Origin of the sequence: Pantoea osteomyelitidis, assembly GCF_044342975.1 — a bacterium.
GTDB lineage: Bacteria > Pseudomonadota > Gammaproteobacteria > Enterobacterales > Enterobacteriaceae > Pantoea > Pantoea osteomyelitidis.
Map to the genome: position 1 here is coordinate 281,155 of NZ_JBGFSN010000004.1, position 113,737 is coordinate 394,891.

Genomic DNA, 113,737 nt, shown 5'->3' on the forward strand with positions numbered 1-113,737 from the left:
AACGGATAATCTTCCTGCGCCAGCGATTTTCCGCTCAGGTCAAACAGGGTAAGCGTCGCGTCATTACGGCCAAGGCGTACGCCAATGGTATGGAAGCCTCGGGTTTCAGTAATAATAGAGATGGCACGGCGACCGCCGGTGGACGCCTGTTGGTCCACCTCTTTAATCAAGCCGCGCTCAATCAGTTGACGGGTAATTTTGGTTACGCTGGCGGGTGCAAGCTGGCTCAGTTCGGCAATCTGAATGCGCGAAATGGGGCCTTGCTGGTCAATCAGCCGGTAAACGGCTGCGCTGTTGAGTTGCTTGACAAGATCGACATTTCCAATTTGTGTCTGGCCGCCAGTGGTCATTCAATACTTACTCGCTGAGGACGTCGTCTCCATTGACGATCGTCTTGATGATTCGATAATCGCGGGTAAAGACAGTCAGGTTTGCGACTTTTCCTGCTTCGACAGAGCCTAACTGCTTCTCCACGCCCATTGCACGGGCCGGATAGAGCGTTGCCATACGCAGCGCTTCGTCCAGCGCAATGCCTGCCTGCTCGACGCTGTTTTGCACCGCTTCGATCATGGTCAGTGCTGAACCGCTAAGCGTTCCGTTCTCGTCAACACACAGCCCGTCTCGATAGTATATTGTTTTGCCAGCAAAAATGAATTGATCGATGGATGCGCCTGCAGGCGCGGTGGCATCGGTCACCAGCACCAGCTTGTCGCCTTTGATGCGTTTTGCATTGCGCACGTTAGCGTAATGAACATGTAACCCATCTACAATAATGCCGCAGTATACATCAGGCGAATCGAACAGCGCACCGATAAGACCTGGCTCACGTCCGGCAAAAGTGGGCATCGCATTATAGAGATGAGTTGCGAAGCTGACGCCGGCGCGAAAACCCGCTTTGGCTTCTTCCCAGCTGGCGTTGGAGTGGCCGGCTGAAACGATAATGCCAGCCGCGGTCAACCGGCGGATTATCGCACTGTCGACATTTTCCGGGGCCAGGGTGACTTTAGTAATCACGTCGGCATTGTCGCAAAGGAAATCGACCAGGGCCGGATTGGGTTCACGGATCAGATCGGGATTATGCGTGCCTTTTTTCGCTTTATTCAGCCACGGTCCTTCCAGATGCAAGCCCAGCGCCTGATTATGATGCTGATTAAGATAAGTGCGCATGGTTTCTACCGCGCGCTTCATCAGGGCGTCGCTGCTGGTGATTAGCGTAGGCAGGAAGCTGGTGCAGCCCGATTTTTCATTGGCGCGCTGCATGATCTCTAATGTCTCCACGCTCAGCGCGTCGATATCATCGTTAAACTGCACGCCGCCGCAGCCGTTAAGCTGTAAATCGATAAAGCCGGGAGCAATGATGGCACCGGAAGCATCGCGCAATTCCACTTCCGGAGCCAGCTCACCCGGCGGGCAAACGCGCTCAATCAGCCCGTCGGCGACGACCACCGCATGGTTGTCCAGAATTTCATGGCCGGTATAAATCCGGCCGTTAACTAATGCGTACATCATTTTTCTCCCGGCTATGCCTGGATGAAACAGGGGATGCGTTAATATCCACTGCTCTCATTGCAGGCGACAATCAACGTCGTATTACACACCTTTCATATTTTCCGCTTCCATTTCGCGGAAATATTTCACAGTTTTGACTTTCAGTTCCATGGTAGAAGGCTCATCGCAGACGATGACCGCTTTCGGATGCAGCTGTAAGCAGCTAATGGTCCACATGTGATTCACGTTGCCTTCCACCGCCGCCTGCAGGGCAAGCGCTTTGACATGCCCGGTAACCAGAATCATCACTTCTTCAGCATCCAGCAGGGTGCCGACGCCCACGGTAAGCGCATATTTGGGAACCTGATCGATATCGCCGTCAAAAAAACGCGAGTTCGCGATACGGGTTTCCTGCGTCAGGGTCTTGATGCGGGTACGGGAAGCCAGTGAAGAGGCTGGCTCGTTGAACGCGATATGTCCATCGTTGCCTACGCCGCCCATAAACAGATGGATTTTCCCCAGCGCCCGGATCTTTTCTTCGTAGCGGCGACATTCTGCGTCAATATCTTCCGCATTGCCATTCAGCAGGTTAATATTTTCTTGTTGAATATCAACGTGATCAAAAAAGTTGCGGTACATAAAGCTGTAATAGCTTTCCGGATGCGCTTTCGGCAAGCCGACATATTCATCCATATTGAACGTAATCACATGCTTAAAGCTTACCTGGCCCGCTTTATGCATCTCAATTAAATGCTTGTAGGCTTCCAGCGGCGTGCCGCCGGTTGGCAAACCCAAAACAAAAGGACGCTGAGCTGTGGGGTTGAAAGCATTGATGCGATTAACGATATGGCGCGCAGCCCATTTACCGACCTGACCGGGCGTTGCCAGCGGAATTAATCTCATTTCTCACCTCATACAGATAAACAAAAAGGAACAGGTTCTCTGCTTATGTTAACCGCTTACGTAAGGCGTTCACGGAATGACAACGGCAAAATTTCATATCTCGATATTTCGCATCATAAAATAAGTGGCAAAAGATAGCTACCGCCAGAAAGATAAGTTGTAGCTTTTGTTGATCAAGTTCATATTTGAGGAGCGTTTAATTTGCAAAGCGAAATAATTTGTTTTTACACTGCGCGCTCTGGTAATAGCGGTATCCGTGACGCTGATACCGGAATAATAAAATGATAGCGACGAGGCAACAGGCCAGTCTTATAGGGGGAAAAGTGAATATTCTTAGTTATTTACAAAAGATAGGTCGCGCGCTTATGGTGCCCGTCGCGACCCTGCCTGCCGCAGCTATCCTGATGGGGGTAGGTTACTGGCTGGATCCGGATACCTGGGGCGCAAGCAATGCGCTGGCAGCGCTGCTGATCAAATCAGGTTCCGCCATTATTGAAAATATGTCCGTGCTGTTTGCTGTCGGCGTGGCCTATGGCATGTCGAAAGATAAAGACGGCGCGGCAGCGCTGACCGGCTTTGTGGGCTTCCTGGTGGTGACGACGCTCTGTTCGCCCGCCGCGGTGGCGATGATACAGAAAATTCCTGCCGATCAGGTCCCTGCCGCTTTTGGTAAGATCAATAACCAGTTTGTTGGTATCCTGGTCGGTATTCTCTCCGCAGAAGTCTATAATCGTTTCAGCCACGTAGAGCTGCCGAAAGCGCTCTCGTTCTTTAGCGGACGCCGTCTGGTGCCGATTCTGGTCTCCTTCCTGATGATTCTGGTCGCCTTTATCCTGATGTATATCTGGCCACTGATTTTCGGCGGCCTGGTCAGCTTCGGCGAACATATTCAGAAACTGGGTTCGGTCGGCGCGGGTATTTACGCCTTCTTCAACCGCCTGCTGATTCCGGTGGGATTACACCACGCGCTTAACTCGGTGTTCTGGTTCGACGTGGCGGGCATTAACGACATCCCGAAATTCCTTGGCGGCGCACAGTCGATTGCCAACGGAACCGGCATCGTAGGGATTACCGGTCGCTATCAGGCGGGCTTCTTCCCGATTATGATGTTTGGTCTGCCAGGCGCCGCGCTGGCTATCTACCACTGCGCGCGTCCGGAAAATCGCGCGAAAGTCGCCGGGATTATGCTGGCAGCTGCCTTTGCCGCTTTCTTCACCGGCATCACTGAGCCGCTGGAATTCTCCTTTATGTTTGTTGCGCCGGTGCTCTATGTGATCCATGCGGTGCTCACCGGCATTTCGGTGTTTATTGCGGCCAGTATGCACTGGATCGCCGGCTTCGGCTTCAGCGCTGGTCTGGTGGATATGGTGCTGTCAACCCGCAACCCGCTGGCGACGCACTGGTATATGCTGATCCCGCAGGGCCTGGTGTTCTTCGCGCTCTACTATGTGGTGTTCCGCTTTACGATCAAAAAATTCAACCTGATGACGCCGGGCCGTGAGCTGGCGGTAGCGGGCGATGAAAGCGACGGTTACGACGTTAACGTAGACAAACAGGGCAGCGGCGAGAGCGCGACAGAATCTCTGGCGCGTCGTTATATCGGCGCACTGGGCGGCTCGCAAAACCTGACCCACATTGATGCCTGTATCACGCGTCTGCGTGTGAACGTCAACGATTCGGCGGCGGTAAACGAAGGCGTGGCGAAACGTCTGGGCGCCTCCGGGGTGATTCGTCTGAACAAGCAGAGCGTACAGATCATTGTCGGCACCCAGGCGGAAGGCATCGCCACCGCGATGAAGAAAGTGTTGAGCAAAGGCCCGGTTGCAGCCGCGACCCGCGCCTCGTCCGCCTCCGCAGCAGCAGAGGTCAAGGCGCAGCCGGTCGCCGCCAGCGAAAGCAAAGTAGTTGCAACCTTGCTGGCGCCGGTCAGCGGTGAAATTGTGGCGATTGAAAATGTCCCGGATGAAGCCTTCGCCAGCAAGGCGGTCGGCGATGGTTTGGCGATCAAACCAACCGGTAAGACCGTTGTGGCGCCAATAGCGGGTACCGTGGTGAAAATTTTCACTACCAATCATGCGTTCTGTCTGGAAACCGATAACGGCGTGGAGATCGTGGTGCATATGGGACTGGATACCGTGTCGCTGGGCGGCAAAGGCTTCACGCGCCTGGTGGAAGAGGGCGCAACCGTGACGGCAGGCCAGCCGGTGCTGGAAATGGATCTGGCTTATCTCAACGCCAACGCGCGTTCGATGATCAGTCCGGTTGTGATCAGCAACAGCGACGATTTCGCTGGTCTGACGCTGCTGGCAAGCGGACAGGTGGTGGCGGGTGAAACGCGCCTGTACGATATCAAAGCCTGATTAACAAAAATTCACTATCAGGGCAGGAAGCGATTCCTGCCTTTTTTATTTTAATCGCTTAACAAACGGTTGTTTCCCTCTATCGCTTTGTGGATCATACTCCGTTACTTCGTGGTACAAATCACCAGATATTCGTATTGAGGACTTTGAGATGAGTGAGGCTGAAGCCCGCCCAACTAACTTTATTCGTCAGATCATCGACGAAGATTTGGCGAGCGGCAAGCACAACAGCGTGCATACCCGTTTCCCGCCGGAGCCCAATGGCTACCTGCATATAGGCCATGCCAAATCGATCTGCCTGAACTTTGGCATTGCGCAAGATTATCAGGGAGAGTGCAACCTGCGCTTCGACGATACCAATCCGGTCAAAGAGGATATGGAGTTCGTTGAATCGATCAAGCGTGATGTGCAATGGCTGGGCTTTGAGTGGAATGGTGAGGTACGTTATTCCTCAAACTATTTCGATCAACTTTATCAGTATGCCATTGAGCTGATTCAGAAAGGCCTGGCCTACGTTGATGAGCTGACGCCGGAAGAGATCCGCGAATATCGCGGCTCGCTGACCGCGCCGGGCAAAAACAGCCCCTACCGCGATCGCAGCGTGGAAGAGAACCTGGCGCTGTTTGAAAAAATGCGCAACGGCGAATTCGCTGAGGGTAAAGCCTGCCTGCGCGCCAAAATCGATATGGCTTCCAGCTTTATCGTGATGCGCGATCCGGTGCTCTATCGCATCAAGTTCGCCGAGCATCACCAGACCGGTAATAAGTGGTGCATCTACCCGATGTATGACTTTACCCACTGCATTTCCGATGCGCTGGAAGGCATTACCCATTCTCTCTGTACGCTGGAGTTCCAGGATAACCGCCGTCTGTATGACTGGGTGCTGGATAACATCACCATTCCGGTTCATCCGCGTCAGTATGAATTTTCCCGTCTCAACCTTGAATATGCGGTGATGTCGAAACGCAAACTCACCCAGCTGGTGAGCGAGAAGATCGTTGAGAGCTGGGATGACCCGCGTATGCTGACCGTTTCCGGTCTGCGTCGTCGCGGCTATACTGCCGCCGCTATTCGTGAGTTTTGCCGTCGCATCGGCGTGACAAAACAGGACAACATCGTAGAGATGGCGTCGCTGGAGTCATGCATCCGTGACGATCTGAACGAAAACGCGCCGCGCGCCATGGCAGTTCTGGATCCGCTGAAGGTGGTGATTGAGAACCTGCCAGCCGGGCATGATGAAATGATCGCCATGCCTCAGCATCCCAACAAGCCGGAGATGGGCACGCGTGAAGTGCCTTTCAGCCGCGAAGTCTGGATCGATCGCGCTGATTTTCGTGAAGAAGCGAACAAGCAGTACAAGCGTCTGGTGCTGGGCAAAGAGGTGCGCCTGCGTAATGCTTACGTGATCCGCGCGGAACGTGTGGCGAAGGATGAAGAGGGGAATATCACCTGCGTTTACTGTACCTGTGACGTGGATACCTTGAGCAAAGATCCGGCCGACGGACGCAAGGTAAAAGGCGTTATTCACTGGGTTTCAGCGATTCATGCGCTGCCGGCGGAATTCCGTCTTTACGACCGCCTGTTCAGCGTGCCGAATCCGGGCGCGGCTGAGGATTTCCTCGCCACTATCAACCCCAATTCGCTGGAAATCAAACAGGGCTTTGTTGAGCCGGGCCTGCGTGTTGCCGAAGCGGGCAGCCCGTACCAGTTTGAGCGTGAAGGTTATTTCTGCGCCGACAGCGTTTACTCTAAGTCTTCCGGGCTGGTGTTTAACCGCACCGTTGGCCTGCGCGATACCTGGGCGAAAACCGGCGAATAAGCTACGTAACGCACCAGATAAAATCATTGAAGGGCGAGCAATCGCCCTTTTTTATTGCCTGAAATTCCCTCAATGCCTGCTTTTCTGCCGAACTGCGCTAAAACAGGTAAGGTACTATTCTGAGTTTAACAAAATTAATCAATTACAGGATGTTAAATGCTTTTTTTCAGGTAGGCTATGCGCTTTTAAGATGATGAACAGCGGGTATAAAAGGGAATAAAATGACAAGCCTCGCCCAGGAAGCCAAACACAGTGTGGTTGTTTTACATCAGCTCATCGAACGGATTTTCAATAACGCCGACCACAAAGATGACAGTATCGAGCTGTTTCTCTCTTATTTTCACCCTGAATTCAGCATGGTTACGCCGCAGGGAAAACAGCTCGATCTGAATGAAATGGAGACGTTGTTTCGTCAGCTACGTGGACAGCGCAAGGGGATGCATATCGCCACCAGCGACTGCCGGGTTATTTCTGAGCAACAGCAGGAGGTGACTATTCAGTATCGCGAAGTGCAGATGATGAATGGCGTTAATCAAAGCCGTATTTCTCTGGCGATCCTCGATTGCAGCACCTCTATTCCCCGCTGGCGTTACCTGCAGGAGACGTTGGTCATCTGACGCCAGGCATAAAAAAACCGGTGAAAATCACCGGTTGATTTCATATTACTGCATAGCAAATTTTATTTATCGTGAAGCGTGTCGTCTTCGCGGCAGTCGCCCAGTGCACAGTGTCCGTAAAGATACAGGCTGTGGTTGGTGAGTTTAATACCATGACGCGTGGCGATTTCACGCTGACGTGTTTCGATAGATTCATCACTGAATTCAATCACCTTACCACAGTCGAGGCAGATCAGGTGATCGTGATGCTGCTGCTGAGTCAGTTCGAACACGGATTTACCGCCTTCGAAATTATGGCGCGTGACAATGCCAGCATCATCGAACTGGTTCAGAACACGATAAACCGTTGCCAGACCAATCTCTTCGCCCATATCAATCAGGCGTTTGTACAAATCTTCCGCACTGACGTGATGGCACTCGGGTTCCTGAAGCACTTCCAGAATCTTCAGTCTGGGCAGCGTGACTTTCAGGCCAGCCTTCTTTAATGCGGAGTTGTTGTCAGTCATGCGGATATTGTCCTGTTACTTTGCTAGTCACTTTGTGGCGCAGAGCCCTGAATATCGGTCGACGCTGATCTCATTTGCGTCTCATTATAGAACTGAAGCATCGAAATGAAAACCGGCGGGAAAGCCTGAAAATCGCCGCAGGCTGTAAGGAAAAATGTCGCTACGCCGGAGAAGATTATGCAGGTGTCTGTTTACATTTCGCTCAGCTTCATCTCTTCAACCAGAGGAATAAGCGGATGACCGATGCGGGTATTCTACAGATTTGGCGGTAAAAGTTAAAAACTCGTATCTATTATTTTTATAGAAAATTCCATTGTCTCAATGTGAGCCAGCGCCCACATTGAGACAAGATGGATCAGGCTTCCAGGATCTCTTTCAGGTGCAGCTCATCAAAAATCTGCTTCACCCAGTTGTCAACGCGCTCGTTGGTCAGCTCAGGCTGACGATCTTCATCAATTGCCAGACCCAGGAAGTGATTATCGTCAGCCAGACCTTTTGAGGCCTCGAAGTGATAACCGGCGGTCGGCCAGTGACCAACAATCACCGCGCCGTTTGGTTCGATTATGTCGCGAATGGTGCCCATCGCGTCACAGAAGTACTCGGCGTAATCTTCCTGATCGCCGCAGCCGAACAGCGCTACCAGCTTGCCATTAAAGTCGATCTCTTCCAGCGTCGGGAAAAAGTCATCCCAGTCACACTGCGCTTCGCCATAGTACCAGGTGGGAATGCCCAGCAGCAGAATGTCGAACGCTTCAAGATCCTCTTTGGTGCTTTTGGCAATGTCATGCACTTCAGCAACGTCTTTACCCAGTTGTTTCTGGATCATTTTTGCAATGTTTTCGGTGTTGCCGGTATCGCTGCCAAAGAAGATGCCTACGATTGCCATGGGTAAAATAACCTCTTGAATCTTAATAAACAGATGGGTGTTTTGTCTGCACAGATACGCGAATGATAGCAGACGATAGAAAAGGGCGGAACTTGTAAAGCCGCCACTTTTGTTTCTGCGTGCGCTTTGCGCCGTCTCAGCGAAGTTTGAGTTGTGAAAGGATCATTTGTTCAATCAATTCACTGCGGCTCATGTTGCTCTGCTCGGCCAGCTCGTTAAGCGCATCAACGGCCTCGCTGTTCATCTTAAGTTCGACACGGCGTAGCCCGCGCACTTTGTCACGTTTCAGTTGATTGCGTTTATTGATACGCAGCTGTTCATCACGCGATAGCGGACTGGTTTTGGGACGACCGGGACGACGTTCATCAGCAAAGAGATCAAGCGTCGTGCGGTCCGTATGTTCTTTTGCCATGGCTTTGTGAAACTGAGTGGGCGCGAACGGCGAAAACGCGCTGCGCGGCTTATGAATTATCGGCCTTTACCGCTGCTTAAATCCACAGCGGTAAAATTTTAGCGCGCCATCATACTCCAGCGAAGCAGATGACGCCAATCCTAAACGGCGGCCGGCAAGCTTTTGCTTTTAAAGCGCAAAAAATCGCCGCACCGTACGTAACACCGCGTCCGGTTTTTCCGCATGCACCCAGTGACCGGCTCCGCTAATCACGTGCGCATGCGCCTGAGGAAACTGGCTCAGCAGCGCGTCGCGATACTGATTGTCGAGATAGGCGGAATCGCCGCCGCGAATAAACAGCGCCGGATGCGGCCAGGCGCGCACGGTTTCCCAGCCGGAAATGGCGCGATAGTTATTCCACAGCGCCGGCACGTTAAAACGCCATTCGCCGTCGTGGAATGATTTCAGAATGAACTGAATCACCCCTTCTTCCTGAATAAAATTGCGCATCACCTGCGCCGCCTCGCTGCGCAGGCGCACCCCCGCTTCGCTGACGCCATTCACCGCCGCAAAAATATCGTCATGGCGGCGCGTGTTGTAATCCACCGGCGCAATATCGATCATCACCAACCGCTCAAGACGCTCCGGCGCCAGCGCGCTCAGGGTCATGGCGATTTTTCCGCCCATCGAATGGCCTATCACCGCTACCTTATCGATACCGTGGGCGTCCAGCGTCTCCAGCATATCCTGTGCCATAACATGATAGTTCATCTCATCGGAACGCGGCGAGAGACCATGGTTGCGCACATCCACCTGGATAAGCGGACGATCGTTTTTCAGTCCGCGCGCCAGCACGCCGAGGTTGTCGAGGCTGCCAAACAGGCCGTGGATCAACAGAATCGGCAGAGAATGAGAATCGGATTGTTCAGTTTGCAGACGGGCATTCAAAATCATGGCAAAGTTCTTACGGTTGTGACCTTTGCTTAGGTTATCATGAATTCACGTTTCCGGGACGCCAGCGCGGCCGCCATTAGGACATAATCTGACTTTTGGTACTAATGGCCTCTGAAGCTATCGGCTTCCCCGGATTTAACTTTATAATCCTTATGTTAGAACCCGCTCACACTTTGTACGGCCAGGGTCTGCTATGGCTTTATCAGAAAATGCGTGGTTCTGTCACCAGCAAGAACCGTACGGAAAAAGATGAAAACGATCGAAGTTGATGAAGAGCTCTACCGCTATATTGCCAGCCATACTCAGCACATTGGCGAAAGCGCATCTGATATTTTGCGGCGAATGCTGAAGTTTACCGCAGGTCAGAGCACCGCAAGAGCCGCATCGGCTGTCGCGGTGAACGTCACGGCGAAAGAGGAACAGCCCGCACAGCAGCAGGAACCGCGTCCGCAGGATCGGGTCCGGGCGGTGCGTGAACTGTTGCTCTCCGACGAGTATGCGGAACAAAAGAAAGCGGTTAATCGTTTTATGCTGATTTTGTCAACCTTGTATCGTCTTGATCCCCAGGCATTTGCCGAGGCCACTGCGTCGCTGCAGGGCAGAACCCGTGTTTATTTTGCCGGCGATGAGCATACGCTATTGCAAAATGGCACCCATACTAAGCCGAAGCATGTTCCTGGCACGCCGTACTGGGTCATCACTAATACCAATACCGGTCGCAAATGCAGCATGGTGGAACACATTATGCTGGCGATGCAGTTCCCACCGGAACTGACTGACAAAGTTTGCGGCACCATATAAACCGAAGCGTCAGGGAGAAGCGCCAATGGCCAATCACCCCCGTGCCGGGCAACCCGCCCGGCAGAGCGATTTGATTAACGTTGCACAATTAACCTCACAATATTATGTCCTGCAGCCCGATATGGCTAACCCGGAACATGCGGTGAAATTCGGCACATCAGGCCATCGTGGTAGCTCAGGACGCCAAAGCTTCAACGAAATGCACATTCTGGCTATCGCGCAGGCGATCGCCGAAGAGCGGAAAAAGAACGGCATCACCGGGCCTTGCTATGTCGGCAAAGATACCCATGCGCTGTCTGAACCTGCAATCCTGTCGGTACTGGAAGTGCTGACCGCTAACGGCGTTGATGTCATCGTGCAGCAGGATAACGGCTATACGCCAACGCCAGCTATCTCCAATGCGATTCTGGAACATAACAAGCAGGGCGGCGCGCTGGCTGACGGCATCGTAATTACGCCGTCGCACAACCCGCCGGAAGATGGCGGCATCAAATACAACCCGCCTAACGGCGGCCCGGCCGATACCAACGTCACCAAAGTGGTGGAAGATCGCGCCAACCAGCTAATGCAGGATGGCCTGAAACAGGTGAAACGTCTGCCGCTGGATCAGGCCTGGGCAAGCGGCCACATTCAGGAAAAAGATCTGATTCAGCCTTATGTGGAAGGGCTGGCGCAGGTCATCGACTTCCCGGCCATCCAGAAGGCAGGCCTGAAGATTGGTGTGGATCCGCTCGGCGGCTCCGGCATGGCGTACTGGCAGCGTATCGCTGAGCATTACAAGCTCGACATTACCATCGTGAACGACGCTATCGATCAAACCTTCCGCTTCATGCATCTGGATAAAGATGGCGTGGTGCGAATGGACTGTTCGTCGGAATGCGCGATGGCGGGCCTGCTGGCGCTGCGCGATAAGTTTGATCTGGCTTTCGGCAACGATCCTGATTATGACCGTCACGGCATCGTTACGCCAGCGGGGCTGATGAACCCGAACCACTACCTGGCGGTGGCGATCAACTACCTGTTCCAGCATCGTCCGCAGTGGGGCAAAGAGGTGGCGGTAGGCAAAACGCTGGTCTCCAGCGCCATGATCGATCGCGTGGTTAACGATATCGGCCGCAAGCTGGTGGAAGTCCCGGTCGGCTTCAAATGGTTCGTTGATGGTCTGTACGACGGTAGCTTCGGCTTTGGCGGCGAAGAGAGCGCTGGCGCCTCTTTCCTGCGCTTCGACGGCACGCCGTGGTCAACGGATAAAGATGGCATCATTCTCTGCCTGCTGGCAGCGGAAATTACTGCCGTTACCGGCAAAAACCCGCAGCAGCACTATGACGAGCTGGCCGAGCGCTTTGGCGCGCCGAGCTATAACCGTCTGCAAGCTGCGGCAACCTCCGCGCAAAAAGCCGCGCTTTCTAAACTGTCGCCGGAGATGGTCAGCGCCGATACCCTGGCGGGCGATCCCATCACCGCACGTCTGACCGCGGCACCCGGCAACGGCGCGGCGATTGGCGGGCTGAAGGTCATGACGGAAAACGGCTGGTTTGCCGCACGTCCGTCAGGCACCGAAGATGCCTACAAAATCTACTGCGAAAGCTTCCTCGGCGCAGAACATCGTGCGCAGATTGAGAAAGAAGCGGTAGAAATCGTTAGCGAAGTGTTGAAAAACGCATAACGCGATATGCAAAAGACCAAAGGCGCCTCAGGGCGCCTTTTTACTGGCGCGGTGTGATGAAAAAAAGCGCAATAGTGTGGTCTGATGAGTAGTAAAAGTGTACAGGTCGGCTTAATATCAGACACAGGTCACATTTACTACTTTACCTGGAAGGAGGCACGACAATGTATCAGGCTTATCCTCTCTATAAAATTATTTTGCGGCGTACGCTGGTGGTGTTGGTTGGTGTGCTGGCTCTGCCGTGGATGCTGTTCCGTCGCGATCGCGCACGTTTTTACAGCTATCTGCACCGTATGTGGTGTAAAACCAGCGCCAAGCCAGTCTGGCTGGCACAGTCTGAAGCTGCCGCCGGGGTTTTCTGGTAACGCTCAGCGCCGCATTTCACGACAACCTGTTCAGCCCGGTGATTAACTTTACATCTCCGGGCTTTTCTTTTCTTAGCGCGAAATTTACCTCAGAACAGCCTTTTCCCACTGCCATTGGTTGCATTTTCAGCTACACTAAAACCTTTACAAGTTTTCAAAGGTTGTACAAGTATGAGCGAGAAAATTCCGGTAGGGATCAGCGCCTGTCTGCTCGGGGATAGTGTCCGGTTTGATGGTGGCCATAAGCGCTTTGCCTTCGCCGCCGACGAACTCGCGCCCTTTGTTCGTTATGAACCCGCCTGTCCTGAAATGGCAATCGGTTTACCCACGCCCCGTCCGGCGCTGCGCCTGGTAAAAGATAAAGAAGAAGATGAGCAGGTGCAGCTCTGCTTCAGCAAAGCGGGCGGCGAAGCGATCACCGATCGGATGCGTGACTGGTCATCGTCACGAGTTAAATCCCTGCATCACCTGTGCGGCTACATTCTCTGTGCGAAATCGCCAAGCTGCGGCATGGAGCGGGTGCGCGTTTATGAATCAGAAACCAATAACAACCGCAAAGTGGGTACCGGCATTTTTACCCGGATATTGCGCGATGAGATGCCCTGGCTGCCGCTGGAAGAAGATGGCCGCTTACACGATCCGGTACTGCGGGAAAATTTTGTTGGCCGCATTTGCGCACTGCATGAGTTCAATCAGATGTGGAAGCAGGGGCTGACTGCGGGCCAGCTGATGGCGTTTCATACCCGCTATAAGCTGCTGCTGCTTTCTCATTCGCAGGCGGAGTATCGCGAGCTGGGCCGTTTTGTCGCGGCGATGCAGCAGTGGGAATCACTGGATGATTATGCGTTTGAGTATCGTAATCGTCTGATGCAGCTGCTGGCGCACAAGGCGACCCGCCGTAACCACACCAACGTGCTGATGCATGTACAAGGCTATTTCCGCCGTCAGCTCACCTCCGCGCAGCGTCAGGAGCTGGCACAGCTGATCGATCGTTATCGTGAGGGGCTGCAACCACTGCTGGCGCCAATCACCATGTTAAAGCACTATATGACGGAGTTTCCCGACCCCTGGCTGGCCCAGCAGCGCTATTTCGATCCCTATCCTGAAGCGCTACGCCTGCGTTATGGGCAATAGGCGATCATGGCGACACATTTAGTCTGGCTACGCCACGATCTGCGTATCAACGATAATCTGGCGCTGCACGCCGCCTGCCGTGACGCCAACGCCCGCGTACTGGCGCTCTACATCGCCACGCCGGGTCAGTGGCGACAGCATGATATGGCACCGAAGCAGGCGGCTTTTATTCATCAAAGCCTGAAATTGCTTCAGGTTTCTCTCGCCGAACGGGGTATCCCGCTGCACTACCATCAGTGCGATAACTTTAGCGATTCCGTTAAAGCGCTCAGCGACTTTTGCCAGCAGCACGATGTCGATTATCTGTTTTACAACTATCAGTATGAAATCAACGAACGGCAGCGTGATGCGCTGGCAGAGAAAACCCTGGATGCCCGGAGCGTAATTTGTCAGGGCTTTGACGACAGCCTGCTGTTGCCGCCCGGCAGCGTGCGCACCGGCAGCAATGGCATGTACAAAGTGTTCACGCCTTTCAGCAAAGCTTTTGTGCGCCGTTTGCAACAGGGATTACCGGAGTGCGTGCCTGCGCCAAAGCCGCGTCAGGGCGCGCCGCTGCAGGTGGGCGCACCGATCCCTGAATTCAACTATCCCGCAGAAACATTCGATGCCGATCTCTTTCACCCAGGTGAACAGGCGGCTTTGCAACGTTTGCGTCACTTCAGCCAGCAGCCGATAACCCGCTATCACAGCGAGCGTGATAAGCCTGCGGTGGACAGCACCAGCCGTCTGTCGGTTTATCTCGCAACTGGCGTGCTCTCGCCGCGCCAGTGCCTGCATCGCGTGTTACGAGAGCATCCCGACGCGCTGGAGCAGGGCAGCGCCCTGAACTGGCTGAACGAACTGATCTGGCGCGAGTTTTATCGCAATCTGATGGTGGCGTATCCGGCGCTCTGTAAGCATCAGCCTTTTATCCACTGGACGAAAAATGTGCGCTGGCAGAAAAATGAAACGCACTTCAACGCCTGGAAAACGGGAAAAACCGGTTATCCGATTGTGGATGCCGCCATGCGTCAGATGAATCAGCTTGGCTGGATGCATAACCGCTTGCGCATGATTACCGCCAGTTTTCTGGTGAAGGATCTGTTGATTGACTGGCGCGACGGCGAGCGCTACTTCATGCAGCGGCTCATTGATGGCGATTTTGCCGCAAACAACGGCGGTTGGCAGTGGGCGGCTTCTACCGGAACCGATGCCGCGCCTTATTTTCGTATCTTCAATCCCACCACGCAGGGCGAAAGGTTCGACAAGCAGGGAGATTTTATCCGTTGCTGGCTGCCGGAGCTGAGCGCGGTGCCGGACAGCGCCATTCATCAGCCGCAGGCGTGGGCGAAGAAAAATCACAAGAGGCTCGATTATCCTGAGCCAATCGTGGAACATAAGCTAGCACGTATCAAGACGCTAGAAGCCTTTGAGCATGCGCGAAGCGCGCCTGAGGCTGCCAGGGAGGAGTTATGAATAATTTTGAGCTTGAAAATATTGTTAACCAGCAGCTGAACAGCAGCAGTTTCAGCGATTATGCCCCCAACGGCCTGCAGGTAGAGGGGCGCGCCGAAGTGACGAAAATTATCGCCGGCGTCACTGCCAGCCAGGCGCTGCTGGATGAGGCGGTAAAACGCAACGCCGATGCAGTGATGGTCCATCACGGCTACTTCTGGAAAAACGAGGCGGCGGTAATCAAAGGGATGAAGCGCAACCGGCTGCGCACCTTGCTGGCGAACGACATTAACCTGTTCGGCTGGCATCTGCCGCTGGATGCTCATCCACAGCTGGGCAACAATGCGCAGCTGGCGCAACTGCTGGATATTGAGGTACGCGGCGAAATCATGCCGCTGGTGCTGTGGGGCGAGCTGACGCAGCCGGTCAGCGGCAAGGCTTTCGCTCAGCGTATCGCAGAGAAGCTGGGACGTCAGCCGCTGCACTGCGGCGATAATGCGCCAGAAGTGATTCGCCGTGTCGCCTGGTGCAGCGGCGGCGGCCAGGGCTTCATCGACAACGCGGCGGCGTTTGGTGTCGACGCCTTTTTTAGCGGCGAAGTCTCTGAGCAGACGATTCACAGCGCGCGCGAGCAGGGAATCCATTTCTTCGCGGCGGGTCATCACGCTACCGAGCGCGGCGGAATCAAAGCCCTCGGCGAATGGCTGGCGCAAAGCTATGGCCTTGACGTCACCTTTATTGATATTCCTAATCCTGCCTGATTTTTCCGCAACTGCTTCCTTCCGGACCCGCGGAGGAAGCAAATCTGTTGACACATCTCTGTCACTTTCGCATAACTGAGTCCCTTACAGAAATTTCTTACTACGTCCGGCGCGGCAATGACGCTTGCCTGACGGGTGCCGGATTGGCGCATAACGGGAGGTTGGTTTTGCAACGAGCACGTTGTTATCTGCTGGGCGAACGCGCGGTAGTACTGGAACTGGAGCCACCGGTTTCCCTGCTCAGCCAGCAGCGTATTTGGGGATTGTGCGAACGACTGCAAACCAATCCACAGGTGATGGAAGCGATTCCTGGCATGAATAACCTGACGCTGCTGCTGCGCGATCCGCAGCAGCGGGCGCTGGACGCGATTGAGCGTCTGCAACGCTGGTGGGAAGAGAGCGAAGCGCAGCTGCCGGTTTCGCGCCAGGTAGAAATTCCGGTGATCTATGGCGGCGACGCCGGTCCTGATTTGTCCTGGGTGGCGGAGCGCGCGGAGATGACGCCGCAGCAGGTGGTAGAACTGCACAGCAGCACTGAATATGACGTTTACTTCATCGGCTTTCAGCCCGGTTTTCCCTATCTCGGCGGACTGGATGCGCGACTGCACATGCCGCGCCGCGCTGAGCCGCGCCTCAGCGTGCCTGCTGGTTCGGTAGGAATTGGCGGCAGTCAGACCGGGATTTACCCGCTGGCGACGCCCGGCGGCTGGCAGCTGATTGGTCAGACGCCGCTGGCCCTGTTTGATCCCGTTCAGCAGCCGCCGACCCTGTTACGCCCCGGCGATAAAGTCCGCTTTGTGCCGCAAAAGGAGGGCGTATGTTGAAAATCTTACGCGCGGGGCTGGCAACCAGCTTACAGGATCTGGGCCGCAGCGGCTGGCGTCAGTATGGCATTAGCGTCAGCGGCGTGCTGGATGCCCCCTCGATGCAAACCGCCAACCTGCTGGTAGGCAATGCGCCGGAGAGCGCGGTACTGGAGATTGTGCTGGGCCAGTTTAAAGCGCAGTTTGCCCGCGACGGCTGGATTGCGCTGACCGGCGCGGCCTGCAATGCCGAACTGGATGGCAAAGCGGTCTGGACCGGCTGGCGTCTGCCGGTCAGGAAAGGCCAGACGCTCACCCTTTCCATGCCGGTACGCGGTATGCGCAGTTATCTGGCGATCCACGGCGGTTTTGACGTGCCGCCGATGCTCGGCTCGCTCAGCACCGATCTGAAAGCCGGTTTTGGCGGCTGGCAGGGGCGTAAGCTGGAGGATGGCGATGAACTGCCGCTGGGCAAACCCACGCGCACCTTCGCCAAAGCGGCCGGGGTGCGTCAGCTGCTGTGGGGCAACCGTATTCGCGCCTTGCCTGGCCCGGAATACAGCGAGTTTAGCCGCGAATCGCAGGAGGCGTTCTGGCGTACCGGCTGGAAGCTGAGTCCACAGAGCAACCGCATGGGCTATCGTTTGCAGGGCAGGGTACTGACGCGCAGCACCGATCGGGAACTGCTTTCTCACGGCCTGGTGCCCGGCGTGGTGCAGGTGCCGCCCAACGGACAGCCGATTGTGCTGATGGCGGATGCGCAGACTACCGGCGGCTACCCGCGTATCGCCTGCGTGATCGAAGCCGATCTCTACCATCTTGCGCAGATCCGCCTGGGCGATCCGATTCACTTTATCCACTGTACGCTGGAAGAGGCGATGCAGGCGAAGCTGCAACAGCAGCGCGCGCTGGACCATATGGTATGGGGGCTTACCCATGAAAATTGATTTAAACGCCGATTTGGGCGAGGGGAGCGGCAGCGATCGCCAGCTGTTGCAGCTGGTCAGCTCCGCCAATATCGCCTGCGGCTTTCACGCTGGCGATGCGCAAACCATGTTGCAGTCGGTGCGCTGGGCGAAAGAGTTTGGCGTGGCGATCGGCGCGCATCCCAGCTTTCCCGATCGGGAAAATTTTGGCCGCACCGCGATGCAGCTGCCGCCGGAAACGGTTTACGCTCAGGTGGTTTATCAGGTGGGCGCGCTGAAAAGCCTGGCGGAGAGCGAGGGCGAAAGGCTGGCACACGTCAAGCCGCACGGCATGCTTTACAACCAGGCGGCAGCGGATGCGACGCTGGCCGACGCCATTGCCAGGGCGGTGAAGGCGGTGGACAGCCAGCTGATTCTGGTGGGCCTGGCCAATAGCGAGCTGATTAAGGCGGGCGCGCATTATGGGCTGACAACGCGCGAAGAGGTGTTTGCCGATCGCGGCTACCAGCGCAACGGATCGCTGGTGCCGCGCGGCCAGCCAGGCGCGCTGATCGAGAGCGAAGAGGGGGCGATCGCCCAGACGCTGAACATGGTGCAGCAGGGCCAGGTGCAGAGCGTCAGCGGCGAGTGGGTGAAAGTGAATGCGCAAACCGTCTGCCTGCACGGGGATGGCGAACATGCGCTGCTGTTTGCCCAACGCCTGCGCGACGTTTTCGCGGCCGGTCAGATTAGCGTGACCAGCGCCTGAACCTGATGTTTGCCCGGCTCTGCGCCGGGCTTTTTATTTTCTGACGAGGCAAATGATGGATACCGTCGTGAATCTCTGGCCGCTGCTCGGCATCGCTGCCATCGTGGTGGGCTTCTTATTACGTTTTAATCCGGTGCTGGTGGTGATTGTCGCCGGTTTTGTTACCGGGCTGGCGGCACAGATGCCGCTGGGCGATATTCTGGATAAGCTGGGGTCCGGCTTTCTCAATACGCGCAACCTGCCGTTGATTCTGCTGCTGCCGCTGGCGGTTATCGGCCTGCTGGAGCGCCACGGCCTGAAAGAGCGTGCGCAGGCGTGGATCGCGCAGATCAAAACCGCAACGGCGGGTCGTCTGCTGATCGTCTATCTGTTCGTGCGGGAAATCACCGCAGCGCTGGGGTTAACCAGCCTCGGCGGCCATCCGCAGATGGTGCGTCCGCTGCTGGCGCCGATGGCGGAAGGGGCGACGGAAAACCGCTACGGTGAAATTCCGCCGGAGACGCGCGACCGTCTGCGCGCCATGTCCGCCGCTACCGATAACGTCGGGCTCTTTTTTGGCGAGGATATTTTTGTCGCCTTCGGCGCGATTATTTTCATGCATAACTTTATGCTGGAATCGGCCGGTATCCAGACCGAGCCGCTGCATATTGCTGTCTGGGGCATTCCTACTGCGCTCAGCGCTTTCCTGATTCATTCCGCCCGTCTGGTGCGACTGGATCGTAAGCTGGCGCGTGAGCTGAGCGCGCTGAATCATCAGGCGCTGAAAGCGAAAGGAGGCGAGTGATGTTTCAGCAACAGTATCTGATGTGGCTGGCGGGCATTATCCTGCTGACGGTGGCGGTGCTCTCCTGGCGGGACAACGCCAACCCACGCCGTTTGACGACCGGGCTTTTCTGGGGACTCTATGGCCTGATTTTCCTCATCGGCGACGGCGCGTATCAGCTGATGGGACACTTCGCCGGTTCCCCGGCGCTGGGACAGCGCTGGCTGCATATTGGGGTCGGGGTGCTGGTGGTGATCATGGCGTTGATTGCCGGGCTGGGCGGCGTCAGGCTCGGACGCTACCATCAGCGCAGCGACAAGGAGCGTCAGGCGAGCGCGCAGCGTCTGCGCAACAAGCTGTTTCTGCCGGCGCTGATCATTCCTGTCGTGACGGTGGTCGGCGTGCTGGTGTTCAACAATGTTCCCGGACTGCAAACCAGGGTGTTTGGCGCAGGAAATCACGCCACGCTGGTCACGCTGTTTTCGATGATGGCGGGCTGTGTGCTGGGCTGGCTGATTACGCTGAAAATGACGCACGAACGTCCGGTGCAGTCGATGCAGGAGACGCGCCGTCTGCTGGACGCCATCGGCTGGGCTTTTATTCTGCCGCAGATCCTCGCCACCCTGGGCCTGCTGTTTACTACCGCGGGCGTAGGCAGCGCGATTTCGCACCTGACGGAAACCTGGCTGGCAGTGGATAACCGCTTTATCGCCGTGGCGGTGTTCGCCATCGGCATGGCGCTGCTGACCATGGTGATGGGCAACGCCTTTGCCGCGTTCCCGATTGTCACGGCGGGGATTGGTATTCCGATTCTGGTGGTGCAGCACCATGGCGATCCGGCGGTCATGGCGGCTATCGGCATGTTCTCCGGCTACTGCGGTACGCTGATGACGCCGATGGCGGCCAACTTTAACATTGTGCCCGCCGCGCTGCTGGAGCTGCCGGACCGTAACGCGGTGATCAAAGCGCAGGTGCCGACCGGTGTGCTACTGTTACTGGTCAATATTTTCCTGCTCTATTTCCTGATGTTCCTGTGAGGCTAAAATGAAAACCGTATTGATTACTGCATTCGAACCCTTTGAAGGCGAGACGATCAATCCCTCCTGGGAAGCAGTACGTCAGCTGGATGGCAAGGTAATTGGCGGCGCGAAGGTGGTGGCGCGGCAGCTGCCGGTGGTGTTTGGTCATGCGCTGGAAAAGCTCTGGCAGGCGATGGATGAGATCCAGCCGCAGCGCATTCTTGCCGTGGGACAGGCGGGCGGGCGCAGTGATTTCAGCGTGGAGCGCGTGGCGATCAACGTGGATGACGCGCGTATTCCCGATAATCAGAACAACCAGCCGGTGGATGAGCCGGTTATCAATGACGGCCCGGCGGCTTACTTCTCCACGCTGCCGATCAAAGCGATCGTGGCGGCGGTACGTGAAGCCGGTATTCCCGCCTCGGTATCGCAAACAGCGGGCACCTTTGTCTGCAATCATGTGATGTACGGTCTGCTGCATCGCCTGCACACTCGCGAGAATCCGGCGCGCGGCGGCTTTATCCACCTGCCTTATCTGCCGGAACAGGCGGTAAAACATCCGGGCGCGCCGAGCATGGCGGCGGCCAGCGTGATTCAGGCGTTAGAGATTGCGATACGCGTCTCGCTGGAGACGCAACAGGATATGCGCCTGGCGGGAGGCACCCTTCATTAACAGGAGTTAATATGCCAGAAGGACCGGAGATCCGCCGCGCGGCGGATCAGCTGGAAAAAGCGATAGTCGGCAAACCCCTTATCGATGTCTGGTTTGCCTTTCCCGAGCTAAAACCCTGGGAGTCCGGCTTACTGGGCGAGCAGGTGACCGCCATCGAAACCCGCGGCAAAGCGCTGCTGACCCACTTCTCTACTGGCCAGACGCTCTACAGCCATAACCAGCTGTATGGCGTCTGGCGCGTGGTACCCAGCGGCACGGTGCCTGAAACGCAGCGCATATTGCGCGTCAGGCTGGGCGCGGCGGATAAGACTATTTTGCTCTACAGCGCGTCGGATATTGAGATGCTGGATGCGGATACGCTGGCGGCGCACCCGTTTTTGCAGCGCGTCGGTCCGGATGTGCTGGATGCCTCACTGACCGTGGAGAGGGTAAAGGCTCGCCTGCTGTCGCCACGCTTTTGCCGTCGCCAGTTCAGCGGCCTGCTGCTCGATCAGGCGTTTCTTGCCGGCTTAGGCAATTATTTGCGGGTTGAAATTCTCTGGCAGGCGCAGCTGTTGCCGCAGCACAAGGCGCAAACGCTCACTGAGGCGCAGCTGGATATATTGAGCGAAGCGCTGCTGGCGGTGCCGCGTCACTCTTATCAGATGCGCGGCACCATGAAACACTACCATCACGGCGCGGCGTTTCGCTTTGAAGTATTTCATCGGCAGGGCAAAGCCTGTCGGCGCTGTGGTGAGATTATTCAGAAGGGATCGCTGTCGTCGCGGCCATTTTACTGGTGTCCGGGCTGCCAGTTCTGATCGACAGCGATAAAAAAGGCGGGAATCTCCCGCCTTTTCTCACTGATACCTGAGATTTATTTCTGTAAATCGGAAGTGAACGGACGTTCCGTATAACCGGTATAAAGCTGACGCGGACGGGCAATCTTCATACCTTCGTCGTGCATCTCTTTCCAGTGAGCGATCCAGCCAACGGTACGCGCCATGGCGAAAATCACGGTAAACATCGAGGACGGAATACCCATCGCTTTCAGAATAATGCCGGAATAGAAATCGACGTTCGGATAAAGTTTGCGCTCAATGAAGTAGGGATCGTTCAACGCAATGTGCTCCAGCTCCATCGCCACTTCCAGCAGGTCATCTTTCATGCCCAGCTCGTTCAACACTTCATGACAGGTTTCGCGCATTACGGTGGCGCGCGGATCGTAGTTTTTGTAGACGCGATGACCAAAGCCCATCAGACGGAAAGAGTCGTTCTTGTCTTTGGCGCGGCGGACAAATTCCGGAATATGCTCAACGGTGCTGATCTCTTCCAGCATACGCAGCGTGGCTTCGTTGGCGCCGCCGTGCGCCGGTCCCCACAGCGAGGCGATGCCTGCAGCGATACAGGCGAAGGGGTTAGCGCCTGACGAACCGGCGGTACGCACGGTAGAGGTTGAGGCGTTTTGTTCATGATCCGCATGCAGAATCAGAATACGGTCCATGGCGCGTTCCAGCACCGGATTCACTTTGTACTCTTCGCACGGCGTGGCGAACATCATATGCAGGAAATTTCCGGCATAGGAGAGATCGTTACGCGGATAGACGAACGGCTGACCGATAGAGTATTTGTAACACATCGCAGCCATGGTCGGCATTTTGGAAAGCAGACGGAACGCAGCGATCTCACGGTGACGTTCGTTATTAACATCCAGCGAGTCGTGATAGAACGCGGCCAGCGCGCCGGTAACGCCGCACATCACCGCCATCGGGTGCGAGTCGCGACGGAAACCATTAAACAGACGGGTAATCTGCTCGTGAATCATGGTATGGCGCGTCACCGTGGTTCTGAACTCATCGAACTCGGCCTGGGTGGGCTTTTCACCATTCAGCAGGATGTAGCACACTTCCAGATAGTTAGAGTGCGTGGCGAGCTGATCGATGGGGAACCCGCGGTGCAGCAGGATACCTTCGTCACCATCGATAAAGGTGATTTTGGATTCGCAGGAAGCCGTAGAGGTAAAACCAGGGTCGTAGGTAAACAGGCCTTGCGAGCCAAGGGCGCGGACATCAACAACATCCTGGCCTAATGTGCCTTTCAGCACGTCCAGCTCAACAGGAGCTTCGCCTTCCCGGTTCAGCGTTACTTTTTTATCTGTCATTTTCGTCTCCATAGCGCCTTTGTAGGTAAGGATCTTAGACACCTGAAAAGCGTTCATGTTGCGTATCGCCAAAACATAACAGCTTCACTCTATGGTAACGTTTGGCGTGCAGGGTACAGAGTGCCAGGCGCATCCAGGCGAGCAATCGTTAAGGCATGACATGCGGCAAATCGCGGTTGTTAAAGATCCGTTCCGGACATAACTTCTTGGTAACCAATAACCTGATGTTCAGGTTAGATCATCACTGCAATGTTACATAACTTGAGCTTAGGGGAAAGTGTATCCCCATAACTTTTATGCATCATAGGGGTTTGTTGCGATAGTTTGTAACCGAAATGTTTAAGTTTTGTCAAATCAGATAATTAAATTTGTATAAATTGTGAAAAATGTGAGGGTGATCACTGATCAGCGCAAATGTCACCAAACAGTTTGTAGGGGAATTGTAATAAGAATGTGATCCTCCTATACTGCCGCCAGGTCTCCGGAATTCCCTGACACCAGGAGCCACCCAGCGTTTCTACCGCGTCAATTAACACTGGATGTTGCTGTTTTGGTGACGGTTACAGTTTGACCACAACCGTGTTCTTACTGCGCCCTCAGGACCGGAGGAAGCACAATAAAGAAAAGAGCTGTGTGGGCAAAACCGTGAAAAAACAACGACCTGTCAACTTGGATCTCACGACGATCCGGTTTCCCGTTACTGCAATATCGTCCATTCTCCACCGTGTTACCGGCGTCATCTCTATTGTTGCTGTCGGCATTCTGCTCTGGTTGCTGGATGTATCGCTCTCCTCTCCCGAAGGCTTTCTGCAAGCCACTTCCATAATGAACAGCTTTTTCGTCAAGTTTATCATGTGGGGCATTCTTACCGCGCTGGCGTTCCATACCGTGGGCGGGATTCGTCATATGATGATGGACTTTGGCTATCTGGCGGAAACCATGGAAGTGGGGAGACGTTCTGCTTATGTCTCTTTTGCTATCACTGTCGTGCTTTCAATTTTGGCTGGAGTTCTCGTATGGTAAGCAATAATGCAACCGCACTGGGACGCAACGGCATTCAGGACTGGCTGCTGCTGCGTGCTACGGCAATTCTTATCACGCTTTACGCCCTTTATATTCTCGGCTTTTTCGTTATCACCGACACGCTGACCTATGAGATCTGGCGCGGTTTCTTCGCCTCTTCTTTCACCAAAGTATTCACGCTGCTGACGCTCTTCTGCACGTTAATTCATGGCTGGATTGGCATGTGGCAGGTGCTGACGGACTACGTTAATCACCTTGCGTCGCGCCTGATTGGGCAGCTGGTGATCGTGGTCGTGCTGTTGGGCTTTGCAATTTATGGAACTGTTGTGGTGTGGGGTGTGTAAATGAATTTGCCAGTCAGAGAGTTTGATGCCGTGGTGATCGGCGCTGGCGGCGCAGGCATGCGCGCCGCACTGCAAATCTCCCAAGCGGGCCAGAGCTGCGCCCTGTTATCAAAAGTTTTTCCTACCCGTTCCCATACCGTCTCGGCTCAGGGCGGCATTACCGTCGCGCTGGGCAATACCCATGAAGACAACTGGGAATGGCACATGTACGACACCGTGAAAGGTTCCGACTATATCGGCGATCAGGACGCGATTGAATACATGTGTAAAACCGGCCCGGAAGCGATTCTTGAGCTGGAACATATGGGTCTGCCGTTTTCCCGTCTTGACGATGGCCGCGTTTATCAGCGCCCCTTTGGCGGACAGTCGAAAAATTTCGGCGGCGAGCAGGCTGCGCGTACCGCGGCGGCGGCAGACCGTACCGGCCATGCGCTGCTGCATACGCTTTATCAGCAAAACCTGAAGAACAAAACCACGATTTTCTCCGAATGGTATGCCCTGGACCTGGTCAAGAATCAGGATGGCGCCATTGTGGGCTGTACCGCCATCTGCATTGAAACCGGCGAAACGGTTTACTTTAAAGCCAAAGCCACGGTGCTGGCCACCGGCGGCGCAGGCCGCATCTACCAGTCCACCACCAATGCCCATATCAATACCGGCGACGGCGTCGGCATGGCGCTGCGTGCCGGCGTGCCGGTGCAGGACATGGAAATGTGGCAGTTCCATCCCACCGGCATTGCCGGCGCGGGGGTGCTGGTGACCGAAGGCTGCCGCGGTGAAGGCGGTTACCTGCTGAACAAACATGGCGAGCGCTTTATGGAGCGTTACGCGCCAAATGCGAAAGATCTGGCGGGCCGCGACGTGGTTGCCCGCTCAATGATGATTGAAATTCGCGAAGGACGCGGCTGTGACGGCCCATGGGGTCCGCACATCAAGCTGAAACTGGATCACCTCGGCAAAGAGGTGCTGGAGTCGCGTCTGCCGGGCATTCTGGAACTCTCCCGTACCTTTGCTCATGCCGATCCGGTGAAAGAGCCGATTCCGGTTATCCCGACCTGTCACTACATGATGGGCGGCATTCCGACCAAGGTCACCGGTCAGGCGCTGCGCGTCAACGAGCAGGGCGAAGATGTGGTGATTCCGGGCCTGTTTGCCGTGGGCGAGATCGCCTGCGTATCGGTTCACGGCGCCAACCGTCTCGGCGGCAACTCGCTGCTTGACCTGGTGGTGTTTGGCCGCGCGGCGGGCCTGCATCTGCTGGAGTCGATTCAGGAGCAGGGCGAGCTGCGTGACGCCACGGATGAAGAAATTGACGCCGCCATGGCGCGCTTCAACCGCTGGGAAAACAACACTACCGGCGAAGACCCGGTTGAAATTCGTAAAGCGCTGCAACGCTGCATGCAGAACAACTTCTCTGTGTTCCGCGAAGGCGACGCCATGGCCCAGGGCCTGGAGGAGCTGAAGCAGATCCGTGAGCGTCTGAAGTTTGCCCGTCTGGATGACCGCTCGCCGGACTTCAATACCCAGCGTATTGAGTGTCTGGAGCTGGATAACCTGATGGAGACCGCTTACGCCACGGCGGTAGCGGCCAACTACCGCACCGAAAGCCGTGGGGCGCACAGTCGTTTCGATTATCCGGATCGTGATGATGAAAAATGGCTGTGTCACAGTCTCTATCTGCCGCAAACGGAGAGCATGACGCGCCGCGAGGTGAACATGCAGCCGAAACTGCGCGCGGCCTTCCCGCCGAAAGTGCGTACCTATTAATTAGCGGAGAGCGATCATGAGACTCGAATTTTCCATTTATCGTTATAACCCGGACGTCGATGCCGCGCCGCGCATGCAGGATTACTCCCTGGAAGCGGAAGATGGACGCGACATGATGCTGCTGGACGCGCTGATTCGCCTGAAAGAGAAAGATCCGACGCTGGCCTTTCGTCGCTCCTGCCGTGAGGGCGTCTGCGGGTCAGACGGCCTGAACATGAACGGTAAAAACGGCCTCGCCTGCATCACGCCGGTGTCAGCGCTGGGCAACGGCAAGCAGAAAATTGTTATCCGTCCGCTGCCGGGCCTGCCGGTGGTTCGCGATCTGGTCGTGGACATGGGGCAATTTTATGCGCAGTATGAGAAGATTAAGCCTTACCTGTTGAATAATGGGGAAAATCCGCCGGCACGCGAGCATCTGCAAACGCCGGAACAGCGTGAGCATCTGGATGGACTGTATGAGTGTATTCTCTGCGCCTGCTGCTCCACCTCGTGCCCGTCGTTCTGGTGGAACCCGGACAAGTTTATCGGTCCGGCTGGCCTGCTGGCGGCATACCGTTTCCTGATCGACAGCCGCGATACGGAAACAGAAGCGCGTCTCGATAATATGAGCGATGCTTTCAGTGTATTCCGCTGTCACAGCATTATGAACTGTGTGAGCGTATGTCCGAAAGGGCTGAACCCCACGCGCGCCATCGGCCATATCAAGTCGATGCTGCTGCAACGCGGGGCGTAACACGCTTATCTCCGGGAACTCAGGTTCCCGGATTTTTACGGAAGCCTCTGTAAGGTTTGTGACTGCCGGGCAGAACAGATCTTACAAAGGTTCCCTTACGGGCCAGTGCTCGTATCGCTGAACTCACTACGGCAAGCCGTGAAAGCGGCAACAATGAAACCTCAAAAAAAGCATACGAATGCTTAAGGGATCACAATGCAGAACAGCGCGATGAAGCCCTGGCTGGACTCCTCCTGGCTGGCCGGCGCGAACCAGTCTTACATAGAACAGCTCTATGAGGATTTCCTGACCGATCCTGACTCTGTTGATGCGGCGTGGCGTTCCATGTTCCAGCAACTTCCAGGTACTGGCGTGAAGCCCGAGCAGTTTCACTCCACGACGCGTGAATATTTCCGCCGCCTGGCTAAAGACGCGACACGTTACACCGCCTCCGTTTCCGACCCTGCAACCAACTCCAAACAGGTTAAAGTTCTGCAGCTGATCAATGCCTTCCGCTTTCGCGGGCATCAGCACGCAAACCTTGATCCGCTTGGTCTGTGGAAGCAGGAAACGGTATCCGATCTCGATCCGGCCTTCCACGATCTGAGCGAAGCCGATTTTCAGGAGACTTTTAACGTGGGTTCCTTCGCCATCGGCAAGGAAACCATGAAGCTGGGCGAACTCTATGAGGCGCTGCAGCAGACCTACTGCGGCTCTATCGGCGCTGAATATATGCACATCAACAACACTGATGAGAAACGCTGGATTCAGCAGCGTCTGGAGTCGGTGGTGGGCCATGCGGCGTTCAGCAACGATGAGAAAAAAGGTTTCCTGAAAGAGCTGACGGCGGCAGAAGGGCTGGAAAAATATCTCGGCGCGAAATTCCCCGGCGCGAAACGCTTCTCGCTGGAAGGCGGCGATGCGCTGGTGCCGATGCTGCGCGAGATGATCCGTCACGCCGGTAAAAACGGCACGCGCGAAGTGGTGCTGGGTATGGCGCACCGCGGACGTCTGAACGTGCTGATCAACGTGCTGGGCAAAAAGCCGCAGGATCTGTTCGACGAATTCTCCGGCAAGCATAAAGAGCATCTGGGCACCGGCGATGTGAAATATCACATGGGCTTCTCCTCAGATGTGGAAACCGAAGGCGGCATGGTGCATCTGGCGCTGGCGTTTAACCCGTCGCATCTGGAGATCGTCAGCCCGGTGGTGATGGGCTCGGTGCGCGCGCGTCTCGACCGTCTGGCGGAACCGGCCAGCAACAAAGTGCTGCCGATTACCATTCACGGCGACGCCGCAGTGACCGGCCAGGGGGTAGTGCAGGAAACCCTGAACATGTCGCAGGCGCGCGGTTATGAAGTGGGCGGCACCGTTCGCATCGTGATCAACAACCAGGTGGGCTTCACCACCTCAAACCCGAAAGATGCGCGCTCCACCCCTTACTGTACCGATATCGGCAAAATGGTGCTGGCGCCGATCTTCCACGTTAACGCGGACGATCCGGAAGCGGTGGCGTTTGTCACCCGCCTGGCGCTCGATTATCGCAACACCTTCAAGCGCGATGTCTTTATCGATCTGGTCTGCTATCGCCGCCATGGTCACAACGAAGCGGATGAGCCGAGCGCCACGCAGCCGTTGATGTACCAGAAAATCAAAAAGCATCCGACGCCGCGTAAAATCTACGCCGATCGTCTGGAAGCGGAAAACGTCGCCTCCCTGGAAGATGCCACCGAGATGGTAAACCTTTATCGCGACGCGCTGGATGCCGGCGAGTGCGTGGTGCCGGAATGGCGTCCGATGAGCCTGCACTCCTTTACCTGGTCGCCCTATCTCAACCATGATTGGGAAGAGAGCTACCCGGAAAAAGTGGAGATGAAACGTCTGCAGGAGCTGGCGCGTCGTATCAGCCAGGTGCCGGAAGCGGTAGAAGTGCAGTCGCGTGTGGCGAAGATTTACAAAGACCGCCAGGAGATGGCCGAAGGCAACAAGCCCTTTGACTGGGGCGGCGCGGAAAACCTCGCCTATGCCACGCTGGTGGACGAGGGCATTCCGGTGCGCCTCTCCGGCGAAGATACCGGTCGCGGCACTTTCTTCCATCGTCACGCGGTAATCCATAATCAGACCAACGGCTCTACCTATACGCCGCTGCACCACATCCATAATGGCCAGGGCACGTTCCGCGTCTGGGATTCGGTGCTGTCGGAAGAGGCTGTGCTGGCTTTTGAGTATGGCTATGCGACCGCGGAACCGCGCACCCTGACCATCTGGGAAGCGCAGTTCGGCGATTTCGCCAACGGCGCGCAGGTGGTGATCGACCAGTTCATCAGCTCCGGCGAGCAGAAATGGGGCCGTATGTGCGGTCTGGTGATGCTGCTGCCGCACGGCTACGAAGGCCAGGGGCCGGAACACTCCTCCGCGCGTCTGGAACGCTATCTGCAACTCTGCGCCGAGCAGAATATGCAGGTTTGCGTACCTTCCACGCCCGCGCAGGTTTATCACATGTTGCGTCGCCAGGCGCTGCGCGGTATGCGTCGCCCGCTGATCGTGATGTCGCCGAAATCGCTGCTGCGTCATCCGCTGGCGATTTCGTCTCTGGACGATCTGGCGAACGGCAGCTTCCAGCCCGCTATCGGCGAAGTTGACGACCTCGATCCTCAGGGCGTCAAACGCGTGGTGCTTTGCGCCGGTAAAGTCTATTACGACCTGCTGGAGCAGCGCCGTAAAAATGAACAAACCGACGTTGCGATTGTGCGTGTTGAGCAGCTCTATCCGTTCCCGCACAGAGCGTTGCAGGAAGTATTGAATAAATATCCTCATGTACAAGATTTTGTCTGGTGTCAGGAAGAACCCCTGAACCAGGGCGCATGGTATTGCAGTCAGCATCACTTCCGGGAAGTGATTCCGTCTGGCGCTTCACTGCGCTATGCGGGTCGCCCGGCTTCTGCTTCACCGGCCGTAGGCTATATGTCCGTTCACCAAAAACAGCAGCAAGACCTGGTTAATGACGCGCTGAACGTTGATTAATTAAAAGGAAAGATAATGAGTAGCGTAGAAATTCTCGTTCCCGACCTGCCTGAATCCGTTGCCGACGCCACAGTGGCAACCTGGCACAAAAAACCGGGCGATGCGGTAAGCCGCGATGAAGTGCTGGTAGAGATCGAAACTGACAAAGTGGTACTGGAAGTACCGGCCTCCGCAGACGGCGTGCTGGATGCGGTGCTGGAAGATGAAGGTTCCACCGTGACCTCGCGTCAGATCCTGGGGCGCCTGAAAGAGGGCAACAGCAGCGGCAAAGAGACCACGGCGAAGGTGGAAAGCCAGGAGTCGACGCCTGCTCAGCGCCAGACCGCTTCGCTGGAAGGCGACAGCAACGACACGCTGAGTCCGGCCATTCGCCGCATGATTGCTGAGCACGATCTCGATGCGTCGCAGATCGCCGGCAGCGGTGTGGGCGGTCGTATCACGCGTGAAGATGTGGAAAAACATCTGGCGAAAAAACCGGCAACGCAAAAAGCGGCGCCGCAGCCGGAAGCGCCTGCGGCCGCGCCTGCCGCCGTTGCGAATCGCAGTGAGAAGCGCGTGCCGATGACGCGTCTGCGTAAGCGCGTGGCTGAGCGTCTGCTGGAAGCGAAAAACAGCACCGCGATGCTGACCACCTTCAACGAAGTGAACATGAAGCCGATCATGGATCTGCGCAAGCAGTACGGCGATGCCTTCGAGAAGCGTCACGGCGTGCGTCTGGGCTTTATGTCCTTCTATCTCAAGGCGGTAGTGGAAGCGCTGAAACGCTTCCCGGAAGTGAACGCCTCTATCGATGGCGAAGATGTGGTTTATCATAACTACTTCGACGTCAGCATCGCGGTTTCCACGCCGCGCGGCCTGGTCACGCCGGTGCTGAAAGATGTCGATGCGCTGAGCATGGCGGAAATTGAGAAGAAAATTAAGGAGCTGGCGGTTAAAGGTCGTGACGGCAAACTCACCGTAGACGAGCTGACCGGCGGTAACTTCACCATCACCAACGGCGGCGTCTTCGGCTCGCTGATGTCGACGCCGATCATCAACCCGCCGCAGAGCGCCATCCTCGGGATGCACGCCATTAAAGATCGTCCGATGGCGGTGAATGGTCAGGTCGTCGTGCTGCCGATGATGTATCTGGCGCTCTCCTATGACCATCGTCTGATCGATGGTCGTGAATCCGTAAGCTATCTGGTCGCGGTAAAAGACATGCTGGAAGATCCGGCGCGTCTGCTGCTGGATATCTGATTTTCGCCGGGCGCGTCACGGGCGCGCCCAACCTCATTAATCTTTTCAGATTTGAATGGATAGAACATCATGAACTTACACGAATACCAGGCGAAACAGCTGTTTGCACGGTATGGTTTACCGGCGCCAACCGGCTATGCCTGTACTACGCCACGCGAAGCGGAAGAAGCGGCATCAAAAATCGGTGCAGGTCCGTGGGTAGTAAAATGTCAGGTTCATGCCGGTGGCCGTGGTAAAGCGGGCGGTGTGAAAGTGGTCAAGAGCAAAGAAGAGATTCGTGCTTTTGCCGAGAACTGGCTGGGCAAACGTCTGGTCACTTATCAAACCGACGCAGAGGGTCAGCCGGTTAACCAGATCCTGGTTGAAGCGGCAACCGATATCGATCAGGAACTCTATCTTGGCGCGGTAGTCGACCGTGCCAGCCGCCGCGTGGTCTTTATGGCCTCTACCGAAGGCGGTGTTGAAATCGAAAAAGTGGCGGAAGAGACGCCGCACCTGATTCACAAAATGGCGCTGGATCCACTGACCGGTCCTCAGCCTTATCAGGGCCGTGAGCTGGCGTTCAAGTTGGGTCTGACCGGTAAGCAGGTTAATCAGTTCACCAAGATCTATATGGGCCTGGCGACCATGTTCCTGGAGCGCGATCTGGCGCTGGTTGAGATCAACCCGCTGGTGATCACCAAACAGGGCGATCTGATCTGCCTCGACGGCAAGCTGGGCGCAGATGGCAACGCCATGTTCCGCCAGCCGGAGCTGCGCGAAATGCGCGATCCGAGCCAGGAAGATCCGCGTGAAGCTCATGCCACTCAGTGGGAACTGAATTACGTTGCGCTGGAAGGCAATATCGGCTGTATGGTTAACGGCGCCGGTCTGGCGATGGGCACCATGGACATCGTGAAACATCACGGTGGTCAACCGGCTAACTTCCTCGACGTAGGCGGCGGCGCGACCAAAGAGCGCGTGACCGAGGCCTTTAAAATCATCCTCTCCGACGACGCGGTAAAAGCGGTATTCGTCAATATCTTCGGCGGCATTGTGCGCTGTGACCTGATTGCTGATGGCATTATCGGCGCGGTCGCTGAAGTTGGGGTGAACGTACCGGTGGTGGTACGTCTGGAAGGCAACAACGCCGAGCTGGGCGCCGAGAAGCTGGCGGACAGCGGTCTGAACATCATTGCAGCAACCAGCCTGACAGACGCGGCACAGCGTGTTGTTGCTGCTGCGGAGGGTAAATAATGTCCATTCTGATCGACAAAAACACCAAAGTGATCTGCCAGGGTTTTACCGGTGGACAGGGCACGTTCCACTCTGAGCAGGCGCTGGCCTATGGCACGCAGCTGGTTGGCGGCGTAACGCCGGGCAAAGGCGGCACGACTCATCTGGGCCTGCCGGTGTTTAATACCGTGCGTGAAGCGGTGGAAGCGACCGGCGCAACGGCATCGGTGATCTATGTTCCGGCGCCGTTCTGTAAAGACGGTATTTTGGAAGCGATCGACGCGGGCATCAAACTGATCATCACCATCACTGAAGGTATCCCGACGCTGGATATGCTGACCGTGAAAGTGAAGCTGGATGAAGCGGGCGTGCGGATGATTGGACCGAACTGTCCGGGCGTGATCACGCCGGGCGAATGCAAGATCGGCATCATGCCGGGCCATATCCATCAGCCTGGCCGTATCGGCATCGTTTCCCGTTCCGGCACCCTGACCTACGAAGCGGTGAAGCAAACCACCGATATCGGCTACGGCCAGTCCACCTGCGTGGGCATCGGCGGCGACCCGATTCCGGGTTCTAACTTCATCGACATCCTGAAAATGTTCCAGGACGATCCGCAGACGGAAGCGATTGTGATGATCGGCGAGATCGGCGGCAGTGCGGAAGAAGAAGCCGCCGCCTTTATCAAAGAGCATGTGACCAAACCGGTTGTCGGCTACATTGCCGGCGTGACCGCGCCGAAAGGCAAGCGTATGGGCCATGCGGGTGCCATCATTGCTGGTGGTAAAGGCACCGCAGATGAGAAATTCGCTGCGCTGGAAGCAGCCGGAGTGAAAACCGTGCGCAGCCTGGCTGACATCGGCGACGCGGTAAAAGCGGTTCTTCCGGCAAAATAAGCGCTGACGGATTTTGCTGCACAAAGGCTACCCCTGCGGGTGGCCTTTTTTACGGCCCGGTTTCAGCCCCGGTATCACCTCAGGCTGCTAACTATTCAGGGGGTACTTAACTGCGCCGCAAAGGGGAGCAGAACAGCTCAGGTTAATGAAAAAGAATAAAGGTTATTAATTCCTGACTTCATTTACTCGATAAATACAATAAATTAACAACCAGCCTGCATGAACATATCCTGTGTTTTATTTCGTTAATTCAGATCAATAAATTCCAATTTATAGCAAACAATAGCGCTGGAAAAGCGCAGCGTGGAGGAGTTAAATTGCGCTGCATCAATTCAATCGTTTTTCGAATATTTCCAATATTTATCGAAAAATGGTTAAACAGCATAATCGGCAAACACACATTACTGCGCAGCTGATGCTGTCCGGATTGGTGGACCTCAGGGAATATACGCGATCGTCACCGGTGTTCGGCGGGCAGCGTTATGACCTGTTCTGTCGGCAACAAAACTGGAATCAATAATTGGTCGCGCCTGAACATTATGTCGCTAATGCATTCAATAAAAAGAGGCATTAAAACGGCCTGTCGGGGCGTCTTTGCGCAATACCAGGAGTCACTATGTTAGATATTGTCGAACTGTCACGTTTACAGTTTGCTCTGACGGCTATGTATCATTTCCTTTTTGTCCCGCTCACGCTCGGCATGGCGTTTCTGCTGGCAATAATGGAAACCGTCTATGTGCTTTCGGGAAAACAAGTTTATAAGGACATGACGAAATTCTGGGGAAAATTATTTGGTATTAACTTCGCCCTGGGCGTGGCGACCGGTCTGACGATGGAATTTCAGTTCGGTACCAACTGGTCTTATTACTCCCATTATGTCGGCGATATTTTTGGCGCGCCGCTGGCGATCGAAGGCCTGATGGCTTTTTTCCTCGAATCGACTTTTGTCGGCCTGTTCTTTTTCGGTTGGGATCGACTGGGTAAAACGCAGCATCTGGCGGTCACCTGGCTGGTGGCGCTGGGCTCCAATATGTCCGCGCTGTGGATTCTGGTGGCGAACGGCTGGATGCAGAATCCGGTGGCGTCAGATTTCAATTTCGAAACCATGCGCATGGAGATGGTGAGCTTTACTGAACTGGTGCTGAACCCGGTTGCGCAGGTGAAGTTTGTTCATACCGTGGCGGCAGGCTATACCACCGGCGCGATGTTTATCATGGGGATCAGCGCCTGGTATCTGCTGAAAGGGCGCGATATCGCCTTTGCCAAACGCTCCTTCGCCATTGCCGCCAGTTTCGGCATGGCTGCGGTGCTCTCGGTGATCGTGCTGGGCGATGAGTCTGGTTATGAGATTGGCGACGTGCAGAAAACCAAACTGGCCGCTATCGAAGCGGAATGGGAAACCCAGCCGGCGCCAGCTGCCTTTACCCTGTTTGGTCTGCCCGACCAGCAGGCGCAGAAAAACGAATACGCCATCCGGATCCCCGCCCTGTTGGGGCTGATCGCCACGCGTTCTGTGGATAAGCCGGTCACCGGGCTGAAAGAGCTGCTGGCGCAGCATGAAATTCGTATTCGTAACGGCATAAAAGCCTATGGGCTATTGAATGAGCTGCGCGCGGGCAATAAGGATCCAGCGGTTCGTCAGGCCTTCGAAGCGAGCAAGCGCGACCTGGGTTACGGCTTACTGCTGAAACGCTATACCCCGAACGTGACCGATGCCAGCGAAGCGCAGATCCAGCAGGCGACGCAGGATTCGATTCCGCACGTGGCGCCGCTCTACTTCGCGTTCCGCATCATGGTGGTCTGCGGCGTGCTGCTGCTGGCCGTGATTACGCTGGCTTTCTGGAGCGTGATTCGCAATCGCGTCGGTAAACATCGCTGGCTGATGAAGGCCGCGCTGTGGGGCATTCCGTTACCCTGGATCGCCATTGAGTCCGGCTGGTTTGTCGCTGAATATGGTCGTCAGCCGTGGGCGATTGGCGAGGTGTTACCTACCGCCGTGGCTAACTCCTCGCTGACGGTCGGCGATCTGCTCTTCTCCATGACGCTGGTGTGCGGTCTTTACACCCTGTTCCTGGTGGCGGAAATGTACCTGATGTTCAAATTTGCCCGTCTCGGACCGAGCAGCATAAAAACCGGGCGTTACCATCACGAACAACTCACTGCAACGTCGCAGCCTGCGCGCTGATTGAGGAGCACATCTATGTTTGATTACGAAGTTTTGCGCTTTGTCTGGTGGCTGCTGATTGGCGTTCTGCTTATCGGCTTTGCGGTGGCCGACGGTTTTGATATGGGTGTGGGCATGCTGACGCGCCTGCTGGGCCGTACCGATACCGAGCGCCGCGTAATGATCAACACCATTGCGCCGCACTGGGACGGCAATCAGGTCTGGCTGATTACCGCTGGCGGCGCGCTGTTCGCCGCCTGGCCGATGGTCTACGCCGCGGCATTTTCTGGCTTCTACATGGCGATGATTCTGGTGCTCGCTTCACTGTTCTTCCGCCCGGTGGGATTCGATTACCGTTCAAAAATTGAAGATATGCGCTGGCGCGGCATGTGGGACTGGGGGATTTTCATCGGCAGCTTTGTGCCGCCGCTGGTGATCGGCGTGGCGTTCGGCAATCTGTTGCAGGGCGTGCCCTTTCATACCGATGAATATATGCGCCTCTACTATACCGGCAACTTTTTTCAGCTGCTGAATCCCTTCGCCTTGCTGGCGGGTATTGTCAGCCTGACGATGATCCTCACCCAGGGCGCAACGTATCTGCAGATGCGTACCACGGGCGAACTGCACCGGCGTTCGCGCAGCGCGGCGCAGATCAGCGCGCTGGTGATGCTGGTGTGCTTTGTGCTGACTGGCGTCTGGGTGATCTACGGCATCGATGGCTACGTGGTGAAAAGCGTGCTCGATCACCATGCCGCATCCAACCCGCTGGGGAAACAGGTGGTGCGTGAGGCGGGCGCCTGGCTGGTTAATTTCCATAACATGCCGCTGCTCTGGCTCTTTCCGCTGTTGGGCATGCTGCTGCCGCTGCTGACCTTCGTCTGCTCAAAAGCAGAGAAGGGCGCCTGGGCGTTCGTTTTTTCTTCGCTCACGCTGGCGTGTGTGATTATGACCGCAGGCATTGCTATGTTTCCGTTCATTATGCCTTCCAGCACGGCGCCTGATGTAAGTCTGACCATGTGGGACGCCACCTCAAGCCTGATGACGCTGAAGCTGATGACGATTGCCGCCATGATTTTCGTGCCACTCATTCTCGCTTATACCGCCTGGTGCTACTACAAAATGTTTGGCCGCATTACCGAGCAACATATTGAGAGCAACACGCACTCCCTCTACTGATAAAGGAGATCAACGATGTGGTATTTCGCCTGGATTCTCGGCACGCTGCTGGCCTGCGCCTTTGGTGTTATCACCGCGCTGGCGCTGGAGCATGTGGAAGAGAGCGCCAGTAATAAACAAGCGTCATAACAATCAGCACGCTTTGCTGGTTAATGAACAAAGGCCCTTAACGGGCCTTTGTTGTTTATCCTGCATGAATAACTGCAGCCTAAACCCATCTGTTCCAGTCTGAGATTTTTCTTGTTCTGAACCCCGCCCGTCCATACAACCACTTCGTCTGTTATCCCGCCTTATTCCCTGCAGACGCAGCGGGAAAACAGCGCGTTTCGTGAGCTTTTGTCATTGAATGGTCAATAAATCCGCCAAAAATCGTTCCGGTTGTTACCGTCTGATAATTATTTTCTCCTGGCTCTGGCGAGCCATTCCCAACCTGAAATCTCTTGCGTATAGTAGCAACGTTTAAAACGGGACCGGGATGTAGAGTGAATACAACGCTGTTTCGCTGGCCGGTTCGGGTCTATTACGAAGATACCGACGCCGGTGGTGTGGTTTACCACGCCAGCTATATCGCTTTTTATGAACGAGCACGTACCGAAATGTTGCGACAGCACCATTTCAATCAGCAAACCCTGCTGGAAGAGCAGATTGCTTTTGTGGTACGACGTATTACGGTGGACTATCACGCGGCGGCACGCCTCGACGATCTTCTGGAGATCCAGAGTGAAATCAAAAGCATGACGCGTGCGACCATAACGTTCGCTCAACGTATCGTGAACGCGGAAGGCAAAGTGCTCAATGAAGCAGAAGTCCTGATTGCCTGCATCAACCCATATCTTATGAAGCCGATAGCGCTTCCCAAGTCTATTGTCGCGGAGTTCAAGCAGTGACTGACATGAACATTCTTGATTTGTTCCTGAAGGCGAGCCTTCTGGTCAAACTTATCATGTTGATTTTGATCGGCTTTTCCATTGCCTCATGGGCGATCATTATTCAGCGTACGCGCATTCTCAATGCCGCGGGACGCGAGGCGGAAGCGTTTGAAGATAAATTCTGGTCAGGCATCGAACTTTCGCGCCTTTATCAGGAAAGCCAGGCGCGCCGGGATGAACTGGCGGGCGCCGAGCAGATTTTCTATGCGGGCTTCAAAGAGTTTGCCCGCCTGCATCGCGCCAATAATCATGCGCCAGAAGCGGTAGTGGAAGGGGCCAGCCGTGCGATGCGTATCTCGATGAACCGTGAGCTGGAGTCGCTGGAAAACCATATTCCTTTCCTCGGCACCGTTGGCTCGATCAGTCCTTACATCGGCCTGTTCGGCACCGTCTGGGGGATCATGCACGCCTTTATCGCCCTGGGCGCGGTCAAGCAGGCGACCCTGCAAATGGTGGCACCCGGCATCGCTGAAGCGCTGATCGCCACGGCTATCGGTCTGTTCGCCGCGATCCCCGCCGTGATGGCCTATAACCGACTGAACCAGCGCGTCAACAAGCTGGAGCAGGGTTACGATAACTTTATGGAAGAGTTCACGGCTATCCTGCATCGTCAGGCATTCTCCAGCGACAGCAACAAGTAAGAGCGGAGGTTATTTATGGCCAGAACGCGTGGTCGCGGTCGCCGCGAACTGAAGTCGGAAATCAATATTGTTCCGCTGCTGGACGTCCTGTTGGTGCTGCTGCTGATCTTTATGGCGACGGCGCCGATTATTACCCAGAGCGTGGAAGTCGATTTGCCTGATGCAACCGATTCGAAAACCGTCGCCAGCGATGACAATCCGCCGGTGATTGTCGAGGTGTCGGGCGTCGGCCAGTATAGTCTGGTGGTGGATCATGACCGTATGGAACAGCTGCCGCCGGAACAGGTGGTCAGCGAGGCGCAGCGTCGTCTGTCGTCGAATCCGAAAACCGTCTTTTTGATCGGCGGCGCCAAAGACGTGCCTTACGACGAAATCATCAAGGCGCTGAATCTGCTGCACCAGGCAGGTGTAAAATCCGTCGGTTTGATGACGCAGCCGATTTAAAGTCGAACCGTTTTTTGGGAACCGAGAGTGTCGAAGGCAACCGAGCAAAACGAGAAGTTGAAGCGCGCGATAATCATTTCGGTGATATTGCATATCATCCTGATCGCCTTACTGCTATGGAGCTCGTTTAACGAAAACATCGAGGCCAGCGGCGGCGGCGGCGGCGGAAGCGATATTGATGCGGTAATGGTCGATCCCGGCGCGGTGGTGGAACAGTATAACCGTCAGCAGAATCAGCAAAGCGACAGCCAGCGCGCCGAGCAGCAGCGTAAAAAGCAGGCTCAGCAGCAGGCGGAAGAGCTTCAGCAAAAACAGGCGGCTGAACAACAACGCCTGAAAGAGCTGGAGAAAGAACGTCTGCAGGCGCAGGAAGAGGCGAAGGCGCAGGCAAAACAGCAGGCTGAACAGCAGAAGCAGGCTGAAGACGCGGCGAAGCAGGCGCAGGAACAGCAAAAAGCGGCGGAAGCCGCAGCGGCCAAAGCGAAGGCGGATGCCAAAGCACAGGCAGATGCACAAGCGAAAGCCGCGGCCGAAGCCAAACAGCAAGCCGAAGATCAGGCGAAACAGGCCGCAGCCGAAGCCGCGAAACAGAAAGCGGCGGAAGAAGCCAAAGCCGCTGCGGCAGCAGCGAAGCAGAAAGCGGCGCAGGAAGCTAAAGCGGCCGCCGCGGCGGAAGCGAAGCAGAAAGCGGCGCAGGAAGCCAAAGCGGCCGCTGCGGCGGAAGCGAAGCAGAAAGCGGCGCAGGAAGCCAAAGCGGCCGCCGCGGCGGAAGCGAAGCAGAAAGCGGCGCAGGAAGCCAAAGCGGCCGCTGCGGCGGAAGCGAAAGAGAAAGCCGCTGAAGCGGCAAAAGAGAAAGCGGCGGCAGAGGCCAAAGCGAAAGCGGATGCCGCGGCGAAAGCCAAAGCGGCAGCGGACGCAAAGAAAAAGGCGGCGGCGGAAGCGGCGAAGAACGACAGCGACGTTGACGATCTGCTGGGCGGTCTGGCCTCAGGTAAGAATGCGCCAAAAAGCGGCAACACCGGCAAGTCTGGCGGCGCGACGGCGGCAGGGCAGGGCAACCAGAAGAAATCTGGCGCATCCGGCGCGGCTATCGCCAGCTATCTGGGCCAGGTGAAGGGCGCGATCCAAAGTAAATTTTATGATTCGGATACATTCCAGGGTCGTACCTGTGATGTTCGGATTAAACTGGCGCCGGATGGTTTGCTGATTTCAGCGACGCCGGCGGGCGGCGATCCGGCGCTCTGTCAGGCAGCGATCAATGCTGCGCGGCTGGCGCGTATACCCAAGCCGCCCAGCCAGGATGTCTGGCAGGCGGTGAAGGATGCTACGGTAGAGTTCAAACCGTAAGCATGCAGTAATCCACGGTAAGTTGAACTAAGGTTAGCTTGCCGTACTCTATCGGCTTTAACTCGTCGTTTTCAGGAACAGTGCGAATTATCGTGGACTCTGGTTCAGATAAGGGAGAAAAAATGAAGCAGGCACTTCGTGTAACGTTAAGCTTTTTTTTACTGCTGTGGGCAGCCATGCTGCATGCGGAAGTACGCATTGAAATTACCCAGGGGGTAAATACCGCACGCCCAATCGGCGTCGTTCCCTTTAAATGGGTTGGCTCTGGCGCCGCGCCGGAAGATATCGGCGGGATCGTTGCCGCTGACCTGCGCAACAGCGGTAAGTTTAATCCGCTGGATCGCTCGCGTCTGCCGCAGCAGCCAACCAGTCCGCAGGAAGTACAGCCTGCTGCCTGGACCGCGCTCGGCATTGACGCCGTTGTGGTCGGTCAGATTCAATCGAATCCGGACGGCAGCTATCAAGTCTCTTACCAACTGGTCGATACTTCTGGTTCGCCGGGCACCGTACTGGCGCAGAACCAGTATAAAGTGACCAAACAGTGGCTGCGTTACGCTGCGCATACCGCCAGCGATGAGACCTTTGAAAAGCTGACCGGCATTAAAGGCGCGTTCCGTACCCGTATCGCCTATGTGGTGCAGACCAACGGCGGCCAGTTCCCGTACGAGCTGCGTGTCGCGGACTATGACGGCTACAACCAGTTTGTGGTGCATCGCTCGCCGCAGCCGCTGATGTCGCCAGCCTGGTCGCCGGACGGCAGCAAAGTGGCTTACGTGACCTTTGAAAGCGGCAAGTCAGCGCTGGTAGTGCAGACGCTCTCTAACGGCGCTATCCGTCAGGTTGCCTCTTATCCGCGCCACAACGGCGCGCCGGCGTTCTCGCCGGACGGTTCTAAGCTCGCGTTTGCGCTCTCTAAAACCGGCAGCCTTAACCTCTACGTGATGGATCTGGGCTCAGGTCAGGTGCGTCAGGTTACCAATGGCCGTTTTAACAGCACGGAACCGACCTGGTACCCGGACAGCCAGTCGCTGGCTTACACCTCGGATCAGGCAGGCGCGCCGCAGATTTATAAAGTCAATATTAACGGCGGGACGCCGCAGCGTATCACCTGGGAAGGTGGTCAGAACCAGGACGCTGATGTCGCAACGGATGGCAAATCAATGGTGATGATTAGCACCAATGGCGGTGCTCAGCATGTCGCCAAACAGGATCTGGAAACGGGAGCCGTTCAAACGTTAACGGACACGTTCCTGGATGAGACGCCAAGTCTTGCACCTAACGGCACAATGGTGATCTATAGCTCTACTCAGGGGATGGGTTCCGTGTTGCAGTTGGTTTCAACCGATGGGCGTTTCAAAGCGCGTCTTCCGGCCACCGATGGACAGGTTAAATTCCCTGCCTGGTCGCCGTATCTGTGATGCATGTGTAAATATGTATGGCAAACAATAATAGGATTTGGAAATGCAACTGAACAAAGTGCTGAAGGGTTTGATGCTGGCTCTGCCGGTTATCGCAGTGGCTGCATGTAGCTCTCATAAAAACAACAACAATGACCAGACTGGCATGGGCGCTGATGGCGCTTACGGTGCAGGTGCTGGCATGAACGGCAACGGCAATATGTCTTCAGACGAGCAGGCTCGTCTGCAGATGCAAGAGCTGCAGAAAAACAACATCGTTTACTTCGGTCTGGACAAGTATGACATCCAGTCTGATTACGCGCAGATGCTGGACCAGCACGCTGCATTCCTGCGTAGCAACCCGTCTTACAAAGTGACCATCGAAGGTCATGCTGATGAGCGCGGGACGCCGGAATACAACATCGCCCTGGGCGAGCGTCGCGCAAGCGCGGTGAAGATGTACCTGCAGGGCAAAGGCGTATCGGCTGACCAGATGTCCATCGTTTCTTACGGTAAAGAGAAACCGGCTGTTCTGGGTCATGACGAAGCGGCTTACTCCAAAAACCGTCGTGCCGTTCTGGTTTACTAAGAGAATCACATGATTAGTAACTTCAGGCTTCAACTATTGAGTCTGTCGTTACTGGTTGGCGTAGCGGCCCCCTGGGCCGCTCATGCCCAGGCGTCAATCAGTAGCGTCGGCTCCGGCTCGGTCGAAGACCGCGTCACCTCCCTTGAACGTATCTCAAATGCCCAGGCGCAACTTTTGCAGCAGCTGCAAGAGCAGATGAATGCCAACCAGAGCGATATCGACTCGCTGCGCGGTCAGATTCAACAAAACAGCTACCAGCTGAACCAGGTTGTTGAGCGTCAGAAGCAGCTCTATCAACAGATCGACACGCTGAGCAGCAGCAATAACAGTGCCCAGCAGGGCGCTGGCGACGCAGCAGCCTCTGCCGATACGGGCGCGGCGGCAGCGACAGCCGGTAGCGAGAACAGCGGTGGGGCAGCGCCTGCTACGGCGCCGGTACAGAGCGGCGATGCCAACAGCGACTATAACGCTGCGGTGGCGCTGATTCTGGAGAAGAAGCAGTATGATCAGGCCATCAGTGCGTTGCAGGCATGGGTGAAACGCTATCCCGATTCCACCTATCAGCCCAACGCCAATTACTGGCTGGGACAGCTTTTCTACAACAAAGGCAAAAAGGACGATGCGGCCTACTATTTTGCCACCGTGGTAAAAAACTATCCCAAATCGCCGAAGAGCGCTGAAGCGTTGTTAAAGGTCGGCGTCATCATGCAGGATAAAAACGACACGGCGAAAGCCAAAGCGGTTTACCAGCAGGTGATAAAACAGTTCCCCAACAGCGAATCCGCCAAACAGGCGCAAAAACGTCTGGCCGGACTGTAATTTGTGCAACATTGACCGGATTTCGTTTGAATTCTGGTCTTGCCGCATGAAAGGTAAGCAATTGAACCCTTTGCCGGAAAATAAGGGTTGCGCTACCCCGCTAAATCAGTAATATATGCCGCCGTTGCCGGGACATATCTCGATACGTATCGGCAAGCCTGAAGATGGGTCGTTAGCTCAGTTGGTAGAGCAGTTGACTTTTAATCAATTGGTCGCAGGTTCGAATCCTGCACGACCCACCATCTTAAGCCACGCAGCGCGTGATGTTTAAGACACCTTCAGCGACGTTGTGCAACCTAAGATGGGTCGTTAGCTCAGTTGGTAGAGCAGTTGACTTTTAATCAATTGGTCGCAGGTTCGAATCCTGCACGACCCACCATCTTAAATGTGCGAGTAGTATCAGGCACGGTTGTTCAACCTAAAACGGGTCGTTAGCTCAGTTGGTAGAGCAGTTGACTTTTAATCAATTGGTCGCAGGTTCGAATCCTGCACGACCCACCAATTCAGAAAAAAGCGCCTTCAGGGCGCTTTTTTCGTTTGTAGCGCGCGGACGATCACGTGCGGGGTTCGAACCTGCAGCAGGTTCGACTGAATCGCGAAAAGCGATTCAGGCTGATGCGTCAGCATCACCCACAGGGCGAGGCCCGGTTTCGGGCCGAGGCCATCCTGCACGACCCACCAATTCAGAAAAAAGCGCCTTCAGGGCGCTTTTTTTGTTTTCACCGCCGTTAAATTTTTCCAGATATGCATCACTGCATAGCTGCGCCATGGCCGCCATGCCTGTGAACGCGCCTCCGCTTGTGCGGCAGTGACGCCGCCCAGATTATTACGAATGGCAATATCCTCTTTTGGAAACGCATCCGGCCAGCGCAGCGCGCGCAGGGCGATATAGTTTGCCGTCCAGGGACCGATGCCCGGCAGTGCCAGCAGCCGCTGCATAATCACCTCAGGGCTGATGGCGCCGTTAAAACGTAGCTGACCCGTGGCACAGGCTTCGGCCAGCGCAATGATGGTTCTGGCTCGTGCGCTGACGATGCCATGTTGTGCGATCTCCTCCAGGCTCGCCACGCGTACGCGCTCCGGGACCGGCGCCAGACGGGTGAGCGCCGGGAAAGGTGTTTCGATCGCCTCGCCAAAAGCGTTTGTAAAGCGGTTACTCAGGGTGGTGGCGGCCTTGACCGTGATCTGCTGCCCGAGCACCGCGCGTACCGCCATCTCAAAGCCGTCAAAGGCGCCGGGAACGCGCAGGCCCGGATTAAGCGCGATGCTCGGCGCCAGCAGGCTATCTTGCTGCAAACGTTCCGCAATCAGCAGCGGCTGGGCGCTGAGGTCAAACAGATTGCGCAAGCGCTGCAGCAGGGCGGGCAGCACCGGCGTCAGCGAGCAGCTAAACTCCACCTGCAGTGCCTGTTTCGCCTCCAGATGGGTGACGCGCAGCCAGCCGCTATAGTTGCCCAGCCTCAGGGTGCGCATATAGCTGTTCTCATCCACCGCCTCTACCCCTTTCATCAGGCGCAGGCTGAGAAATTCCAGCATCGCCAGCCAGTCATAAGGCGGGCGATAGCTGAGGCGGAGCCGTGCGGTATCATCGACGCGGGCGGGAACCTCATGTCGGGTGGCCTCTTTGCGCAGGCTGCCCGGCGTCATGCGATAGCGCGCCTGAAACACATCGTTAAAGCGCCGCAAACTGTTGAAGCCACTGGCAAAGGCGATATCGGTAACCGGCAGGCGGGTTTCGGTAAGCAGCTGTTTCGCCAGCAGCATGCGTCGCGTCTGCCTCAGCGCCAGCGGCGAGACGCCCAGCTCCTGCTGAACAATCCGCCGTAGCTGACGCAGGCTGAGGCCAAACTCTGCGGCAATTTCATCCAGGTTCTCATTATCCTCCAGCAGCCCTTCATCAATACGCTGCATCAGCAGATCGGCCACGCGATGTTTGTTATCCATCGGCGCATTGCCCGGCGCCAGCTCCGGTCGGCAGCGCAGGCAGGGACGAAAATGCGCTTTTTCTGCCGCCTCGGCGCTGTCAAAGAACAGACAGTTTTTTTGCTGCGGCGGCTTTACCGGGCAGACCGGTCGGCAGTAGATGCCGGTTGAGGTCACGCCAACAAAAAACACCCCGTCGAAACGGGTGTCGCGCGCGGTCAACGCCTGGTAAGCGATATCGGGGTCGAGCATGACGGTTCTCCGGCAAATAAATCCTATCCTGCATCAGCGGGAAGAAGAAAACTCGCTGCTTTCGGACAAGGGAGCAGTTTACCCTGACGTCCGAAAACAGCCAGCCAGAGGGCGAAAAAGTGAGATAATGGCGGCAACGTATTAGCCGGAGACAGCAACATGTATCACTTCAAAACGGTAAACACGCCGGTAGGCGTACTGACGCTGGTCGCCAGCGACGCCGGGCTGGCGGCAATCCTGTGGGAAAATGAAGTACCAAAACACGTACGGCTCCGTCCGCTCAATCAGGACGATCAGCATCCAATCCTGTGCGAAGCCGCGCGCCAGCTTGAGGAGTATTTTAGCGGAACGCGTCAGCAGTTCGATCTGCCGCTCGATTTCGCCGGGACCGCATTCCAGAAAAAAGTCTGGCAGGCGCTGCTCAGCATTCCCTTTGGCGAAACGCGCAGCTACCGTCAAATCGCCGAGCAGATTGGTCATCCGGCGGCGGTACGCGCGGTGGGCGCGGCAAACGGCAGAAATCCGCTCTCCATCGTCGCTCCCTGTCATCGGGTAATCGGCGCCAACGGCAAACTAACCGGCTTCGCCGGCGGGCTGGCGGTAAAAGCGTTCTTGCTGGATCTGGAAACGCAGCGGGAGCGTGCGCAGGTTGTATTGTAACCGCAACGCGGAAAAAAGAGACGACACCGCCGCTAAATTCCGCTATCGTGTTTAGCATATAAAACACGATAGCGGTAATGATGCCGCTTGATGGCAAATTCCCGCCATATTCGTTAAATTGAAAAAACGAGAGCCGTGTCATGAGCCTGATGTTTGATCCTGAAAGCGCCGTTTATCCCTTTCCGCCCAAGCCTGTCCGTCTCAATGATGAAGAAAAACAGTATTACCGAAATAAAATCAAAGACTTATTAAAGGCGCGCAATGCGGTGATGGTCGCGCATTATTATACCGATCCCGAAATTCAGGCGCTGGCCGAAGAGACCGGCGGCTGCGTCTCCGATTCGCTGGAAATGGCGCGTTTCGGCAGCAATCATCCCGCAACCACGCTGCTGGTGGCGGGCGTGCGCTTTATGGGGGAAACGGCAAAGATCCTCAGCCCGGAGAAAACCGTGCTGATGCCCACGCTGCATGCCGAATGCTCGCTCGATCTCGGCTGTCCCATCGAAGAGTTCAACGCGTTTTGCGATGCTCATCCCGATCGCACCGTGGTGGTGTACGCCAACACCTCAGCGGCGGTCAAAGCGCGGGCGGACTGGGTGGTGACATCCAGCATCGCCGTGGAGCTGATTGAGCATCTCGACAGCCTCGGCGAAAAAATCATCTGGGCGCCGGATCGTCATTTGGGCCGCTACGTGACGCAGAAAACCGGGGCGGATGTGCTCTGCTGGCAGGGTGCCTGCATCGTACACGATGAGTTTAAAACCCAGGCGCTGCAACGCATGAAAGCGATGTTTCCTGACGCGGCGGTGCTGGTGCATCCTGAATCGCCGCAGGCGATCGTGGATCTCGCCGACGCGGTGGGTTCCACCAGCCAGCTTATTCAGGCAGCAAAAACATTGCCGCATCCACAGATGATTGTGGCGACCGATCGCGGCATCTTCTACAAAATGCAGCAGGCGGTGCCGGAAAAAACGCTACTGGAGGCGCCGACGGCGGGCGAGGGCGCCACCTGTCGCAGCTGCGCCCACTGTCCGTGGATGGCGATGAACGGCCTGAAGGCGATTGCTGAAGCACTGGAGCAGGGCGGCAACGCCCATGAGATTCAGGTGGACGCCGCACTGCGTGAGGCCGCATTGCTGCCGCTGAACCGCATGCTATCCTTTGCAGCGAACCTTAAACTCAATGTGAAAGGCAACGCCTGATACGTTGCTTTCCGGCAGGTGCCTGATATGGATTTTTTCAGCACGCAAAACATTCTTGTTCACATACCGCTCGGCGCGGGAGGGTACGACCTCTCCTGGATCGAAGCGGTGGGTACTTTGGCGGGTTTGCTCTGCATCTGGCTCGCCAGCCTGGAGAAAGTGATTAACTACCCGTTCGGGCTGGTTAACGTCACGCTCTTCGCGGTGATCTTCTTTCAGATTCAGCTCTACGCCAGCCTGCTGCTGCAGCTCTTCTTCTTTGTCGCCAATATTTATGGCTGGTACGCCTGGAGCCGTCAGACCAGTGATAATCAGGCCGCCCTGAAAATTCGCTGGCTGCCGCTGCCGAAAGCTATGACCTGGGCGCTGGTTTGCGTGGTCGCCATTGCGCTGATGACGCGCTTTATCGATCCGGTTTTCGCCTTCCTGACCCGCATTGCCGTCTGGCTGATGAATGCCGTGGGTCTGAACGTGGCGATGCCGCAGCTGCAACCCGATGCGTTTCCTTTCTGGGACGCCAGTATGATGGTGCTCTCCATCGTGGCGATGGTATTGATGACGCGCAAATATGTGGAGAACTGGCTGCTGTGGGTGGTTATCGACATCATCAGCGTAATGATTTTTGCCCGCCAGGGGGTTTATGCGATGGCGCTGGAGTATGTGATTCTGACGCTGATCGCCCTGAACGGCTCGCGTCTGTGGATAAAAAGCGCGCGCGAGCAGGGTTCGCACGCGCTCTCTTCTCAGTGATGATGGTGATGGCCGTGATGATGATGGCCGTCACCACCGGCCGGAGCAAAGCACAGCTCGCAGTCCGGACCTGCGCAGGGCTGATACTCCATCTGCACCGTGGCATGTTCGATCTTATAACGCTGATGCAGATAGTGGTGAATCCGTTGCAGCAGCGCATCGTGATCGTAAGGCGGAATCACCTGCACATGTAACGTCAGCACTGGCTTTTCCCCAACCTGCCAGAGATGCACATGGTGCACGTTGCGCACTTCGGTAATGTTCAACGTCAGGTCGCGCTTCAGCTTTTCCACGTCGATGGTGACGGGCGCGCCTTCCAGCAGCTCATGCAGGCTTTCACGCAGCAGCGACCAGCCGCTGCGCAGAACCAGCAGCGAGACCAGCAGCGACAGAATGGGATCGGCGAGTGTCCAACCGGTGAGCATAATGACCACCGCCGCGACAATCGCGCCCACCGAACCGAGCAGATCGCCCAGCACGTGCAGAGCCGCTGCGCGCACGTTGAGATTTTTCTCTTCACTGCCGCGATGCAGCAGCCAGAACGAGAGCAGATTCGCCACCAGCCCGGCAATGGCGATGCCTAACATCAGACCACCGGCCACCGGCTGCGGCTGCCAGAAGCGGCGCAGCGCTTCCCAGACGATGAGTAACGTAATCACCAGCAGCGCAATGGCGTTGACAAAGGCGGCCAGCGTGGTGAGACGCAGCAGGCCGAAGGTATGGCGCGCGTCAGGTTTGCGCTGTGCAAACTGCACGGCCAGCAGCGCCATCAGCAGCGCGGCGGCGTCGGTCAGCATATGTCCCGCATCGGCCAGCAGCGCCAGCGATCCGGCTATCCAGCCGCCGATAACCTCCGCCAGCATAAACAGCGCCGTAACGCCGAATGCTGCGGCCAGACGGGTCCGGTTCCCGTTATTTTCCGTGTGATTGTGTGTGTGGGCCATAATCTTCCAGTTTTTCCAACAACCTGTTGGTTAATAATATCAGTAATTTCCGCTCTTCAGGCGCGTCCTGATGCTGTTTCGCTTTTTCCACCAGCTGCTGGCTCAGCGCGGCGCCCTGTTCAATACCCAGCAGCAGCCAGCTGCTTTTCATTCGGTGCGCCGCACTGGCCAGCCCGGACCAGTTCCGGGCCAGATGTGCCTGGCCAATAGCCTCGCTGTCGTTGTACAGCGTCTGGCGCAGGGTCGCGCTCAGGCGCGCAACGTACTTCGGGTTATGCTGTGCCAGCGTGTTGATGTTCTCTTCCAGACCCGCAAGAGGATCGGAAAATCCCTGCGCCAGCACGCGGGCGATATCCTGCAACGCAAGCGGCTTGATCAGCAGAACCTCATGTGCCGTTACGGAACCGGGATGCAGCAGCTGCGCATCGGCGGAGCAGAGCACGCGCAGCACATAACGCTTTCGGTTGCGCTCGCGTCGACGCAGAATGCGCAGCAGCAGCGCGCCATCCGGACGCGGCATCATCTGATCGATAAACAGCAGATCGTAAGGCTGCACCGCATCGGCCTGCAACAGCGCCCGTCCTTCGGCAAAACAGTCGGCATGAATGGCAAAACGCGCCAGCTGCTGCTGCATCACCAGCAGATTCGCCGGATGGTCATCCACGATAGCCGCGCGCAGCGACGGATAGCGCGGCCAGTCGGGAACGGCCACAGCCTGAGGCGAGGCGTCATCGACAGGCTGTAACGGCAGCGTCACGGTCACGCGCGTGCCGACGCCCGGCGTGGAGTGGAGCACGATATCGCCCCCCATACGCTGCACGATCTCGCGACAGATAAACAGGCCAAGCCCGCTGCCCTGCACCGAGACCGCTTTGCCGGACGGGGCCTGATACCAGGGATCGAACAGCTTATGCTGCTCGTCGGTCGGGATGCCGCTGCCGCTGTCGCTGATAGTGAGAGTAATCTGCTGCGTTACTGCCAGCGTCAGGCGAATTTCCCCCGCGCGGGTAAACTTGAGCGCGTTCGCCACCAGGTTATTGGTGACCTGTTGCAGGCGATCGGCATCGATCAGCACCCGATCCGGCAACGGCGTTAATGCTTCCACTACCAGCCGCGGGCCGTCGTCACGCATCAGCGGATGATAAAAGCGCTGTAGCTGCGCCAGCCAGTGCGGCAGATCCAACGGGCGCGGCGCCAGGGTAAAGCTGTTGCTCTCAATGCGGGCATGATCCTGTAAATCGTTCAGCAGGGTCAGCAGCGAGCGCGCACTGCTGTGCAGCAGGGTGAGGTTGGCGCTGTCGCGCTGCTGCTGCTCCAGTTCCAGCAGGCCGAGGATTGCCTGCATCGGCGTGCGCAGCTCATGGCTCACGGTTGCCAGAAACTGACTTTTCATCTGGTTGGCGCGCTCGGCCTGTTCACGCTGCAGGCGTTCCTGGCGCTGCTGGAGATAACGGCGGATGAGTAAGATCAGCAGCACAACGATCGCCGCGATCGCCGCCGTCAGCACCATCACCGGCAGCGAGCGCATCACCCGCTCGCTGCCCGGCTGCGGCGGCATGGTCCAGTTATCGCGCATCTGCCGCTGGGTTTCCGGCGGGATCTGCTGTAAGCCTTTATCGAGGATCTCACGCAGCAGCGGCTGCGCCGGACTCACGCCCATGGCAATCGGCCAGGCGATATCGCTGGCGGCAAAAGCCAGATGGATACGATCGGCGTAGCGGCTGGCCACCAGCCAGCGGGCGGAAAGCACGTTATCCACCAGCGCGTCGATTTGACCATTCGCCAGCGCGTCATACAGAGTGCCGCGATCGCTGAACCTCTGACTCTGAATGCCCATCGGCAGCAGCTGTTGCGCCAGGTCGTTTTGAATCACGCCGATGCGCTTGCCGCGCAGATCGTCCCAGCGCATCAACGGCGTGCGGCCCGTGCTGTAAATCCCCCACAGGGCGCGCCAGACCGGCAGGGTCGCGCTCTGCATCATTTCGCCGTTCAGGGGCTGCATCAGCTGTAGCTCGACCTGATGTTGCTGCAACAGCACTGCGGCCTGCTGCGGATTGCTTACCCAGCGCGGCTCGAAGCGCAGTCCGGTGCTCTGGCCGATAGCGTTCAGCAGATCAATGCCGTAGCCATGGGCCTCGCCGCTGGCATCGCGATAGCTCCAGGGGGAGTTGTTGCTTTCGGCGGCGTAGCGCACCACCGAATGGGCGCTCAGCCACTGACGTTCCATCGTGGTCAGCGCCAGGGTTTGCGTATCCTGATAGCGCGGCAACGGCGAGATCCAGCGTCCCTGAATGGTATTGACCAGCTCGACCGGCAACTGACGCAGGCTCTGATTCAGCCAGTCGATCAGCTCGCGATTCTGCGCTACCGCGCGTAGCGTCAGCTGCCCGGTTTCGATGCCGGAGGCGAGCTGGTAAATTTGTCCCTGCTGGAGCTGGCTGAGTAAAAAGCTGGCGCTGGTTTCATCCGCCACCACATAATCGTTTTGCTGATTGAGCAGGGTATAAAGCGCCTGCAGATCGCTGCCATATTCCCGCCAGCGGTGGCGAGTCATTAGCGCAGGCGGCAGCAGCGACAGCGTTTGTCGGCTCACCGCCAGCTGCGCGTCGCGGCTGTTAAACATCACGGCGCGCTGGTTTTCCCGGTTGCGGTAGATGCGTAACGGGCTGCTGTACCAGCTGTCGCTGAGCAGAAAGCCGGGCGGCAGCGCGGGATGCGCAACGCCGAGCATAAAATCGAGATCGCCGTTCTTCAGCGCGGCCAGCAGGCGCGCCTCGTCGGGGAAGGCCTTAACCGTAAACTGCACGCCGGTGAGCTGGCTGAGGGCGGCCAGGTAGTCGGCATCAATACCGTAGAGATCGTTGCCCGGGCGCATCGCCCAGGGCGCGTTATTTTCCTCCAGCACGCCGACGATCAGCTGACGCCCATGCCAGTTGTTATGCTCGTTTACCGGTATCATCATCGGCAGCGTGACGCTGCTGACCGGCCGGTAATCCGCCTTCGCCGCCACGCAGAACAGCAGGCAAAGCAGCAACAGCCAGCGCGTCACCGTTGAGATTTCCACAGCGCGGCCAGTTCAACCACCGAGCGCGCGCCAGTTTTTTCCAGAATGTTCTTTTTATGAGTGCTGACGGTTTTATTACTGATATGCAGCTGCCCGGCAATCTCAAGATTTGAAAGGCCGCTTGCCAGCAGCGCCAGAACCTGCAGCTCCTTACCGGTTAATGGCAGGGGCGACGCCGCTTCAAGCCCGGCGGGAAACGCCTGCTGGCCGCCCAGAATCGCCAGAATGGCGCTCAGCAGCTGATTCATGCTCTGGCTTTTCACCACGTAACCGGCCGCGCCCAACGCCTGTGCAGTGCGTAAATAGTGATGTCCCTGCTGAGCAGAGTAGATAAGAATCGGGCAATCCTCGTTGCGCGCTTTCAGACGACGCAACAGCTCCAGCCCATCGCTGTCGGGCAAACCAATATCCAGTACGATAAGGTCAACGCTGTGCTGCTGCAGAACTTTGCGCGCCGTGGCTTCGCTGTTGGCGGAGAAAAGTTGTAGGGGGACGGGAGATTTATCAATGGCCGCTTCCAGCGCCACTTCAACCAGCGGATGATCGTCGATTAACAACAGTGAGGCCATGAAAAGATCTCTGAAGATTCCATGGCGTCAGCATAGCGGAAAACAGAGGCGGTAAAAATAAAGGAGAGCCATGGCTCTCCTTTATTTTAATCTTATAGGTTACTGACTGGTGCCGTCAGTTTTGGTATTTACGTCACTGCCGGTGCCGGTCTGTACCTTACTGTTAATATTCGGGCACTTGCCATCTTTACACTGGCTGTTCTGATCTATTTCATTAGCGGACATATTATTAGTGCCGTCTGAAGAGGTGGCCGCGCTATTGGTATTAGTGCCGCTGTTATTGATTTTGCTGTTGTCGACATTATTTGGCGGCAGATTTTGTTTCGCACCGCCCGCCGCTGCGCCCGCTTCTGCTGCCTGGTTAGCCGTACCGTTATTACCGCTGGCCGCCAGTGCCGCACCGCTACCCAAGCTCATCGCTGCCGTCAAAAAAATAATTGCAAACTTATTCATCATTATGCTCCTGTTAATTAATGATAGTTGCCGTCTTAAACCCGGTGGTGCAGTTTTGACGAAATAGCCGGTGGCAAAATAAAATCTCGCCAGTAAGCTTCTGTCTGAAATAAAAATAATGTAAGCAACAGGCTCCTCAGTGCTTACAGGTAAAAGTCTAGTGCAAAGGGCAATAAGTGCAAATAATAGACATACCTTTTACCTTAATACACAATTTACACTGCTGCCGTGAAGGGCTACATTGTGCAGGTTGCGCCCGCTGCATGCCGGGCCAGAAATGATATGGATAGACTATGAATTACCAGAATGATGATTTGCGTATCAAAGAGATTAAAGAGCTGCTTCCTCCCGTGGCGTTGCTGGAAAAATTCCCGGCCACTGACAAAGCGGCTGAAACCGTTTTTCAGGCTCGTCAGGCGATCCATCAGATTCTGCACGATGAAGATGACCGTCTGCTGGTAGTGATCGGCCCCTGTTCGATTCACGATCCCGAAGCGGCTAAAGAGTACGCTTCACGCCTGTTGACGCTGCGTGAAGAATTACGAGGCGAGCTGGAAGTGGTGATGCGCGTCTATTTTGAAAAACCGCGCACCACGGTGGGCTGGAAAGGGTTGATCAACGATCCTTACATGGATGGCAGCTACCAGATCAACGACGGCCTGCGTATCGCACGTAAGTTGCTGGTAGACATTAACGATACCGGCCTGCCGGCGGCGGGCGAGTTTCTGGATATGATCACTCCGCAGTACGTGGCCGATTTGATGAGCTGGGGCGCTATCGGCGCCCGTACCACCGAGTCGCAGGTGCATCGCGAGCTTTCCTCTGGTCTTTCCTGCCCGGTTGGTTTCAAAAACGGCACTGACGGCACCATCAAGGTAGCGATTGATGCCATTAACGCCGCCAGTGCGCCGCACAGCTTCCTCTCCGTCACCAAATATGGTCACTCAGCAATTGTCGAAACCAGCGGCAACGAAGATTGTCATATTATTCTGCGTGGTGGCAAGGAGCCGAACTACAGCGCTCACCACGTCAGTGCGGTGAAAACCGGTCTGGAAAAAGCGGGTCTGCGTCCGCAGGTGATGATCGACTTCAGCCATGCCAACAGCAGCAAGCAGTTCCAACGGCAGAGGGTGGTGGCTGACGACGTGGCGCAGCAGATCGCCGGCGGCGAAAAGGGCATCACCGGCGTGATGATCGAGAGCCATCTGGTGGAAGGCAATCAGAGCCTGGAGAGCGGCGACGCGCTGGTTTACGGCAAGAGCGTGACTGATGCCTGCATCGGCTGGGACGATACCGATAAAGTGTTGCGCCAGCTGGCTGACGCGGTGAAAACGCGCCGCGGCTGAAGTTTGCGACAATAAAAAAGGCCAGACAGCGTCTGGCCTTTTTGCTTTTTAGCGTACGCTTACTTTGCTTTACCCTGGTTTGCCACGGCTGCCGCTTTCGCTTCGATTTCAGCCTGGTCGCCCAGATAGTAATGTTTGATCGGTTTGAAGTTCTCGTCGAACTCATACACCAACGGCACGCCGGTCGGAATGTTCAGTTCGAGAATGGCGTCTTCGCTCATGTTGTCCAGATATTTCACCAGCGCGCGCAGCGAGTTACCGTGCGCAGCAACAATCACTTTCTCACCGCTTTTGATGCGCGGCAGAATCGATTCGTTCCAGAAAGGAATCACGCGATCGATGGTCAGCGCCAGGCTTTCGGTGGTCGGCAGCTGTTCAGCGGTCAGGCTGGCGTAACGCGGATCGTGGCCCGGAAAACGCTCGTCGTTGCGATCCAGTTCCGGCGGAGTAACGGCGAAGCCGCGACGCCACTGTTTAACCTGCTCGTCACCATATTTCTCAGCGGTTTCCGCTTTGTTCAGACCCTGCAACGCACCGTAGTGACGCTCGTTCAGACGCCAGGTTTTTTCCACCGGCAGCCAGGCCTGATCCAGCTCGTCCAGCACATTCCACAGCGTGTGAATGGCACGTTTCAGCACGGAGGTATAGGCGTAATCGAAGACGAAGCCTTCATTCTTCAGCAGTTGACCCGCTGCTTTGGCTTCGCTGCGACCTTTCTCAGACAGGTCCACATCGTACCATCCGGTGAAGCGGTTTTCGTTGTTCCACTGGCTTTCGCCGTGGCGCACCAGAACCAGCTTAGTTACAGCCATAGCTTAACTCCTTAATTCTTTGATGTTTCTATGATAATGGAAACCACGCTGTTGCCGTCAAGACGAGCGGCAAATCAATAGTGCCTTACCATAGCGGAAAACTCAGCACTGCGTAAGCCTGTGTGATACGCAGTGCGCGATTTTCATCCCGTTTTTCAGCAGGCGGTGAAGCGATAACGCGTCGAAGCCTGCCAGGTTTCACCCGGCTGCAGCCAGCAGCTCGGCTGCGGCCACTCAGGATGGTTTGGCGAATCCGGCAAAAATTCACTCTCCAGCGCGATGCCCTGGAAAGCAGTATAGCTCCCATGCTCGCGGGCGCGCGTGCCAGCGAGATAGTTGCCGCTATAGAACTGCAGGGCGGGCGCCGAGGTGAACACCGTGAGCTGCAGCTTGCCGTCTTCCGACCACAGCTGCGCGGCGGGCTGGCTGACATCCCCGGCGCTATTGAGCAGGAAGCCGTGATCGTAACCTTTCACCGCTTTTTGATCCTCATCGCTGAGGAAATCCTGCGCCACCACTTTCGGCTGGCGGAAATCGAAGCTGGTGTCAGCCACGGCTTTCAGCGGCGCGTTGGGAATGCCATCACTGTCTACCGGCAGATAGCGATCAGCGTGCAGTTGTAAGCGATGCTGGCGCGCGTCGCCATGATTCGCATCAAGGTTAAAGTAGGCGTGATTGGTCAGATTCACCGGACAGGCTTTATCAGTGTGCGCCTGATAGCGGATCGACAGGCAGTTGTCATCGTCCAGCTGATAGCGCAGATCGACAATCAGCGTACCCGGATACCCCTGATCGCCATCGGGCGAGTCGAGGCGATAGTGCACTTCGGTTTCGCTCTGGCTGAGGATCTGCCAGCGACGCTTGTCGAACCCTTCCGGGCCGCCGTGCAGCTGGTGCGCGCCCTGATTGGCCGCCAGGCTAATCTCCGCTTCATTCAGACGGGCATTGGCGATGCGGTTGGCGTAACGCCCCACGGTCGCGCCGAGATAGGCCGTCTGATGCAGATAATCTGACGGCGTGGCGCAGCCCAGCAGCGTTTCGCGCACCGAGCCATCCTGCATCGGCACGCGCGCCGACAGCCAGGTGGCGCCCCAGTCCATGAAGGTTGCCACCATACCGTTGCGGTTACGTAATACCGTAATCCGCCACGGCTGGCCGTCAGGCGCATGCGACTGCACGTCGTTTAGCATTGGCTCGCTCCTTCTGACGCCTGGCAAACCCAGAAGCTTTCTTTGATGCCGGTTTTTGCTTCGTACTGCGCCGCTACTGCCTCTTTCACCTCATCCACCAGATCGAACGGCATAAGTGCCACCACGCAGCCGCCGAAGCCGCCACCGGTCATGCGCACGCCGCCACGCTCGCCAATTACCGCTTTGACAATTTCTACCAGCGTATCGATTGGCGGCACGGTGATCTCAAAGTCGTCGCGCATGGAGGCGTGGGACGCCGCCATCAGTTCGCCCATACGCTTCAGGTCGCCATTGCTCAACGCGTCAGCCGCTTCCAGCGTACGGGCGTTTTCGGTCAGAACATGACGTACGCGCTTCGCAACCTGCGGATCCAGCTCATGTTCAACCGATTTGAAACGATCGATATCCACATCGCGCAGCGCGGGCTGAGCAAAGAAACGCGCGCCGGTTTCACACTGTTCGCGACGGGTATTGTATTCGCTGCCCACCAGGCTGCGGCGGAAGTTGGAGTTGATGATCACTACCGCCACCTCTTTCGGCAGCGGCACCGGACGGGTGCCCAGCGTGCGGCAGTCAAGCAGCATGGCGTGATTTTTTTTGCCCAGCGCGGAGATCAGCTGATCCATGATGCCGCAGTTACAGCCGACAAACTGGTTCTCCGCTTCCTGGCCGTTCAGGGCGATATCCGCACCATCCAGCGGCAGATGATAAAGCTGCTGGAACAGCGTGCCGACCGCCACCTCCAGCGAGGCGGAGGAGCTAAGCCCGGCGCCCTGCGGCACATCGCCGCTGATCACCATGTCCACGCCGCCGAAGCTCGCGTTGCGCTTCTGCAGATGTTTCACCACGCCGCGTACATAATTGGCCCACATCGGCTCTTTCAGGCTCATGATCGGTTCATCCAGCGAGAACTGATCTTCGGCGTTGTCGTAATCCACGGCAATCACCCGTATCAGGCGATCGTCACGTTTCGCACAACTGATCACCGTCTGGTAATCGATGGCGCAGGGCAGAACGAAACCGTCGTTATAGTCAGTGTGCTCGCCAATCAGGTTAACGCGACCTGGCGCCTGAATCGCGTGCGTGGGCTGATAGCCAAATTTCTCGGCAAAAACCTGTTGGGTTGTGGTTTTCAGAGTCATTATTTTGCCTCGCGGAAATGGATGTCGCTGACAGAGCGCAGACGTTCCGCCGCCTGTTCCGCCGTCAAATCACGTTGGGTTTCGGCCAGCATCTCGTAGCCAACCATAAATTTGCGCACCGTTGCTGAGCGCAGCAGCGGCGGATAGAAATGGGCGTGCAGCTGCCAGTGATCGTTGCTTTCGCCGTTGAAAGGCGCGCCGTGCCAGCCCATTGAGTAGGGGAAGGAGCACTGGAACAGGTTATCGTAACGGGTAGTGAGCTGTTTTAACGCCAGCGCCAGATCGTTGCGCTGCGCCTCATTGAGGTCGGTTAAGCGTTTGATATGTGTTTTCGGCAGCAGCAGAGTTTCAAACGGCCAGGCTGCCCACCAGGGCACTACCGCCAGCCAGTGCTCCGTCTCGACCACAGTGCGGCTGCCGTCCTGACGTTCGCGTGCAGCATAATCCACCAGCATCGGCGAACCTTTTTGTTCGTAATAAGCGCGCTGATGATCGTCCTCGCGCTGCGCCTCGTTGGGCAAAAAACTGTTTGCCCAAACCTGTCCATGGGGATGCGGATTGGAGCAGCCCATCGCCGCGCCTTTGTTTTCAAATACCTGCACCCAGGGATAGTGCTGGCCGAGCTCGGCGGTCTGCTCCTGCCAGGTACGCACCACTTCTTCCAGCGCGCTCAGCGACATTTCCGGCAGGGTTTTGCTGTGGTCCGGCGAGAAGCAAATAACGCGGCTGGTGCCGCGCGCGCTTTCGCAGCGCATCAGCAGATCGTCGCTTTGCGGCGCATCGGGCGTATCGGTCATCAGAGCGGCGAAGTCATTGGTAAAAACGTAAGTGCCGCTGTAATCGGGATTTTTATCACCGGTGATACGTGTGTTGCCTGCGCAGAGAAAGCAATCAGGATCGTGCTTCGGCAGTTTTTCCAGCGAAGGGGTCTCTTGCGCGCCCTGCCATGGTCGCTTCGCCCGATGCGGCGAAACTAAAACCCACTGATCGGTCAGTGGGTTATAGCGGCGATGCGGATGATCGACCGGGTTAAATTTTTCCATGTTGAGTCCTGGTAAAGTCGGAGTGCCAAAAGTCGCTTCGATAAAAAATAGCACATAGTCGCAGAAGAAAGCGTGATCCAGTCTGGATAAATGGAATCGTTTACACAAGCCGATTATTCCCATTTGGCGGGACTGGAGGGTGACAGGCGGGTTTTAAACCGCATTAAGTGGTAACGCTTACATTGTTACAGAAACATTTAATAAGATAGCGTCAACTTTGCTGACGCTATCAAATGTTCAGTTCACGTTTTCCTGCAAATAAGCGTAGCCATCGCCCTGCGGCACAAAGCTCAGGCGATGGGTAATACACTGTGGCGCATCTTCCGCATGATGAGAAACAAACAGCAACTGGGTGCGGCCTTCGCCGATCAGGACATCAACAAAACGACGCACCAGCTGGCGGTTAATCGGATCCAGACCCTGCAAAGGTTCATCGAGGATCAGCAATGTCGGATGTTTGACCAGCGCGCGAGCAATCAGCACCAGCCGCTGCTGTCCCCAGGAGAGGCTGTGGAACGGCGCATCCGCCAGTGCGTTATCCATGCCGAGCAGGGCCAGCCACTGGCGTGCCAGCGCCACCTGCCGGTCAGAGGCTGCCTGATAGAGACCAATTGAATCAAAAAATCCTGACAGCACCACCGTGCGCACATTGACGCTGACGCGGTAATCGAGATGCAGGCTGCTGCTGACATAGCCGATATGCTGTTTAATATCCCAAATGGTTTCTCCGCTGCCGCGCCGGATGCCGAACAGCGTGAGATCGTTGCTGTAACCCTGCGGGTGATCGCCGGTAACCAGGCTGAGCAGCGTCGATTTTCCGGCGCCGTTCGGTCCGATAATCTGCCAGTGCTCGCCCGCTTTCACTTCCCAACTCAACCCGTTAATCACTGGCCGATCGTTATAAGAGATCACGCCGTTGCGCAGCGTGACGCGCGGCGCGTCATCCGCCAGCGACGGCAGCTGATCGGGCGCATCCGGCTCCGGCAGCGCCATGCCCGCCAGCTGTTCACTGTGTGCCAGCTGCGCCACCAGCGCTTCGCCGAGGATCGCCTCGCGAGCGCCGACGTGCGTCAGAGTACACTCCGCCAGCACGCCAACCTGCTGCACAAACGGGGGAATATCATCGAAGCGGTTCAGCACCAGCACCAGGGTGTAACCCTGCTGATGCATCGCCTCCAGCATCGAGGCCAGGCTGGCGCGCGACGCGACGTCGAGGCCGTCGAAAGGTTCATCAAGGATTAACAAATCGGGGCGGGGCATCAGCGCCTGGCAGAGCAGGGTTTTGCGCGTCTCGCCGGTGGAGAGGTATTTGAAGCGGCGCGCCAGCAGGTGGCTAATACCAAACTGCTGCGCCAGCTGCTGACAGCGAACAGGATCCTGCACCTCATCCTGAATGATCTCCGCCACGGTGCGACCGGTATCATCTTCCCCTTCGCTGAGCAAATCGGTGTTGTTGCGCTCCCACTCATCCGTCACCAGCTTTTGTAACTGCTCCAGCGACAGGCGGGTAGGGCGTTGAAAATTCGCCGTCACGCTGCCGGTCAGAGCAGGCAGCTCGCCGGAGAGGGCGCGCGCCAGCGACGATTTGCCGCTGCCGTTCGCGCCGACGAAAGCCCAGCTCTCGCCGCTTTGCAGCTGTAAATCGTTCAGGATCAGCGTTCGGGTGTCGCTAAGACGAAACGTGCCTTGCAGAATTTGCAATGAAGCCATAATTTGTTCCATTTTATGCATCATGTCAGGCTGTTTTAACCACAGAACGCAATGAAGTCAAATAGTCTGCGCAGATTCAGAGCAGGGTGGCGATGATGGCGTGTTCCGCATTGAAATGTGCTGTCACCGTCATGCCGCACTGCAGGTTTTGCTGCCGCACGTTTTCATTGCTCAGCGTTGCGCACAACGTTTCACCGCTCGCCAGCTTCAACAGCACTTCGCTCTGCACCTCGCCCGGCTCAATGGTGGTAATCTGCGCCGCCAGCTGATTATCGCCCGCAGCAGGCGAGGCTGTGACGCTGATCCAGGGCGCTTTGATCAGCACCAATACCTCTTTGCCACTGTTGAGCTGCAAACGATCGGCGCTGCGTTGGGTCAGCGCGACCTTCAGCCGGGTCACGCCGTCCGCCAGCAGTACCTCCAGATGCTGCATCACATGTTGGTTATCGCGCGCGATGACGGTGCCAAACAGTTGATTACGCGCGCTGGTTTGCAGCGAGAAACGGGCAATCGCCGCCAGCAGGCTGTCGAGAGGCAGGCTGTCCTGCTGCAATACATCAAAGGCTTTCTGCTGAATCTGCTCCAGCAGTTGAAAAAGCTGGATCAGCCGCTCGCCATAGCGCGTCAGCCGGGCGCCGCCGCCGCCTTTGCCGCCGGTAGCGCGCTCAACCAGCGTCTGCTCCGCCAGCTGATTCATCTCGTTGATGGCATCCCAGGCGCTTTTATAGCTGATGCCCGCCAGCTTCGCGCCCTGGCTGATCGAGCCGGTTTCCCGGATGCGCTTCAGCAGTTCGATGCGTCGGGGATCGGCAAACAGCTTCTGTTGCAACCGGATATTAAGGGAGATTTCGGCCTGCATATCGCTTCCTGAAAAGGGGTTTCGCAGAGTGTAAGTTCTCATGGCCGTCACGTCACGATGTCTGCCGGGAAAAGTAAAAGCACGAAAAGGCGAGTGCACTTTTTTCTTTAGCCGTTACAATCACTTTTTTGTCGATAAAGTGAGGCATCCATGCTGGAACTGTTAAAAAGCCTGGCCGTGGCGATCATTATGGTGCCGGTGGTGATGGCGATTATGCTGGGGCTGATTTATGGTCTGGGCGAAATGTTTAACGTCATCTCGAAATTCGGCCGCCGCAACGAGCGCCCCGCGAATTCACAGCGCTGATTCCCTGCAACGCCCGTCACCTGATGGGCGTTATGCTTTTTATCCCTTCTCCCTCAATCTTGCTTTTTTCCTGCCGATAAAGCACATGACAGCTTCAAAACTGCCGTTGTATTATCAAATATATAACGTAATCAGGAGAACATCATGTCTGTCACTTTGCGTCGCTGGGGAGCTGCTGCGGCCCTGACCTTAACTTTTGCCGGCCACGCCGTGGCGGCGGATAAAATTACCGTATTTGCAGCGGCTTCGCTTACCAACGCAATGCAGGATATCGCTAAACAGTATCAGCAGGGCAAAGAGGTGCAGATCGTCTCCTCTTTCGCTTCCTCTTCTACGCTGGCGCGCCAGATTGAGCAGGGGGCTCCGGCCGATCTGTTTATTTCCGCCGATCAGCAGTGGATGGACTACGCCATCGATAAAAAAGCGATGATGGCGGAGAGCCGTTTTACCCTGTTGGGTAACGATCTGGTGCTGGTTGCGCCTGCGGCCAGCAAGCCGCAGCCGGTGACCATCAACGCCAGCACCCACTGGAAAACGCTGCTGAAGGGCGAGCGTCTGGCGGTGGGCGATCCGGACCATGTACCGGCGGGCATCTATGCCAAAGAGGCGTTACAGAAGCTGGGCGCGTGGGATACCCTGTCGCCGGTCATGGCGCGCGCCAATAATGTGCGTGCCGCGCTGGCGCTGGTGGAGCGAAACGAAACGCCTTATGGCATCGTTTATGGATCGGATGCGGTCGCCAGCAGTAAAGTTGCCGTGGTCGGGGTTTTTCCGGAGTCGAGCCATAAGCCGGTGGAATACCCGATGGCGATGGTAAAAGATCACAATACGCCTGCGGTTTCCGCCTTTTATACGTACCTGAAAGGGCCGGAAGCGGCGGCCATCTTCAAACGTTACGGATTCACACCTAAAACATGATGCTCAGCGATCTCGAATGGCAGGCGGTAATGCTTAGCCTGAAAATATCGGGTATAGCGGTACTTTGCAGTCTGCCTTTCGGCATCCTGATGGCCTGGATTCTGGTGCGCTGCCGGTTTCCGGGCAAATCTCTGCTCGACAGTCTGATTCACCTTCCGCTGGTGGTGCCGCCGGTGGTGGTTGGCTATCTTCTTCTGATCGCCCTGGGCCGACGCGGTTTTATTGGCGAATGGCTCTGGAACTGGTTTGGCTTCAGCTTCGCCTTTAGCTGGCGCGGCGCGGCGCTGGCCTCGGCGGTGATCGCCTTTCCGCTGATGGTGCGCGCCATTCGTCTGGCGCTGGAGGCAGTGGATACGCGGCTCGAGCAGGCGGCACGCACATTAGGCGCCGGGCGCTGGCGCGTTTTTTTCACCATCACGCTGCCGCTTACCCTGCCGGGGATTATCGTCGGCACCGTACTGGCGTTTGCCCGTTCGCTGGGGGAGTTTGGCGCCACCATTACCTTCGTTTCCAATATTCCCGGCGAAACGCGCACCATCCCGCTGGCGATGTATACCCTGATCGAAACGCCAGGCGCGGAAAACGCCGCCGCACGGCTGTGCGCGATCGCGATCGTGCTGGCGCTGATTTCGCTGTTGCTCTCTGAGTGGCTGGCCCGCTGGGGACGTAAGCGGCTGGGGGCAACATGCTGAAGCTCGATTTTTCACAGCAGTTGGGCGAGCATCAGCTGGAAATTGACGTTGCGCTGCCCGCAAAGGGAATTACCGCTATTTTCGGTCTCTCCGGCGCGGGCAAAACGTCTCTGATCAACGCCATTGGCGGCTTAACCAAACCACAGCGCGGCCGCATTCAGCTTAACGATCGTCTGTTGAGCGATACGGAGAGCGATCTTTTCCTGCCGCCGGAGAAGCGCCGCACCGGCTACGTGTTCCAGGATGCGCGCCTGTTTCCGCACTATCGCGTGCGCGGCAATCTGAAGTATGGCATGGCGCCCGCCATGAAGCCGCAGTTTGACGGCCTGGTGGCGCTGCTCGGCATTGGTCATCTGCTGGATCGCTTCCCGTTTTCCCTTTCCGGCGGGGAAAAGCAGCGCGTGGCGATTGGCCGGGCGCTGCTCACCGCACCCGATATTTTATTGATGGATGAGCCGCTCGCCTCGCTCGACCTGCCGCGCAAGCGCGAGCTGATGCCGTACCTGCAGAAGCTGGCGAAGCGGGTTGATATCCCGATGCTCTACGTTTCCCATAGCCTGGAGGAGATCCTGCAGCTGGCTGATAACGTGCTGGTGCTGGATAACGGCAAGGTAAAGGCCTGCGGGCCGCTGGAGAAGGTGTGGGGCAGCAGCGCGATGCGTCCCTGGCTGCCGCGCAGCGAGCTGAGCAGCGTGCTGCGTGCGCAGGTGCTGGAACAGCATCCTGACTATCCGATGACGGCGCTGGCGCTCGGCGATCAGCATATCTGGGTGAGCCGGGTAAACCAGCCGGTAAAATCCGCGCTGCGCATCCGCATTCAGTCAGCGGATGTATCGCTGGCGCTGCAGCCGCCGCAGCACAGCTCGATCCGTAACGTTTTACCGGCACAGGTAGTGGAGCTGATTGAGGTGGACGATCAGATCGAGGTGAAGCTGCGCATCGGCGTCAACGAGCTGTGGGCGCGCATTTCACCCTGGGCGCGAGATGAGCTGGGCATCAGGCCAGATCTCTGGCTCTATGCCCAGGTAAAAAGCGTCTCCGTCACGTCCTGATCAGAGCACTTCTTTATAGATGGTTTCGGCGATGCCGGGTTCAAGGTTAGTGCCAATCACGCGCTTCGCCCGTGCTTTAATGGCATCGTCCGCATTCGCCATCGCCACGCCGAGACCCACGCTCTCCAGCATGCTGAGATCGTTATAGTTATCGCCAAAGGCCAACACGTCACTCATGGAAAGACCCACGGACTCTACCCACTGCGCCAGGCGTTTGCCTTTGCTGTTGCCGCGCTGGGCGATATCGACCTGATCGTGCCATGACCATTCGCAGGCAAGACCCAGCTCCTGTTCAACGCTGTCGGCAAACTGTTGCAGCGCGCGTGTATCGGAGTGGGAGAGGGCAAATTTCCAGATCGACTCTGCATCCCGTGCCGCCTGCGCCAGGCTCGGCACCTGAATAAAGGCGGGGCGCTGATGTTCCGGTAAGGACTCAGCCCAGTTCAGGGTGCGGGTCACATGGCCGGTAGGCGTCTGGTAGAGCATCGCATCGTCGACATAAAGCAGGCCGTGAATCGCCTTTTCATCCAACATCTCAATCACGCGCAGCGCCTGATTTTTCGCCAGCGGATCGGAGGAAAGTACCTTTTCCGCATGATAATCATACAAATAGGTGCCGTTGCAGCAGATTGCGGGTGTATCCAACTCCAGCGCCTGATAAAAAGGATGGATGGCGCAGTGGTGACGTCCGGTCACGATAATTACCTTCACCCCAGCCTGTTGAGCGTGGGCGAGGGCTTCAATCGATTCCGGTAAAATGGTTTTACGGGGCGTCAGCAGTGTGCCGTCAAGGTCGAGGGCGATAACACGATAGCTCATTAATTATTCCGTCTGGACAGATTAACAAAGCGCCAAGTCTACACCTGGTGACGGTCCTGAGACAAAAAACAGGGCACAAATCATGCCAGCGCACGGCATAAAAACGCGCTAAAGTTGAGCCACATATGATTAACAGGCAGCGAACAAGGAGAATGTATGAAACAAGTTGTTTATACCGCCAGCCCGGAAAGCCAGCAGATTCACGCCTGGCAGATGAATGAGGATGGCGCGCTGACGTTATTGCAAGTCACAGATGTTGCCGGTCAGGTACAGCCAATGGTAGTGAGTCCGAAGGGCGACTTCCTCTATGCTGGCGTACGCCCGAATTTTCGCGTTCTTGCGTTCAGGATTGCTGCCGACGGCACGCTGACCGAAGAGGGCGCGGCCGCTTTACCCGGCAGCCCGACCCATATTTCCACCGATCGCGCCGGAAATTTTCTGTTTTGCGGGTCTTACAATGATGCCTGCGTCAGCATCAGCCCGATTGGCGCAGATGGGCTGCCGCAGGAACCTGCTCAGGTCATCAAAGACCTGGCGGGATGCCACTCGGCCAATATCGATAACGCCAATCAGACGCTGTTTGTTCCGGCGCTTAAGCAGGATCGCATCTGCCTGTTCCAGCTCACGGCTGAAGGCAAGCTGGAGCCGCGTCAGCAGGCGCAGGTCACCACCGTGGAAGGCGCAGGCCCGCGCCATATGGTATTTCATCCTGATGGCCGCTACGCCTATTGCGTTAACGAACTGGATAGCACGGTAGACGTCTGGCATCTGAGCAACGCTCACGGCGAGGTGGAGCGCGTGCAGAGTCTGGATATGATGCCGCCAGGCTTCAGCGATACTCGCTGGGCGGCGGATATTCATCTGACGCCAAACGGCCGTCATCTTTATGCCTGCGATCGCACCAGCAGCACCATTACCATTTTTAGCGTCAGCGAAGATGGCGGCCTGCTGGCGATAGAAGGTCATCAGCCAACCGAAACTCAGCCGCGCGGTTTTAATATCGATAACAGCGGGCAGTATCTGGTGGCAGCAGGGCAGAAGTCGCACCATATCGAGGTGTATAAGATCGACGAGGCGCAGGGGCTGTTGACGCCGCTGGCGCGCTACGCGGTCGGACAGGGTCCAATGTGGGTGGTGATTCACCCGCTGGGATAATCAGAATGCGGTCTGCTGAACGGAAACGCGCCAGCGTTTCAGCGTAGGCGGGAGTGATTTGCTCCCGCCCGGCCAGTCGGCCGCTTCTTACGAGTACATCACAGTAATCGATGCGCTGGCCAGCGCATGAAAATGCACATTAAAGCCTACCATCGCGCCGCTGGCGCCTTCGTCAATTTCCAGCTTCTCCACATCCAGCGCGTGAACGCTAAAAATGTAGCGATGGCTCTCGCCCTGCGGCGGCGCGGCGCCACCGTAGGCATTCTGACCGAAATCGGTGCGGGCCTGAAGCGCCCCGACCGGCAGCGCCGCTACGCCGGAACCGGCGCCCTGCGGCAACACGGTCACCCCGGCAGGGATATTCGCCACCACCCAGTGCCACCAGCCGGAGCCAGTGGGCGCATCGGGATCGTAACAGGTCACGACAAAACTTTTGGTGCCTTCCGGCACCTCGTCCCAGGCCAGATGCGGCGACAGGTTGTCGCCCCGATAGCCCATGCCGTTAAAAACATGACGTTCCGGCATCTTATCGCCGTCGTTAAAATCCTGGCTGTAAACTCTCATCGAACCTCCTGTTGTTATTGGTGAAGCAGCTTTAACAGCTCCTGAGCGGTGACGGCCGATGACGCCGGATTCTGTCCGGTCACCAGATGACCGTCGGTCACCGCATAAACGCCCCAGTCATCGGTGCGCTCAAAATTGCCGCCCAGGCTGCGCAGCTCATCTTCAACCAAAAAAGGCACCACTTCCAGTAGCCCGACCGCTTTCTCTTCGCTGTTGGTAAATCCGGTCACCCGCTTTCCGGCCACCAGCGGCGTGCCGTCAGGCTTCCGTGCATGACGCAACACGCCCGGCGCATGGCACACGGCGGCGACCGGCTTGCCGTTGGCGAACAGGTTCTCAATCAGCGCAATGCTGTGCTTATTTTCAGCCAGATCCCATAGCGGACCATGCCCGCCGGGGAAAAACACCGCGTCAAACTGGCTGCTGTCGATCGTCTCCAGCTGCTGGGTATTGGCCAGCGCCTGTTGAGCGCTGGGATCCTGATGAAAACGCTCGGTATCGCTGCTCTGCGCATCGGGTTCGCTGCTTTTGGGATCCACAGGCGGCTTGCCGCCCGCCGGTGAGGCGAGCACCACGTTCACGCCGGCATCTTTGAACACATAATAAGGCGCGACAAACTCCTCCAGCCAGAAACCGGTTTTTTTACCGCTATCGCCCAGCGTATCGTGGGACGTTAAAACCATTACTATTTTCATGCGCTTACCTTCGGATTATCCTCTGCGACGCGGATAATCACCTTGCCGAAGTTTTTTCCTTCCAGCATACCCATAAAGGTCTGAGGTGCTTTATCCAGTCCGTCGACAATATCTTCGCGAAACACGAAGCGATCCTCAGCGACCCACTGACTCATTTGTTGGAAAAACTCGTCGAAGCGATCACCAAAATCCTGATTGATGATGAAACCCTGTACATGCAGACGTTTACGTAAAATCGCGCTCTGGAACAGCGGGAGATGATCCCGGCCTTCCGGGGCGTTGTTTTCGTTATAATCGGCAATCAGCCCGCAAACCGGAATGCGTCCCAGCGTATTCATCAGCGGCAGCACCGCGTTGAACACCTGGCCGCCCACGTTCTCAAAGTAAACGTCAATACCCTGCGGACAGTGCGTTTTCAGCTGCCCGGCGAAATCGTCCTGACGACGATCCACGCATGCGTCGAAGCCAAGTTCTTCTCTGGCGTAGCGGCATTTCTCTTCGCCGCCCGCGATGCCCACCACACGGCAGCCTTTCAACTTCGCGATTTGACCTACCACCGAACCAACTGCGCCGGTTGCGGCGGCCACCACCACGGTTTCGCCAGGCTGCGGGTTGCCGATAGCCAGCAGGCCCATATAGGCGGTAAAGCCGGTCATGCCGAGCAGGCCCAGCGCCCAGGAAGGGTGTTCCAGCACCGGGCCGCTGAGTTTTTTCAAGCCGTTGCCATCCGACAGGGCGAAATCCTGCCAGCCGCTCTGACTGACCACCCAGTCACCCTCGGCATAATCGGGATGACGCGATTGCTCGACGATTGCCACCGTCCCGGCGCCCAATACGTCATCAACGTCAAAAGGTTCAACGTAGGAAGGCGCGTCGCTCATGCGGCCGCGCATATAGGGATCGAGAGAGAGCCAGACGGTACGCAACAGCAGCTCACCGTCGCCAGGCGTGGGAACCTCATGGCTTTCGATACGAAAATCAGCGTCTGTGGGCGCGCCTTTGGGGCGGGAAGCCAGCATCACCCGGCGGTTCGTCTCTTTACGTTGTGGCATCTTCAACTCCTGTCAAATGTGTGTGATACAAGCGTAGTGCATCACACCTGGAGTTGCCGAAGCGGTCAGGCGCGGAACAGGGCCGGATTATCCAGCGCCTTGCCGATAGCGGCGGTGAGCTGCGCCAGCTGCGCCGGGGCGATAACGTAAGGCGGCATCAGATAGATCAGGCGGCCAAAGGGGCGGATCCAGACGCCTTGTTCAACAAAGTATTGCTGGATAGCGGCCATCTCTACCGGCGTACGGCTCTCTACCACGCCAATGGCGCCGAGCACGCGCACGTCGGCCACCTGCGGATGATCGCGCAGCGGCAGCAGCTCGTCGCGCAGCTGCTGTTCGATACGCGCCACCTGTGACGACCAGTGGCCTTCCTGCAACAGCGCCAGACTTTCACTGGCGACGGCGCAGGCAAGCGGGTTGCCCATAAAGGTCGGACCGTGCATAAAGCAGCCCGCCGCGCTGCGGCCAATGGTTTCGGCGACATCACGTGTGGTCAGGGTGGCGGAGAGCGTCATGGTGCCGCCGGTCAGCGCTTTGCCGAGGCAGAGAATGTCGGGCACGATGTCCGCATGTTCACAGGCGAACAGCTTGCCGCTGCGGCCAAAACCCGTGGCGATCTCATCGGCAATCAGCAGCACACCGTAGCGGTCGCAATATTCGCGCACCTGTTGCAGATAGCGCGGATGATAAAAGCGCATCCCGCCCGCGCCCTGCACGATCGGTTCGAGGATAACGGCTGCGATCTGCGAGTGATGTTGCTCAATCAGGCGGGCAAAATCGTTAATATCGCGTTCATCCCACGCCTCACCGAAACGGCATTCGGGCGCGTCGGCGAAGTGGTGCTGCGGCAGAAAACCGCGCCACAGGCTGTGCATCGAATTTTGCGGGTCGCACACCGACATCGCGGCAAAGGTATCGCCGTGGTAGCCGCGCTGTAGCGTCAGAAACTGCTGGCGCGTTTCACCGCGTCCCAGCCAGTACTGCATCGCCATTTTCATCGACACTTCCACCGCAATCGAACCGGAATCGGCAAGAAAAACGCACTCCAGCGTCTGCGGCGTCATCGCCACCAGCTGACGACAAAGCGCCACGGCGGCGGGGTGGGTAATGCCGCCAAACATCACATGCGACATCTGCGACATCTGCTGCTGCATCGCCTGATTCAGCCGCGGATGGTTATAGCCGTGGATTGCCGCCCACCAGGAGGACATCCCGTCAACCAGATGGCGTCCGTCAGCCAGCTGTAACTCACATCCCTGCGCAGCCACAATCGGGTAGCAGGGCAGCGGATCGTGCAGTGAGGTGTAGGGGTGCCAGATATGCTGGCGATCAAAAGCGAGGTCATCCTGAGTGAACATCTGTCTTGTAAACCAAAATTAAAAGATTTAGTTTACAAGTATAACCACGATAATCCTCGGGATGACACCTTTTTTGGAGCAAGCAATGGCACAACGTTGGACGCAGGCAGACGCGCAGGCGCTATTTGATAAACCTTTTCTTGAACTGATGTTTGAAGCACAGCAGGTGCATCGGCAGCACTTCGATCCGCGTCAGGTGCAGGTCAGCACCCTGTTATCGATCAAAACCGGCGCCTGCCCGGAAGACTGCAAATATTGCCCGCAGAGCGCCCGCTATAAAACCGGGCTGGAATCTGAGCGGCTAATGGAAGTCGAGGCGGTACTGGAGTCGGCGCGTAAGGCGAAAGCCGCAGGCTCAGGCCGCTTCTGTATGGGCGCGGCGTGGAAAAATCCCAACGATCGCGATATGCCTTATCTTGAGCAGATGGTACAGGGCGTGAAGGCGATGGGGATGGAAACCTGCATGACGCTCGGCACCCTCAGCGACAGCCAGGCGGAGCGTCTGGCATCGGCCGGGCTCGATTTTTATAACCACAATCTGGACACCTCGCCGGAATTTTACGGCAACATCATCACCACGCGCAGCTATCAGGAGCGTCTTGATACCCTGGGCAAAGTGCGCGACGTCGGCATTAAGGTCTGTTCAGGCGGCATCGTAGGATTAGGCGAAACGGTGAACGATCGCGCCGGTCTGCTGGTGCAGTTGGCAAATCTGCCGACGCCGCCGGAAAGCGTACCGATCAACATGCTGGTGAAGGTAAAAGGCACGCCGCTGGCGGAAAACGAGGATGTCGATCCCTTCGATTTTATCCGCACCATTGCGGTGGCGCGCATTATGATGCCGACTTCTCATGTGCGCCTTTCCGCCGGACGCGAGCAGATGAACGAGCAGACGCAGGCGATGTGCTTTATGGCGGGCGCGAACTCGATTTTCTACGGCTGCAAGCTGCTGACTACGCCGAACCCGGAAGAAGATAAGGATCTGCTGCTGTTCCGCAAGCTGGGCCTTAACCCGGAACATAGCCATACCCGTGTGGGCGATAACGAACAGCAACAGCATCTCAGCGAGCAGCTGATGCAGGCAGATGGCGCGCAGTTTTACAACGCGGCAGTCTGATGAGCTGGCAGCAACGTATTGGCGCGGCCTTGCAGGCGCGCCGTGAGGCGGACGCCTGGCGACAGCGGCCGCTGATTGAGCAGAGCGACACGCGCTGGCTGCAGGTTGCGGGCCAGCGCTACCTGCACTTTTCCAGCAACGATTATCTCGGCATGAGCCAGCACCCGGCGGTGATTGCTGCCTGGCAGCAGGGTGCGGCGCAGGCCGGCGCCGGGGCGGGCGCATCAGGCCATGTCACCGGCCACGGCCCTTATCATGCTGAACTGGAAGCACAGCTGGCGGAGTGGCTTGGTTATCGGCGCGCGCTGCTGTTTATCTCCGGCTTCGCCGCCAATCAGGCGATCATCCACTTACTGGCGGAAAAATCGGACCGTATTCTTGCCGACAAACTGGCCCACGCCTCGCTGCTGGACGCGGCCAGCCATACGCCAGCCACGCTGCGGCGCTTTGCGCACAATCAGCCGGAGAGCCTGGCGGCGCGTCTTGCCGCTCACTGTGACGGCAACACCCTGGTGGTAACCGAAGGCATCTTCAGCATGGATGGCGACAGCGCGCCGCTGGCTGCGCTCGCGCAGCAGACGCGCGTCGCCAACGGCTGGCTGCTGGTGGACGATGCACACGGTATCGGCGTGATCGGCGAGCAGGGGCGCGGCAGCTGTTGGCAGCAGCAGGTCAAGCCGGAACTGCTGGTGGTGACTTTTGGCAAGGCGTTTGGCGTCAGCGGCGCAGCCGTGCTGTGCGACGACGAAACGGCGGATTATTTCGTCCAGTTTTCCCGTCATCTGATCTACAGCACTGCGATGCCGCCTGCGCAGGCCTGCGCGCTCCAGGCGGCGCTACGGCAGATTCAGCAGGGCGATGAGCAGCGGCAGAAGCTGGAGCTGCTTATTCGGCGCTTCCGGCGCGGCGCAGCGCAGCTGCCCTGGCGGCTGATGTCGTCTGACAGCGCGATTCAGCCGCTGATCGTCGGGGAAAACGGTCGGGCGCTGGCGCTGGCTGCGCGTTTACGCGCCGCAGGCTTCTGGCTGACCGCGATTCGCCCGCCTACCGTGCCGCCAGGCACTGCGCGGCTGCGCATTACATTGAATGCCCGCCATGAGGAGGAAGATATCGATCGGCTGCTGGAGGCGCTTTATGACGCAGCCGGTGAATAAACTGGCGGTGGCGCAGGCGTTTGGCCGCGCCGCCAGCCATTACGATCGGCACGCTGCGCTGCAACGCCTCAGCGGCGAGGCGCTGCTGGCGCTGGCGCCTGTGAATCCGGGATTGCAATTGCTTGATGCCGGTTGCGGCACCGGCTGGTTCAGCCGCTACTGGCGGCAGCGCGGCCATCAGGTCACCGCGCTCGATCTTTCCGCCGCCATGCTGCAACAGGCGCGTCAGCAACAGGCCGCCGATCGCTATATATCAGGCGATATTGATGCGTTGCCGATCGCCAGCGGGAGCATGGATCTGGTCTGGAGCAACCTGGCGGTGCAGTGGAGTGACGATTTGCGTGCAGCGCTGCACCAGTTTGTCCGCGTCACCCGTCCCGGCGGCTGCGTGCTGTTTTCCACACTGACGGCGGGATCGTTACAGGAAATACACGACGCCTGGCAATACCTGGATGCGCGTCCTCACGCAAATCGTTTTCTCAGCGCGGCGCAGATCCGCGCGGCCTGCGGCGATCTGAACGTGCGGCTACAGCAGCAGTCGCTGACGCTGCACTTTCCTGACGCCCTGAGCGCGATGCGTTCGTTAAAAGGCATCGGCGCAACCCACCTGCACCAGGGACGTGACGACACCATGCTGACGCGCCAGCGTCTGGCGCAGCTGGAGCAGCACTGGACGCGCGACGTAGAAGGTTGCCGTTTAACTTATCAATTGATGTATGGAGTGATCACACCATGAAACGCTGGTTTGTTACCGGCACCGACACTGAAGTCGGTAAAACCGTGGCCAGCGGCGCGCTGCTGCAGGCTGCTGGTGCCGCAGGATACCGTACGGCGGGTTATAAGCCGGTGGCGTCGGGCTGCGAAATCTTTGCCGAAGGAATGCGTAACAGCGATGCGCTGGCGCTTCAGCGCTACAGCAGCGTGACGCTGCCCTATGAACAGGTTAACCCTTTCGCCTTTATGGAGCCGACATCGCCGCATATCGTCAGCGCGGAAGAGGGGAGGCCAGTGAGCGCAGAGGCGCTGTCGCAGGGGCTACGCAGGCTGGAGGCGCAGGCGGACTGGGTTCTGGTGGAGGGGGCTGGCGGCTGGTATACGCCACTCTCTGACACGCTTACCTTTGCCGACTGGGTCAAACAGGAGCAGCTGCCGGTGATTCTGGTGGTGGGCGTCAAGCTGGGCTGCATTAACCATGCGATGCTGACGGCGGATGCGGTACAGGCCGCAGGCTTACGACTCGCGGGCTGGATCGCCAATCAGGTGCAGCTGCCCGGCAAGCGGCATCAGGAATATCTGGCGACGCTGAAACAGCGTTTGTCCGCGCCCTGCCTGGGGGAAATCCCCTGGCTTGCGGATGAGGCCGAACAGGCCCGCTGCGGACACTGGCTCCAGCTGCCGACCTGAGCGGCAAATCAGCTCACCGTCAGCCATTTGTTGACGGTGACATCATCCAGCTGCGCCACTTTTCCCTGCGCCACGTTGCGGCCACGATGCAGCAGCAGGAAATAGTCGGCGACGCGGCGGATAAAGGAGACGCGCTGCTCCAGCAGCAGAATGGTCAGGCCATAGTCACGATTCAGACGACGGACCAGATTGCCCATCTCCTCTTCCAGCCAGGGCGACATCCCCCCGGTCGGCTCATCCAGAATCAGCAGCTTCGGCTGCAATACCAGCGCTCGCGCCAGCGCCAGCTGCTGCTGCTGATCTATCGGCAGCTCGCCGCTGCGTTGATGCCGCAACGAATAGAGAGCAGGAAAGAGATCAAACACCATTTCCGGGATGGCGCGGTGGCGGTCATCCTGGCCAGCCAGCAGGGCAATCAATAAATTATCCTCAACGCTCATCTGAGAGAAGATCAGACGGCCCTGCGGCACATAGCCGATGCCCATTCTGGCGCGCTGATCTGCCGGGCGAATCAGCAAATTCTCAGGAGGCGATCCATCTTCCTGCCAGGTCATCGAGCCGCTGTTGATCGGCAGATGGCCCATAATGCAGTTAACCAGGGTGGTTTTTCCCATGCCGGGCTGGCCCAGAACGCCTGTGCAGGTGCCGGGCGGCAGATCGAGATCCACATCCCAGAGAATATGATTTTGACCGTAAAACTGATTGACCGAACGTAAACTCAGCATCTGACACTCCTATTCCAGATAATTAGCCTGAATGCATCCGCTCTGTGTCGTCTGGCAAACAGTCGTCATACGGTAGCGTTATCGCCACTGCGTTGGTCTGCGCTGCCTGCGGCATGGCGACCGGTTAGTGATAACCTTGCAATTACCAGGCCAGATTACTCTCAGGCGCAAAAGTGACTCACGCAGAGTGCTTTTCACCACGAAAAGGTGAGAAGCGCTTAATAATTCCACAGGGTAATAAATCGACTGCACTTTGGCGGTGCTGATTGCTTAGCGTTACTGGTGCATCTGTACCGTTGTAAGGCAGAGGGCAAAAGCTAAAAACGGCGATCCAGGCGCTTTACCGCAAAACGGAGATCGGGATCGGATGAGGAAAGGATAGTTAAAGCGTCCCGCTTTGGTGAAAAAGAGAGCGCAAAAAAATTATTTTCGCACGCCAGAACAAAGCATCAGGAAATTATACACAGCTGATGGCCACGGGCCTGCATTCAGTTATCCACCATTCCTGTGGATAACCTTGTGTATGAGCCTGTGAAAACGCGGCGCAAGCGAGGAAATACGCGGCCTGGATACATTATGCTGTTAAACTGGCCTTTTCGATGTATACCTTTATTTTCAATGGGTTATTTAAAATCAAGTCTAAGCTTTTTCTTGCTTTTCATCCAACTGTAATTTGATGTCATTCTATTGACAAATGTTAAAATGCCGCTCCGGCTGGGGATAACCTTGCGCAACCGCCGTTTGCTGTTTCTCACCAGAGAAATTATCAAGCGGTTATGCATGAATAAGAGGCATCGTGACAGAGGGCTGTGGATATATCCAGTGTTTTTTACTGGCAAAAATGGCGGAGCAGAGTAGAATTAGCAAGCCGCGCGGCGAAATATTCAGCAGGAAACCCCACTCATGAGCAAAGCTTTTAAACTCAACTCCGCCTTCAAACCTTCTGGCGACCAGCCGGAGGCGATCCGTCGTCTGAAAGAGGGGTTGGAAGATGGTCTGGCCCATCAGACGCTGTTAGGCGTAACGGGATCGGGCAAAACCTTTACCGTCGCCAATGTGATCGCCGATTTGAACCGGCCTACGATGGTGCTGGCGCCCAACAAAACGCTGGCGGCGCAGCTTTATGGCGAGATGAAAGAATTCTTTCCCGAGAATGCCGTAGAGTATTTCGTTTCTTACTACGACTACTATCAGCCGGAAGCTTACGTACCGAGTTCGGACACCTTTATCGAAAAAGATGCTGCGGTGAACGAGCATATTGAGCAGATGCGTCTCTCTGCCACCAAGGCGCTGCTTGAGCGGCGCGACGTTATCGTGGTGGCGTCGGTGTCGGCGATCTACGGTCTGGGCGATCCCGATCTCTATTTAAAAATGATGCTGCACCTGTCGCGCGGCATGATTATCGACCAGCGCAGCATCCTGCGGCGTCTGGCGGAGCTGCAATATGCGCGTAACGATCAGGCATTTCAGCGCGGTACTTTCCGCGTGCGCGGCGAAGTGATCGATATTTTTCCGGCGGAATCGGATGATATCGCGCTGCGCGTCGAGCTTTTTGATGAAGAGGTTGAGCGTCTGTCGCTGTTCGACCCGCTGACCGGCCAGGTTACCCAGGTGGTGCCGCGCTATACCATCTATCCCAAAACGCACTACGTGACGCCGCGCGAACGTATTTTGCAGGCGATGGATGAGATCAAAGATGAGCTGGCGGATCGGCGCAAGACGTTACTGGCGAACAACAAGCTGCTGGAAGAGCAGCGCATCTCGCAGCGCACCCAGTTCGATCTGGAGATGATGAACGAGCTGGGCTACTGCTCGGGCATCGAAAACTATTCGCGCTATCTCTCGGGACGCGGTCCCGGCGAGGCGCCGCCGACCCTGTTCGATTACCTTCCCGCCGATGGTCTGCTGGTGGTGGATGAGTCGCACGTGACCATTCCGCAAATCGGCGGCATGTACAAAGGGGATCGGGCGCGTAAAGAGACGCTGGTGGAGTACGGTTTCCGTCTGCCGTCGGCCCTGGATAACCGTCCGATGCGCTTTGAAGAGTTCGAGGCGCTGGCGCCGCAAACCATCTATGTATCGGCGACGCCGGGCAAATATGAGCTGGAAAAGTCGGGCGGAGAAATCATTGACCAGGTGGTGCGTCCGACCGGCCTGCTGGACCCGATACTGGAAGTGCGTCCCGTCAGCACTCAGGTGGACGATCTGTTGTCGGAAATTCGTCAGCGCGTGGCGATCAATGAACGCGTGCTGGTGACCACGCTCACCAAGCGTATGGCGGAAGACCTCACCGAGTATCTGGTGGAGCATGGCGAAAGCGTCCGCTATCTGCACTCCGATATCGATACGGTAGAGCGTATGGAGATCATTCGCGACTTACGCCTCGGCGAGTTTAACGTGCTGGTGGGGATCAACCTGCTGCGCGAAGGGCTGGACATGCCGGAAGTGTCGCTGGTGGCGATTCTCGATGCGGATAAAGAGGGCTTCCTGCGTTCGGAACGCTCGCTGATCCAGACCATCGGTCGTGCGGCGCGTAACGTCAACGGCAAAGCGATTCTGTATGGCGATAAGATCACGCCGTCGATGGCGCGCGCCATTGAAGAGACGGAACGCCGTCGCGAGAAACAGCAGCAGTACAATGAAGAGCACGGCATTGTGCCACAGGGCCTGAATAAAAAGATCACCGATATTCTGGAGCTGGGTCAGGGCCTCGCCAAAACCAAAGGACGCGGCAAAACCACCACGCGCACCGCGGCAGAGGCGGAAGCGAACTACCTGGCCCTCACGCCGCAGGCGCTGCAGAAGAAAATCCACGAGCTGGAACGGCAGATGCAGCAGCATGCGCAGAATCTGGAGTTCGAAGAGGCGGCGCGCACGCGCGACCAGCTGCATGAGCTGCGCGAGCTGTTTATCGCCGCCTCCTGACAGCGGTTACTTAATTGCCTGAATGGCGTGTTCCAGCGCCACATGCAGCAGCTGGCGGTCGTGTCGATAGCGGATATCGGCGGCCTCCAGCGGCTCGCGCACAATCAATCTGCTTTCCACGCCGCTGATATCGGCATAAGGGCTGACCACAATCGCATCAATAACCCGCCTGCCGATCGCTCTCTCCATGATTTGAAGTTTGTCCGCAACCGTCAGGTTCGCTGCTGCCAGGCTCAGTTCGCGTCCGAGGTTGCCGATAAACACCATGGTGGCGGGCGTGCGGCGCAGCGCCTGCGCCATCTCATCCATCAGTAAAATTGGCATCAGGCTGGTATAGAAGCTGCCGGGACCAATCAGGATCAGATCCGCATCGCCAATCGCTTCCAGCGCTTCGCGCGTGGGCGCAACGTTGGGATGCAGCATTAATTCCTGCGGTGGCAGCTTCATCGCGTCAATGGCGGTTTCGCCATAGACCATATTGCCTTCGGCATCCTGCGCCACCAGATCCACCGGCTGCTCCGACATTGGAATCAAAAAGGCGTCGACCTTCAACACATTGCGGATCAGGTTGATCGCCTCCAGCGGCCTCACGCTCAGGTGATCCAGCGCTTTCAGCATCAGATTGCCGAGGTTATGGCCTGCCAGCTCGCCATTACCGGCAAAGCGATATTCAAACATCGCCGAGGCGATACTTGGCTCAGTGATCAATTGATTCAGGCAGTTGCGCATATCGCCCCAGGCGATGCCGCCTTCCGAGCGACGAATGCGGCCGGTAGAACCCCCGTTATCGGTGGTGGTGACGATGCCGGTTAAACGCGAACCCAGCGAGGAGAGGGCGGACATTACGCGTCCCAGCCCGTGGCCCCCGCCCAGTGCTACCACGCGATCAAGATCTGCGAGGGTACGATTCATACTTTTCCTTATGCTTGTGCCCGGTAACAAATCTGTACAAAACAGTTAAGCCAGACAAGGGTGAACAGTGATCAAAATTTGTGGCGCATTTTACGTATTCTGTCGCGAAAATGCGCGAAAAAGCCGTTATATACATAAATATATAGCGAAACAGGTTAATGGCACAGCGGCAAAAATCGCGCTACCATAATCACTACCGCGTTGTGCCTTGAGTACAGCATACACTCAAGCCTGGGTACCTAAGTCGCGAGATAGGGGATTCAGGCCGCAGCCGCTGAGCTGCCAGGGTGCAGGAAGAAATGACTGCATCTCCCGAATCTGGAAAGGTGTTTTGGTGTCACAATTTACTGATGCATACTCGCGCCGGTTCTATTACCTGCGCCTGTCGATTACAGATGTCTGTAACTTCCGTTGTACCTATTGCCTGCCCGACGGCTATAAACCGCAGGGTGGAAACAATAAAAGCTTCCTGACGCTCGATGAGATCCGTCGCGTTACGCGTGCCTTTGCCGCGGCCGGCACGGAAAAAGTGCGTCTCACCGGCGGCGAGCCTTCGCTGCGTCGCGACTTTACCGACATTATCGCCGCCGTGCGGGAAAATGCGGCGATCCGCCAGATCGCCGTCACCACCAATGGCTACCGGATGGCGCGCGACGTCAAAAAGTGGCGCGATGCCGGGCTGACCTCGCTGAACGTCAGCGTTGACAGCCTCGATGCGCGCCAGTTTCACGCCATTACCGGCCAGGATAAATTTCATCAAGTCATGGCCGGGATTGATGCCGCCTTTGAGGCGGGCTTCGAGAAGGTCAAAGTCAACAGCGTGCTGATGCGCGATCTCAATAGCCACAGCCTCTCTACTTTCCTCGACTGGATCCGCCATCGTCCGATTCAGCTGCGCTTTATTGAGCTGATGGAGACCGGTGAAGGCAGCGCGCTGTTCCGCCAGCAGCACATTTCCGGCGAAGTGATCCGCGACCAGCTGATTATGCAGGGCTGGCAGCGCCAGCTACGCGGCCGCAGCGACGGACCGGCGCAGGTGTTTCAGCATCCTGACTATCAGGGTGAAATCGGCCTGATCATGCCCTACGAAAAAGATTTCTGCGCCAGCTGCAACCGTCTGCGCGTCTCGGCGACCGGTAATTTGCATCTCTGCCTGTTTGGCGATGGCGGCGTGCCGTTGCGCGACCTGCTCGCCTCTGACGATCAGCAGGCGGCATTGCAGGCGCGTATTGCTCAAAGCCTGGGCGAGAAAAAACAGACGCATTTTCTCCATCAGGGCAATACCGGCATTACACAAAACCTTTCGTTTATCGGTGGATAACCACAGGAGCTATGGCAATGGGTAAACCTTCCGGCGAACTGCTTCCCGTTCAGGTCGCCATCTTAACCGTTTCTGACAGTCGTGATGCGAGTAATGACACCTCCGGCGATTACCTGCGTGAGGCGGTCACCGAAGCAGGCCACAGCGTGATCGATCACGCTATCGTCGCGGATAACCGCTATCGCATTCGCGCCACCGTCTCCAGCTGGATTGCCAGCAAAGACGTGCAGGTGGTGATCGTCAATGGCGGTACCGGCTTTAACAGCAACAACAGCACGCCGGAAGCGCTGCTGCCGCTGTTCGATCGCGAAATCGCCGGTTTTGGTGAGCTGTTCCGCATGATCTCTTATGAAGAGATCGGCAGCGCTACTCTGCAATCGCGCGCCGTGGCGGGCATGGCGAATGAAACCCTGATTTTCGCTGTGCCCGGCTCCACTAACGCCTGCCGCAGCGCCTGGGAGCGCATCATCAGCGATCAGCTTGATGCCCGTACGCGTCCCTGTAATTTTATTTCCCACTTAAAGAAACCATGAGTATGCCGCAATTAACCCATATCAATGCCGCCGGTGAGGCGCATATGGTGGATGTCTCCGCCAAAATGGAAACCGTGCGTGAAGCGCGCGCGGAGGCCGTTGTGCTGATGAGCGCCGAAACGCTGCAAATGATCATGGAAGGCAGCCACCATAAAGGCGACGTGTTCGCTACCGCGCGTATCGCCGGGATCCAGGCGGCCAAGCGTACCTGGGAGCTGATCCCGCTCTGTCATCCGCTGATGCTGAGCAAGGTCGAAGTCAATCTCACGGCGGAGCCAGAACATAGCCGTGTACGCATCGACTCGCTCTGTCGTCTGACCGGTAAAACCGGGGTGGAGATGGAGGCGCTGACTGCCGCTTCCGTGGCAGCGCTGACCATTTACGACATGTGCAAAGCGGTGCAGAAAGATATCGTTATTGACCAGCTTCGCCTGCTGAGCAAAAGCGGCGGCAAATCGGGTGATTTTCAGGCGGTGCAACATGATTAAAGTGTTGTTTTTCGCCCAGGTGCGTGAGTTGACCGGTACCCGTTCGCTGGAGATGTCGGAGAGTTTCCCGGACGTCTCGGCGCTGCGTGCAGCGTTGGCGCAGCGCGGCGATCGCTGGGCGCTGGCGCTGGAGTCGGGCAAACTGCTGGCGGCGGTGAATCAGACGCTGGTGCCAATGACGCACCCGCTGCGCGCCGGCGATGAAGTGGCGTTTTTCCCACCGGTAACCGGAGGCTGAGATGGAAACGCGTATACGCGTCGGCAGCGCGCCGTTCAGCATGGCGGAAGAATATCAGTGGCTGGCAGCCTGTGATGAAGATGGGGCGGTGGTGACCTTTACCGGCAAGGTACGCAATCACAATCTCGGTGACAGCGTGGCGGCGTTAACGCTGGAGCACTATCCCGGCATGACGGAGAAAGCGCTGCAGGAGATCGTCGATCAGGCGCGCAGCCGCTGGCCGCTGCAGCGCGTCACGGTGATTCATCGCGTCGGCGAGCTTTTTCCCGGTGATGAAATCGTGCTGGTGGGCGTCACCGGCGCGCACCGCGGCAGCGCCTTTGCCGCGGCGGAATTCATTATGGATTATCTGAAAACGCGCGCCCCTTTCTGGAAACGGGAAGCGACCGCCGACGGCGATCGCTGGGTCGACGCGCGCAACAGCGACCATCAGGCCGCGCAGCGCTGGGATTAAGGCGCAGCGCCGCCGAGCTGTTCCGCCGGGGCGAAATGCGTTTCGCCATGGGCGTGCTCGCCGCCGCCCTTGACGCGCTGTAGCTGGATTACCTCGCCCTGTTGCCAGGCGTTTGCGCCTTTCGCCACCGGATGGGCGATGATATCGGCGCGTTCCTGACGAATCGCTTTGCTGTCGACGTCGAAACGCTTATCGCGATCCTCCAGCAGTCGGTTATCAAGCTGACCATCGGCAGTAAAGCCCATCATCAGCGCCGGAATGCCGAGCGGCAGCGTTTTATCGCGATCGGTATGCCAGGTGTGCCAGGTTTTGCCGTAGGTGTTGACGATTTTGCTCATCAGCGCCTTATCAGCCACCTGCGGCAGTCCGGGGGCAATCAGCGAGCCTGATTTCACCTCATACTGATGGCTGTGCCACAGCTTTTTCTCTTCCGGCGGCAGGGTTTTGTACAGCCGCTCGCTGATAATGTACTCCACCCCCATTAAACGGGCGTCACGCGTGTTGCCATCATAAATCACTGCCTGCATCACGTCGTCGTTCAGCACCGTAACATAATGGTGCGCTTCCATTTGACCGTTCTGGTCGCCGTTATAGAAATGAAAACCGTCCAGATAGGCGCTGATTGCCTCGATCGGCGGACGAGACTGCATCACCGAGGCGCCCGCATCTAACATTTGTAATTTGGCCGAGGTCGGCGCGCCAGGGGTGCTGACCTGAGCCGGTGAGTTATTTGCGCCGCAGCCGCTCGCCAGCAGGCAGAGCGCGGCGCTGAGCCAGAGTTTTTGCATTTGCATCTCCATATACACAGTTAAAAATTAACCATAGTGCAGATGTATCGGTTTTCCTGCGTCCGGAGGAAGGAAAACCGGCGTGATCCGATAGATTGTTGCCGCTTCGCCCGGTAAGGTGAGGGTTTTCACTGCTTTTAAGGACAGGTATGTCAACGCAAAACGCCTTACAACGACTGGCTCTGCTGAGCGCGCTGGTGCTGGCCGGGTGCAGCAGCAAAAAAACGCCGCAAGCGCCGGTGCGACAGCCCGCCGACGTGAAGGCGCAAATTCGCCAGTTGCTGCCCGCCGATGTCAGCGACAAATCCGCCTGGGCGACCGATATCTATACCGCGTTTCGCACCCAAAACCTGGAAGCGAGCGCCAGTAATGTTTGTGCGGTGATTGCCGTGGCCGATCAGGAATCCAATTTCAGCGCCGAAGCGGCGGTGCCCGGCCTGCCGAAAATCGCCTGGGGCGAGATCAATCGTCGTGCGGCAAAGCTGCATCTGCCCGCGTTTCTGGTGCGCACCGCGCTCTCGATTCCGTCGTCAACCGGCGAAAGCTATGCTGCGCGGCTGGACAAGGTACGCAGCGAGAAAGAGCTGAGCGATATTTTTGACGATCTGATCGATATGGTGCCGATGGGGCAAAAACTGTTCGGCAACCTGAATCCGATTCACACCGGCGGGCCGATGCAGGTCAGCATCGCCTTTGCGGAAGCCCACGCCAAAGGCTACCCCTGGCCGGTAGATGGCTCGATTCGCAAGGAAGTTTTTACCCGGCGCGGCGGCATTTATTTCGGCGCGATGCATCTGCTGGGTTATCCGGCTGACTATTCTCAACCGCTTTATCGCTTCGCCGACTTTAACGCAGGCTGGTATGCCAGCCGCAACGCGGCGTTTCAGGCGGCGGTGGCGCGCGCCACCGGGATGAATCTGGCGCTGGACGGCGACCTGATCCTTTACGGTTCCGACAAGGCCGGGTCGACCGAACTGGCGGTGCGCACCCTTGCGAAGCAGATCGATATGAGCCAGCGTGAAATCCGTCGCGATCTGGAAAAGGGCGAAAGCGCCGACTTCAGCGACAGCGAACTCTGGAAGCAGGTGTTTACCCTCGCCGACAAAATGGCCGGACGTAAGCTGCCGCGCGAGATGTTACCGGGCATCAAGCTGGAAAGTCCGAAAATCACGCGCAATCTCACTACGGCCTGGTTTGCCAAACGGGTTGACGGTCGCTATCAGCAGTGTATGACGCGGCGATAAGCTCAGATGCTGGCGCAGGCGGCAAAAGCTGTGCCACACTAAAGGCTGTTTCTTTGCTCAACAAGAGGTGCATCATGGATCGATATCCACGTTCAAACGGTTCCATCGTGCAGCAGGCTTCCGCCGGGCTGCAAACCTATATGGCTCAGGTGTATGGCTGGATGACCTGCGGCTTACTGCTGACCGCCTTTGTCTCCTGGTTCGCCGCCCGTACGCCTGCGGTGATGGAGATGGTTTTTGCCAACCGCATGACTTTTTTCGGCCTGATTATCGCTCAGCTGGCGGTGGTTTTTGTGCTTTCCGGCATGGTGCATAAGCTGAACGGCGCTGTGGCGACCGCGCTGTTTATGCTCTATTCCGCGCTGACCGGCCTGACAATGGCAAGTATTTTCCTTGTTTACACTTATTCTTCTATCGCCAGTACCTTCTTCGTCACCGCCGGCATGTTTGGCGCAATGAGCTTTTACGGCTATACCACGAAACGCGACCTCAGCCGCTTCGGCAGCCTGCTGTTTATGGCGCTGATCGGCATTGTGCTGGCGTCGCTGGTGAACTTCTGGCTGAAAAGCCCGGCGCTGATGTGGGCAATTACCTATATCGGTGTGGTGGTGTTCGTCGGCCTGACCGCTTATGACACTCAGCGGTTGAAAAGTATCGGGGAAGGGATCAACGTCGATGATAAAGAGAATCTGCGTCGTTACTCGATTATGGGCGCGCTGACCCTCTATCTTGACTTCATCAACCTGTTCCTGATGCTGCTGCGTATTTTCGGCAACCGTCGCTAATGTTTCAAACCCCTCTCCCCGGCCGGGAGAGGGTTCCCCTATTAAGTACTCTCACTGTTCTGTAATTTTTGCTCATTCTGCTTACGCAGATGTTTCGCCCGGCTCTCCAGCCAGAGGTAGAGCACCAGCGCCAGTAGCAGCGGGAAAATAAAGTAGAGCACGCGGTAGGCGAGCAGCGCGGCGATAATGGCGCCGTGTGAGGCATGCTGACCGCTTAGCAGCGCCAGAAATACCGCTTCCAGCACGCCGATTCCGGCAGGAATATGGATGATCACCCCGGCAATACTGCTGATCAGCAATACGCCAAGCACCACAGGAAAATCGACCTGGCGCCCCAGCAGCAGCCAGATAATCGCTCCCATTACCAGCCAGTTGGCGCTGGAAACGCCAAACTGAAGCAGCGCCATGCGCAGCGACGGCAGCGCCAGCTTTTGTCCTTTGATTTTCCAGCGACGCTGTTTAGAGAAGGCGCAGGCCCAGAGATAAGCCGCCACCGCAACCAGCAACACGCCGCCGATGATGCGCAGCGTGGTCTCGCCGACAAACCAGCCCTGAGGGATTGGCACCATGCCGGCGCTAAACACAATGCCTGCCAACAGAATATAGCCGAGCCAGTTGGTGGCGATACTGAGCGAGAAGATGCGTGTAATGGTGCCGCTGTTCAGACCGAGGCGGGAATAGAGGCGGTAACGCATCGCCACGCCGCCGACCCAGGTGCTCAGCGTCAGGTTGAAGGCGTAACAGATAAACGATACCAGCATCACCTGACGTTTCGCCAGCTTGTGCCCGCAGTAGGCGCGTCCAATCAGATCGTAGAAACCGTAGGTCACGTAGCTGACCACCACCAGCGCCACGGCGCACAAGATGGCGATGCGGTTGTAATTAACGATAACGTTATAAACGTCGCCCCAGTTGACCTTGCGCGCATAGACCACCAGCAGCACGATCACGGCGATAAAGAAGATCCCGGTAAGAATTTTCTTTGCCAGCTGCCAGCGTGGATGTTTTTTTGCCATCAGGATTTGGCTCCTTGTTTATCCGTCTCAACACGATCCTGGGTCTCCATTTCAGGCTGAACCGGCGGATCGACCTGCGCCAGACGCGGCGTGTGGGCGGGAAGCCAGCCCGCAATAGCAGGGAAATGACGTAAAAAGTGGAACACCACCACGCTTTTGCTGAGCTGCCACCAGTTGCGCGGCGGCAGGCGATCTTCCTGTACGCGCTGACAATCTTTGCTCAGCAACTGCTCCAGGTTATCGCGCATCGTCTGGTTAAACGTTCGATCGTGAACGATCAGGTTCGCCTCCAGATTGAGCGACAGGCTGAGCGGATCGAGATTGCTGGAGCCCACCGTCGACCACTGCTGGTCCATCACCGCGATCTTGCCATGCAGCGGACGGCGGCAATATTCGTAAACCTCCACGCCGCCATCCACCAGATAGTTATAGAGCAGCTCCGCGCCCACTTTTACAATCGGCATATCCGGTTCGCCCTGCACAATCAGACGCACCCGCACGCCGCGCTGGGCCGCGCTGCGCATTTCACGCAGCAGCCGGTAGCCGGGGAAAAAGTAAGCGTTGGCGATAATCACATCCTGCTTCGCATTGCGCAGCATATCCAGATAATGCTGTTCAATGTCGTCACGATGCTCGTCGTTATCGCGATAGACAAACAGCACCTGCGCATCGCCGGGGGTAGCGTTAACTGCCGGACGGTGCGAGCGGTGGCCCCACCAGCGACGGGTGATCTGCTCACTGCCCATCGCCTCCTGCACGAAGCGGGTAATGTCCTCAACGATCGGTCCTTTGACCTCAACCGCGTAGTCCTGCTTCGCCTCCGGCCCATAGCTGGTATTGTGCTCGGCAGAGAAGTTAATCCCGCCGACAAAGGCGATGTCGCCATCCACCGCCACGATTTTACGGTGCAGACGTCGAAACACGTTGGTGCGCATTCCCATGACCAGTGGACGCGGATCGTAATAGATAAAGCGCACCCCGGCGCCGGTCAGGCTGTCCATAAAGCTGGCGGAGAGATCGGGCGAGCCATAGCCATCGACCATCACCTCGACTCTTACCCCGCGCTGTGCCGCCGCCAGCAGCTCGCGATGCAGGGCGTTGCCCACGTCATCCTCAAAGAGAATAAAAGTTTCCAGCATAATAAATCGCTTTGCACGCTGAATGGCGCCAAACACGCGCGGAAAAAACTGTTCGCCATTTTCCAGCAGACGAATCTGGTTGCCTTCGCGCCAACTGAATTTCATAGATGAATCTCCACTGCCAACGGCGCATGATCGGAAAGATGGGACCAGGGTTTCATTGGTAACGCCCAGGGATGGCTGATTGAGGCGTTACGCACGTAAATACGATCGAGGCGCAGCAGCGGGAAACGGGCCGGGAAGGTGCGCGCCGGTCGGCCGGTCTTTACGCTGAACACCTCTTCCAGACCGGCGCAGTGCTTGAGAAACTTATTGGCGCGCAGCTGCCAGTCATTGAAATCGCCTGCCACCACCAGCGGCGCATCGGGCGGCAGCGAGGCGATCATGTCGCACATCATTTTCATCTGCGCATGACGATGGGCATTGCTCAACCCCAGATGAACGCAGATAACATGCAGCTCTTTTTGCGGCTCCGGCAAGGTGATGCGGCAGTGCAACATGCCGCGTTTTTCACTTCCTGCAACAGAAATGTCGCGATTTTCATACTCTGCAATCGGGAAACGTGACAGGATCGCGTTGCCATGATGGCCTTCCGGATAGACAGCGTTCCGCCCGTAGGCATAATCGTTCCACATGGTGTCGGCAAGAAATTCGTAGTGTGGGGTGTCTGGCCAGTTTTCAATCTGCATCGGATGGATGGCGTGCGTGCCCATCACCTCTTGCAGAAACACGATGTCTGCTGAGGTGGCGCGTACCGCGTCGCGCAATTCCGGCAGGATAAAGCGACGATTAAAGGTAGTAAAACCCTTGTGGGTATTGATCGTCAGGACCTTAAATGAAAATCCTTGCGTAATCTGTGGCATACTCTCGACGCACTCCTTTTCATCATGAACAGGATCAAAGTGTAGTCTCTGTCACAAATGGATGCTGTTACGGTCAGAAATTTAGGGCATTGTCTGAGAATTGCGATAAATTGAGGAACCCGTCACCGACCTTTGTTGGGGCACTTGAGCAACCTGTTGGGTCTGCCAGGAGAAGAGAATGAAATGGTCTAATCGTGTTCAGATAATCACCGGTCAAACCTGCGTGCATATTGCGATGCACCTGTTGTTGATGCTGGCGCTGATCTGGGGATGGAAACATCAGGCGCTGGTTGATGTGTGCAGCGTGCTGGTCTCGGCCTATGCCGTGGTATTTGTCGCTATGCTGGTGGCGCAGCAGATTGCCCGCTTTCGTATGCTGGGTGATTATCTTGAAGAAGCGACCACAACGTACTATTTCGGGGCAGCGATGCTTGCCCTGTTCCTGATCTCCCGCTTTGTTCACAACAGCCTGCTGTTGGCTTGCCTCGGCGTTATGATGCTGCTGGGACCGGCGCTGGTTTCCCTGCTGGTTAAAGAGCCCGCGCATCGCGTGGAAAAAAAACGCAGCTAAGCGAAATGTGATAAAGCTGAAGGCCACCGCAGGTGGCCTTTTTATTTTTGCGTCGTCGGCCCGATCTCGCACCCGACCGGGAAAGCTGCTACACTCGCCCGCTTACGCATGGTAGTTTGTGCCCTTTTCATACGTTAGCGCAGGCTGGCGTCACTATCCCCCTGAAAACTACACCGTATTCCACGGCCAGGGCGGACCGGAGTAAAACATTTACATGTCTTTTGACTCTCTCGGCCTGAGTGCCGATATTTTGCGTGCGGTCGCCGAACAGGGCTACCGTGAACCGACGCCTATCCAACGTCAGGCGATTCCCGTGGTGCTGTCCGGACGCGATCTGCTGGCGAGCGCCCAGACCGGTACCGGTAAAACCGCCGGTTTTACCCTGCCGCTTTTGCAGCGGCTCACTTCCCAGCCGGGTGGCGCGAAAGGCCGTCGTCCGGTACGCGCCCTGATCCTGACGCCGACGCGCGAGCTGGCGGCCCAGGTTGGCGAAAACGTGCGTGAATACAGCAAATACCTTAACCTGCGTTCGCTGGTGGTATTTGGCGGCGTCAGCATCAATCCGCAGATGATGAAGCTGCGCGGCGGCGTCGATGTACTGGTCGCCACGCCGGGCCGTCTGCTCGATCTGGCGCATCAGAACGCGGTAGATCTGTCGCAGGTGGAAGTGCTGGTGCTGGATGAAGCGGATCGTATGCTCGATATGGGCTTTATCCATGACATCCGTCGCGTGCTGGCGAAGCTGCCGCCGAAGCGTCAAAACCTGCTTTTCTCCGCCACCTTCTCCGATGAGATCAAAACCCTGGCGGAAAAACTGCTGCACAACCCGGAGCAGGTGGAAGTGGCGCGCCGCAACACCGCATCCGAACAAGTTACTCAGCACGTTCATCTGGTGGATAAAAAGCGCAAGCGCGAGCTGTTGTCCCATCTGATTGGCCGCGACAACTGGCAGCAGGTGCTGGTCTTTACCCGTACCAAGCACGGCGCAAATCATCTGGCGGAGCAGCTGCATAAAGATGGCATCACGGCCGCCGCGATCCATGGCAATAAAAGCCAGGGCGCGCGTACCCGTGCGCTGGCGGACTTTAAGTCCGGCTCGATTCGCGTACTGGTTGCCACCGATATCGCCGCGCGCGGACTCGACATCGAAGAGCTGCCGCACGTCGTGAACTATGAACTGCCGAACGTGGCGGAAGATTACGTGCACCGCATTGGCCGTACCGGTCGCGCCGCCGCTACCGGCGCCGCGCTGTCGCTGGTCTGCGTGGACGAGCACAAGCTGCTGCGCGACATCGAGCGTCTGCTGAAGCGTGAAATTCCGCGCATTGCCATTGACGGCTATGAGCCGGATCCGAGTATCAAAGCGGAGCCGATTCAGAATGGTCGCCAGCAGCAGCAACGCGGCCGCGGACGTGGTCCGGGCAGTAGCGAAGGGCGCGCGCCGGGCGGTGAGAAGCGTACCGTGCAGCGTCGTCCGAACGCGACCCCGAGCGACAATACGCGCTCCCGTCGTCCGGCGGCGAAGAAGCAAGGGCACGCGTAAAACCATGCGGGTACTGCTGGCCCCCATGGAAGGGGTACTGGATTCACTGGTGCGCGAGCTGCTCAGCGAGGTCAACGATTATGACCTCTGCATCACCGAGTTTCTGCGCGTGGTCGATCAGCTGCTGCCGGTAAAGTCGTTTTATCGACTCTGCCCGGAACTGCATCACGCCAGCCGTACGCCGTCCGGCACGCGGGTGCGCGTTCAGCTACTGGGGCAGTATCCGCAGTGGCTGGCGGAAAACGCGGCGCGCGCCGTGGAGCTTGGCTCCTGGGGCGTGGATCTGAACTGCGGCTGCCCGTCAAAGCTGGTTAACGGCAGCGGCGGCGGTGCCACGCTGCTGAAAGATCCCGAGCTGATTTATCGCGGGGCGAAGGCAATGCGCGAGGCGGTGCCTGCGCATCTGCCGGTCACGGTGAAGATTCGTCTCGGCTGGGATTCCGGCGCGCAGCGTTTTGAGATCGCCGATGCGGTGGAGCAGGCGGGCGCCAGCGAGCTGGTAGTGCATGGCCGCACCAAAGAAGAAGGCTACCGCGCCGAGTGCATTAACTGGCAGGCAATTGGCGAGATCCGTCAGCGCCTGAAAATTCCGGTGATCGCCAACGGCGAGATCGGGGACTGGCAGAGCGCCCAGGATTGTCTGCGCATTACCGGCTGTGACGCGGTGATGATTGGACGCGGCGCGCTAAACGTCCCTAACCTGAGCCGGGTAGTGAAGTACAACGACGCGCCGATGGCGTGGCCGCAGGTGCTGGAGCTGTTACAGAAATATACCCGACTGGAGAAGCAGGGCGATACCGGTCTTTATCATGTGGCGCGCATCAAGCAGTGGCTCGGCTATCTGCGTAAAGCCTACACGCAAGCGGATCCGCTGTTTAGCGCGATTCGCACATTAAAAGTTTCCGCTGAGATTGCCTCGGTCATCGATCGCCACGCGGCGGCGGAACATGCATTGTCATAAAAAAGCAGGCGACCCGTTAGCAAGCTAAGCGTATGATGGCAAAAAAACTCTGAAAAACATCCCGATCGCTATGTCTGACGCCGCCGTTTTAACTCCGCTGCAACTGAATAAACGCATCCTTTCCGTCATTATTTTCACCTTCTTTTGCTACCTGTCGGTAGGGCTGCCGCTGGCAGTGCTGCCCGGCTTTGTGCATAACCAGCTGGGCTTCAGCTCGTTTATTGCCGGATTGATTATCAGTATTCAGTACTTCGCCACGCTGATCAGCCGCCCGCAGTCGGGGCGACTGGCCGACAGGCTTGGACCAAAACGCGTGGTAATGCTGGGACTGGTCTGCTGCGGCATGAGCGGCGTACTGACTCTTTTCGCCGCGCTGGTCAGTTCGCTGCCGTGGCTCAGCCTGCTACTGCTGGCGCTGGGACGCCTGTTTCTCGGCGTGGGTGAGAGCTTCAGCAGCACCGGATCCACGCTGTGGGGCATGAATATCGTCGGCCCGTTGCAGACCGCGCGCGTCATCTCCTGGAACGGCGTCGCCACCTATCTGGCGATGGCGATTGGCGCGCCGCTGGGCGTGATGCTGAACCAGCTGTTCGGCATCAGCGGCTTTGCCGCTCTGGTGGCGCTGATGGGCATCATCGGTTTTATCATGGCCAGCCGTAAGCCGTCGGTCAGCGTCACTGTCGGCGAGCGTATTCCTTTTCATCGCGTGTTTAGCCGCGTCTGGCTCTATGGCCTCGGGCTGGGTTTCGGCACCATCGGCTTCGGTGTCATCGCCACCTTTATTACTCTATATTTCGCCAGCCGCGACTGGAGCGGCGCGGCGTTCGCGCTGACAGTATTCAGCCTCGGCTTTGTGCTGGTGCGCCTGGTTTTCAGCCGCTTTATTACCCGCTACGGCGGTCTGAAAGTTTCCATCGCCTCCTTTGTGCTGGAATGCTGCGGGCTATTGATTATCTGGCAGGCGGATGCGGCCTGGCTGGTGGATGTGGGCGCTTTTCTCACCGGCTCCGGCTTCTCGCTGATCTTCCCGGCGCTGGGCGTGGAAGCTGTGAAGCAGGTTCAGCAGCAGGATCAGGGGTCGGCGCTCGGCACCTATTCCGCCTTTCTTGATTTGGGGCTGGGGCTAACCGGCCCGGTAGCGGGCCTGCTGATTGGCCACTGGGGAATGCAGTCGGTTTATCTGGCGGCGGCGCTGATGGTGCTGGGCGCGCTGCTGATCACCATCCGGCTTCAGCAGCAGGTTCAACGTGAAGGCGCGCAGCGCGCCTTCGACGCCGAGTAAAAGCTTAGCGACTACAGGTGGGTAAACAGCCCGTAAAGCAGGGCGGAAAGCAAAACGGATACCGGCAGGGTCAGCACCCAGGCGACCGCCAGATTACGCAGCGTGGCAAGCTGCAGGCCGGAACGATTCGCCGCCATGGTGCCCGCCACGCCGGAGGAGAGTACGTGGGTGGTAGAGACCGGCAGGCCGAAGCCGTCGGCGGCGCCGATCGTCACCATCGCCACCAGCTCCGCGCTGGCGCCCTGCGCGTAGTTAAGATGGGTTTTGCCGATGCGCTCGCCCACCGTCACCACAATACGCCGCCAGCCCACCATGGTGCCGAGGCCCAGGGCGATCGCCACCACCACTTTTACCCATATCGGAATAAAGCGGGTGGCGCTGTCCAGCTCCGCTTTCACTGCCGTGAGGTTACGCTGCGTTTCCGGCGGCAGCGGCAGCTTCGCGCTTTGCAGATGCTTGATCGCTTCTGAGGCAAGATACATCTGATTACGCGTGTTGCTCACCGCCTGTGCCGGAATGTTCTCCATTGAACCGTAACGCCTAATCTGATCGCCGATATCGCCCAGCATGGAGGCGAGGGCGGGCAGCACCTGCGGCGTAACATCGCCGCTGCTCACAAAGGCGGTAAGCACTTTGCGCGCGGGCGGCATCGCGGCAGGAGCCGGTTGGCGCTGCAACAGCTGCTGTCCGGTAACCTGCGTCAGGGCGGCGACGCGGGGGATCTGATCGGGCGGCAAAGAGCGATTCAGGGCATAAGCGATGGGCATGGTGCCGACCAGAATCAGCATAATCAGCCCCATCCCTTTCTGACCGTCATTCGAGCCGTGGGCGAAAGAGACGCCGGTGCAGGTCAGGATCAGCAGGCCGCGAATCCAGGCTGGCGGCGGCTGGTCGCTTTCTGGTGCGGAGTAGAGCTGGCGGTTACGCACAAAGGTTTTCATTACCAACAGCAGCAGGGCGGCGCAGACAAAGCCTACCACCGGCGACAGCAACAGCGCGTAGCCTACTTTCAGCGCCTGATCCCAGTCGACGCCGCTGGTGCCGCTGCGGCCATGCATCAGCGCATTCGCCACGCCCACGCCGATAATCGACCCAATCAGGGTATGGGAAGAGGAGGAGGGCAGGCCGAGATACCAGGTGCTGAGGTTCCAGATAATGGCGGAAACCAGCAGCGCATAGACCATGGCGAAACCGTTGTGGCTGCCCGCCTGCATGATCAGCTCGACCGGCAGCAGCGAAATAATGCCGAACGCCACCACGCCGCTGGAGAGCAGAACGCCGAGAAAATTGCACATCCCTGACCAGACCACCGCGACGCCCGGCGTCAGTGAATGGGTATAGATCACCGTTGCTACCGCATTCGCCGTATCGTGAAAGCCATTCACAAACTCAAAGCCCAGCGCAATCAGCAGCGCCAGGCCAAGCAGCAGGAAAGGGACGTAGCTGGTGACCACCGTATCGGTCTCTGCCACATCGTTGAACAGGTTGATGGCGGCAAAGGCCAGCCCGGCCGCCAGCAGCACCAGAAACAGCGGTCGGGAGAAGCGGCTGCCTCTGCCGTTAAGATTGGGACGTCCGCGCGCCGGTGTGGAAGCGGAGAGACTGTTTTGGCTCATGGCATACCTCGCTCATTAGGTTAAGCGCCTCCCTGCATCGCAGTAGCTTACTTTGCAGTGTGATACGCCGCTTTTGTGACAGAACGATGATGCTGAACGCGGGAAGAGTGCCGAAAAAGGCGCAAAAAAAAGCCAGCGACAGGCGCTGGCTTTGGGTGTTTTCTGACGAATCAGGATTTGTCGTCTGCTGTCGCCGGGGCAGGCTGCGGCGCGCTGGTCTGCTGCACGCTGTTTTCATTGGTGATCGGTGCGGCGCCGGGCTGCGCAGGCTGCTGCTGGGCAGCCGCGTTCGGATCCGTCACGTTAGCGCCCTGCGGGGTAACCGGCGTCATCGGCTCCTCTTTCGGCTCTGCGCCAGGCATCTCCTGAACCGGGATCGGTGCGGTCTGGACATTGTCCGCCACGCCGTTCACTTTTACCGGCATACCGGTACGGCGCTGAATGGCGTTATTCACCTGATCCTGACTGACGCTGGTGTCTGTCACGACCTTGCTGACCGCAGCGGTCAGCGTAATCGGCACCGGCTCACGGGAAGTGAACTGCTCTTCGGTAGTAGAAAGCGGATTATGCACTTCTACGTAGCGCGAACCGTCCGGCTCTACGGTAGCTTTCACCGGCTGGTCGATAAACTGCACGCGGGTGCCGACCGGCACGTTGTCGAACAGCCATTTGATATCGTCGGCACGCAGGCGCACGCAGCCGTGGCTCACGCGCAGGCCGATACCAAAGTTGGCGTTAGTCCCGTGAATGGCGTAGAGACGACCGATATAGAGCGCATAGAGGCCCATCGGGTTATCCGGGCCGGCCGGGAACACGTCCGGCAGGTTCTCGCCACGCTCAGCATATTCAGCATGCATCGCTTTGGTCGGCGTCCAGGTCGGACCCGCTTTTTTGCGTTGTACGCTGGTAGTCCAGTTGATTGGCGTATCTTTGCCCAGCTCGCCGATACCAATCGGCAATACCACGACGGTTTTGCTGCCTTTCGGATAGTAGTAAAGACGCATTTCCGCGCTGTTGATGACAATGCCTTCACGCGGCGCGTCCGGCAAAATCAGCTGCTGAGGCACAATCATCTTACGGCCAGCCTGCGGCAGATAGACATCGATACCCGGATTGGCTTCCAGCATGTTGCTGAGGCCCATCTGGTACTGAGCAGCAAAGGCTTCCAGCGGAAGTTTGCTCTCTTGAGGAACGGTAATTTCGATATTTTCACCCAAAAGACGGCTGTTAGCCGGCGGAAGGGGATAAACCACAGCGAAGGCTGAATGGCTGAAAGCCGCCAGCGCCAGGGCAAGTGAAGCGAACGCGCGAATGCTTTTTTTCATGTTTTTACAAGTAGTTAATGCCTTTTAAAAGGCTTGTTAGTTTATCGAACCCATGCCGGTCAGCGTGACCTGCTGCACATTATATGTGCATTGAACTCTTGATGGGAATCAGGATTTTAGCTCCGGCAGCATAGTTTAGTTAAACTTTCATGTTAACCAGACAATTCTCTTTGCGAATCAACACAAATTGATCAGGGTTGCCATAAGGTCACCTCGCCACTTAGCTTACGATTAAGGAAAAAGGCGGCGCTGATCAGCGCCAGATGGGAAAGCGCCTGCGGCATATTGCCTAACGCGCCGCCGCGGATATCAAACTCTTCAGCATAAAGACCGAGCGGATTGGCATAGCTCAGCAATTTTTCAAACTCAAAGTGCGCTTCATGGATGCGCCCCGCGCGCGCCAGACACTCGACATACCAGAACGAACAGGCGGCAAAGGAACCCTCTTCCCCTTTTAATCCGTCTGCGGGCGTTTCAAGGATGTTATAGCGGCGCACCAGCCCGTCGCTGACCAGATTGGCCTTGATGGCGTCCAGGGTGGCGAGCCAGTCGGGGTCGGTCGCGCCGACAAAACGCACCAGCGGCATCAGCAGCATCGAGGCGTCGAGATAATCGCCATGGCGCGTGGCGGTAAAGTGGCCGCGCTCCTTGTTCCAGAAATTGTTCCAGATATCTTCGCGGATCTCGCTGCGCGTCCGATCCCAGCGTTCATAAGGCATCGGCAGCGAGCGCTTCATCCCGAGGCGCAGCGCGCGGTCGATCGCCACCCAGCACATCAGGCGCGAGTGAAGAAAATGCTGCGGCTCGCCGCGCATCTCCCAGATACCGGCATCCGGCTGGTTCCAGCTGTCGCAGACGTAATCGACCATATTCATCACGTAGCGCCAGCCGCGATGGGAGATCGCCTCGCCATATTTATTAGCGAGATAGATGGCGTCCATCAGCTCGCCATAGATATCCAGCTGGGTCTGCTGCCAGGCATCGTTGCCAATACGCACCGGCATCGAATCAGCATAGCCGGAGAGATTCAGCAGCTCCATTTCATGCAGTTCAGTGCCGCTGTCGAGGCGGTACATCACCTGCAGGCGCGCCTCGTCGTAGTGGCTGTTTTCCACACAGCGGCCTACCCATTTGGTGAAGTTTTTCGCCTCTTCGGTGTAGCCCAAACGCATCAACGCGTACATGCTGAATGAGGCGTCGCGGATCCAGGAGGCGCGATAGTCCCAGTTGCGTACGCCGCCCAGCTCTTCCGGCAGGCCAAAGGTGGCGGCAGCGGCGATGGAGCCATGCCGCCAGGAGGTCAGCAGCTTCAGCGCCAGCGCGGAACGGCTCACCATGCCTTGCCAGCGTCCGCGATAGTTGCTTTTGTTGGTCCAGCTGCGCCAGAAGTGCAGCGTGTGATGAAAGCAGCGCTCGGTGGCGATGTGGTCGAGATGGGGATCATCAACGCTGCCAAAAACAAATTCGGCATGTTCGCCCGCTTTCATGGTAAAGCTGGCGATCGCCGCATTCTCTTCCAGCGTCATCACCACGGTGGCGGCGAGGCGCAGCGACGGTTGGCCTTCGGCATGAAACTCAATGCAGCCATGTTCAGCGCGGGCCTGGGTATTGGCGCGACCATAGTCGTGGCGCGGCGCGCAACGCATAGTGAAACGGGCGCTGCCGCGCACCATTTTCACCCGGCGGATAATGCGCGGCTGCTTGTCGACGGCGTCGCACAGCGGCATATAGTCGGTAATTTCCGCTACCCCTTCGTTGCCCAGCCAGCGGGTTTGCAGAATATTGGTATCCGGCAGGTAGAGTTGCTGACGGCGCGCATCCTTCCACTGCGGCGCCAGCGAAAACAGCCCCGCTTCATCGCTGTCAAGCAGCGCGGAAAACACCGAGGGGCTGTCCAGCTCCGGCCAGCAGAAATAGTCGATGGTGCCATCGTTTGCGATCAGCGCGCAGGTGCGCAGATCGCCAATGACGCCGTGATCTTCAATCTTGCGTTTCACCTGACTCATGCTTTTCCCCAGGGGCGGACCATCAGTTAACTATAGCCAAAGCGGCAGAGAGAGCCGGGTCTGAGCACGGATAGATAACATCTATACTCTTCTGATACCCATCACCGGAGACAACGATGACAGCGCAACAGCAGAAGGTCGCCGTGATTACGGCATCAGATTCAGGTATCGGCAAAACCTGCGCCCTGATGCTGGCGGAGCAGGGCTTCGACATCGGTATTACCTGGCGCTCCGACGATCAGGGAGGAGAAGATACTGCGCGCCAGGTACGCAATATGGGGCGTCGTGCCGAACGCGTTCAGATGGATCTCTCCGATCCGCAGCAGGGCGGAAAAGCGTTGCAGACGCTGATCGATCGCCTGGGCCGTATTGACGTGCTGGTCAATAATGCCGGGACCAACGCAAAAGCGGACTTTCTTGCGACCAGTTTCGAAGACTGGCGCAACGTGTTCGCCGTGGATGTAGACGGCGCTTTTGTCTGCGGTCAAATCGCTGCACGCAGAATGGTGGAGCAGGGCGAGGGCGGACGCATCATTAATATCACTTCGGTGCATGAGCACACGCCACTGCCCGACTCAACCGCCTATACGGCGGCGAAACATGCGCTGGGCGGTCTGACCAAATCGATGGCGCTGAGTCTGCTGCCGCATAAGATTCTGGTGAATGCCGTTGCGCCAGGCGCCATCGCCACGCCGATGAACAATATGAGCAATGAAGATGCGCAGACCACTAAAATTCCGGAAATCCCTGCCGGACGTCCGGGCGATACGCGCGAGATTGCCAGCATGGTGGTCTGGCTCTGTTCAGAGTGGTCAACCTATACCACCGGCCAGTCGTTTATCATCGACGGCGGCTTTATGCTGGCGAACCCACAGTTCAGGGGCTATGACAACACCTGAACCGCCGACGTGCGGGGCGCAGGGGCGATTTTAGCCTGCCCGCTTGTTATTCCAGCGTCGGATAATAAAACGCAGCAGGAAAGCAAATACCACCGCTCCCGCCAGCCAGAACAGATGTTTCAGATGCTGATCGATTTTATGCAGCAGCGGCGTGATCATCTCGCCGGCAAAATAGCCCAGCGTGACAAACAGCAGCGCCCAAATGACGGCGCCAATCACATTCAGCAGAAAAAACTTCAGCGGCCTGAGATGGCTGGCGCCAATAATGATCGGGCCGATAAGCCGAAAGCCATACATAAAGCGCACACCGATCACAAACAGGCTGGGATGGCGCTGAATCAGGTGGTTGGCCTTGACCAACTGATCCTGATGCTTTTTAAAACGGCGCAGGATGCGCGTGCCGTAACGGCGTCCCAGCCAGAACAGCAGCTGATCGCCGATTCCCCCGCCAATCATGGCGGCGATAACCACGCCGCTGTAACGCAGCAGACCTTCGTGGGCCGCGATGCCGCCCAGCAGCGTAAAGGTTTCGCCCTCGACAAGGCAGCCCAGCAGTACGCCGAAATAACCATACTGCGTAATTAATTGGTTGATATCGAAATGCAAAATTGACCTTCCTGTGAAAACAAGACTCTCACAAGTCTATACCGCATCCGCGCAAGCTTCCGGTCCCGTTAACAATTAAACCCAGCGCCGGGCCATTATTTTGCGGTTTATTTGCGCGCTCGCCGCAAAAGTTGCAGCCCCGTTTATACTAGAGGGGATCTGTCCGGCATCCGAGTCGGGCGGACAGTCGCATCAGAGAGGTGATTTTATGAATCATATCTGGGGACTTATGGCGCATCCGAACCAGGAGATGCGTGATATTAAGCAAGAGAACGAAAGCGTTTCGCACCATTACACGCATCATGTCCTGCTGATGGCGGCGATCCCGGTAATCTGCGCCTTTATTGGCACCACGCAGCTGGGCTGGAATCTGGGGGAAGGGCGGTATATCCAGCTCAACCTGTTTACCGGCATCGGTCTTGGCATTCTGTTTTACCTGATCATTCTGGGTGGCGTAGCGGTGATGGGCCGCGTAATCCACTGGATGGCACGAGATTATCCGCAACGGCCCGGTATCCAGCGCTGCACGGTATTTGCTGGCTATGTGGCGACGCCGCTGTTTCTCTGCGGCATTGTGGCGCTTTACCCGCTGGTCTGGCTCTGTGTACTGATAGGTGCGCTGGCGCTGCTTTATACCGGCTATCTGCTTTACGTCGGGATTCCGGTGTTCCTGAATATCGATCAGGATGAAAGCCTGCGTCTTTCCGGTTCAACGCTGGCAATCGGCGTGCTGGTACTGGAAGTGCTGCTGGCGCTGACGGTGGTGATATGGGGATATGGCCCGCGCCTGTTTTAATCCGTTAAATCAGGCTGTGTCTTCCGGCACAGCCTTTTAACGCCCGGAAACAATCTCACCCAGGAAATTTCTAAGTGAACCGCGTATGATGCTGCGGCCAGCCCGCGTATACTCTGGCCTGATGCGGGCAGCCTGTGTCTGACACAGCGCAAAATCTTAACCGGTACACTTTCCCGATGCCTGTAAATATTCGCTATTCACTGCTGTCGCTGGCGCTGCTCTTTACCGGAGCCACGGCGATGACGCCTGCGCTGGCCGCCCCTGCGCTTGCCAACATGGCGCCGATTGCACAGCCGCAAATCGCCTCCGGCAGTGCGATGATTGTCGATCTCAATACCAATAAAGTGCTGTTTTCCAGCCACCCCGATCGCGTACGGCCCATCGCCTCGCTCACCAAGCTGATGACGGCGATGGTGGTGCTGGATGCTCATCAGCCGATGGATGAACTGCTGTCGGTGGATATCAGCCACACGGCGGAAATGCGCGGCGTCTTTTCGCGCGTCAAGCTGAACAGTGAAATCAGCCGCAGGAATATGTTGCTGCTGGCGCTGATGTCATCGGAAAACCGTGCGGCGGCCAGCCTTGCGCACCACTATCCCGGCGGCTATGACGCCTTTATCCGCGCCATGAACGCCAAAGCGCGCGCTCTGGGCATGACGCACACCCGTTATGTGGAACCCACCGGCTTATCGATCCAAAACGTTTCCAGCGCGGAAGATCTGATCAAACTGCTGAAAGCGACGCGTCAGTATCCGCAGCTGGGCCAGCTCAGCACCACCAAAGAGCAGACCGCGCTGTTCAGCCATCCCGCCTATGCGCTGCCGTTCCGCAATACCAATCATCTGGTTTATAAAGCGGACTGGCAGATTGAGCTGACCAAAACCGGTTATACCGATGAGGCGGGTCACTGTCTGGTGATGCGCACCCGCATCAATAACCGTCCGGTAGCGCTGGTGGTGCTGGATGCCTTTGGCAAATACACCCATTTCGCCGATGCGAATCGTTTGCGCGACTGGCTGGAAACCGGCAAAGCCGCGCCGGTGCCTGCGGCGGCGCTGGCCTATAAAAAGCAGAAGGCGGGGCAGATGGCCAGTACCGGCGCAAGCGCCGCGGCCGTAGAGTAAAAACCTTCGGGCGCGCGCCTCAGGCTGAGCGCCCGAGCAGCATGACCCGGCAGATTTTTGCGCCCGCATTCCTATAGTTTCGTCCCAGGCAAACGCCTAAACTACGCGCGGCGGGCGAAGGAAGATCGTCCGGACTCTTTTAACGCGCTGGAATCAGGTTCTTATGTTTAAGCTACGATCCATTTTTGCTCTGTTTTTGCTGGCGCTGGTGATGCTGGCGCCCGGCCTTGCGCTGGCGGCGGACGATGCCGCCGCCGCTACGCAGGGAGAAGAGACCGCGCCGCCGGTGAATCCGGCGGTAGAGCTGCCGAAGATGCAGAAGGTGCTCGACAAAATCAAAGGCCAGGTTTCTGGCGAAACCAATGAAAATAAGCTGAATCAGCTCAACGAGATGGCACTGGAGCTTTCCGGCAACGCCGATACGCTCGCGCAGGCGCTGACCCCGCAGCGTCAGCAGCTCGACGCTCAGCTGGGGGTGCTCGGCCCGGCGCCGAAAGCGGACAGCGAGGTGAAAGAGACGCCAGAAGTAACGCGCAAACGCCACTCGCTGGAGAGCCAGAAAAGCAAGCTGGACGATCAGCTCACCCAGGCTTTGGCGATTAAAAACGGCGGGCTGATGCTTTCCTCGCAGATTGTCAACCTGCGCCGCGATCAGTTGAAAAACCAATTGGCGCTGAATTCCGGCAGTATTCTGGGGCCGCGCTTCTGGGCGCCGCTGTTCAACGCACAGGATCTTGATGGGGAGAAAATTGCCGATTTTCGCGACGAATTGAAGGCGACGGCTGCGCTCTCCTGGGAGCCGGGCTGGCGCATCGGCACGTTGGGTTGGCTGGTAGCTGCGCTGTTGGTGATGACGGTTTGCCGTCGCTACAGTGAAGAGTTCCTCGCCTGGGTCAGTATCCATAAGCTGCCGGAAGGACGATTGCGTCGCAGTTTCCTTGCTGCCGCTATCGCGCTTACTACCCTGGCCGCCGTGGTGCTGGCGTTCAACTTTATCGCACTGGCGTTTACCCGCCGTAACGAAGTCTCCGATGACGTGCAGGGCTTTGTCGATCGGCTGGTGGAGCTTAGCGTGTTTTGCGGGCTGATTGCCGGTCTGGGACGCGCCTTTCTCTCGACTCGCCGTCCCTCCTGGCGACTGCCGCCGATCGCCGATCCGATAGCCGAGGCATTAAAGCCTTTTCCGCCGATTACCGCCGTGCTGGTGTTTATTTTCCAGACGGTGGAGAGCTTAAACTACAGCGTCGGCACCAGCCTCAACACCACTATTTTCGCTAACGGGCTGACGGCGCTGCTGATTGGCACCACCACGCTCGCCGTGAGTATGCGCTCCAACCGGGTACGGCGGCGCATGAAGCTGGAAGGTAACCCGCCGGAGGCGCGCTCCACGCTGGTCGGACTGATTCATATGGCACTGACGCTGACCGGCATTGCTATTCTGCTCTCGCTGATTATCGGTTATGTGACGCTGGGACGCTTCCTGAGTTATGAATTGATCTGGTGCGGCATCCTGTTTGGCTCGTTTTACTTCCTCAGCCATTTGATTAACGACGCCTGCGAAACGCTGTTTTCCACCAATAATCCCACCGGTAAACGCATTCAAAGTTCGCTGAACATCAACGATCGTCATCTGCAGCAGGCGGCCACGCTGCTGGCGGCGACAGGCAAAACCTTGCTGATTCTGTTTGTGGCAATTGCGCTGCTGAACGGCACTTTCGCCTCATCGACGCCAATTGAACTGTTGCAGAAAGCGATTGAGTTCTGGGGCGGCAAAGGACTCGAGTCACTGAACATCGTGCCGGCACGGCTGGTGAATGCGCTGGTTTGTCTGATCGTCGGCATCTATGTGCTGCGTTCGGTGCGCCGCTGGCTCGATAACGAGTTCCTGCCGAAAACCACCATGGATGTCGGTATGCGCGTGTCGCTGGTCACGCTGTTCAGCAATATCGGCTACGTGCTGATTATCCTGCTGACGCTGTCGACCATGGGCCTGCAATGGAACAAGCTGGCCTGGATCGTCAGCGCCCTGTCGGTGGGTATCGGTTTTGGTCTGCAGGAGATTGTGAAGAACTTTATCTCCGGTCTGATTCTGCTGACCGAACGGCCGGTGAAGGTGGGGGATCTGGTGAGCATCAGCGGCATCGAAGGGGATATTCGCCGCATCAACGTGCGCGCCACCGAGATCCAGCTGAGCGATAAATCCACGGTGATCGTGCCGAACTCACAGCTCATCTCACAGAACGTGCGTAACGCCACCATGGGCAGTGCGCAGGGCGTGGCGACCATTCTGCTGACTTTCCCGCTTGATATCGATCCGGTGCGGGTACGTGAGATTTTGCTGGAAGTCTATAACGAAAACGAACGCGTGCTGGAGCTGCCGGAGCCGTCGGTGACCTTCAAAGATTTGACGCCGCAGGGGATCGTGCTGAGCGTCACCGGCAACGTCGCCAGCCCGCGTCAGGTGGGCAGCGTGAAGAGCGATCTGCTGTTTGATATTCTGACGCGTCTGCGCAAGGAGGACATTATGCTCTCGACGCCGCAGACAATGATTATCGAGCGCAGGCAGCAGGAAGCCAGCAACGAGCCGGAACAGCTACCTTAAAGCGTATAAAAGGCCGAACAATGTTCGGCCTTTTTTCGCCTGCGACTACGCCTGCTTCACTCCCCAGCCTTTTTGCTTGCTGGTTTTACCGATGCCGGGGTTAAAGCTGTTGGTGGGATCGAGCTGGCGGTAAAACGCCTGTAGCTGCGGTTTCGCCGTGTAGAGATGCCCGACGTTGTGCTCGGCGGGATACTCCGCGCCGCGCGCGTTAAGGATCGCCAGCATCTTCTCTTTCAGCGCATGAACATCTACCCCTTTCTTCACGATGTAATCCTGATGGAAAACGTGACAGAAGAAGTGACCATAATAGAGGCGATGGATCAAGTCGTTATCAAACTCTGGCGGCAGCGTCTCGAACCAGTCGCGATCGTTACGGCGCAGAGCGATATCGAGCGCCAGAATATCCTCCACTTTGTCGGCATGCACCGCGTGATAACGCACCGCCGCGCCCGCCGCGGCAAAGCGATGCAGGAAGGCGTGCGCCCCCTCTTTATCGGTACATTCGAAAAAGTCGCCACCGCCCTCGCGGAAAAAGTCCTTGAGATAGCTGCGCGCCTCCGCCACCCCGTCGCCGGACATTTTTAACAGCAGATGATGCTCATATTTGTCGCGGTACTGCTTCATGCGTTTCGGCAGATGCGCCGGAAAAAACTGGCTAACGCGCTGCATCAGGCGATCGCTGAAATGGGGTTTGATAAAAGGCACCTTTGCCAGCCAGGCGTCGGCGCGTCCCTTCAGGGTAAAAAAGCGCGGCATTTTATCGGTGCCCAGCTTATCGATCATCACAAAGGTGTCTTTACCGTACACTTCGGCGATATCGAAAATGTCGCGATGCATATATTCGCCCGCCACCGGTAAACTGGCGAAATGAGCAAGGATATGGCGACGAATATCGCTCAATACGGCGGGATCGTTGCTGCCGATATAGAACACCTGCTGCTGCGGCTCGGCGGGAAAGGTATCAAGCCGCACGGCAAACACCGCCAGCTTGCCGGCGCAGCCCGAGGCTTCAAACAGATGGCGCGCGTCGGCATTGAAGCGCGCCGGGGTATCCGCATTGATATCGCGCACGCGCGTAGCATAGTCGTAATCGGAGGCGTGACGATGGTCATACTGTACGTCTGCGGGCTGCCAGCGATCGTCATCGAGGCGCCCCAGAATCTCCTCCGCCGAGCTGCCGAGCTGCATGCCCAGGTGGTTCACCAGCCTGAGTTTGCCCTGTTCATCTATCTGCGCGTAAAGCGCCAGCTCGCTATAGGCGGGGCCGCGTTTGATCAGCGAACCGCCGGAGTTATTGCAGACGCCGCCCAGCACCGAGGCGCCGATACAAGAGGAACCGATCACCGAGTGCGGCTCGCGGCCCAGCGGCGACAGCGCCTTCTCCAGCTGCCATAGGGTAGTGCCAGGAAACGCCAGCACCTGTTTGCCTTCGTCGAGCAGCTGCAATTTATCGAGACGCAGCGTGCTGATAATCACAATATCGCGATCGTAATCGTTGCCGTGCGGCGTAGAGCCTTCCGTCAGACCGGTATTGGCGGCCTGCATCAAGATAATTGCATCGGCGCTGACCAGCGCCTGCAACACGCGCCACAGCTCCAACAGCGAGCCGGGAAATACCACCGCCAGCGCGTCGCCTGTGCCGGAGCGAAAGCCTTTGCGGTAGCGTGCCGTCTGTGCGGCGTCGGTCAGCAGATGAGAGGAACCCACGAGGCGGCGCAGTTCCGCCAGCAGAGCAGGGCGAGAGAGGGAATCTGTCACAGGCGTATCCTTTCACGTTACGTTGCGTCCTTACTGTAGCACGACACGGGAAAATGGCTCGCCGCGCAAAACTACCTGCTATTCTCATCTTGTGGCACACTGGCGCATACGTTGCTGGAACCCATAAATTTGTTTTAGCGCAGTCACTTAAGAGAACCCAAACTGATGAAATGGATTTACTCTGTTAGCCTGGCCGTTTCCCTGGCCATTCAGCCCGCTCTGGCCGACGATCTGTTTGGCCCCCATCCGACGAACGCACAGGCGCGAGACGCCTTTGTCAGTGAGCTGCTGACAAAAATGACGCTGGACGAAAAAATCGGCCAGCTGCGACTGATCAGCGTCGGGCCGGACAATCCCAAATCAGCGATTCGCGACATGATCCAAAAAGGACAGGTTGGGGCAATTTTCAATACCGTCACGCGGCCTGACATTCGCGCCATGCAGGATCAGGTGATGCAGCTCAGCCGCCTGAAAATTCCGCTTTTTTTCGCCTACGACGTGGTGCATGGCCAGCGCACCGTTTTCCCTATTCCACTGGGCCTGGCGGCCAGCTGGGATCTTGACGCCGTACATACCGTGGGCCGCGTCTCTGCTTATGAAGCGGCGGATGATGGTCTGAATATGACCTGGGCACCGATGGTGGACGTCAGCCGTGAACCGCGCTGGGGTCGGGTCTCGGAAGGTTTTGGCGAAGACACTTACCTGACCTCGCAGATGGGCAGCACCATGGTCAAAGCGATGCAGGGCAAAAGTCCCGCCGATCGCTATGCGCTGATGACCAGCGTGAAGCACTTCGCACTCTACGGCGCGGTAGAAGGCGGGCGCGATTACAACACCGTGGATATGAGCCCGCAGCGCATGTTCCAGGATTACATGCCGCCGTATAAAGCCTCGCTCGATGCCGGCAGCGGCGGCGTGATGGTGGCGCTCAACTCGATCAATGGCGTGCCGGCCACCGCCGACGGCTGGCTGCTGAAAGATCTGCTGCGCGACCAGTGGAAATTCAAAGGCATAACCATCAGCGATCACGGTGCCATTAAAGAGCTGCTCAAGCACGGCGTCGCCAGCGATCCGCAGGATGCAGTGCGCATCGCGCTCAAGTCGGGCATCGATATGAGCATGAGCGACGAATATTACAGCAAATACCTGCCGGGGCTGGTGAAAAGCGGCGCGGTGAGCATGGCGGAGATCGACGACGCGGCGCGTCATGTGCTGAATGTAAAATATGATATGGGACTGTTTAACGATCCTTACAGCCATCTCGGCGCGAAAGAGAGCGATCCGCAGGACACCAATGCGGAAAGCCGTCTGCATCGCGCCGACGCGCGCGATGTGGCGCGTAAAAGCATCGTACTGCTGAAGAACCGTCTGGAGACGCTGCCGCTGAAGAAGAGCGGCACCATCGCGCTGATCGGGCCGCTGGCCGACAGCCAGCGCGACATCATGGGCAGCTGGTCAGCGGCGGGCGTGGCGAAGCAGTCAGTGTCGCTGTTGCAAGGAATGCGTAATGCCACGGCGGGCAAAGCGACGCTGCTGTACGCCAAAGGGGCGAACATCTCCGATAACAAAGGCATCCAGGATTTCCTCAATCTTTATGAAAAAGCGGTCAGCGTGGATGCGCGCACGCCGCAGCAGATGATTGATGAGGCGGTAGAAAAGGCGAAGCAGGCGGACGTGGTGATCGCAGCGGTGGGCGAAGCGCAGGGCATGGCGCATGAAGCGTCAAGCCGCAGCGATCTCACTATTCCGCCCAGCCAGCAAAAGCTGCTGGCGGCGCTGAAAGCCACCGGTAAACCGCTGGTGATTGTGCTGATGAATGGCCGTCCGCTCGCGTTGGTCAACGAAGACCGCATGGCGGATGCGATGCTGGAGACCTGGTTCAGCGGTACAGAAGGAGGCAACGCCATCGCCGACGTGCTGTTTGGCGATTACAATCCCTCCGGCAAGCTGCCGGTCTCCTTCCCACGTTCAGTGGGACAGATCCCGATCTATTACAACCATCTGCCGACCGGTCGTCCTTATAACGCCGCTAAGCCGAACAAATACACCTCGCACTACTATGACGCGGTAAACGGTCCGCTTTACCCGTTTGGCTATGGCCTGAGCTATACCCGCTTTAAGGTGTCGCCGGTGAAAATGTCGGCCAAAACCATGCCGCGTAACGGCGTTATTGAGGCGAGCGTCACGGTGACCAACAGCGGCTCACGCGACGGCGCCACCGTAGTGCAGATGTACCTGAACGATCCGGTGGCTACCCTCAGCCGTCCGGTCGCGGAGCTGCGCGGTTTTCAGCGCATCATGCTGAAGGCGGGCGAATCGCAAACCGTGACCTTTAAAATCGATGTTGATGCGCTGAAATTCTGGAACCAGAAAATGCAGCAGGTGGCGGAGCCGGGCAAATTTAATGTGATGATCGGGCTGGATTCGGTACGCACCCAAGATGCACAATTTGATTATCTTTAAAACCTTAACGGGCCGCACCGGCGGCCCCTGACATATGAAAATTCTTCGGCAACGTATCGAGCGTCAGGTCTTTCGGGTGAACGGCCTGTCGCTAAATGAATTCGATCTCTCCCAACCGCCGGGCGATCCGGGCCTGTTTGGCCCGGAGAGCGTGATCTGGCAGGTGCACGGCGATTTCACCTCGATGATGTGCGGCGGCATCAGCGCGCTGTTATTGCAGATGATGCATCCTTCTGCGCTGGCCGGGGTCTGGGATCACTCAAACTTCCGCCAGGATATGATGGGTCGCCTGCGACGCACCAGCCAGTTTATTGCCGTCACCACTTTTGGTAATCGCGCCGACGCGCAGACGCTCATCGAGCGCGTGAAGCGCATTCATTTACAGGTCAGCGGCGTGGACGCTTACGGCCAGCCCTATGCCGCCAGCGATCCCCACCTGCTTACCTGGGTGCATGTAGCGGAAACCAGCCGCTTTCTCGCTTCCCATCTTCGCTACAAAAACCCGCGCCTCAGTGGGGCGGATCAGGATCGCTACTACAGGGAAGCGGCGCAGATTGCGGAAGCGCTGGGGGCGGAAGGGGTGCCGAAAAGCCGCGAGGCGGTAGCCGATTATTTTCACCAGATGCGCAGTGAATTGAAGGTGGACGATCGCACGCGGGAAGTGACGCGTCTGTTGATGAACGCCCCGGCGCCCAGCTGGCAGGCGAAACCGGTAATGAAAGTGATGATGAAAGCGGGCATCAGCCTGATGCCGGAATGGGCACAGCAGCAGAGCGGCTATCGCTTCAGCACGCTGGAACGTCTGGCGCTCGATCGGCAAATTCAATTGCTCGCCGCTGGCCTGCGCTGGTCAATTCAGCGCGGCGCTTATCACAAAGCGATGAAGCGCATGGGGCGAATCAGCTGAGATGTATTTGCCTTACGGCAACAGATTACTTCCGCTAAAGGGTTGCAGACGAATTAAAGCGCCGCCAACCCGTTTACCTTTTCAAAGTTTAAATCTGCCCGGCGGGAAAAGATTAAACCTGCTTCACTGATGAAACTCATCACGCCCTGCCGTATAGGTGCGCGGCCTGTTCATCTGATGATGCAGCTTGTCATATCGCAAATGGTAGCGGTACAGCAGCAGCCCCAGCCCGATGCCCATCAGGGCAAAGGCAAACAGGCTGTACCACATGTCAACGGGTAAAAGCAGCAACGCCAGCAGGCCGCTGCAGAAAAAGGCTAATGAAATCATTATCCCGCTGTAGCGAAAAAACAGCCAGGCCAGAAAGGCGTAGATAACTAACTCTTTGATACTGACATCGAGGCCATGCACCTTGTGCCGCTCCATGTGTAAAGTCAGGATAAATTGACGTTAACACGCCCGATAGTGAAAAAATGTCGAAATAAATTGCAGCGTCACTTGAAAGGATTGTGAAGAAAACATTATGCCTTGCTGCATTATTGCCGCTTCGCTCAATTCTGAATATCAGGCCGGGTAATATTCACAGCCCGCACTTTGAGATTTTTACCCTTGTCTCGCATGGCACGAGTGCCGATCCTGCTCTATTCTCGGGGAAAAAGGATTCCTCCACGCTTTTGTCGAGGCACTATGAGCTATCAACATCTGATTGCCGAAGTCCACAATCAGCAACGTACCCTCACGGCAATCGTCGAACAGGATGAGCGCACCGCCTACTTTTACATCTGGCCGAACGACCTGTTTCGCAGCCAGTATGCGGTACGCGGCTGTTGGTTGCGCAACCTGCTGCCTGCGCCGCAGCAGGAGGATCGCGCGGCAATGGAGCAGGGTATTGCGCCGCTGCTCAGTGCGGAATATTGCCGCACCCTGGAGGCGGAGCCGCCGCTCGATCCCGCCGGGCTTCAGGTGATGTGGGAGCCCAGCGATGATGGCGCCGCGCTCTGGTATAACGGCCAGCTGCTGGCGGTGATCCCCGGCTGGAGCCTCTATCAGGATAAGCAGGTGAGTTTTTCCGCTGGTTGCCTGCGTAAAAATCGTCTTACCGCGCCGCTCGGCTCCGCCTCCACTAACCACTATTACGCGCTGGCGGAACAGCATCGTCACTTCTGGCGCGACTGGCACGACGGCCATCTGTGGGATCTGGTGCAGCATGAGCTGTTGCAGTGCTATCAAACGCAGTTTGGCGAGTCGGTAAAATATTACGCCATCGACCAGGGAAACTGGCCGCCGATGGCGATTTCTCAGCACTGGCATCGTGGCGTCTGGTATTTTCTGACGCTCGGCATGAGCATTCGCCCGATGCCGCAGGTGGATTATCTCTACGAGGAGCTGGCGCCGCAGTATCGTCGCGTGGAGCTGGCGATGGCGGTGGATGGCGACGTGATGACCGAATCCAACGCGGTACAGATGGCCAGCGCGCTGGCGGAATTCGCTCATCTGCCCTGGTCGCGTCTGAGCTGGGTGGGCGAAGGCCACACGCTGGCGTCGGAAGTGGCGCCGGTGGGTTTCGAAAGCTTCCTGCTGGCTAACGCGCTGGCTGCTGACAGCGCGCAGTTCAAACTGCCGAAGCGCGACGGCGACCACGTCAATCTGCTCTGGTCAACCCCGGTGACTGAAGCGGAGCGTGAGTTTGCCCAGGCTGAAGAAAACGGCGGCGAACAGCTCCTCAATCTGCTGCTGGCGGACGGCAATAATCATATTTTTCGTCCGCGTCAGCAGGTAGTGGATGCCGAAGCGTAGCGCTTGCTTTCCGGCTGCTTCTCTCCCGAATCAGGGAGAGCGCAACTCTTTTTCATTTTTGTGAACCCGCCCATCTCAAGTTCCGTTCTGCCAGGCCGTTAACCGGGATCAGGCAATCGCGCCTCTCCTGGTAAAGGGCACGTCTATGTTAAAAACCACACAATCACGCTTTACGCTCACGCTGATCGCATTTTTCCTCCTGCTGATGCTGATTACCGTCTTGGTGATCAACCAGTTTGTCGCGCCGCAGTTGACGCGTAACGAAAGTCGGCTGGTGCGTTATGAAGTTGCTGCCCTGGCGTCGCGTATTGTCGAGCAGATGAACCGGGTGCAGGCGCAGCAGCGGGCGATTACCGAATCGGCGGCGGTGATGGATAGCGCGACGATTGACGCGCTGCTGCCAGCGCTGGTGAACCAGTATCAGGATACCAACGTGTTTGGCGGCGGTATCTGGCCTTTGCCGAATCATCGCGATCCGGCCAAAGAGAAAGACAGCAGCTTTTTTGCCCGCGACAGCAGCAATCAGCTGAAGGTAAACAGCTTCTGGAACTCGGCCGAGGCGGATAACTACTGGCAACAGTCGTGGTACAAAGATGGACTCGCCGCGCCGAAAGGGCAGTGCGCCTGGGCGAAAGCCTATCAGGATGCCGCCAGCCCGCAGCCGCGCACCAACTGTGCGATGGCGATTTACCGTGACGGCAACGCCTGGGGCGTCGCCACCATTGACGTGACGCTGGGCTTTTTCAACCACCTGGCGCAGCAGATGGGCGAGGCGATTCAGGGACGCGTGCTGATTGTGGAAGCGGACGGCAAGGTGGTGGGTAATGCCGCGCTGACGCAGGGCACGCCGAAGCTGGAGTATCTCAGCGATCTCACCTTGCCGATGGCTGCCCCGCTGAAAGCCCTGCTGGCCGATGCCTCTGCCCAGCCGACGCAGACGGAGTATCAGGGTGAAGATGGCGATCATATGCTGTTCCTGCAGGCGATCCCCAACAGCCCGTGGTATCTCGCCAGCGATGTGCCCGGCAGCCTGCTGCAGGTGCAAACCCACAGTATGCTGACGCGTCTTGGCCTGGTGCAGATTCCGCTGGCCGTGATCCTGCTGCTGGTGCTGCTGACTTTTGTGCGCGCCATGATGAAGCGTCTCAGCCAGCTCAACAGCAACATCCAGGCGCTGTCGACCGGCGGAGCCGATCTTACCCAGCGTTTGCCGGTCAGTAACAGCGCGGAATTCAACGCCGTGGCGCAGAGCTTCAACCAGTTCATTGAATATCTGCAGGGACTGATGCGTCAGGTAGGCGACAGCGCACTGGCAATCACTGCCGCCTCGCGCGAGATCGCCAGCGGCAACGCCGATCTTTCCTCGCGTACGGAAGATCAGGCCAGCTCGATTGTGCAAACCGCCGCGTCTATGGAGGAGCTGACCGGCACGGTGCGCCAGAACGCCGATAACGCCACCCATGCCAACGCACTGGCAGGCGACGCCTCACAGGTGGCGGCACGCGGCACTCAGGTAGTGCGTCAGGTGGTGAGCACCATGGGAGAAATTCATCATTCTTCACGCAAGGTGGTGGATATTATCAGCGTCATCGACAGCATCGCCTTTCAGACTAATATTCTTGCCCTGAACGCGGCGGTGGAAGCGGCGCGCGCAGGGGAGCAGGGACGCGGCTTTGCCGTGGTGGCCTCCGAGGTGCGCAGTCTGGCGCAGCGCTCCGCCAACTCCGCCCGTGAAATTAAAAAGTTGATTGAGGAGTCGGTCGCCAACATCGATACCGGCAGCCAGCTGGTGGAGCAGGCAGGTCAGACCATGGATGAGCTGATGCGCGGCGTCAGCAGCGTCACTACCCTGATGGGGGAAATCATGTCCGCCAGCCGTGAGCAGAGCATGGGGATCGAGCAGGTGAACGTGGCGATCAACCAGCTGGACAGCACCACGCAGCAGAATGCGGCGCTGGTGGAGCAGGTTTCCACCGCCGCCCAGGCGATGGAGGAGCAGAGCGTGCAGCTGGAGCAGGTGGTGCACAGCTTTAAGCTTTAAAAAGAGGTACCGGCGCGGCCCACTGCGGCCGCGCTTTTCTCCGCTTTACCCACTTTCTCCGCTGGCTGCTACGCTTTACCAGAGATTCTGCTTTATCAGAGCAAATTTTTAGTCGTTACGCGTGGCCGCTGCGCCAGTCGCGCGGGAAACCGCACAGAATGCCATCTGTACATTCGCCATTTTGCCGCCGTTGAAGAGGAGATGGTGTAAAATGGTTGGGATTTTTCTGAAGGAGTTGTCATGTCCGCAATTGAAGTTATCCTTGTCGACCATCTTGATCGTCCCACCGGTAAAATGGAAAAGCTGGAAGTGCATGAAAAGGGATTGCTGCATCGCGCTGTGACGGTTTACGTGTTTAATTCACGCCATGAATTGCTGTTGCAGCGCCGCGCCAGCGACAAATATCACTGCGGCGGTTTGTGGAGCAACACCTGCTGCGGACACCCTTATCCGCAGGAATCGACGCAGCACGCGGCGGAGCGTCGTCTCTGGGAAGAGATGGGGTTAGATCTCAGCCTGACGCCGGTGTTTGAACTGAGCTACAACCTGCCGCTCAGCAACGGACTCACCGAGCATGAGTATGGTCACGTCTTTTTTGCTATCAGCGATGCGCAGCCGATCCTCAATCCTGAAGAGGCGGACGCCTGGTGCTATCGTTCGGTAGGTGAGCTTCGTGAAGAGATGACGTGCGATCCGGAACGTTTTACGCCGTGGTTCCTGCATACTTTTCCGCGTATTCCTGCCTCTCTGGATGCCTTCAGCCTGCCGGCGTGAGGGCGGCGCGTCATCCCTGACGCGCGCCTGACATCAGCGGGAGAAATCCTCCGCATCCACGTCGTAGCCCGACGGCTCCCAGCGAATCGCCAGCAGCGCCAGCAGACCCGCCAGCGGAGCCAGCGCGATCACCCAAAAGACCTGAGTATCAAGCGCTGCGGCCAGCACCGGGAAGGCAAAGAGCGAAACGGTGGAGCTGCCGCGCATCAGCGTCTGGTTAAAGCCGACGCCCACGCCGCGCAGCGAGGTAGGATAGCTGAGCGAGGCGAAAGTCATGGTGTGTGAGCCGGGACCAAAACCCTGACCAAACAGGAACAGCGCCAGCATGGCAATCGCCAGCGCAGCCTCTTCGCCGCCCGCCGGACGACCAATCAGCGCCAGGCCAAGCAGCGCGACGCACTGACAGGCGTAGCCCGTCACCGACATCTTCCAGGCGCCGAGCTTCGGCACCAGCCGCACCGCCAGCAGGCCGCCGACAAAGGCGAACAGCAGATTCAGCGCCAGCGACACCAGAATGGTGGTGAGCATCGACTGGGCGAAAAAGCTGGAGATAATCACCGGCAGACCAAACGCCACGGCGTTATAGGCAAAGGCGGAAGCGACGGAAGTGATGGTCGCCAACACCGTGCGCCGCAAATAGACACCCTGCAACAGCGCGCCGTAGTTGCGCCAGCTGGCGCGGCGCGTCGGCTTCAGCTTGCTGAGGTCGGCGTCGGGTGCCACTTCCGCATTGATGTTATAGGAGCTGCGCAGGATCTCTGCCGCCCCTTTCAGGTTGCCCTGATTCGCCGCCCAGACCGGCGATTCGCTGATATAGCGGCTGCGGATGGCGATAATCACCAGCGCCGGCACCGCGCCAAAGCCCAGAATCAGACGCCACAGCCAGCCGGTATGGCTCTCCGGCAGCACCGCATACAGCAGCAGCACCAGCAGATAAGAGATGCTGATGGCGGCATACCAGGTGGGGCACCACATCGCCACGCTGGCCGCCTTGTTGCCTTTGCCGCGCAGCTTCGAGAATTCCGCCAGAAATGCCATCGCTACCGGCAGATCGATACCGACCCCCAGCCCCATCACGAAACGGGCGCCTCCCAGCACATACTCGTTGGGCGCAAAGGCGCAGGCGAGGGCAGCTACCACAAAGAAAAACATATCGGCCATAAAGACACGGTAGCGGCCAATCTTATCGGTCAGGTAACCGCCGATCAGCGCGCCCACAATGGCGCCGAAGGTGATCGCCGAAGCGACCAGCCCGGTGCCGGTGGGCGTCAGGTTAAATTCCCGCGCCACGTCTTTCACGCCAAACGCCAGCGCGCCGAGATCGTAAGCGTCAAGAAACACGCCGCCCAGCGCAATGGCGATAACGATGTTCGCATTGCTGCGCGCCTGGGTACTGTTGTTGACCAGGTTTGAGACGTCAGCGGCACTGCGGATCCACTGCGTCTCCCCGGAGGGTCGGTTCCCTGCCTGCGCCACATGCGCAGAAGAGGTTAAATCAGTCATGATGTTGTCAGTATTATTAGTTTAAAAGTGCCAATGAGAATAATCCGCACCGCGCCTGCCCTAAATTCCATTTTGTTATATCTCAGATCCCAATGCTCTGACGCGCACCCGGCGCTTATTCTCACGAATCGAAGAATCCCTGCGGCGAGCGAAACGCATTGAGCTACGCTTTTAAGCATTAACGAAAAGAACAGCAAATAAGGAAAAGAGGATGGCTGGAACTCGTTTGCGTTTGGGTTTACTGGGGATAGCGGCGCTGGCGCTTGCTACAGGCATGGCCCAGGCGGCCGATCCGGTGCGCGTAGGGTCGAAAATCGACACTGAAGGATCGCTGCTGGGCAATATTATTTTGCAGGTGCTGGAGAAGCATGGCGTGAAAACCGTCAATAAAATTCAGCTCGGCAACACTCAGGTGGTGCGCGGCGCCATTGTGGCGGGCGAACTCGATATCTATCCGGAATATACCGGCAACGGCGCCTTTTTCTTCAATGACGAGAAAGATCATGCCTGGAAAAACGCAGCGGCGGGCTATAAAAAGGTCAAAGCGCTGGATGCGCAGAAAAATCATCTGATTTGGCTGACGCCTGCGCCCGCGAACAATACCTGGACCATTGCGGTGCGCAGCGACGTCGCCAAAAAGAACA

Annotated in this window: 106 protein-coding genes, 3 tRNA genes and 1 riboswitch (2 of these 110 running past the window's edge); of the genes, 72 read left to right on the forward strand and 37 right to left on the reverse strand. The window is 57.3% G+C overall.

Going from position 1 to position 113,737, the window contains the following annotated elements:
* From nagC to nagB, 3 genes are all read right to left on the reverse strand, one after another.
* Window positions 1-350, reverse strand: partial view of a DNA-binding transcriptional regulator NagC gene (nagC, locus tag ABU178_RS06315; RefSeq protein WP_397213040.1) — the 5' end (the start) only. Its footprint begins 871 nt before the window's first position; the window shows 350 of its 1,221 coding nt (coding positions 1-350); the start codon lies at window positions 348-350; its stop codon lies beyond the left edge, outside the window.
* 7 nt (window positions 351-357) lie between these two features.
* On the reverse strand, window positions 358-1,506 hold the full coding sequence (gene nagA / locus ABU178_RS06320; RefSeq protein ID WP_397215713.1) for an N-acetylglucosamine-6-phosphate deacetylase: 1,149 nt from the start codon (window positions 1,504-1,506) through the stop codon (window positions 358-360).
* A gap of 84 nt (window positions 1,507-1,590) precedes the next feature.
* Entirely contained in the window at window positions 1,591-2,391 is an 801-nt protein-coding gene (nagB, locus tag ABU178_RS06325) for a glucosamine-6-phosphate deaminase (protein ID WP_397213042.1), read from the reverse strand.
* A 329-nt stretch (window positions 2,392-2,720) separates the two neighbouring features.
* On the opposite strand from nagB, the gene nagE reads away from it, so the two are divergent.
* The 3 genes from nagE to ABU178_RS06340 all read left to right on the forward strand — a co-directional run bounded on the left by nagE (window position 2,721) and on the right by ABU178_RS06340 (window position 7,187).
* Window positions 2,721-4,751, forward strand: coding sequence for an N-acetylglucosamine-specific PTS transporter subunit IIBC (gene nagE / locus ABU178_RS06330; protein ID WP_397215715.1), 2,031 nt, complete (start codon window positions 2,721-2,723; stop codon window positions 4,749-4,751).
* Window positions 4,752-4,902: 151 nt separating this feature from the next.
* A complete protein-coding gene (glnS, locus tag ABU178_RS06335) occupies window positions 4,903-6,570 on the forward strand; it encodes a glutamine--tRNA ligase (RefSeq protein WP_397213044.1) in 1,668 nt (555 codons plus the stop codon).
* 221 nt (window positions 6,571-6,791) lie between these two features.
* Window positions 6,792-7,187 (forward strand): hypothetical protein, encoded by a 396-nt coding sequence (locus tag ABU178_RS06340; RefSeq protein WP_397213046.1) that lies wholly within the window; start codon window positions 6,792-6,794, stop codon window positions 7,185-7,187.
* Window positions 7,188-7,249: 62 nt separating this feature from the next.
* On the opposite strand, the gene fur is transcribed toward ABU178_RS06340, so the two are convergent.
* The 4 genes from fur to ybfF all read right to left on the reverse strand — a co-directional run bounded on the left by fur (window position 7,250) and on the right by ybfF (window position 9,924).
* Window positions 7,250-7,693: a ferric iron uptake transcriptional regulator gene (gene fur, locus ABU178_RS06345; RefSeq protein WP_397213047.1), complete on the reverse strand. Its 444-nt coding sequence runs from the start codon at window positions 7,691-7,693 to the stop codon at window positions 7,250-7,252.
* 355 nt (window positions 7,694-8,048) lie between these two features.
* The gene (gene fldA / locus ABU178_RS06350) at window positions 8,049-8,579 is read right to left on the reverse strand and encodes a flavodoxin FldA (protein WP_397213049.1); all 531 of its coding nucleotides are present in this window, start codon (window positions 8,577-8,579) and stop codon (window positions 8,049-8,051) included.
* Window positions 8,580-8,715: 136 nt separating this feature from the next.
* Window positions 8,716-8,991: a LexA regulated protein gene (gene ybfE / locus ABU178_RS06355; RefSeq protein ID WP_397213051.1), complete on the reverse strand. Its 276-nt coding sequence runs from the start codon at window positions 8,989-8,991 to the stop codon at window positions 8,716-8,718.
* A 168-nt stretch (window positions 8,992-9,159) separates the two neighbouring features.
* On the reverse strand, window positions 9,160-9,924 hold the full coding sequence (gene ybfF / locus ABU178_RS06360) for an esterase (protein ID WP_397213053.1): 765 nt from the start codon (window positions 9,922-9,924) through the stop codon (window positions 9,160-9,162).
* A gap of 249 nt (window positions 9,925-10,173) precedes the next feature.
* On the opposite strand from ybfF, the gene seqA reads away from it, so the two are divergent.
* The 13 genes from seqA (at window position 10,174) to nei (ending at window position 21,817) form a co-directional block, all read left to right on the forward strand.
* Window positions 10,174-10,725, forward strand: coding sequence for a replication initiation negative regulator SeqA (seqA, locus tag ABU178_RS06365; protein ID WP_397213055.1), 552 nt, complete (start codon window positions 10,174-10,176; stop codon window positions 10,723-10,725).
* Window positions 10,726-10,750: 25 nt separating this feature from the next.
* Window positions 10,751-12,391, forward strand: a complete 1,641-nt coding sequence (pgm, locus tag ABU178_RS06370) for a phosphoglucomutase (alpha-D-glucose-1,6-bisphosphate-dependent) (protein WP_397213057.1) — start codon at window positions 10,751-10,753, stop codon at window positions 12,389-12,391.
* A 164-nt stretch (window positions 12,392-12,555) separates the two neighbouring features.
* Window positions 12,556-12,756: a DUF2517 family protein gene (locus tag ABU178_RS06375; protein WP_397213059.1), complete on the forward strand. Its 201-nt coding sequence runs from the start codon at window positions 12,556-12,558 to the stop codon at window positions 12,754-12,756.
* Window positions 12,757-12,927: 171 nt separating this feature from the next.
* On the forward strand, window positions 12,928-13,890 hold the full coding sequence (locus ABU178_RS06380; RefSeq protein WP_397213061.1) for a YbgA family protein: 963 nt from the start codon (window positions 12,928-12,930) through the stop codon (window positions 13,888-13,890).
* A 6-nt stretch (window positions 13,891-13,896) separates the two neighbouring features.
* On the forward strand, window positions 13,897-15,345 hold the full coding sequence (gene phrB, locus ABU178_RS06385) for a deoxyribodipyrimidine photo-lyase (protein ID WP_397213063.1): 1,449 nt from the start codon (window positions 13,897-13,899) through the stop codon (window positions 15,343-15,345).
* Entirely contained in the window at window positions 15,342-16,085 is a 744-nt protein-coding gene (locus tag ABU178_RS06390; protein ID WP_397213065.1) for a type 2 GTP cyclohydrolase I, read from the forward strand. The genes phrB and ABU178_RS06390 overlap by 4 nt, the downstream gene beginning before the upstream one ends.
* Window positions 16,086-16,252: 167 nt before the next feature.
* A complete protein-coding gene (gene pxpB / locus ABU178_RS06395) occupies window positions 16,253-16,909 on the forward strand; it encodes a 5-oxoprolinase subunit PxpB (RefSeq protein ID WP_397213067.1) in 657 nt (218 codons plus the stop codon).
* Complete coding sequence (gene pxpC, locus ABU178_RS06400) at window positions 16,903-17,835, forward strand: 5-oxoprolinase subunit PxpC (RefSeq protein ID WP_397213069.1); 933 nt, start codon at window positions 16,903-16,905, stop codon at window positions 17,833-17,835. The genes pxpB and pxpC overlap by 7 nt, the downstream gene beginning before the upstream one ends.
* Window positions 17,825-18,562 (forward strand): 5-oxoprolinase subunit PxpA, encoded by a 738-nt coding sequence (pxpA, locus tag ABU178_RS06405; RefSeq protein WP_397213071.1) that lies wholly within the window; start codon window positions 17,825-17,827, stop codon window positions 18,560-18,562. The genes pxpC and pxpA overlap by 11 nt, the downstream gene beginning before the upstream one ends.
* Window positions 18,563-18,617: 55 nt before the next feature.
* Window positions 18,618-19,346 carry a DUF969 domain-containing protein gene (locus tag ABU178_RS06410; protein ID WP_397215717.1) on the forward strand — a complete coding sequence of 243 codons (729 nt, stop codon included), beginning with the start codon at window positions 18,618-18,620 and terminating at the stop codon, window positions 19,344-19,346.
* Complete coding sequence (locus tag ABU178_RS06415) at window positions 19,343-20,362, forward strand: DUF979 domain-containing protein (RefSeq protein WP_397213073.1); 1,020 nt, start codon at window positions 19,343-19,345, stop codon at window positions 20,360-20,362. Before ABU178_RS06410 ends, ABU178_RS06415 begins: the two co-directional genes overlap by 4 nt.
* 7 nt (window positions 20,363-20,369) lie before the next feature.
* On the forward strand, window positions 20,370-21,017 hold the full coding sequence (pcp, locus tag ABU178_RS06420) for a pyroglutamyl-peptidase I (RefSeq protein ID WP_397213075.1): 648 nt from the start codon (window positions 20,370-20,372) through the stop codon (window positions 21,015-21,017).
* 11 nt (window positions 21,018-21,028) lie between these two features.
* Entirely contained in the window at window positions 21,029-21,817 is a 789-nt protein-coding gene (nei, locus tag ABU178_RS06425; RefSeq protein ID WP_397213077.1) for an endonuclease VIII, read from the forward strand.
* Window positions 21,818-21,873: 56 nt separating this feature from the next.
* Here nei and ABU178_RS06430 read toward each other — a convergent pair whose 3' ends face one another.
* Window positions 21,874-23,157, reverse strand: a complete 1,284-nt coding sequence (locus ABU178_RS06430) for a citrate synthase (RefSeq protein WP_397213079.1) — start codon at window positions 23,155-23,157, stop codon at window positions 21,874-21,876.
* Between the two features lie 633 nt (window positions 23,158-23,790).
* Between ABU178_RS06430 and sdhC the strand changes: the two genes are divergently transcribed.
* From sdhC to ABU178_RS06535, 21 genes are all read left to right on the forward strand, one after another.
* Window positions 23,791-24,180: a succinate dehydrogenase cytochrome b556 subunit gene (gene sdhC / locus ABU178_RS06435; RefSeq protein WP_397215719.1), complete on the forward strand. Its 390-nt coding sequence runs from the start codon at window positions 23,791-23,793 to the stop codon at window positions 24,178-24,180.
* Window positions 24,174-24,524: a succinate dehydrogenase membrane anchor subunit gene (sdhD, locus tag ABU178_RS06440; protein ID WP_397213080.1), complete on the forward strand. Its 351-nt coding sequence runs from the start codon at window positions 24,174-24,176 to the stop codon at window positions 24,522-24,524. Before sdhC ends, sdhD begins: the two co-directional genes overlap by 7 nt.
* On the forward strand, window positions 24,525-26,291 hold the full coding sequence (gene sdhA, locus ABU178_RS06445) for a succinate dehydrogenase flavoprotein subunit (protein WP_397213081.1): 1,767 nt from the start codon (window positions 24,525-24,527) through the stop codon (window positions 26,289-26,291). It begins immediately after the preceding gene.
* A 16-nt stretch (window positions 26,292-26,307) separates the two neighbouring features.
* On the forward strand, window positions 26,308-27,024 hold the full coding sequence (locus ABU178_RS06450; RefSeq protein ID WP_397213083.1) for a succinate dehydrogenase iron-sulfur subunit: 717 nt from the start codon (window positions 26,308-26,310) through the stop codon (window positions 27,022-27,024).
* A 195-nt stretch (window positions 27,025-27,219) separates the two neighbouring features.
* Window positions 27,220-30,027, forward strand: coding sequence for a 2-oxoglutarate dehydrogenase E1 component (sucA, locus tag ABU178_RS06455; RefSeq protein ID WP_397213085.1), 2,808 nt, complete (start codon window positions 27,220-27,222; stop codon window positions 30,025-30,027).
* Between the two features lie 15 nt (window positions 30,028-30,042).
* Window positions 30,043-31,266 carry a 2-oxoglutarate dehydrogenase complex dihydrolipoyllysine-residue succinyltransferase gene (odhB, locus tag ABU178_RS06460; protein ID WP_397213087.1) on the forward strand — a complete coding sequence of 408 codons (1,224 nt, stop codon included), beginning with the start codon at window positions 30,043-30,045 and terminating at the stop codon, window positions 31,264-31,266.
* A 69-nt stretch (window positions 31,267-31,335) separates the two neighbouring features.
* Entirely contained in the window at window positions 31,336-32,502 is a 1,167-nt protein-coding gene (sucC, locus tag ABU178_RS06465; protein ID WP_397213089.1) for an ADP-forming succinate--CoA ligase subunit beta, read from the forward strand.
* The gene (gene sucD, locus ABU178_RS06470; RefSeq protein WP_397213090.1) at window positions 32,502-33,377 is read left to right on the forward strand and encodes a succinate--CoA ligase subunit alpha; all 876 of its coding nucleotides are present in this window, start codon (window positions 32,502-32,504) and stop codon (window positions 33,375-33,377) included. Before sucC ends, sucD begins: the two co-directional genes overlap by 1 nt.
* A gap of 616 nt (window positions 33,378-33,993) precedes the next feature.
* Window positions 33,994-35,562 carry a cytochrome ubiquinol oxidase subunit I gene (gene cydA, locus ABU178_RS06475; protein ID WP_397213091.1) on the forward strand — a complete coding sequence of 523 codons (1,569 nt, stop codon included), beginning with the start codon at window positions 33,994-33,996 and terminating at the stop codon, window positions 35,560-35,562.
* Between the two features lie 15 nt (window positions 35,563-35,577).
* Window positions 35,578-36,717, forward strand: coding sequence for a cytochrome d ubiquinol oxidase subunit II (cydB, locus tag ABU178_RS06480; protein ID WP_397213093.1), 1,140 nt, complete (start codon window positions 35,578-35,580; stop codon window positions 36,715-36,717).
* A 15-nt stretch (window positions 36,718-36,732) separates the two neighbouring features.
* A complete protein-coding gene (cydX, locus tag ABU178_RS06485) occupies window positions 36,733-36,846 on the forward strand; it encodes a cytochrome bd-I oxidase subunit CydX (RefSeq protein WP_397213095.1) in 114 nt (37 codons plus the stop codon).
* Window positions 36,847-37,199: 353 nt separating this feature from the next.
* Complete coding sequence (gene ybgC / locus ABU178_RS06490; RefSeq protein WP_397213097.1) at window positions 37,200-37,604, forward strand: tol-pal system-associated acyl-CoA thioesterase; 405 nt, start codon at window positions 37,200-37,202, stop codon at window positions 37,602-37,604.
* A complete protein-coding gene (gene tolQ, locus ABU178_RS06495; protein ID WP_397213099.1) occupies window positions 37,601-38,287 on the forward strand; it encodes a Tol-Pal system protein TolQ in 687 nt (228 codons plus the stop codon). Before ybgC ends, tolQ begins: the two co-directional genes overlap by 4 nt.
* A 15-nt stretch (window positions 38,288-38,302) precedes the next feature.
* Window positions 38,303-38,731, forward strand: coding sequence for a colicin uptake protein TolR (gene tolR / locus ABU178_RS06500; RefSeq protein ID WP_397213100.1), 429 nt, complete (start codon window positions 38,303-38,305; stop codon window positions 38,729-38,731).
* Window positions 38,732-38,758: 27 nt separating this feature from the next.
* Window positions 38,759-40,078 (forward strand): cell envelope integrity protein TolA, encoded by a 1,320-nt coding sequence (gene tolA, locus ABU178_RS06505; protein WP_397213102.1) that lies wholly within the window; start codon window positions 38,759-38,761, stop codon window positions 40,076-40,078.
* A 122-nt stretch (window positions 40,079-40,200) separates the two neighbouring features.
* Window positions 40,201-41,496 carry a Tol-Pal system beta propeller repeat protein TolB gene (gene tolB / locus ABU178_RS06510; RefSeq protein WP_397213104.1) on the forward strand — a complete coding sequence of 432 codons (1,296 nt, stop codon included), beginning with the start codon at window positions 40,201-40,203 and terminating at the stop codon, window positions 41,494-41,496.
* Window positions 41,497-41,539: 43 nt separating this feature from the next.
* Entirely contained in the window at window positions 41,540-42,064 is a 525-nt protein-coding gene (gene pal, locus ABU178_RS06515) for a peptidoglycan-associated lipoprotein Pal (protein ID WP_397213106.1), read from the forward strand.
* Between the two features lie 9 nt (window positions 42,065-42,073).
* Complete coding sequence (gene cpoB, locus ABU178_RS06520) at window positions 42,074-42,883, forward strand: cell division protein CpoB (protein WP_397213108.1); 810 nt, start codon at window positions 42,074-42,076, stop codon at window positions 42,881-42,883.
* 166 nt (window positions 42,884-43,049) lie between these two features.
* A tRNA-Lys gene (locus ABU178_RS06525) sits at window positions 43,050-43,125 on the forward strand.
* A 61-nt stretch (window positions 43,126-43,186) separates the two neighbouring features.
* Window positions 43,187-43,262, forward strand: a tRNA-Lys gene (locus ABU178_RS06530).
* Between the two features lie 46 nt (window positions 43,263-43,308).
* A tRNA-Lys gene (locus tag ABU178_RS06535) sits at window positions 43,309-43,384 on the forward strand.
* A 198-nt stretch (window positions 43,385-43,582) separates the two neighbouring features.
* Here the strand turns inward: ABU178_RS06535 and ABU178_RS06540 are convergent.
* A complete protein-coding gene (locus tag ABU178_RS06540) occupies window positions 43,583-45,058 on the reverse strand; it encodes an AlkA N-terminal domain-containing protein (RefSeq protein ID WP_397213110.1) in 1,476 nt (491 codons plus the stop codon).
* Window positions 45,059-45,217: 159 nt separating this feature from the next.
* On the opposite strand from ABU178_RS06540, the gene ABU178_RS06545 reads away from it, so the two are divergent.
* The 3 genes from ABU178_RS06545 to pnuC all read left to right on the forward strand — a co-directional run bounded on the left by ABU178_RS06545 (window position 45,218) and on the right by pnuC (window position 47,670).
* On the forward strand, window positions 45,218-45,718 hold the full coding sequence (locus tag ABU178_RS06545) for a methylated-DNA--[protein]-cysteine S-methyltransferase (RefSeq protein WP_397213112.1): 501 nt from the start codon (window positions 45,218-45,220) through the stop codon (window positions 45,716-45,718).
* Between the two features lie 140 nt (window positions 45,719-45,858).
* A complete protein-coding gene (gene nadA / locus ABU178_RS06550) occupies window positions 45,859-46,920 on the forward strand; it encodes a quinolinate synthase NadA (RefSeq protein WP_397213114.1) in 1,062 nt (353 codons plus the stop codon).
* A gap of 27 nt (window positions 46,921-46,947) precedes the next feature.
* On the forward strand, window positions 46,948-47,670 hold the full coding sequence (gene pnuC, locus ABU178_RS06555; RefSeq protein ID WP_397213116.1) for a nicotinamide riboside transporter PnuC: 723 nt from the start codon (window positions 46,948-46,950) through the stop codon (window positions 47,668-47,670).
* On the opposite strand, the gene zitB is transcribed toward pnuC, so the two are convergent.
* The 4 genes from zitB to ABU178_RS06575 form a co-directional block, all read right to left on the reverse strand.
* Window positions 47,664-48,614 (reverse strand): CDF family zinc transporter ZitB, encoded by a 951-nt coding sequence (gene zitB / locus ABU178_RS06560; protein ID WP_397213118.1) that lies wholly within the window; start codon window positions 48,612-48,614, stop codon window positions 47,664-47,666. The genes pnuC and zitB overlap by 7 nt on opposite strands.
* Window positions 48,583-51,678 carry a hybrid sensor histidine kinase/response regulator gene (locus ABU178_RS06565; protein WP_397213120.1) on the reverse strand — a complete coding sequence of 1,032 codons (3,096 nt, stop codon included), beginning with the start codon at window positions 51,676-51,678 and terminating at the stop codon, window positions 48,583-48,585. Before ABU178_RS06565 ends, zitB begins: the two co-directional genes overlap by 32 nt.
* Window positions 51,660-52,247 (reverse strand): response regulator, encoded by a 588-nt coding sequence (locus ABU178_RS06570; protein ID WP_397213122.1) that lies wholly within the window; start codon window positions 52,245-52,247, stop codon window positions 51,660-51,662. The genes ABU178_RS06565 and ABU178_RS06570 overlap by 19 nt, the downstream gene beginning before the upstream one ends.
* Before the next feature lie 99 nt (window positions 52,248-52,346).
* Window positions 52,347-52,703, reverse strand: coding sequence for a YbgS-like family protein (locus ABU178_RS06575; protein ID WP_397213124.1), 357 nt, complete (start codon window positions 52,701-52,703; stop codon window positions 52,347-52,349).
* A gap of 290 nt (window positions 52,704-52,993) precedes the next feature.
* On the opposite strand from ABU178_RS06575, the gene aroG reads away from it, so the two are divergent.
* Window positions 52,994-54,046 (forward strand): 3-deoxy-7-phosphoheptulonate synthase AroG, encoded by a 1,053-nt coding sequence (aroG, locus tag ABU178_RS06580; protein WP_397213126.1) that lies wholly within the window; start codon window positions 52,994-52,996, stop codon window positions 54,044-54,046.
* Window positions 54,047-54,105: 59 nt separating this feature from the next.
* Here aroG and gpmA read toward each other — a convergent pair whose 3' ends face one another.
* The 6 genes from gpmA to modE all read right to left on the reverse strand — a co-directional run bounded on the left by gpmA (window position 54,106) and on the right by modE (window position 60,802).
* Window positions 54,106-54,858, reverse strand: a complete 753-nt coding sequence (gpmA, locus tag ABU178_RS06585) for a 2,3-diphosphoglycerate-dependent phosphoglycerate mutase (RefSeq protein ID WP_397213128.1) — start codon at window positions 54,856-54,858, stop codon at window positions 54,106-54,108.
* Window positions 54,859-55,013: 155 nt separating this feature from the next.
* Window positions 55,014-56,048: a galactose-1-epimerase gene (gene galM / locus ABU178_RS06590; RefSeq protein WP_397213130.1), complete on the reverse strand. Its 1,035-nt coding sequence runs from the start codon at window positions 56,046-56,048 to the stop codon at window positions 55,014-55,016.
* The gene (gene galK / locus ABU178_RS06595) at window positions 56,042-57,190 is read right to left on the reverse strand and encodes a galactokinase (protein ID WP_397213132.1); all 1,149 of its coding nucleotides are present in this window, start codon (window positions 57,188-57,190) and stop codon (window positions 56,042-56,044) included. Before galK ends, galM begins: the two co-directional genes overlap by 7 nt.
* Window positions 57,190-58,233, reverse strand: coding sequence for a galactose-1-phosphate uridylyltransferase (galT, locus tag ABU178_RS06600; protein ID WP_397213134.1), 1,044 nt, complete (start codon window positions 58,231-58,233; stop codon window positions 57,190-57,192). Before galT ends, galK begins: the two co-directional genes overlap by 1 nt.
* 237 nt (window positions 58,234-58,470) lie before the next feature.
* Window positions 58,471-59,943: a molybdate ABC transporter ATP-binding protein ModF gene (gene modF, locus ABU178_RS06605; RefSeq protein WP_397213136.1), complete on the reverse strand. Its 1,473-nt coding sequence runs from the start codon at window positions 59,941-59,943 to the stop codon at window positions 58,471-58,473.
* Window positions 59,944-60,019: 76 nt separating this feature from the next.
* Entirely contained in the window at window positions 60,020-60,802 is a 783-nt protein-coding gene (gene modE / locus ABU178_RS06610) for a molybdenum-dependent transcriptional regulator (protein ID WP_397213138.1), read from the reverse strand.
* A 150-nt stretch (window positions 60,803-60,952) separates the two neighbouring features.
* On the opposite strand from modE, the gene ABU178_RS06615 reads away from it, so the two are divergent.
* The 4 genes from ABU178_RS06615 to modC all read left to right on the forward strand — a co-directional run bounded on the left by ABU178_RS06615 (window position 60,953) and on the right by modC (window position 63,770).
* Window positions 60,953-61,108, forward strand: coding sequence for an AcrZ family multidrug efflux pump-associated protein (locus tag ABU178_RS06615; protein ID WP_397213140.1), 156 nt, complete (start codon window positions 60,953-60,955; stop codon window positions 61,106-61,108).
* A 144-nt stretch (window positions 61,109-61,252) separates the two neighbouring features.
* Window positions 61,253-62,026 carry a molybdate ABC transporter substrate-binding protein gene (modA, locus tag ABU178_RS06620; protein ID WP_397213142.1) on the forward strand — a complete coding sequence of 258 codons (774 nt, stop codon included), beginning with the start codon at window positions 61,253-61,255 and terminating at the stop codon, window positions 62,024-62,026.
* On the forward strand, window positions 62,023-62,718 hold the full coding sequence (gene modB / locus ABU178_RS06625) for a molybdate ABC transporter permease subunit (RefSeq protein ID WP_397213143.1): 696 nt from the start codon (window positions 62,023-62,025) through the stop codon (window positions 62,716-62,718). The genes modA and modB overlap by 4 nt, the downstream gene beginning before the upstream one ends.
* Window positions 62,712-63,770 (forward strand): molybdenum ABC transporter ATP-binding protein ModC, encoded by a 1,059-nt coding sequence (gene modC, locus ABU178_RS06630; RefSeq protein ID WP_397213145.1) that lies wholly within the window; start codon window positions 62,712-62,714, stop codon window positions 63,768-63,770. Before modB ends, modC begins: the two co-directional genes overlap by 7 nt.
* Here the strand turns inward: modC and ABU178_RS06635 are convergent, their stop codons facing one another.
* Entirely contained in the window at window positions 63,771-64,589 is an 819-nt protein-coding gene (locus ABU178_RS06635) for a pyridoxal phosphatase (RefSeq protein ID WP_397213147.1), read from the reverse strand.
* A gap of 156 nt (window positions 64,590-64,745) precedes the next feature.
* Here ABU178_RS06635 and pgl point away from each other — a divergent pair, with 156 nt between their 5' ends.
* Window positions 64,746-65,744, forward strand: a complete 999-nt coding sequence (gene pgl, locus ABU178_RS06640) for a 6-phosphogluconolactonase (protein WP_397213149.1) — start codon at window positions 64,746-64,748, stop codon at window positions 65,742-65,744.
* A gap of 87 nt (window positions 65,745-65,831) precedes the next feature.
* Here pgl and ABU178_RS06645 read toward each other — a convergent pair whose 3' ends face one another.
* The 4 genes from ABU178_RS06645 to bioA all read right to left on the reverse strand — a co-directional run bounded on the left by ABU178_RS06645 (window position 65,832) and on the right by bioA (window position 69,413).
* Complete coding sequence (locus ABU178_RS06645; protein ID WP_397213151.1) at window positions 65,832-66,308, reverse strand: kinase inhibitor; 477 nt, start codon at window positions 66,306-66,308, stop codon at window positions 65,832-65,834.
* 14 nt (window positions 66,309-66,322) lie between these two features.
* Window positions 66,323-67,003, reverse strand: a complete 681-nt coding sequence (locus tag ABU178_RS06650; RefSeq protein ID WP_397213153.1) for a type 1 glutamine amidotransferase domain-containing protein — start codon at window positions 67,001-67,003, stop codon at window positions 66,323-66,325.
* Window positions 67,000-68,055 carry an NADP-dependent oxidoreductase gene (locus ABU178_RS06655; protein ID WP_397213155.1) on the reverse strand — a complete coding sequence of 352 codons (1,056 nt, stop codon included), beginning with the start codon at window positions 68,053-68,055 and terminating at the stop codon, window positions 67,000-67,002. Before ABU178_RS06655 ends, ABU178_RS06650 begins: the two co-directional genes overlap by 4 nt.
* A gap of 65 nt (window positions 68,056-68,120) precedes the next feature.
* Window positions 68,121-69,413 carry an adenosylmethionine--8-amino-7-oxononanoate transaminase gene (gene bioA, locus ABU178_RS06660; RefSeq protein WP_397213157.1) on the reverse strand — a complete coding sequence of 431 codons (1,293 nt, stop codon included), beginning with the start codon at window positions 69,411-69,413 and terminating at the stop codon, window positions 68,121-68,123.
* 85 nt (window positions 69,414-69,498) lie between these two features.
* Between bioA and bioB the strand changes: the two genes are divergently transcribed.
* Genes bioB through bioD form a run of 4 tightly spaced genes read left to right on the forward strand, consistent with a single transcriptional unit; the run spans window position 69,499 to window position 73,088 of the window.
* Complete coding sequence (gene bioB / locus ABU178_RS06665; protein ID WP_397213159.1) at window positions 69,499-70,530, forward strand: biotin synthase BioB; 1,032 nt, start codon at window positions 69,499-69,501, stop codon at window positions 70,528-70,530.
* Window positions 70,530-71,684, forward strand: a complete 1,155-nt coding sequence (gene bioF, locus ABU178_RS06670) for an 8-amino-7-oxononanoate synthase (protein WP_397213160.1) — start codon at window positions 70,530-70,532, stop codon at window positions 71,682-71,684. Before bioB ends, bioF begins: the two co-directional genes overlap by 1 nt.
* Entirely contained in the window at window positions 71,665-72,420 is a 756-nt protein-coding gene (gene bioC / locus ABU178_RS06675) for a malonyl-ACP O-methyltransferase BioC (protein WP_397213162.1), read from the forward strand. The genes bioF and bioC overlap by 20 nt, the downstream gene beginning before the upstream one ends.
* Complete coding sequence (gene bioD, locus ABU178_RS06680) at window positions 72,417-73,088, forward strand: dethiobiotin synthase (RefSeq protein WP_397213164.1); 672 nt, start codon at window positions 72,417-72,419, stop codon at window positions 73,086-73,088. Before bioC ends, bioD begins: the two co-directional genes overlap by 4 nt.
* Window positions 73,089-73,096: 8 nt before the next feature.
* Here bioD and ABU178_RS06685 read toward each other — a convergent pair whose 3' ends face one another.
* Window positions 73,097-73,813 carry an ABC transporter ATP-binding protein gene (locus ABU178_RS06685; protein WP_397213166.1) on the reverse strand — a complete coding sequence of 239 codons (717 nt, stop codon included), beginning with the start codon at window positions 73,811-73,813 and terminating at the stop codon, window positions 73,097-73,099.
* Between the two features lie 903 nt (window positions 73,814-74,716).
* Between ABU178_RS06685 and uvrB the strand changes: the two genes are divergently transcribed.
* Entirely contained in the window at window positions 74,717-76,738 is a 2,022-nt protein-coding gene (gene uvrB / locus ABU178_RS06690) for an excinuclease ABC subunit UvrB (protein ID WP_397213168.1), read from the forward strand.
* Between the two features lie 6 nt (window positions 76,739-76,744).
* On the opposite strand, the gene ABU178_RS06695 is transcribed toward uvrB, so the two are convergent.
* Entirely contained in the window at window positions 76,745-77,650 is a 906-nt protein-coding gene (locus ABU178_RS06695; RefSeq protein WP_397213170.1) for a uridine diphosphate-N-acetylglucosamine-binding protein YvcK, read from the reverse strand.
* Between the two features lie 210 nt (window positions 77,651-77,860).
* Window positions 77,861-77,995, forward strand: a riboswitch (molybdenum cofactor riboswitch).
* Between ABU178_RS06695 and moaA the strand changes: the two genes are divergently transcribed.
* The 5 genes from moaA (at window position 77,982) to moaE (ending at window position 80,684) form a co-directional block, all read left to right on the forward strand.
* Window positions 77,982-78,971 (forward strand): GTP 3',8-cyclase MoaA, encoded by a 990-nt coding sequence (gene moaA / locus ABU178_RS06700; protein ID WP_397213172.1) that lies wholly within the window; start codon window positions 77,982-77,984, stop codon window positions 78,969-78,971. (Overlaps the previous riboswitch by 14 nt.)
* 17 nt (window positions 78,972-78,988) lie before the next feature.
* Window positions 78,989-79,504 carry a molybdenum cofactor biosynthesis protein B gene (gene moaB / locus ABU178_RS06705; protein WP_397213174.1) on the forward strand — a complete coding sequence of 172 codons (516 nt, stop codon included), beginning with the start codon at window positions 78,989-78,991 and terminating at the stop codon, window positions 79,502-79,504.
* A gap of 2 nt (window positions 79,505-79,506) precedes the next feature.
* Window positions 79,507-79,992 (forward strand): cyclic pyranopterin monophosphate synthase MoaC, encoded by a 486-nt coding sequence (moaC, locus tag ABU178_RS06710; RefSeq protein WP_397213176.1) that lies wholly within the window; start codon window positions 79,507-79,509, stop codon window positions 79,990-79,992.
* The gene (moaD, locus tag ABU178_RS06715) at window positions 79,985-80,230 is read left to right on the forward strand and encodes a molybdopterin synthase sulfur carrier subunit (RefSeq protein WP_397213178.1); all 246 of its coding nucleotides are present in this window, start codon (window positions 79,985-79,987) and stop codon (window positions 80,228-80,230) included. The genes moaC and moaD overlap by 8 nt, the downstream gene beginning before the upstream one ends.
* Before the next feature lies 1 nt (window position 80,231).
* On the forward strand, window positions 80,232-80,684 hold the full coding sequence (gene moaE, locus ABU178_RS06720) for a molybdopterin synthase catalytic subunit MoaE (RefSeq protein WP_397213180.1): 453 nt from the start codon (window positions 80,232-80,234) through the stop codon (window positions 80,682-80,684).
* Here the strand turns inward: moaE and ABU178_RS06725 are convergent.
* On the reverse strand, window positions 80,681-81,472 hold the full coding sequence (locus tag ABU178_RS06725; protein ID WP_397213181.1) for an OBAP family protein: 792 nt from the start codon (window positions 81,470-81,472) through the stop codon (window positions 80,681-80,683). The genes moaE and ABU178_RS06725 overlap by 4 nt on opposite strands.
* A 149-nt stretch (window positions 81,473-81,621) precedes the next feature.
* Here ABU178_RS06725 and ABU178_RS06730 point away from each other — a divergent pair, with 149 nt between their 5' ends.
* Window positions 81,622-82,716 carry a DUF1615 domain-containing protein gene (locus ABU178_RS06730; RefSeq protein ID WP_397213183.1) on the forward strand — a complete coding sequence of 365 codons (1,095 nt, stop codon included), beginning with the start codon at window positions 81,622-81,624 and terminating at the stop codon, window positions 82,714-82,716.
* Window positions 82,717-82,790: 74 nt separating this feature from the next.
* A complete protein-coding gene (locus ABU178_RS06735) occupies window positions 82,791-83,501 on the forward strand; it encodes a Bax inhibitor-1 family protein (RefSeq protein ID WP_397213185.1) in 711 nt (236 codons plus the stop codon).
* 41 nt (window positions 83,502-83,542) lie between these two features.
* Here ABU178_RS06735 and ABU178_RS06740 read toward each other — a convergent pair whose 3' ends face one another.
* The 3 genes from ABU178_RS06740 to ABU178_RS06750 are packed head-to-tail and all read right to left on the reverse strand — an operon-like array spanning window position 83,543 to window position 86,519.
* The gene (locus ABU178_RS06740) at window positions 83,543-84,517 is read right to left on the reverse strand and encodes a lysylphosphatidylglycerol synthase domain-containing protein (protein ID WP_397213187.1); all 975 of its coding nucleotides are present in this window, start codon (window positions 84,515-84,517) and stop codon (window positions 83,543-83,545) included.
* Window positions 84,517-85,761 (reverse strand): cardiolipin synthase ClsB, encoded by a 1,245-nt coding sequence (gene clsB, locus ABU178_RS06745; RefSeq protein ID WP_397213190.1) that lies wholly within the window; start codon window positions 85,759-85,761, stop codon window positions 84,517-84,519. Before clsB ends, ABU178_RS06740 begins: the two co-directional genes overlap by 1 nt.
* On the reverse strand, window positions 85,758-86,519 hold the full coding sequence (locus tag ABU178_RS06750; protein ID WP_397213192.1) for an endonuclease/exonuclease/phosphatase family protein: 762 nt from the start codon (window positions 86,517-86,519) through the stop codon (window positions 85,758-85,760). Before ABU178_RS06750 ends, clsB begins: the two co-directional genes overlap by 4 nt.
* Before the next feature lie 178 nt (window positions 86,520-86,697).
* Here ABU178_RS06750 and ABU178_RS06755 point away from each other — a divergent pair, with 178 nt between their 5' ends.
* From ABU178_RS06755 to ABU178_RS06770, 4 genes are all read left to right on the forward strand, one after another.
* Entirely contained in the window at window positions 86,698-87,090 is a 393-nt protein-coding gene (locus ABU178_RS06755) for a YbhQ family protein (protein WP_397213194.1), read from the forward strand.
* Between the two features lie 214 nt (window positions 87,091-87,304).
* Window positions 87,305-88,633, forward strand: a complete 1,329-nt coding sequence (rhlE, locus tag ABU178_RS06760; protein ID WP_397213196.1) for an ATP-dependent RNA helicase RhlE — start codon at window positions 87,305-87,307, stop codon at window positions 88,631-88,633.
* A gap of 4 nt (window positions 88,634-88,637) precedes the next feature.
* A complete protein-coding gene (gene dusC, locus ABU178_RS06765) occupies window positions 88,638-89,594 on the forward strand; it encodes a tRNA dihydrouridine(16) synthase DusC (protein ID WP_397213198.1) in 957 nt (318 codons plus the stop codon).
* 70 nt (window positions 89,595-89,664) lie between these two features.
* Window positions 89,665-90,876 (forward strand): MFS transporter, encoded by a 1,212-nt coding sequence (locus ABU178_RS06770; protein ID WP_397213200.1) that lies wholly within the window; start codon window positions 89,665-89,667, stop codon window positions 90,874-90,876.
* Between the two features lie 11 nt (window positions 90,877-90,887).
* On the opposite strand, the gene ABU178_RS06775 is transcribed toward ABU178_RS06770, so the two are convergent.
* The 3 genes from ABU178_RS06775 to ABU178_RS06785 all read right to left on the reverse strand — a co-directional run bounded on the left by ABU178_RS06775 (window position 90,888) and on the right by ABU178_RS06785 (window position 95,823).
* On the reverse strand, window positions 90,888-92,492 hold the full coding sequence (locus tag ABU178_RS06775; protein ID WP_397213202.1) for an inorganic phosphate transporter: 1,605 nt from the start codon (window positions 92,490-92,492) through the stop codon (window positions 90,888-90,890).
* A gap of 170 nt (window positions 92,493-92,662) precedes the next feature.
* On the reverse strand, window positions 92,663-93,817 hold the full coding sequence (locus ABU178_RS06780; RefSeq protein ID WP_397213204.1) for a L,D-transpeptidase family protein: 1,155 nt from the start codon (window positions 93,815-93,817) through the stop codon (window positions 92,663-92,665).
* A gap of 191 nt (window positions 93,818-94,008) precedes the next feature.
* The gene (locus ABU178_RS06785) at window positions 94,009-95,823 is read right to left on the reverse strand and encodes a glycoside hydrolase family 15 protein (RefSeq protein ID WP_397213206.1); all 1,815 of its coding nucleotides are present in this window, start codon (window positions 95,821-95,823) and stop codon (window positions 94,009-94,011) included.
* A 116-nt stretch (window positions 95,824-95,939) separates the two neighbouring features.
* Between ABU178_RS06785 and ABU178_RS06790 the strand changes: the two genes are divergently transcribed.
* Complete coding sequence (locus ABU178_RS06790) at window positions 95,940-96,722, forward strand: SDR family oxidoreductase (RefSeq protein ID WP_397213208.1); 783 nt, start codon at window positions 95,940-95,942, stop codon at window positions 96,720-96,722.
* Window positions 96,723-96,752: 30 nt separating this feature from the next.
* On the opposite strand, the gene ABU178_RS06795 is transcribed toward ABU178_RS06790, so the two are convergent.
* Window positions 96,753-97,328: a DedA family protein gene (locus tag ABU178_RS06795; protein WP_397213210.1), complete on the reverse strand. Its 576-nt coding sequence runs from the start codon at window positions 97,326-97,328 to the stop codon at window positions 96,753-96,755.
* Between the two features lie 208 nt (window positions 97,329-97,536).
* On the opposite strand from ABU178_RS06795, the gene ABU178_RS06800 reads away from it, so the two are divergent.
* The 3 genes from ABU178_RS06800 to ABU178_RS06810 all read left to right on the forward strand — a co-directional run bounded on the left by ABU178_RS06800 (window position 97,537) and on the right by ABU178_RS06810 (window position 101,850).
* Window positions 97,537-98,124, forward strand: a complete 588-nt coding sequence (locus tag ABU178_RS06800) for a Yip1 family protein (protein ID WP_397213212.1) — start codon at window positions 97,537-97,539, stop codon at window positions 98,122-98,124.
* 176 nt (window positions 98,125-98,300) lie between these two features.
* Window positions 98,301-99,248: a D-alanyl-D-alanine endopeptidase gene (gene pbpG / locus ABU178_RS06805; protein ID WP_397213213.1), complete on the forward strand. Its 948-nt coding sequence runs from the start codon at window positions 98,301-98,303 to the stop codon at window positions 99,246-99,248.
* A 163-nt stretch (window positions 99,249-99,411) separates the two neighbouring features.
* On the forward strand, window positions 99,412-101,850 hold the full coding sequence (locus ABU178_RS06810) for a DUF3772 domain-containing protein (protein WP_397213215.1): 2,439 nt from the start codon (window positions 99,412-99,414) through the stop codon (window positions 101,848-101,850).
* A 45-nt stretch (window positions 101,851-101,895) separates the two neighbouring features.
* Here the strand turns inward: ABU178_RS06810 and dld are convergent, their stop codons facing one another.
* Window positions 101,896-103,608: a D-lactate dehydrogenase gene (dld, locus tag ABU178_RS06815; RefSeq protein WP_397213216.1), complete on the reverse strand. Its 1,713-nt coding sequence runs from the start codon at window positions 103,606-103,608 to the stop codon at window positions 101,896-101,898.
* Between the two features lie 165 nt (window positions 103,609-103,773).
* Here dld and bglX point away from each other — a divergent pair, with 165 nt between their 5' ends.
* Window positions 103,774-106,071 carry a beta-glucosidase BglX gene (gene bglX, locus ABU178_RS06820; RefSeq protein WP_397213218.1) on the forward strand — a complete coding sequence of 766 codons (2,298 nt, stop codon included), beginning with the start codon at window positions 103,774-103,776 and terminating at the stop codon, window positions 106,069-106,071.
* A gap of 34 nt (window positions 106,072-106,105) precedes the next feature.
* Entirely contained in the window at window positions 106,106-106,978 is an 873-nt protein-coding gene (locus ABU178_RS06825) for an oxygenase MpaB family protein (protein WP_397213220.1), read from the forward strand.
* A gap of 123 nt (window positions 106,979-107,101) precedes the next feature.
* On the opposite strand, the gene ABU178_RS06830 is transcribed toward ABU178_RS06825, so the two are convergent.
* Window positions 107,102-107,404, reverse strand: a complete 303-nt coding sequence (locus ABU178_RS06830) for a hypothetical protein (protein WP_397213222.1) — start codon at window positions 107,402-107,404, stop codon at window positions 107,102-107,104.
* A gap of 261 nt (window positions 107,405-107,665) precedes the next feature.
* Here ABU178_RS06830 and ABU178_RS06835 point away from each other — a divergent pair, with 261 nt between their 5' ends.
* The 3 genes from ABU178_RS06835 to idi all read left to right on the forward strand — a co-directional run bounded on the left by ABU178_RS06835 (window position 107,666) and on the right by idi (window position 111,590).
* Window positions 107,666-108,775 carry a suppressor of fused domain protein gene (locus ABU178_RS06835; protein ID WP_397213224.1) on the forward strand — a complete coding sequence of 370 codons (1,110 nt, stop codon included), beginning with the start codon at window positions 107,666-107,668 and terminating at the stop codon, window positions 108,773-108,775.
* Window positions 108,776-108,920: 145 nt separating this feature from the next.
* Window positions 108,921-110,816, forward strand: coding sequence for a methyl-accepting chemotaxis protein (locus ABU178_RS06840; protein WP_397213226.1), 1,896 nt, complete (start codon window positions 108,921-108,923; stop codon window positions 110,814-110,816).
* A 240-nt stretch (window positions 110,817-111,056) separates the two neighbouring features.
* Complete coding sequence (idi, locus tag ABU178_RS06845) at window positions 111,057-111,590, forward strand: isopentenyl-diphosphate Delta-isomerase (protein ID WP_397213228.1); 534 nt, start codon at window positions 111,057-111,059, stop codon at window positions 111,588-111,590.
* A gap of 33 nt (window positions 111,591-111,623) precedes the next feature.
* Here the strand turns inward: idi and ABU178_RS06850 are convergent, their stop codons facing one another.
* Complete coding sequence (locus ABU178_RS06850; protein WP_397213230.1) at window positions 111,624-113,093, reverse strand: MFS transporter; 1,470 nt, start codon at window positions 113,091-113,093, stop codon at window positions 111,624-111,626.
* A 274-nt stretch (window positions 113,094-113,367) separates the two neighbouring features.
* On the opposite strand from ABU178_RS06850, the gene osmF reads away from it, so the two are divergent.
* Window positions 113,368-113,737, forward strand: the start of a protein-coding gene (gene osmF / locus ABU178_RS06855; protein WP_397215721.1) for a glycine betaine ABC transporter substrate-binding protein OsmF. It continues 488 nt past the right edge of the window; only the first 370 of its 858 coding nucleotides appear in the window; its start codon is at window positions 113,368-113,370; its stop codon lies beyond the right edge, outside the window.

What these genes read in the sequence shown, in the direction of transcription:
- fur (WP_397213047.1), bottom strand. Translation starts at nt 7,693, where the DNA reads ATGACTGACAACAACTCCGCATTAAAGAAGGCTGGCCTGAAAGTCACG.
- ABU178_RS06770 (WP_397213200.1), top strand. Translation starts at nt 89,665, where the DNA reads ATGTCTGACGCCGCCGTTTTAACTCCGCTGCAACTGAATAAACGCATC.
- cydB (WP_397213093.1), top strand. Translation starts at nt 35,578, where the DNA reads ATGTTTGATTACGAAGTTTTGCGCTTTGTCTGGTGGCTGCTGATTGGC.
- modA (WP_397213142.1), top strand. Translation starts at nt 61,253, where the DNA reads ATGTCTGTCACTTTGCGTCGCTGGGGAGCTGCTGCGGCCCTGACCTTA.
- sdhA (WP_397213081.1), top strand. Translation starts at nt 24,525, where the DNA reads ATGAATTTGCCAGTCAGAGAGTTTGATGCCGTGGTGATCGGCGCTGGC.
- galT (WP_397213134.1), bottom strand. Translation starts at nt 58,233, where the DNA reads ATGGAAAAATTTAACCCGGTCGATCATCCGCATCGCCGCTATAACCCA.
- ABU178_RS06835 (WP_397213224.1), top strand. Translation starts at nt 107,666, where the DNA reads ATGAGCTATCAACATCTGATTGCCGAAGTCCACAATCAGCAACGTACC.
- nagB (WP_397213042.1), bottom strand. Translation starts at nt 2,391, where the DNA reads ATGAGATTAATTCCGCTGGCAACGCCCGGTCAGGTCGGTAAATGGGCT.
- nei (WP_397213077.1), top strand. Translation starts at nt 21,029, where the DNA reads ATGCCAGAAGGACCGGAGATCCGCCGCGCGGCGGATCAGCTGGAAAAA.
- galM (WP_397213130.1), bottom strand. Translation starts at nt 56,048, where the DNA reads ATGCTAAACGACGTGCAGTCGCATGCGCCTGACGGCCAGCCGTGGCGG.
- ABU178_RS06430 (WP_397213079.1), bottom strand. Translation starts at nt 23,157, where the DNA reads ATGACAGATAAAAAAGTAACGCTGAACCGGGAAGGCGAAGCTCCTGTT.
- odhB (WP_397213087.1), top strand. Translation starts at nt 30,043, where the DNA reads ATGAGTAGCGTAGAAATTCTCGTTCCCGACCTGCCTGAATCCGTTGCC.
- pnuC (WP_397213116.1), top strand. Translation starts at nt 46,948, where the DNA reads ATGGATTTTTTCAGCACGCAAAACATTCTTGTTCACATACCGCTCGGC.
- ABU178_RS06410 (WP_397215717.1), top strand. Translation starts at nt 18,618, where the DNA reads ATGGATACCGTCGTGAATCTCTGGCCGCTGCTCGGCATCGCTGCCATC.
- pxpA (WP_397213071.1), top strand. Translation starts at nt 17,825, where the DNA reads ATGAAAATTGATTTAAACGCCGATTTGGGCGAGGGGAGCGGCAGCGAT.
- modB (WP_397213143.1), top strand. Translation starts at nt 62,023, where the DNA reads ATGATGCTCAGCGATCTCGAATGGCAGGCGGTAATGCTTAGCCTGAAA.
- ABU178_RS06800 (WP_397213212.1), top strand. Translation starts at nt 97,537, where the DNA reads ATGAATCATATCTGGGGACTTATGGCGCATCCGAACCAGGAGATGCGT.
- bioD (WP_397213164.1), top strand. Translation starts at nt 72,417, where the DNA reads ATGAAACGCTGGTTTGTTACCGGCACCGACACTGAAGTCGGTAAAACC.
- ABU178_RS06740 (WP_397213187.1), bottom strand. Translation starts at nt 84,517, where the DNA reads ATGGCAAAAAAACATCCACGCTGGCAGCTGGCAAAGAAAATTCTTACC.
- ABU178_RS06570 (WP_397213122.1), bottom strand. Translation starts at nt 52,247, where the DNA reads ATGGCCTCACTGTTGTTAATCGACGATCATCCGCTGGTTGAAGTGGCG.
- bioF (WP_397213160.1), top strand. Translation starts at nt 70,530, where the DNA reads ATGAGCTGGCAGCAACGTATTGGCGCGGCCTTGCAGGCGCGCCGTGAG.
- moaE (WP_397213180.1), top strand. Translation starts at nt 80,232, where the DNA reads ATGGAAACGCGTATACGCGTCGGCAGCGCGCCGTTCAGCATGGCGGAA.
- ABU178_RS06785 (WP_397213206.1), bottom strand. Translation starts at nt 95,823, where the DNA reads ATGAGTCAGGTGAAACGCAAGATTGAAGATCACGGCGTCATTGGCGAT.
- bglX (WP_397213218.1), top strand. Translation starts at nt 103,774, where the DNA reads ATGAAATGGATTTACTCTGTTAGCCTGGCCGTTTCCCTGGCCATTCAG.
- ABU178_RS06775 (WP_397213202.1), bottom strand. Translation starts at nt 92,492, where the DNA reads ATGAGCCAAAACAGTCTCTCCGCTTCCACACCGGCGCGCGGACGTCCC.
- pxpC (WP_397213069.1), top strand. Translation starts at nt 16,903, where the DNA reads ATGTTGAAAATCTTACGCGCGGGGCTGGCAACCAGCTTACAGGATCTG.
- pal (WP_397213106.1), top strand. Translation starts at nt 41,540, where the DNA reads ATGCAACTGAACAAAGTGCTGAAGGGTTTGATGCTGGCTCTGCCGGTT.
- ABU178_RS06375 (WP_397213059.1), top strand. Translation starts at nt 12,556, where the DNA reads ATGTATCAGGCTTATCCTCTCTATAAAATTATTTTGCGGCGTACGCTG.
- ABU178_RS06780 (WP_397213204.1), bottom strand. Translation starts at nt 93,817, where the DNA reads ATGAAAAAAAGCATTCGCGCGTTCGCTTCACTTGCCCTGGCGCTGGCG.
- cydA (WP_397213091.1), top strand. Translation starts at nt 33,994, where the DNA reads ATGTTAGATATTGTCGAACTGTCACGTTTACAGTTTGCTCTGACGGCT.
- ABU178_RS06645 (WP_397213151.1), bottom strand. Translation starts at nt 66,308, where the DNA reads ATGAGAGTTTACAGCCAGGATTTTAACGACGGCGATAAGATGCCGGAA.
- ABU178_RS06575 (WP_397213124.1), bottom strand. Translation starts at nt 52,703, where the DNA reads ATGATGAATAAGTTTGCAATTATTTTTTTGACGGCAGCGATGAGCTTG.
- aroG (WP_397213126.1), top strand. Translation starts at nt 52,994, where the DNA reads ATGAATTACCAGAATGATGATTTGCGTATCAAAGAGATTAAAGAGCTG.
- ABU178_RS06730 (WP_397213183.1), top strand. Translation starts at nt 81,622, where the DNA reads ATGTCAACGCAAAACGCCTTACAACGACTGGCTCTGCTGAGCGCGCTG.
- ABU178_RS06685 (WP_397213166.1), bottom strand. Translation starts at nt 73,813, where the DNA reads ATGCTGAGTTTACGTTCGGTCAATCAGTTTTACGGTCAAAATCATATT.
- ABU178_RS06790 (WP_397213208.1), top strand. Translation starts at nt 95,940, where the DNA reads ATGACAGCGCAACAGCAGAAGGTCGCCGTGATTACGGCATCAGATTCA.
- sucD (WP_397213090.1), top strand. Translation starts at nt 32,502, where the DNA reads ATGTCCATTCTGATCGACAAAAACACCAAAGTGATCTGCCAGGGTTTT.
- ybfF (WP_397213053.1), bottom strand. Translation starts at nt 9,924, where the DNA reads ATGATTTTGAATGCCCGTCTGCAAACTGAACAATCCGATTCTCATTCT.
- moaC (WP_397213176.1), top strand. Translation starts at nt 79,507, where the DNA reads ATGCCGCAATTAACCCATATCAATGCCGCCGGTGAGGCGCATATGGTG.
- ABU178_RS06825 (WP_397213220.1), top strand. Translation starts at nt 106,106, where the DNA reads ATGAAAATTCTTCGGCAACGTATCGAGCGTCAGGTCTTTCGGGTGAAC.
- ABU178_RS06450 (WP_397213083.1), top strand. Translation starts at nt 26,308, where the DNA reads ATGAGACTCGAATTTTCCATTTATCGTTATAACCCGGACGTCGATGCC.
- ABU178_RS06735 (WP_397213185.1), top strand. Translation starts at nt 82,791, where the DNA reads ATGGATCGATATCCACGTTCAAACGGTTCCATCGTGCAGCAGGCTTCC.
- glnS (WP_397213044.1), top strand. Translation starts at nt 4,903, where the DNA reads ATGAGTGAGGCTGAAGCCCGCCCAACTAACTTTATTCGTCAGATCATC.
- ABU178_RS06650 (WP_397213153.1), bottom strand. Translation starts at nt 67,003, where the DNA reads ATGAAAATAGTAATGGTTTTAACGTCCCACGATACGCTGGGCGATAGC.
- bioC (WP_397213162.1), top strand. Translation starts at nt 71,665, where the DNA reads ATGACGCAGCCGGTGAATAAACTGGCGGTGGCGCAGGCGTTTGGCCGC.
- ABU178_RS06810 (WP_397213215.1), top strand. Translation starts at nt 99,412, where the DNA reads ATGTTTAAGCTACGATCCATTTTTGCTCTGTTTTTGCTGGCGCTGGTG.
- tolR (WP_397213100.1), top strand. Translation starts at nt 38,303, where the DNA reads ATGGCCAGAACGCGTGGTCGCGGTCGCCGCGAACTGAAGTCGGAAATC.
- pgl (WP_397213149.1), top strand. Translation starts at nt 64,746, where the DNA reads ATGAAACAAGTTGTTTATACCGCCAGCCCGGAAAGCCAGCAGATTCAC.
- nadA (WP_397213114.1), top strand. Translation starts at nt 45,859, where the DNA reads ATGAGCCTGATGTTTGATCCTGAAAGCGCCGTTTATCCCTTTCCGCCC.
- ABU178_RS06635 (WP_397213147.1), bottom strand. Translation starts at nt 64,589, where the DNA reads ATGAGCTATCGTGTTATCGCCCTCGACCTTGACGGCACACTGCTGACG.
- sucA (WP_397213085.1), top strand. Translation starts at nt 27,220, where the DNA reads ATGCAGAACAGCGCGATGAAGCCCTGGCTGGACTCCTCCTGGCTGGCC.
- moaB (WP_397213174.1), top strand. Translation starts at nt 78,989, where the DNA reads ATGGGTAAACCTTCCGGCGAACTGCTTCCCGTTCAGGTCGCCATCTTA.
- idi (WP_397213228.1), top strand. Translation starts at nt 111,057, where the DNA reads ATGTCCGCAATTGAAGTTATCCTTGTCGACCATCTTGATCGTCCCACC.
- pgm (WP_397213057.1), top strand. Translation starts at nt 10,751, where the DNA reads ATGGCCAATCACCCCCGTGCCGGGCAACCCGCCCGGCAGAGCGATTTG.
- ABU178_RS06850 (WP_397213230.1), bottom strand. Translation starts at nt 113,093, where the DNA reads ATGACTGATTTAACCTCTTCTGCGCATGTGGCGCAGGCAGGGAACCGA.
- cpoB (WP_397213108.1), top strand. Translation starts at nt 42,074, where the DNA reads ATGATTAGTAACTTCAGGCTTCAACTATTGAGTCTGTCGTTACTGGTT.
- phrB (WP_397213063.1), top strand. Translation starts at nt 13,897, where the DNA reads ATGGCGACACATTTAGTCTGGCTACGCCACGATCTGCGTATCAACGAT.
- zitB (WP_397213118.1), bottom strand. Translation starts at nt 48,614, where the DNA reads ATGGCCCACACACACAATCACACGGAAAATAACGGGAACCGGACCCGT.
- bioB (WP_397213159.1), top strand. Translation starts at nt 69,499, where the DNA reads ATGGCACAACGTTGGACGCAGGCAGACGCGCAGGCGCTATTTGATAAA.
- modE (WP_397213138.1), bottom strand. Translation starts at nt 60,802, where the DNA reads ATGCAGGCCGAAATCTCCCTTAATATCCGGTTGCAACAGAAGCTGTTT.
- ABU178_RS06655 (WP_397213155.1), bottom strand. Translation starts at nt 68,055, where the DNA reads ATGCCACAACGTAAAGAGACGAACCGCCGGGTGATGCTGGCTTCCCGC.
- galK (WP_397213132.1), bottom strand. Translation starts at nt 57,190, where the DNA reads ATGACTCTGAAAACCACAACCCAACAGGTTTTTGCCGAGAAATTTGGC.
- modF (WP_397213136.1), bottom strand. Translation starts at nt 59,943, where the DNA reads ATGGCTTCATTGCAAATTCTGCAAGGCACGTTTCGTCTTAGCGACACC.
- pcp (WP_397213075.1), top strand. Translation starts at nt 20,370, where the DNA reads ATGAAAACCGTATTGATTACTGCATTCGAACCCTTTGAAGGCGAGACG.
- rhlE (WP_397213196.1), top strand. Translation starts at nt 87,305, where the DNA reads ATGTCTTTTGACTCTCTCGGCCTGAGTGCCGATATTTTGCGTGCGGTC.
- ABU178_RS06545 (WP_397213112.1), top strand. Translation starts at nt 45,218, where the DNA reads ATGTATCACTTCAAAACGGTAAACACGCCGGTAGGCGTACTGACGCTG.
- tolB (WP_397213104.1), top strand. Translation starts at nt 40,201, where the DNA reads ATGAAGCAGGCACTTCGTGTAACGTTAAGCTTTTTTTTACTGCTGTGG.
- ABU178_RS06615 (WP_397213140.1), top strand. Translation starts at nt 60,953, where the DNA reads ATGCTGGAACTGTTAAAAAGCCTGGCCGTGGCGATCATTATGGTGCCG.
- ABU178_RS06725 (WP_397213181.1), bottom strand. Translation starts at nt 81,472, where the DNA reads ATGCAAAAACTCTGGCTCAGCGCCGCGCTCTGCCTGCTGGCGAGCGGC.
- uvrB (WP_397213168.1), top strand. Translation starts at nt 74,717, where the DNA reads ATGAGCAAAGCTTTTAAACTCAACTCCGCCTTCAAACCTTCTGGCGAC.
- ybfE (WP_397213051.1), bottom strand. Translation starts at nt 8,991, where the DNA reads ATGGCAAAAGAACATACGGACCGCACGACGCTTGATCTCTTTGCTGAT.
- ABU178_RS06380 (WP_397213061.1), top strand. Translation starts at nt 12,928, where the DNA reads ATGAGCGAGAAAATTCCGGTAGGGATCAGCGCCTGTCTGCTCGGGGAT.
- ABU178_RS06390 (WP_397213065.1), top strand. Translation starts at nt 15,342, where the DNA reads ATGAATAATTTTGAGCTTGAAAATATTGTTAACCAGCAGCTGAACAGC.
- seqA (WP_397213055.1), top strand. Translation starts at nt 10,174, where the DNA reads ATGAAAACGATCGAAGTTGATGAAGAGCTCTACCGCTATATTGCCAGC.
- ABU178_RS06540 (WP_397213110.1), bottom strand. Translation starts at nt 45,058, where the DNA reads ATGCTCGACCCCGATATCGCTTACCAGGCGTTGACCGCGCGCGACACC.
- sdhD (WP_397213080.1), top strand. Translation starts at nt 24,174, where the DNA reads ATGGTAAGCAATAATGCAACCGCACTGGGACGCAACGGCATTCAGGAC.
- modC (WP_397213145.1), top strand. Translation starts at nt 62,712, where the DNA reads ATGCTGAAGCTCGATTTTTCACAGCAGTTGGGCGAGCATCAGCTGGAA.
- fldA (WP_397213049.1), bottom strand. Translation starts at nt 8,579, where the DNA reads ATGGCAATCGTAGGCATCTTCTTTGGCAGCGATACCGGCAACACCGAA.
- gpmA (WP_397213128.1), bottom strand. Translation starts at nt 54,858, where the DNA reads ATGGCTGTAACTAAGCTGGTTCTGGTGCGCCACGGCGAAAGCCAGTGG.
- ABU178_RS06840 (WP_397213226.1), top strand. Translation starts at nt 108,921, where the DNA reads ATGTTAAAAACCACACAATCACGCTTTACGCTCACGCTGATCGCATTT.
- sucC (WP_397213089.1), top strand. Translation starts at nt 31,336, where the DNA reads ATGAACTTACACGAATACCAGGCGAAACAGCTGTTTGCACGGTATGGT.
- cydX (WP_397213095.1), top strand. Translation starts at nt 36,733, where the DNA reads ATGTGGTATTTCGCCTGGATTCTCGGCACGCTGCTGGCCTGCGCCTTT.
- ABU178_RS06695 (WP_397213170.1), bottom strand. Translation starts at nt 77,650, where the DNA reads ATGAATCGTACCCTCGCAGATCTTGATCGCGTGGTAGCACTGGGCGGG.
- ABU178_RS06750 (WP_397213192.1), bottom strand. Translation starts at nt 86,519, where the DNA reads ATGCCACAGATTACGCAAGGATTTTCATTTAAGGTCCTGACGATCAAT.
- pbpG (WP_397213213.1), top strand. Translation starts at nt 98,301, where the DNA reads ATGCCTGTAAATATTCGCTATTCACTGCTGTCGCTGGCGCTGCTCTTT.
- dusC (WP_397213198.1), top strand. Translation starts at nt 88,638, where the DNA reads ATGCGGGTACTGCTGGCCCCCATGGAAGGGGTACTGGATTCACTGGTG.
- clsB (WP_397213190.1), bottom strand. Translation starts at nt 85,761, where the DNA reads ATGAAATTCAGTTGGCGCGAAGGCAACCAGATTCGTCTGCTGGAAAAT.
- ABU178_RS06340 (WP_397213046.1), top strand. Translation starts at nt 6,792, where the DNA reads ATGACAAGCCTCGCCCAGGAAGCCAAACACAGTGTGGTTGTTTTACAT.
- ABU178_RS06830 (WP_397213222.1), bottom strand. Translation starts at nt 107,404, where the DNA reads ATGGAGCGGCACAAGGTGCATGGCCTCGATGTCAGTATCAAAGAGTTA.
- nagA (WP_397215713.1), bottom strand. Translation starts at nt 1,506, where the DNA reads ATGTACGCATTAGTTAACGGCCGGATTTATACCGGCCATGAAATTCTG.
- moaD (WP_397213178.1), top strand. Translation starts at nt 79,985, where the DNA reads ATGATTAAAGTGTTGTTTTTCGCCCAGGTGCGTGAGTTGACCGGTACC.
- ABU178_RS06755 (WP_397213194.1), top strand. Translation starts at nt 86,698, where the DNA reads ATGAAATGGTCTAATCGTGTTCAGATAATCACCGGTCAAACCTGCGTG.
- bioA (WP_397213157.1), bottom strand. Translation starts at nt 69,413, where the DNA reads ATGTTCACTCAGGATGACCTCGCTTTTGATCGCCAGCATATCTGGCAC.